The sequence below is a fragment of the Arthrobacter mobilis genome (assembly GCF_012395835.1).
GTDB lineage: Bacteria > Actinomycetota > Actinomycetes > Actinomycetales > Micrococcaceae > Crystallibacter > Crystallibacter mobilis.
On sequence record NZ_JAAZSQ010000003.1, the window covers coordinates 1,396 to 113,312 of the forward strand.

Annotated in this window: 108 protein-coding genes and 1 tRNA gene; 65 read left to right on the forward strand and 44 right to left on the reverse strand. The window is 68.9% G+C overall.

The genetic code is table 11. The annotated features are described in order from the left end of the window. Positions 1 to 416: 416 nt before the first annotated feature. Positions 417 to 1,364 carry a heme o synthase gene (locus HGG74_RS04780; RefSeq protein WP_246262655.1) on the forward strand — a complete coding sequence of 316 codons (948 nt, stop codon included), beginning with the start codon at positions 417 to 419 and terminating at the stop codon, positions 1,362 to 1,364. 345 nt (positions 1,365 to 1,709) lie between these two features. Here HGG74_RS04780 and HGG74_RS04785 read toward each other — a convergent pair whose 3' ends face one another. The 3 genes from HGG74_RS04785 to HGG74_RS04795 are packed head-to-tail and all read right to left on the reverse strand — an operon-like array spanning position 1,710 to position 4,368. Further along, complete coding sequence (locus HGG74_RS04785; protein ID WP_168485219.1) at positions 1,710 to 2,672, reverse strand: COX15/CtaA family protein; 963 nt, start codon at positions 2,670 to 2,672, stop codon at positions 1,710 to 1,712. Between the two features lie 5 nt (positions 2,673 to 2,677). After that, on the reverse strand, positions 2,678 to 3,421 hold the full coding sequence (locus HGG74_RS04790; protein WP_168485220.1) for an ABC transporter permease: 744 nt from the start codon (positions 3,419 to 3,421) through the stop codon (positions 2,678 to 2,680). Then, entirely contained in the window at positions 3,418 to 4,368 is a 951-nt protein-coding gene (locus tag HGG74_RS04795) for an ABC transporter ATP-binding protein (RefSeq protein WP_168485221.1), read from the reverse strand. The genes HGG74_RS04790 and HGG74_RS04795 overlap by 4 nt, the downstream gene beginning before the upstream one ends. A gap of 121 nt (positions 4,369 to 4,489) precedes the next feature. Between HGG74_RS04795 and HGG74_RS04800 the strand changes: the two genes are divergently transcribed. The 7 genes from HGG74_RS04800 (at position 4,490) to HGG74_RS04830 (ending at position 10,450) form a co-directional block, all read left to right on the forward strand. After that, positions 4,490 to 5,353 carry a helix-turn-helix transcriptional regulator gene (locus HGG74_RS04800; RefSeq protein WP_376766119.1) on the forward strand — a complete coding sequence of 288 codons (864 nt, stop codon included), beginning with the start codon at positions 4,490 to 4,492 and terminating at the stop codon, positions 5,351 to 5,353. Next, a complete protein-coding gene (sufB, locus tag HGG74_RS04805; RefSeq protein ID WP_246262656.1) occupies positions 5,350 to 6,834 on the forward strand; it encodes a Fe-S cluster assembly protein SufB in 1,485 nt (494 codons plus the stop codon). Before HGG74_RS04800 ends, sufB begins: the two co-directional genes overlap by 4 nt. Next, the gene (gene sufD, locus HGG74_RS04810; RefSeq protein WP_168485223.1) at positions 6,834 to 8,108 is read left to right on the forward strand and encodes a Fe-S cluster assembly protein SufD; all 1,275 of its coding nucleotides are present in this window, start codon (positions 6,834 to 6,836) and stop codon (positions 8,106 to 8,108) included. Before sufB ends, sufD begins: the two co-directional genes overlap by 1 nt. Beyond that, positions 8,108 to 8,467 (forward strand): non-heme iron oxygenase ferredoxin subunit, encoded by a 360-nt coding sequence (locus HGG74_RS04815; RefSeq protein ID WP_168485224.1) that lies wholly within the window; start codon positions 8,108 to 8,110, stop codon positions 8,465 to 8,467. Before sufD ends, HGG74_RS04815 begins: the two co-directional genes overlap by 1 nt. Before the next feature lie 56 nt (positions 8,468 to 8,523). Continuing rightward, positions 8,524 to 9,300 carry a Fe-S cluster assembly ATPase SufC gene (sufC, locus tag HGG74_RS04820; RefSeq protein WP_168485225.1) on the forward strand — a complete coding sequence of 259 codons (777 nt, stop codon included), beginning with the start codon at positions 8,524 to 8,526 and terminating at the stop codon, positions 9,298 to 9,300. 2 nt (positions 9,301 to 9,302) lie between these two features. Continuing rightward, entirely contained in the window at positions 9,303 to 9,632 is a 330-nt protein-coding gene (locus HGG74_RS04825) for a metal-sulfur cluster assembly factor (RefSeq protein ID WP_168485226.1), read from the forward strand. Positions 9,633 to 9,721: 89 nt separating this feature from the next. Next, positions 9,722 to 10,450, forward strand: coding sequence for a Pr6Pr family membrane protein (locus HGG74_RS04830; protein ID WP_168485227.1), 729 nt, complete (start codon positions 9,722 to 9,724; stop codon positions 10,448 to 10,450). Here HGG74_RS04830 and ypfJ read toward each other — a convergent pair. Next, positions 10,447 to 11,349, reverse strand: coding sequence for a KPN_02809 family neutral zinc metallopeptidase (ypfJ, locus tag HGG74_RS04835; protein WP_168485228.1), 903 nt, complete (start codon positions 11,347 to 11,349; stop codon positions 10,447 to 10,449). The genes HGG74_RS04830 and ypfJ overlap by 4 nt on opposite strands. Positions 11,350 to 11,541: 192 nt before the next feature. Between ypfJ and HGG74_RS04840 the strand changes: the two genes are divergently transcribed. Continuing rightward, positions 11,542 to 12,990 (forward strand): class I adenylate-forming enzyme family protein, encoded by a 1,449-nt coding sequence (locus HGG74_RS04840; protein ID WP_168485229.1) that lies wholly within the window; start codon positions 11,542 to 11,544, stop codon positions 12,988 to 12,990. Then, complete coding sequence (locus tag HGG74_RS04845) at positions 12,971 to 14,155, forward strand: thiolase family protein (RefSeq protein ID WP_168485230.1); 1,185 nt, start codon at positions 12,971 to 12,973, stop codon at positions 14,153 to 14,155. The genes HGG74_RS04840 and HGG74_RS04845 overlap by 20 nt, the downstream gene beginning before the upstream one ends. On the opposite strand, the gene HGG74_RS04850 is transcribed toward HGG74_RS04845, so the two are convergent. Genes HGG74_RS04850 through HGG74_RS04860 form a run of 3 tightly spaced genes read right to left on the reverse strand, consistent with a single transcriptional unit; the run spans position 14,152 to position 16,237 of the window. Next, positions 14,152 to 14,799: an energy-coupling factor transporter transmembrane component T family protein gene (locus HGG74_RS04850; protein WP_168485231.1), complete on the reverse strand. Its 648-nt coding sequence runs from the start codon at positions 14,797 to 14,799 to the stop codon at positions 14,152 to 14,154. The two genes, HGG74_RS04845 and HGG74_RS04850, sit on opposite strands and share 4 nt — an antisense overlap. Beyond that, complete coding sequence (locus HGG74_RS04855; protein WP_376766120.1) at positions 14,796 to 15,608, reverse strand: energy-coupling factor ABC transporter ATP-binding protein; 813 nt, start codon at positions 15,606 to 15,608, stop codon at positions 14,796 to 14,798. Before HGG74_RS04855 ends, HGG74_RS04850 begins: the two co-directional genes overlap by 4 nt. Continuing rightward, positions 15,605 to 16,237, reverse strand: coding sequence for a biotin transporter BioY (locus HGG74_RS04860; protein WP_168485232.1), 633 nt, complete (start codon positions 16,235 to 16,237; stop codon positions 15,605 to 15,607). Before HGG74_RS04860 ends, HGG74_RS04855 begins: the two co-directional genes overlap by 4 nt. A gap of 130 nt (positions 16,238 to 16,367) precedes the next feature. Between HGG74_RS04860 and HGG74_RS04865 the strand changes: the two genes are divergently transcribed. Further along, positions 16,368 to 17,966, forward strand: a complete 1,599-nt coding sequence (locus HGG74_RS04865) for an ABC-F family ATP-binding cassette domain-containing protein (RefSeq protein ID WP_168485233.1) — start codon at positions 16,368 to 16,370, stop codon at positions 17,964 to 17,966. 126 nt (positions 17,967 to 18,092) lie between these two features. On the opposite strand, the gene HGG74_RS04870 is transcribed toward HGG74_RS04865, so the two are convergent. Both HGG74_RS04870 and HGG74_RS04875 read right to left on the reverse strand, forming a co-directional pair. Further along, complete coding sequence (locus tag HGG74_RS04870; RefSeq protein WP_168485234.1) at positions 18,093 to 19,418, reverse strand: aspartate aminotransferase family protein; 1,326 nt, start codon at positions 19,416 to 19,418, stop codon at positions 18,093 to 18,095. Between the two features lie 62 nt (positions 19,419 to 19,480). After that, entirely contained in the window at positions 19,481 to 20,092 is a 612-nt protein-coding gene (locus HGG74_RS04875) for a TetR/AcrR family transcriptional regulator (RefSeq protein WP_246262657.1), read from the reverse strand. 155 nt (positions 20,093 to 20,247) lie between these two features. Between HGG74_RS04875 and HGG74_RS04880 the strand changes: the two genes are divergently transcribed. Continuing rightward, a complete protein-coding gene (locus HGG74_RS04880; RefSeq protein ID WP_168485236.1) occupies positions 20,248 to 21,267 on the forward strand; it encodes a phosphotransferase enzyme family protein in 1,020 nt (339 codons plus the stop codon). Positions 21,268 to 21,326: 59 nt separating this feature from the next. Continuing rightward, positions 21,327 to 23,045, forward strand: a complete 1,719-nt coding sequence (locus HGG74_RS04885) for an amidohydrolase (protein WP_168485237.1) — start codon at positions 21,327 to 21,329, stop codon at positions 23,043 to 23,045. A 68-nt stretch (positions 23,046 to 23,113) separates the two neighbouring features. Here the strand turns inward: HGG74_RS04885 and HGG74_RS04890 are convergent, their stop codons facing one another. The 3 genes from HGG74_RS04890 to HGG74_RS04900 are packed head-to-tail and all read right to left on the reverse strand — an operon-like array spanning position 23,114 to position 24,667. Next, positions 23,114 to 23,971 (reverse strand): SURF1 family cytochrome oxidase biogenesis protein, encoded by an 858-nt coding sequence (locus tag HGG74_RS04890; protein ID WP_168485238.1) that lies wholly within the window; start codon positions 23,969 to 23,971, stop codon positions 23,114 to 23,116. Position 23,972: 1 nt separating this feature from the next. After that, on the reverse strand, positions 23,973 to 24,242 hold the full coding sequence (locus tag HGG74_RS04895) for a hypothetical protein (protein WP_168485239.1): 270 nt from the start codon (positions 24,240 to 24,242) through the stop codon (positions 23,973 to 23,975). Then, the gene (locus tag HGG74_RS04900) at positions 24,239 to 24,667 is read right to left on the reverse strand and encodes a DUF3099 domain-containing protein (protein ID WP_168485240.1); all 429 of its coding nucleotides are present in this window, start codon (positions 24,665 to 24,667) and stop codon (positions 24,239 to 24,241) included. Before HGG74_RS04900 ends, HGG74_RS04895 begins: the two co-directional genes overlap by 4 nt. 113 nt (positions 24,668 to 24,780) lie before the next feature. Between HGG74_RS04900 and HGG74_RS04905 the strand changes: the two genes are divergently transcribed. Together HGG74_RS04905 and HGG74_RS04910 are read left to right on the forward strand one after the other, a co-directional pair. Next, positions 24,781 to 25,500, forward strand: a complete 720-nt coding sequence (locus HGG74_RS04905) for a beta-ketoacyl-ACP reductase (protein ID WP_168485241.1) — start codon at positions 24,781 to 24,783, stop codon at positions 25,498 to 25,500. 196 nt (positions 25,501 to 25,696) lie between these two features. Then, positions 25,697 to 26,452: an SDR family oxidoreductase gene (locus HGG74_RS04910; protein WP_168485242.1), complete on the forward strand. Its 756-nt coding sequence runs from the start codon at positions 25,697 to 25,699 to the stop codon at positions 26,450 to 26,452. A gap of 150 nt (positions 26,453 to 26,602) precedes the next feature. Here the strand turns inward: HGG74_RS04910 and serB are convergent, their stop codons facing one another. Beyond that, complete coding sequence (gene serB, locus HGG74_RS04915; RefSeq protein WP_168485243.1) at positions 26,603 to 27,505, reverse strand: phosphoserine phosphatase SerB; 903 nt, start codon at positions 27,503 to 27,505, stop codon at positions 26,603 to 26,605. A 103-nt stretch (positions 27,506 to 27,608) separates the two neighbouring features. Between serB and HGG74_RS04920 the strand changes: the two genes are divergently transcribed. From HGG74_RS04920 to HGG74_RS04945, 6 genes are all read left to right on the forward strand, one after another. Beyond that, positions 27,609 to 28,397 (forward strand): ABC transporter ATP-binding protein, encoded by a 789-nt coding sequence (locus HGG74_RS04920; protein ID WP_168485244.1) that lies wholly within the window; start codon positions 27,609 to 27,611, stop codon positions 28,395 to 28,397. A gap of 13 nt (positions 28,398 to 28,410) precedes the next feature. Beyond that, positions 28,411 to 29,199: a sulfite exporter TauE/SafE family protein gene (locus HGG74_RS04925; protein ID WP_168485245.1), complete on the forward strand. Its 789-nt coding sequence runs from the start codon at positions 28,411 to 28,413 to the stop codon at positions 29,197 to 29,199. Beyond that, the gene (locus HGG74_RS04930) at positions 29,196 to 30,002 is read left to right on the forward strand and encodes a TrmH family RNA methyltransferase (protein ID WP_168485246.1); all 807 of its coding nucleotides are present in this window, start codon (positions 29,196 to 29,198) and stop codon (positions 30,000 to 30,002) included. The genes HGG74_RS04925 and HGG74_RS04930 overlap by 4 nt, the downstream gene beginning before the upstream one ends. 154 nt (positions 30,003 to 30,156) lie before the next feature. Further along, the gene (locus HGG74_RS04935) at positions 30,157 to 30,411 is read left to right on the forward strand and encodes a type B 50S ribosomal protein L31 (protein WP_168485247.1); all 255 of its coding nucleotides are present in this window, start codon (positions 30,157 to 30,159) and stop codon (positions 30,409 to 30,411) included. Between the two features lie 371 nt (positions 30,412 to 30,782). Then, positions 30,783 to 31,844, forward strand: coding sequence for a lipoate-protein ligase LplAB (gene lplAB / locus HGG74_RS04940; RefSeq protein ID WP_168485248.1), 1,062 nt, complete (start codon positions 30,783 to 30,785; stop codon positions 31,842 to 31,844). 90 nt (positions 31,845 to 31,934) lie between these two features. Then, entirely contained in the window at positions 31,935 to 32,630 is a 696-nt protein-coding gene (locus HGG74_RS04945; protein ID WP_205761403.1) for a neutral zinc metallopeptidase, read from the forward strand. 18 nt (positions 32,631 to 32,648) lie between these two features. Here HGG74_RS04945 and pepN read toward each other — a convergent pair whose 3' ends face one another. Then, entirely contained in the window at positions 32,649 to 35,252 is a 2,604-nt protein-coding gene (gene pepN / locus HGG74_RS04950; RefSeq protein WP_168485249.1) for an aminopeptidase N, read from the reverse strand. A gap of 43 nt (positions 35,253 to 35,295) precedes the next feature. Continuing rightward, entirely contained in the window at positions 35,296 to 36,330 is a 1,035-nt protein-coding gene (locus HGG74_RS04955; protein WP_246262672.1) for a YeiH family protein, read from the reverse strand. 101 nt (positions 36,331 to 36,431) lie between these two features. Between HGG74_RS04955 and HGG74_RS04960 the strand changes: the two genes are divergently transcribed. From HGG74_RS04960 to HGG74_RS04970, 3 genes are read left to right on the forward strand one after another with little or no spacing between them, the layout of a single operon-like run. Next, entirely contained in the window at positions 36,432 to 37,991 is a 1,560-nt protein-coding gene (locus tag HGG74_RS04960) for a circularly permuted type 2 ATP-grasp protein (RefSeq protein ID WP_168485250.1), read from the forward strand. A gap of 37 nt (positions 37,992 to 38,028) precedes the next feature. Beyond that, positions 38,029 to 38,955: an alpha-E domain-containing protein gene (locus HGG74_RS04965; RefSeq protein WP_168485251.1), complete on the forward strand. Its 927-nt coding sequence runs from the start codon at positions 38,029 to 38,031 to the stop codon at positions 38,953 to 38,955. Further along, positions 38,952 to 39,803, forward strand: a complete 852-nt coding sequence (locus HGG74_RS04970; RefSeq protein WP_168485252.1) for a transglutaminase family protein — start codon at positions 38,952 to 38,954, stop codon at positions 39,801 to 39,803. Before HGG74_RS04965 ends, HGG74_RS04970 begins: the two co-directional genes overlap by 4 nt. Positions 39,804 to 39,828: 25 nt before the next feature. Here the strand turns inward: HGG74_RS04970 and HGG74_RS04975 are convergent, their stop codons facing one another. Both HGG74_RS04975 and glgC read right to left on the reverse strand, forming a co-directional pair. Next, on the reverse strand, positions 39,829 to 41,289 hold the full coding sequence (locus HGG74_RS04975; protein ID WP_168485253.1) for an SDR family oxidoreductase: 1,461 nt from the start codon (positions 41,287 to 41,289) through the stop codon (positions 39,829 to 39,831). Between the two features lie 97 nt (positions 41,290 to 41,386). Further along, on the reverse strand, positions 41,387 to 42,649 hold the full coding sequence (glgC, locus tag HGG74_RS04980; RefSeq protein ID WP_168485424.1) for a glucose-1-phosphate adenylyltransferase: 1,263 nt from the start codon (positions 42,647 to 42,649) through the stop codon (positions 41,387 to 41,389). A 103-nt stretch (positions 42,650 to 42,752) separates the two neighbouring features. Between glgC and glgA the strand changes: the two genes are divergently transcribed. Together glgA and HGG74_RS04990 are read left to right on the forward strand one after the other, a co-directional pair. Continuing rightward, on the forward strand, positions 42,753 to 43,952 hold the full coding sequence (glgA, locus tag HGG74_RS04985) for a glycogen synthase (protein ID WP_168485254.1): 1,200 nt from the start codon (positions 42,753 to 42,755) through the stop codon (positions 43,950 to 43,952). 71 nt (positions 43,953 to 44,023) lie between these two features. After that, positions 44,024 to 44,479 (forward strand): SRPBCC family protein, encoded by a 456-nt coding sequence (locus tag HGG74_RS04990; RefSeq protein ID WP_168485255.1) that lies wholly within the window; start codon positions 44,024 to 44,026, stop codon positions 44,477 to 44,479. A gap of 12 nt (positions 44,480 to 44,491) precedes the next feature. Here the strand turns inward: HGG74_RS04990 and HGG74_RS04995 are convergent, their stop codons facing one another. From HGG74_RS04995 to HGG74_RS05010, 4 genes are all read right to left on the reverse strand, one after another. Next, positions 44,492 to 45,493: a zinc-dependent alcohol dehydrogenase family protein gene (locus HGG74_RS04995; RefSeq protein WP_168485256.1), complete on the reverse strand. Its 1,002-nt coding sequence runs from the start codon at positions 45,491 to 45,493 to the stop codon at positions 44,492 to 44,494. Between the two features lie 4 nt (positions 45,494 to 45,497). Further along, positions 45,498 to 45,911: an Hsp20/alpha crystallin family protein gene (locus tag HGG74_RS05000; RefSeq protein WP_168485257.1), complete on the reverse strand. Its 414-nt coding sequence runs from the start codon at positions 45,909 to 45,911 to the stop codon at positions 45,498 to 45,500. A gap of 157 nt (positions 45,912 to 46,068) precedes the next feature. Next, positions 46,069 to 48,153, reverse strand: a complete 2,085-nt coding sequence (locus tag HGG74_RS05005) for an acyl-CoA dehydrogenase family protein (protein WP_168485258.1) — start codon at positions 48,151 to 48,153, stop codon at positions 46,069 to 46,071. A gap of 74 nt (positions 48,154 to 48,227) precedes the next feature. Further along, positions 48,228 to 48,932 carry a TetR/AcrR family transcriptional regulator gene (locus HGG74_RS05010; RefSeq protein WP_312856746.1) on the reverse strand — a complete coding sequence of 235 codons (705 nt, stop codon included), beginning with the start codon at positions 48,930 to 48,932 and terminating at the stop codon, positions 48,228 to 48,230. Between the two features lie 79 nt (positions 48,933 to 49,011). On the opposite strand from HGG74_RS05010, the gene HGG74_RS05015 reads away from it, so the two are divergent. From HGG74_RS05015 to HGG74_RS05035, 5 genes are all read left to right on the forward strand, one after another. After that, a complete protein-coding gene (locus HGG74_RS05015) occupies positions 49,012 to 50,376 on the forward strand; it encodes an acetyl-CoA C-acetyltransferase (protein ID WP_168485260.1) in 1,365 nt (454 codons plus the stop codon). A gap of 3 nt (positions 50,377 to 50,379) precedes the next feature. Further along, complete coding sequence (locus HGG74_RS05020; RefSeq protein ID WP_168485261.1) at positions 50,380 to 51,744, forward strand: 3-oxoacyl-ACP reductase; 1,365 nt, start codon at positions 50,380 to 50,382, stop codon at positions 51,742 to 51,744. Beyond that, positions 51,741 to 52,667, forward strand: coding sequence for a MaoC family dehydratase (locus tag HGG74_RS05025; RefSeq protein ID WP_168485262.1), 927 nt, complete (start codon positions 51,741 to 51,743; stop codon positions 52,665 to 52,667). The genes HGG74_RS05020 and HGG74_RS05025 overlap by 4 nt, the downstream gene beginning before the upstream one ends. A 145-nt stretch (positions 52,668 to 52,812) precedes the next feature. Beyond that, complete coding sequence (locus HGG74_RS21135) at positions 52,813 to 53,142, forward strand: hypothetical protein (RefSeq protein ID WP_205761407.1); 330 nt, start codon at positions 52,813 to 52,815, stop codon at positions 53,140 to 53,142. A gap of 144 nt (positions 53,143 to 53,286) precedes the next feature. After that, the gene (locus HGG74_RS05035; protein ID WP_168485263.1) at positions 53,287 to 53,520 is read left to right on the forward strand and encodes a metallothionein; all 234 of its coding nucleotides are present in this window, start codon (positions 53,287 to 53,289) and stop codon (positions 53,518 to 53,520) included. Here HGG74_RS05035 and HGG74_RS05040 read toward each other — a convergent pair. Together HGG74_RS05040 and mshA are read right to left on the reverse strand one after the other, a co-directional pair. After that, entirely contained in the window at positions 53,517 to 54,638 is a 1,122-nt protein-coding gene (locus HGG74_RS05040) for an AI-2E family transporter (protein ID WP_168485425.1), read from the reverse strand. The two genes, HGG74_RS05035 and HGG74_RS05040, sit on opposite strands and share 4 nt — an antisense overlap. 224 nt (positions 54,639 to 54,862) lie before the next feature. Next, the gene (gene mshA / locus HGG74_RS05045; RefSeq protein WP_168485264.1) at positions 54,863 to 56,110 is read right to left on the reverse strand and encodes a D-inositol-3-phosphate glycosyltransferase; all 1,248 of its coding nucleotides are present in this window, start codon (positions 56,108 to 56,110) and stop codon (positions 54,863 to 54,865) included. Between the two features lie 134 nt (positions 56,111 to 56,244). Here mshA and HGG74_RS05050 point away from each other — a divergent pair, with 134 nt between their 5' ends. Both HGG74_RS05050 and HGG74_RS05055 read left to right on the forward strand, forming a co-directional pair. Further along, a complete protein-coding gene (locus tag HGG74_RS05050) occupies positions 56,245 to 56,544 on the forward strand; it encodes a hypothetical protein (protein WP_168485217.1) in 300 nt (99 codons plus the stop codon). After that, positions 56,541 to 58,223 carry a glycoside hydrolase family 13 protein gene (locus tag HGG74_RS05055; RefSeq protein ID WP_168485265.1) on the forward strand — a complete coding sequence of 561 codons (1,683 nt, stop codon included), beginning with the start codon at positions 56,541 to 56,543 and terminating at the stop codon, positions 58,221 to 58,223. Before HGG74_RS05050 ends, HGG74_RS05055 begins: the two co-directional genes overlap by 4 nt. A gap of 30 nt (positions 58,224 to 58,253) precedes the next feature. Here the strand turns inward: HGG74_RS05055 and HGG74_RS05060 are convergent, their stop codons facing one another. Genes HGG74_RS05060 through HGG74_RS05070 form a run of 3 tightly spaced genes read right to left on the reverse strand, consistent with a single transcriptional unit; the run spans position 58,254 to position 61,240 of the window. Beyond that, positions 58,254 to 59,378, reverse strand: coding sequence for an FAD-dependent oxidoreductase (locus tag HGG74_RS05060; RefSeq protein WP_168485426.1), 1,125 nt, complete (start codon positions 59,376 to 59,378; stop codon positions 58,254 to 58,256). Next, positions 59,371 to 60,102, reverse strand: a complete 732-nt coding sequence (locus tag HGG74_RS05065; protein WP_168485266.1) for a class I SAM-dependent methyltransferase — start codon at positions 60,100 to 60,102, stop codon at positions 59,371 to 59,373. The genes HGG74_RS05060 and HGG74_RS05065 overlap by 8 nt, the downstream gene beginning before the upstream one ends. A gap of 7 nt (positions 60,103 to 60,109) precedes the next feature. Continuing rightward, positions 60,110 to 61,240 carry a type III polyketide synthase gene (locus HGG74_RS05070; RefSeq protein WP_168485267.1) on the reverse strand — a complete coding sequence of 377 codons (1,131 nt, stop codon included), beginning with the start codon at positions 61,238 to 61,240 and terminating at the stop codon, positions 60,110 to 60,112. 45 nt (positions 61,241 to 61,285) lie between these two features. Here HGG74_RS05070 and HGG74_RS05075 point away from each other — a divergent pair, with 45 nt between their 5' ends. From HGG74_RS05075 to HGG74_RS05085, 3 genes are all read left to right on the forward strand, one after another. Continuing rightward, positions 61,286 to 61,831 (forward strand): hypothetical protein, encoded by a 546-nt coding sequence (locus HGG74_RS05075; RefSeq protein ID WP_312856747.1) that lies wholly within the window; start codon positions 61,286 to 61,288, stop codon positions 61,829 to 61,831. Positions 61,832 to 62,003: 172 nt separating this feature from the next. Beyond that, on the forward strand, positions 62,004 to 62,768 hold the full coding sequence (locus HGG74_RS22090; protein ID WP_168485268.1) for an SRPBCC family protein: 765 nt from the start codon (positions 62,004 to 62,006) through the stop codon (positions 62,766 to 62,768). A 71-nt stretch (positions 62,769 to 62,839) separates the two neighbouring features. Next, positions 62,840 to 63,253, forward strand: a complete 414-nt coding sequence (locus HGG74_RS05085; protein ID WP_168485269.1) for a CBS domain-containing protein — start codon at positions 62,840 to 62,842, stop codon at positions 63,251 to 63,253. Between the two features lie 126 nt (positions 63,254 to 63,379). Here HGG74_RS05085 and HGG74_RS05090 read toward each other — a convergent pair whose 3' ends face one another. The 4 genes from HGG74_RS05090 to HGG74_RS05105 all read right to left on the reverse strand — a co-directional run bounded on the left by HGG74_RS05090 (position 63,380) and on the right by HGG74_RS05105 (position 65,632). Further along, a complete protein-coding gene (locus HGG74_RS05090) occupies positions 63,380 to 63,607 on the reverse strand; it encodes a YegP family protein (RefSeq protein WP_168485270.1) in 228 nt (75 codons plus the stop codon). Between the two features lie 101 nt (positions 63,608 to 63,708). Further along, a complete protein-coding gene (locus HGG74_RS05095) occupies positions 63,709 to 64,629 on the reverse strand; it encodes an SDR family oxidoreductase (RefSeq protein ID WP_168485271.1) in 921 nt (306 codons plus the stop codon). Positions 64,630 to 64,671: 42 nt separating this feature from the next. Then, positions 64,672 to 64,986: a PRC-barrel domain-containing protein gene (locus HGG74_RS05100; protein ID WP_168485272.1), complete on the reverse strand. Its 315-nt coding sequence runs from the start codon at positions 64,984 to 64,986 to the stop codon at positions 64,672 to 64,674. 208 nt (positions 64,987 to 65,194) lie between these two features. Next, positions 65,195 to 65,632, reverse strand: a complete 438-nt coding sequence (locus HGG74_RS05105) for a hypothetical protein (RefSeq protein WP_168485273.1) — start codon at positions 65,630 to 65,632, stop codon at positions 65,195 to 65,197. A 403-nt stretch (positions 65,633 to 66,035) separates the two neighbouring features. On the opposite strand from HGG74_RS05105, the gene HGG74_RS05110 reads away from it, so the two are divergent. The 3 genes from HGG74_RS05110 (at position 66,036) to HGG74_RS05120 (ending at position 68,419) form a co-directional block, all read left to right on the forward strand. Continuing rightward, positions 66,036 to 66,311, forward strand: a complete 276-nt coding sequence (locus HGG74_RS05110; RefSeq protein WP_168485274.1) for a GlsB/YeaQ/YmgE family stress response membrane protein — start codon at positions 66,036 to 66,038, stop codon at positions 66,309 to 66,311. 307 nt (positions 66,312 to 66,618) lie between these two features. Beyond that, entirely contained in the window at positions 66,619 to 66,882 is a 264-nt protein-coding gene (locus HGG74_RS05115) for a hypothetical protein (protein WP_205761408.1), read from the forward strand. 358 nt (positions 66,883 to 67,240) lie between these two features. Next, positions 67,241 to 68,419 (forward strand): heparan-alpha-glucosaminide N-acetyltransferase domain-containing protein, encoded by a 1,179-nt coding sequence (locus HGG74_RS05120; RefSeq protein WP_168485276.1) that lies wholly within the window; start codon positions 67,241 to 67,243, stop codon positions 68,417 to 68,419. A gap of 11 nt (positions 68,420 to 68,430) precedes the next feature. Here HGG74_RS05120 and HGG74_RS05125 read toward each other — a convergent pair whose 3' ends face one another. The 5 genes from HGG74_RS05125 to HGG74_RS05145 form a co-directional block, all read right to left on the reverse strand. Next, complete coding sequence (locus HGG74_RS05125; RefSeq protein WP_168485277.1) at positions 68,431 to 69,054, reverse strand: DUF305 domain-containing protein; 624 nt, start codon at positions 69,052 to 69,054, stop codon at positions 68,431 to 68,433. A gap of 120 nt (positions 69,055 to 69,174) precedes the next feature. After that, positions 69,175 to 71,349 carry a copper-translocating P-type ATPase gene (locus HGG74_RS05130; RefSeq protein ID WP_168485278.1) on the reverse strand — a complete coding sequence of 725 codons (2,175 nt, stop codon included), beginning with the start codon at positions 71,347 to 71,349 and terminating at the stop codon, positions 69,175 to 69,177. Between the two features lie 827 nt (positions 71,350 to 72,176). Next, a complete protein-coding gene (locus HGG74_RS05135; RefSeq protein WP_168485279.1) occupies positions 72,177 to 72,665 on the reverse strand; it encodes an OsmC family protein in 489 nt (162 codons plus the stop codon). 142 nt (positions 72,666 to 72,807) lie between these two features. Then, positions 72,808 to 72,957, reverse strand: a complete 150-nt coding sequence (locus HGG74_RS05140) for a hypothetical protein (RefSeq protein WP_168485280.1) — start codon at positions 72,955 to 72,957, stop codon at positions 72,808 to 72,810. A gap of 583 nt (positions 72,958 to 73,540) precedes the next feature. Beyond that, positions 73,541 to 73,624, reverse strand: a tRNA-Leu gene (locus tag HGG74_RS05145). Between the two features lie 198 nt (positions 73,625 to 73,822). Between HGG74_RS05145 and HGG74_RS05150 the strand changes: the two genes are divergently transcribed. Both HGG74_RS05150 and HGG74_RS05155 read left to right on the forward strand, forming a co-directional pair. After that, entirely contained in the window at positions 73,823 to 75,127 is a 1,305-nt protein-coding gene (locus HGG74_RS05150) for a M20/M25/M40 family metallo-hydrolase (protein WP_168485281.1), read from the forward strand. Positions 75,128 to 75,279: 152 nt separating this feature from the next. Continuing rightward, a complete protein-coding gene (locus HGG74_RS05155; RefSeq protein ID WP_168485282.1) occupies positions 75,280 to 76,434 on the forward strand; it encodes an acyl-CoA dehydrogenase family protein in 1,155 nt (384 codons plus the stop codon). A 22-nt stretch (positions 76,435 to 76,456) separates the two neighbouring features. On the opposite strand, the gene HGG74_RS05160 is transcribed toward HGG74_RS05155, so the two are convergent. Beyond that, positions 76,457 to 76,690: a DUF5703 family protein gene (locus tag HGG74_RS05160; protein ID WP_168485283.1), complete on the reverse strand. Its 234-nt coding sequence runs from the start codon at positions 76,688 to 76,690 to the stop codon at positions 76,457 to 76,459. A gap of 52 nt (positions 76,691 to 76,742) precedes the next feature. Here HGG74_RS05160 and HGG74_RS05165 point away from each other — a divergent pair, with 52 nt between their 5' ends. Then, positions 76,743 to 77,033 carry a hypothetical protein gene (locus HGG74_RS05165; protein ID WP_168485284.1) on the forward strand — a complete coding sequence of 97 codons (291 nt, stop codon included), beginning with the start codon at positions 76,743 to 76,745 and terminating at the stop codon, positions 77,031 to 77,033. A gap of 15 nt (positions 77,034 to 77,048) precedes the next feature. On the opposite strand, the gene HGG74_RS05170 is transcribed toward HGG74_RS05165, so the two are convergent. After that, a complete protein-coding gene (locus tag HGG74_RS05170) occupies positions 77,049 to 77,987 on the reverse strand; it encodes an aldo/keto reductase (RefSeq protein WP_168485285.1) in 939 nt (312 codons plus the stop codon). Positions 77,988 to 78,122: 135 nt separating this feature from the next. Here HGG74_RS05170 and HGG74_RS05175 point away from each other — a divergent pair, with 135 nt between their 5' ends. Both HGG74_RS05175 and mshC read left to right on the forward strand, forming a co-directional pair. After that, on the forward strand, positions 78,123 to 78,947 hold the full coding sequence (locus tag HGG74_RS05175) for an undecaprenyl-diphosphate phosphatase (protein ID WP_168485286.1): 825 nt from the start codon (positions 78,123 to 78,125) through the stop codon (positions 78,945 to 78,947). Positions 78,948 to 79,033: 86 nt separating this feature from the next. Further along, positions 79,034 to 80,299: a cysteine--1-D-myo-inosityl 2-amino-2-deoxy-alpha-D-glucopyranoside ligase gene (gene mshC / locus HGG74_RS05180; RefSeq protein WP_168485287.1), complete on the forward strand. Its 1,266-nt coding sequence runs from the start codon at positions 79,034 to 79,036 to the stop codon at positions 80,297 to 80,299. Between the two features lie 118 nt (positions 80,300 to 80,417). On the opposite strand, the gene HGG74_RS05185 is transcribed toward mshC, so the two are convergent. Then, on the reverse strand, positions 80,418 to 81,302 hold the full coding sequence (locus tag HGG74_RS05185) for a PAC2 family protein (RefSeq protein ID WP_168485428.1): 885 nt from the start codon (positions 81,300 to 81,302) through the stop codon (positions 80,418 to 80,420). Between the two features lie 124 nt (positions 81,303 to 81,426). Between HGG74_RS05185 and HGG74_RS05190 the strand changes: the two genes are divergently transcribed. From HGG74_RS05190 to HGG74_RS05280, 19 genes are all read left to right on the forward strand, one after another. Next, a complete protein-coding gene (locus tag HGG74_RS05190) occupies positions 81,427 to 82,170 on the forward strand; it encodes an HAD family hydrolase (protein ID WP_168485288.1) in 744 nt (247 codons plus the stop codon). Further along, on the forward strand, positions 82,167 to 83,348 hold the full coding sequence (locus HGG74_RS05195; protein WP_246262659.1) for a site-2 protease family protein: 1,182 nt from the start codon (positions 82,167 to 82,169) through the stop codon (positions 83,346 to 83,348). Before HGG74_RS05190 ends, HGG74_RS05195 begins: the two co-directional genes overlap by 4 nt. A 117-nt stretch (positions 83,349 to 83,465) precedes the next feature. Then, positions 83,466 to 84,512 carry a tRNA (adenine-N1)-methyltransferase gene (locus HGG74_RS05200; protein ID WP_168485289.1) on the forward strand — a complete coding sequence of 349 codons (1,047 nt, stop codon included), beginning with the start codon at positions 83,466 to 83,468 and terminating at the stop codon, positions 84,510 to 84,512. Positions 84,513 to 84,743: 231 nt separating this feature from the next. Continuing rightward, the gene (gene arc, locus HGG74_RS05205) at positions 84,744 to 86,495 is read left to right on the forward strand and encodes a proteasome ATPase (protein WP_168485290.1); all 1,752 of its coding nucleotides are present in this window, start codon (positions 84,744 to 84,746) and stop codon (positions 86,493 to 86,495) included. 14 nt (positions 86,496 to 86,509) lie between these two features. Beyond that, a complete protein-coding gene (dop, locus tag HGG74_RS05210; RefSeq protein ID WP_168485291.1) occupies positions 86,510 to 88,114 on the forward strand; it encodes a depupylase/deamidase Dop in 1,605 nt (534 codons plus the stop codon). Between the two features lie 90 nt (positions 88,115 to 88,204). Next, positions 88,205 to 88,408 carry a ubiquitin-like protein Pup gene (locus tag HGG74_RS05215; protein ID WP_168485292.1) on the forward strand — a complete coding sequence of 68 codons (204 nt, stop codon included), beginning with the start codon at positions 88,205 to 88,207 and terminating at the stop codon, positions 88,406 to 88,408. A 3-nt stretch (positions 88,409 to 88,411) separates the two neighbouring features. Continuing rightward, the gene (gene prcB / locus HGG74_RS05220) at positions 88,412 to 89,275 is read left to right on the forward strand and encodes a proteasome subunit beta (RefSeq protein ID WP_168485293.1); all 864 of its coding nucleotides are present in this window, start codon (positions 88,412 to 88,414) and stop codon (positions 89,273 to 89,275) included. Positions 89,276 to 89,277: 2 nt separating this feature from the next. Next, positions 89,278 to 90,009: a proteasome subunit alpha gene (gene prcA / locus HGG74_RS05225; protein WP_168485294.1), complete on the forward strand. Its 732-nt coding sequence runs from the start codon at positions 89,278 to 89,280 to the stop codon at positions 90,007 to 90,009. Between the two features lie 4 nt (positions 90,010 to 90,013). After that, positions 90,014 to 91,375 carry a Pup--protein ligase gene (pafA, locus tag HGG74_RS05230; protein WP_168485295.1) on the forward strand — a complete coding sequence of 454 codons (1,362 nt, stop codon included), beginning with the start codon at positions 90,014 to 90,016 and terminating at the stop codon, positions 91,373 to 91,375. 122 nt (positions 91,376 to 91,497) lie between these two features. Next, positions 91,498 to 92,415 (forward strand): FKBP-type peptidyl-prolyl cis-trans isomerase, encoded by a 918-nt coding sequence (locus tag HGG74_RS05235; protein WP_168485296.1) that lies wholly within the window; start codon positions 91,498 to 91,500, stop codon positions 92,413 to 92,415. Between the two features lie 46 nt (positions 92,416 to 92,461). Further along, positions 92,462 to 92,857 carry an FKBP-type peptidyl-prolyl cis-trans isomerase gene (locus HGG74_RS05240; protein WP_168485297.1) on the forward strand — a complete coding sequence of 132 codons (396 nt, stop codon included), beginning with the start codon at positions 92,462 to 92,464 and terminating at the stop codon, positions 92,855 to 92,857. Positions 92,858 to 92,980: 123 nt separating this feature from the next. Then, complete coding sequence (locus tag HGG74_RS05245; RefSeq protein ID WP_168485298.1) at positions 92,981 to 94,984, forward strand: helix-turn-helix transcriptional regulator; 2,004 nt, start codon at positions 92,981 to 92,983, stop codon at positions 94,982 to 94,984. A 9-nt stretch (positions 94,985 to 94,993) separates the two neighbouring features. Next, positions 94,994 to 95,332, forward strand: a complete 339-nt coding sequence (locus tag HGG74_RS05250; protein WP_168485299.1) for a hypothetical protein — start codon at positions 94,994 to 94,996, stop codon at positions 95,330 to 95,332. Positions 95,333 to 95,361: 29 nt separating this feature from the next. Further along, positions 95,362 to 95,637: a Sec-independent protein translocase subunit TatA gene (tatA, locus tag HGG74_RS05255; protein ID WP_168485300.1), complete on the forward strand. Its 276-nt coding sequence runs from the start codon at positions 95,362 to 95,364 to the stop codon at positions 95,635 to 95,637. Positions 95,638 to 95,643: 6 nt separating this feature from the next. Further along, positions 95,644 to 96,474, forward strand: coding sequence for a twin-arginine translocase subunit TatC (gene tatC / locus HGG74_RS05260; RefSeq protein ID WP_246262660.1), 831 nt, complete (start codon positions 95,644 to 95,646; stop codon positions 96,472 to 96,474). A 179-nt stretch (positions 96,475 to 96,653) separates the two neighbouring features. Next, entirely contained in the window at positions 96,654 to 98,948 is a 2,295-nt protein-coding gene (gene katG / locus HGG74_RS05265) for a catalase/peroxidase HPI (protein ID WP_168485301.1), read from the forward strand. Between the two features lie 239 nt (positions 98,949 to 99,187). Next, positions 99,188 to 102,019, forward strand: a complete 2,832-nt coding sequence (locus HGG74_RS05270) for a DEAD/DEAH box helicase (protein ID WP_168485302.1) — start codon at positions 99,188 to 99,190, stop codon at positions 102,017 to 102,019. A gap of 78 nt (positions 102,020 to 102,097) precedes the next feature. Then, positions 102,098 to 103,756: an amidohydrolase gene (locus HGG74_RS05275; protein WP_168485303.1), complete on the forward strand. Its 1,659-nt coding sequence runs from the start codon at positions 102,098 to 102,100 to the stop codon at positions 103,754 to 103,756. Positions 103,757 to 104,159: 403 nt separating this feature from the next. Then, the gene (locus HGG74_RS05280; protein WP_168485304.1) at positions 104,160 to 104,894 is read left to right on the forward strand and encodes a polyprenol monophosphomannose synthase; all 735 of its coding nucleotides are present in this window, start codon (positions 104,160 to 104,162) and stop codon (positions 104,892 to 104,894) included. 104 nt (positions 104,895 to 104,998) lie between these two features. Here the strand turns inward: HGG74_RS05280 and HGG74_RS05285 are convergent, their stop codons facing one another. From HGG74_RS05285 to HGG74_RS05305, 5 genes are all read right to left on the reverse strand, one after another. Next, a complete protein-coding gene (locus HGG74_RS05285; RefSeq protein WP_168485305.1) occupies positions 104,999 to 105,346 on the reverse strand; it encodes an RNA polymerase-binding protein RbpA in 348 nt (115 codons plus the stop codon). 178 nt (positions 105,347 to 105,524) lie between these two features. Next, a complete protein-coding gene (locus HGG74_RS05290) occupies positions 105,525 to 106,472 on the reverse strand; it encodes an SPFH domain-containing protein (protein WP_168485306.1) in 948 nt (315 codons plus the stop codon). Then, positions 106,469 to 106,951, reverse strand: coding sequence for an NfeD family protein (locus HGG74_RS05295; protein WP_168485307.1), 483 nt, complete (start codon positions 106,949 to 106,951; stop codon positions 106,469 to 106,471). Before HGG74_RS05295 ends, HGG74_RS05290 begins: the two co-directional genes overlap by 4 nt. Before the next feature lie 120 nt (positions 106,952 to 107,071). Continuing rightward, positions 107,072 to 107,947: a methyltransferase domain-containing protein gene (locus HGG74_RS05300; protein ID WP_312856748.1), complete on the reverse strand. Its 876-nt coding sequence runs from the start codon at positions 107,945 to 107,947 to the stop codon at positions 107,072 to 107,074. A 71-nt stretch (positions 107,948 to 108,018) separates the two neighbouring features. Then, positions 108,019 to 108,651, reverse strand: a complete 633-nt coding sequence (locus tag HGG74_RS05305) for a peptide deformylase (RefSeq protein ID WP_168485308.1) — start codon at positions 108,649 to 108,651, stop codon at positions 108,019 to 108,021. Between the two features lie 72 nt (positions 108,652 to 108,723). Here HGG74_RS05305 and HGG74_RS05310 point away from each other — a divergent pair, with 72 nt between their 5' ends. Continuing rightward, entirely contained in the window at positions 108,724 to 108,957 is a 234-nt protein-coding gene (locus HGG74_RS05310; protein WP_168485309.1) for a hypothetical protein, read from the forward strand. Here HGG74_RS05310 and HGG74_RS05315 read toward each other — a convergent pair. Beyond that, positions 108,951 to 109,922, reverse strand: a complete 972-nt coding sequence (locus HGG74_RS05315; protein WP_168485310.1) for a hypothetical protein — start codon at positions 109,920 to 109,922, stop codon at positions 108,951 to 108,953. The genes HGG74_RS05310 and HGG74_RS05315 overlap by 7 nt on opposite strands. Before the next feature lie 394 nt (positions 109,923 to 110,316). Here HGG74_RS05315 and HGG74_RS05320 point away from each other — a divergent pair, with 394 nt between their 5' ends. Further along, positions 110,317 to 111,867, forward strand: coding sequence for a hypothetical protein (locus HGG74_RS05320; protein WP_168485311.1), 1,551 nt, complete (start codon positions 110,317 to 110,319; stop codon positions 111,865 to 111,867). Positions 111,868 to 111,917 lie beyond the last annotated feature (50 nt).

The window sequence follows — 111,917 nt, forward strand, 5'->3', positions numbered from 1 at the left end:
CGCTTTTTCCTCTTGTGGCACTTTCCAAGGCCCCTCTCTGATCGTTCGGCCGGCAGGACTACAGTGGGTCCGGGGCAGCGCCCGGGCGGCTGCGGCGGAACCCGGGGCGGTGCACAAGCCCGCCCGCGTGCTGCACGGCCGTGTCCGTATGCGCGGCGCTCAAGACCACCATAGCGCCTAGGGCCGCCTCTGAGACTGAACCGGGGCCGAACGCGGGCTGTATTACCTCGCTCTGTGTCCCGCGGCATCGCCCGGTCTCCTGCCCGGGCGATGGCATCCGGATGCCCCGCAGCCTTCCGGAAGGGATTTCTACAGCCCATAGAGCGGTATGATGGTGGTGCGCCATGCCCTTCCCAGGCTGCGCCGCCAGACAGCTGGTCAAGTACTCGTCACCCGCAGAACTGAGTGGTATTCCTTTGAACATCCAGAGCGCCCCGGCACCATTGGCCGAAGCCCCGGCTAGTCCCGGTTTCACCCGCAAGTTCAAGGCCTACGTGGCGCTCACCAAACCGCGGGTCATCGAACTGCTGCTGGTGACCACGCTGCCCACCATGATCTTCGCCCAGCGGGGCTTCCCGGATTTGGGCCTCATACTGGCCACCATGATCGGTGGCGCCTTGGCCGCCGGCTCCGCCGGGGCATTCAACTGCTATATCGACCGGGACATGGACCGGCTGATGCAGCGGACGGAGAACCGGCCGCTGGTCACAGGCGAAGTCAGCCCCCGCGAGGCGCTGGTCTTCGCCTCGTTGCTCGGCGCCCTGTCGATTGCCATTCTCTGGTTCGGGGCCAACCCGCTGGCCGGCTGGCTGGGCATCGGCGCCATCTTCTTCTACGTGGTCATCTACACGCTGATCCTCAAGCGCCGCACCGCCCAGAACATCATCTGGGGCGGGGCCGCCGGCTGCTTCCCCGTGCTGATCGCCTGGGCGGCGGTAACGAACAAGGTCGAGTGGCCCGCCTTCATCCTGTTCATGGTGATCTTCCTCTGGACCCCGCCGCATTACTGGCCGCTGTCGATGAAGTACAGCGACGACTACAACGCCGCGCAGGTGCCGATGCTCGGCGCCATCGCCGGGGCACGGCTGGTCTCGACCCAGGTGGTGCTGTACGGCTGGGCCACCGTTGTGTGTTCGCTGCTGCTGGTCCCGGTGGCCGGCGCCGGTTGGGTCTACACGGTGGCCGCGGCGCTCAGCGGCGGCTGGTTCCTGTACGAGTCCCACCTGCTGTACAACCGCGCGAAGGCCGGCGAGGTCTCGAACAAGGTGGCCATGCGGGTCTTCCACGGCTCGATCAGCTACCTGACCGTGCTCTTCCTGGCCCTCGCCTTCGATCCGTTCATCGGCGGCCCGGTGTTTGCCTAGCTGTCGCTTGGCCTGGAGGCAGTGTCTCCGGCAGGTATCGGTTGTTTGGCCGGCCCGGTCCCCGGGCCGGAGCGGCCCTGGCTTCGGCGACGAAGACCAGGGCCGCTCCCGTTAAAGAAGAGGGAAAGCGCGAAGAGTGCAGACCGCGCCCGGAACCGCGGGATTCCGGCCGGGTCGGAGCCAGAGACAGTTGCACAAAGGATGCCTTGGAGGCTTGCTTCGCCGGCCGCGGGCAGGCCGGCAGCGCCTGAGCACCGTGCCGCAGCCCATGCTGGAAGCCTGCAGGTCCGCGCAGCCTCGCCGCCCCGTGCTCCCGGCTTGTCCTGGGAGGTTTCGGGGCGCCGGCTACCGGCGCTCTGCAGCCAGCGGCCGGCGGGTGGTGCCGACGTAGACGGCGTGGGTGGCTGCCGCTGCCAGCAGCGAGGCGCCGAGCATGTGCAGGCCCACCAGCACGATGGGCAGGCCGGTGAAGTGCTGGAGGTAGCCGATGGCACCCTGCACGGCGACGGCCGCGGCGAAGAGCAGCGTGGGGCGGCGCAGTGGGGCCAGCTCCCGGGTCCGCAAAACCATCACCAGCAGCACGACCGCGCAGGCCACCAGCAGGTAGACAGGTGCAGCATGCGCGCGGGTGGCCAGGTCAGGATCAAGGCCGTTGCGCGGGGCGTTCAGGTCGCCGGCGTGCGGGCCGGAGCCGGTGACGATCACGCCCAGGACAATGGCGACGGCGGTCAGCACGCCGCCGGCCCAGAGCAGCTGGCGCACCGCAGGCGTGCCGCGGGCGGGCACCAGGGTCGCCGCCGCGCGATTGTCCAGCCAGGCCCGGTGGACCAGGACGGTGGCCGCGGCGATCATCGTCATGGACACGATGAAGTGGCAGCCGACGACCCACGGGTTGAGGTGGGTCCAGACGGTGATGCCGCCGATCACGGCCTGGGCGGGGATGCCCAGCAGCAGGGCCAGGGACAGCGAAAACAGGTCGCGGCGGGTGCGGCGCATGTTCCACACCGAGACCAGCATGGCAACCGCAATGACGCCGAGCACGAAGGTCAGCATCCGGTTGCCGAATTCGATGGCGCCGTGGATGCCCATCTCCTGCGTGGCCACCAGGGATTCCTCTGTGCACTTGGGCCAGGTCGGGCAGCCCAAACCTGAGGCGGTCAGCCGCACGGCGCCGCCGGTGACCACGATGAGGATTTCGGAAACCAGCGAGGCCACGGCCAGGGCCCGGACTGCCACGGTGGGTTCGGCTGGGAGCCGGCCGGCCTTCCCGGCGGGTCCGCCCAGCCGGGCGGCGGAGGTTGCAGGCATGGTGTTCAGCTCCATTTGAACCAGCGGATGGCGGCGAGGCTGGCCAGTACTGTCCAGGCCAGCAGGATGACGGATGCGAGGACATTGAACTGCGCCTCGATGAGGGCACTGCGCAGGGCGTCGCCGAGCGCGGTCGAGGGCAGCAGATGGGCGACCGGCTCGTACACATCCGGCCAGCTGGCCACCGGGAAGAGGATGCCGCCGGCGGCGGCCAGCAGCACCCAGAGCAGGTTGGTGATGGCCAGGGTGGCCTCGGGCCGGACCGTGCCGGCGATCAGCAGTCCCAGCGAAGTGAAGGCCGCAGCGCCGAGCACGAGCTGGACCAGCGCCGCCAGCAGGCCGCCGGCAGCCGGTTGCCAGCCCAGCAGCAGGGCGGCGCCGCCGACGACGGCGACCTGGATGGTCATCACGGACAGTACCGCGATGATCTTGCCCAGGATGAGCCCGCTCTGGCCGAGCGGAGTGGTGGACAAAAAGCGCAGCACGCCGTAGCGCCGGTCGAAGCCGGTGGCGATGCCTTGGCCGGTGAGGGCCGTGGAGACCGTGCACAGGGCCAGGACGCCGGGGGCGGCCAGGTCGATGCGGCTGGCGGTAAAGGTATCCAGCAGGGGGGTGACCACCAGGCCGACGAGCGCCATCAGCGGAAGGATGATGGCGATCAGCAACTGCTCGCCATTGCGCAGCATGGCCAGCGTCTCGTAGCGGCCCTGCAGCAGGACGCGGCGGGCCAGCGGGGCCGGTGCGCTCATCGAAGTTCCTTTCCGGAGATGTCCAGGAAGACATCCTCCAGCGACCGCGGGGCCATGTGGATCGCGGACGGCATGACAGAATGTGCCGCCCAGGCCGCCGCCAGCGCCTGTAGGTGGGCCGGGGTCAAGGGGCCGGCCAGGCTGTAGCGGCCGGGAACGGTTTCGGTGACCTCCAGGCCGGCCACGGTCCCGAAAGGTACACCGGGGCGGGCCTCGAAGGTCAGCAGCCGGTCCGTGCCGGTGCCCGGGCCGGTGGCGGCGGTCAGTTCGGGGACGGTGCCGTGCAGGACGGTCCGGCCGGCGTCGATGATGAAGACGTAATCGGCCAGCCGTTGCGCGTCGTCCATCAGGTGCGTGGTGAGGATGATGCCCAGGCCCTCACTGCGCAGTTCCTGGATCAGTTCGAAAACCACCGAGCGGGACTGCGGATCCAGGCCTGCGCTCGGCTCGTCCAGGAAGAGCACTTCGGGGTTGCCCACCAGGGCCGCGGCCAGGGCGACGCGCTGCTTCTGCCCGCCGGAGAGCCTGCGGATGGGAGTATTGGCGAACGCATTGATGCCCAGCCGTGCCACCAGCTCGTCCACATTGCGCGGCTGCGCGTACATGCCGGCCACATGCCGCAGCAGCGGCACCGGGCGGACGGCCTGGGGCAGTCCGCCTTCCTGGAGCATGACGCCGACGCGGCTGCGCAGGCCGGCTCCGGCCTGGTGCGGATCCTGGCCCAGCAGGCGCACGGTGCCGCCGTTGGGCTTGAGCAGCCCCTGGGCACAGGCCAAGGTGGTGGTCTTGCCCGCCCCGTTCGGTCCGAGCAGGGCGGTGACTTCGCCGGGGTGGGCGCGCAGATGGACGCCGTCAAGCACCCGGACCATCTTGTTGTCCAGGGCCTCCACCGGGCCCAGGTCTTTCACAAGTCCCCGGATGTCGAGGCAGGGTTCCGATGTAGGCACCGGACCATTCTACGCCAATCCGTTCTACGCCCCGTAGAACCGTCCCGCGCGCGGGGCCAGGCTAAGGACTGCCTTACTGGAGGGCAGGAACAGAATAAGTCATGATTGTGTTGTGTATTCCGTGACTGATCCTGTGCCCCTGCGCGCCTCGACGAGCGCCCGCAGGGATGAGCGTCATCAGCCGGGAACGGAATCCGTGCCCGGGCCGAGGCCCGAGGCAGGGTCCGACCCCAAATCGGACTCCGACGAGCGGACCAGGGACCGCGTGCTCAGCGCCGTGCTGGAACGCGGCCCGGTGAGCGCGGCCGAGCTGGGCGAACAGCTGGGTTTCACGCCCGCGGCGGTGCGCCGGCATCTGGATGCGCTCTCGCGCAAGGGCCTGATCGAGGTCAAGCTGGTATCGAACTCCGCGGGCGGAGCCGGTCGTCCTGCCCGCAAGTATGTGCTCAGCCGGCAGGGCCAGTCGAAGCTGGGCGACGACTACCTGGATATCGCCCGCACCGCACTGGGAGCGCTGGCCCAGGCTGCCGGCAACGACGCCGTCACCGAATTTGCCCGCACCCGGTACCGTGAGATGGAGGAGCGGTACCGTCCCGTCGTCGAAGCCGCGGGGCCGGACATCCAGGCGCGGGCCGAGGCCCTGGCCCGGCTCCTCGCCCAGGACGGCTTCGTCGGGTCCACCCGGCTTGTCGGCGCGGGCGCGAAAGGCAAGGCCAGGACGGTAATGCTGAGCATGCAGCTGTGCCAGGGGCACTGCCCGGTGCAGCAGCTGGCAGCGGATTTCCCCGTCTTCTGCGAGAGCGAAACCGAAGTTTTTGCCCGGCTCCTGGGAGTGGACGTGCGCCGGCTATCCACCCTGGCGAGCGGCGGGCATGTGTGTACGACCCACATCCCCGTGGGCCGAACAAGGTCTGCGGCTCAGTCCGATGAGCCGGCGACAGGCACCCGAAGAGTATCCATCAAGCTGCAAGAGAGGCCGTCATGACGGACCAAGTGGATCACAGCATCCAGGACGCAGTCGGTACGACCGACGTTCCGGACACCACCATTTCCGAAATTCTGGAGAAGAACCCCGAACTGCACGGCATCGGGAATTATGAATACGGCTGGGCGGACAAGAACGACGCAGGCGCGAACGCACGCCGCGGCCTGGACGAGGACGTCGTCCGCGACATTTCGGCGAAGAAGAACGAGCCCGAGTGGATGCTCGACATGCGCCTGAAGGGCCTGAAGTACTTCGACCGGAAGCCGATGCCCACCTGGGGCGCCGACCTGTCGGGCATCGACTTCGACAACATCAAGTACTTTGTCCGCTCCACGGAGAAGCAGGCCGGCAGCTGGGAGGAACTCCCGGAGGACATCCGCAACACCTACGAGAAGCTGGGCATCCCGGAGGCCGAACGCAACCGGCTGGTCGCCGGCGTCGCCGCCCAGTACGAGTCCGAGGTGGTTTACCACCAGATCCGCGAAGACCTGGAGGCCCAGGGCGTCATCTTCCTGGACACCGACACCGGCCTGCGCGAGCACCCGGAGATCTTCCAGGAATACTTCGGTTCGGTCATCCCGGTGGGCGACAACAAGTTCGCCTCGCTGAACACCGCCGTCTGGTCCGGCGGCTCCTTCGTCTACGTGCCGCCGGGCGTGCACGTGGAGATCCCGCTGCAGGCCTACTTCCGGATCAACACCGAGAACATGGGCCAGTTCGAGCGCACTCTGATCATTGCCGACGAGGGCTCCTACGTCCACTACATCGAAGGCTGCACCGCGCCGATCTACACCTCGGACTCGCTGCACTCGGCCGTCGTCGAAATTATCGTCAAGAAGAACGCCCGGGTGCGCTACACGACCATCCAGAACTGGTCGAACAACGTCTACAACCTGGTCACCAAGCGCGCCATCGCCCACGAGGGCGCCACCATGGAGTGGATCGACGGCAACATCGGGTCCAAGGTGACCATGAAGTACCCGGCGGTCTACCTGGTGGGCGAGCACGCCAAGGGCGAGACCCTCTCCATTGCCTTCGCCGGCGAGGGCCAGCACCAGGACACCGGCTCGAAGATGGTCCACATCGCGCCGAACACCAAGAGCTCGATCATCTCCAAGTCGGTGGCCCGCGGCGGCGGCCGCGCCGCCTACCGCGGCCTGGTCCAGGTCCGCGAGGGCGCCGAGCACTCGGCCAACACTGTGCGCTGCGACGCGCTGCTGGTGGACACCATTTCCCGCTCGGACACCTACCCCTATGTGGACATCCGCGAGGACGACGTGACCATGGGTCACGAAGCCACCGTCTCCCGCGTCAGCGAGGAGCAGTTGTTCTACCTGATGTCCCGCGGCCTGCCCGAGGACGAGGCCATGGCCATGATCGTGCGCGGCTTCATCGAGCCGATCGCCCGCGAGCTGCCGATGGAATACGCCCTCGAGCTGAACCGCCTGATTGAACTGCAGATGGAAGGATCCGTAGGTTAATGACTGAAATGACTGAGAAGGCACGCATCGGTGCCCCGTCAGCCGCGCCCGTAATCGACGGATTCACCGAAGAAGGCGAAAACCTTTCCCCGCTGAACGCCGGGCCGGTCAAGGCCCACAGCCATGGCGGCGGCGTGGGCGTGCCGGACAGTTCCCGCGCCGGCCGGCTGACCTCGTACAAGCTGGCCGACTTCGCCCCGCTGACCGGGCGCGAGGAGGACTGGCGCTTCACCCCGCTGAAGCGGCTGCGCGGCCTGCACACCGACGCACTGACCGGTGCCGCTCCCAAGATTGCCGTCAGCGGCCCGAACGGGTCCGAGGCCCCGGCCGGCATCACCGTGGAGACGGTCGGCCGCGACGATGCCAGGATCGGCACTGCCGGCATTCCGGAGGACCGGGTGGCAGCTGCCGCCTGGGAGGCCTTCGCCGAGGCCACCGTGATCACTATTCCTGCGGAACTGCAGGCCGAAACCGGCGTCATCGTCTCCGTGAACGGCCACAGCAAGGATCCGGCGGCCCAGCACATCGTGATCGTCGCGGAGAAGTTCTCCAAGGCCGTCGTCGTGCTGGACCACAAGGGTTCGGCGACGCTGTCGCAGAACGTGGAGGTGGACGTCCGGGACGGCGCGGATCTGACCGTGGTGTCCGTTCAGGAATGGGACGACGACGCCGTCCACGCCTCGGCCCAAGCAGCCAGGATCGGCCGCGACGCGAAGTTCAAGCACGTTGCCGTCAACCTGGGCGGCGACCTGGTCCGGGTCACGCCGGCGTCGAAGTTCACCCAGCCCGGCGGCGAGGTGGAAATGTACGGACTGTACTTCGCCGACGCCGGCCAGCACCTGGAGCAGCGGCTGTTCGTGGACCACGCGGTGCCCAACTGCAAGTCCCGGGTGCTCTACAAGGGTGCACTGCAGGGCAAGGGTGCCCACACCGTCTGGGTGGGCGACGTGCTGATCCGCAAGGAGGCCGAGGGCACCGACACCTACGAGGTCAACCGCAACCTGGTGCTGACCGACGGCGCCCGCGCGGACTCGGTGCCGAACCTGGAGATCGAGACCGGCCTGATCGAAGGTGCTGGCCATGCCAGCGCCACCGGCCGGTTCGACGACGAGCAGCTGTTCTACCTGATGGCCCGTGGCATCCCCGAGGATGACGCCCGGCGCCTGGTGGTCCGCGGCTTCCTGTTCGAGATCATCCAGCAGATCAAGGTGCCCGCTCTCGAGGAACGGCTCGCTGCCGCCGTCGAGCGCGAATTGGCGGCAGGCAACATCTGATGTCCGGCATCCCGCAGGGCAGGCTGGTGTGCGCAGCCGCGGACGTGAAGGTCAAGCAGGCGCTGCGCGTGCTGATTGACGGCTACCCGGTGGCCGTCGTGCGCGATTCCGACGGCGAACTGCACGCGCTCGGCGATACCTGCTCGCACGAGGACTACTCCCTCTCCGAGGGCGATGTCGAGGACTGCACGATCGAGTGCTGGGGGCACGGCTCCCAGTTCGATCTGCTCAGCGGCGAGCCGCTGAGCCTGCCGGCCTTCGACCCGGTCCCGGTCTTCGCCCTGGCCGTCCATGACGGGAATGTCTACGTGGACATCGCCACGGTGCTCAACGGGGCTCCTGCGCCCGGCACGAACTAAGCACTTCACCAACTTCAAGGCGCGCACCCCGGTGCGCAAAGGAGAAAGCAGACAGTATGTCGACCCTGGAAATCAAGGACCTGCACGTCAGCATCGAGACGGAGCAGGGCACCAAGCAGATCCTCAAGGGCGTGTCCCTGACCATCCAGACCGGCGAAATCCACGCCATCATGGGGCCGAACGGTTCGGGCAAGTCCACCCTGGCCGCCACCATCGCCGGCCACCCCCGGTACACCGTGGACTCCGGCTCCATCACGCTGGACGGCGAGGACGTCCTGGAGATGAGCGTGGACGAGCGCGCCCGGGCCGGCCTCTTCCTGGCCATGCAGTACCCGGTGGAGGTCCCCGGGGTGACCATGACCAACTTCCTGCGCACCGCCAAGACGGCGCTGGATGGCGAGGCCCCCAGCCTGCGCACGTGGACCAAGGAAGTCAAGGAAGCCATGGCGCACCTGCGCATCGACGCGGACTTCGCCCAGCGCAACGTGAACGAGGGCTTCTCCGGCGGCGAGAAGAAGCGCGTGGAGATCCTGCAGCTGGAGCTGTTCAAGCCCAAGTTCGCGATCATGGACGAGACCGACTCCGGCCTGGACGTCGACGCGCTCAAGGTGGTGTCCGAGGGCCACAACCGCGAGTTCGCCCGCGGCGCCATGGGCACCCTGCTGATCACCCACTACACCCGTATCCTGCGCTACATCAAGCCGGACTTCGTGCACGTGTTCGTGGACGGCAAGATCGCCGAGGAGGGCGGCCCCGAGCTGGCCGACCGGCTGGAAGAAGAAGGTTATGACCGCTTCCTGGCCGCTGCGGCGACCGGCACTGTAAAGGCATAGCCATGACCGAGGCAAACATCTCACGCACCTCGCTGGAGGACGTCGAGGAAGCCCTCAAGGATGTCATCGACCCGGAACTGGGCGTCAACGTGGTGGACCTCGGCCTGCTCTACGGGCTGAAGTACGCCGACGACGGCGCGCTGCTGATCGACATGACGCTGACCACCGCCGCCTGCCCGCTCACCGACGTGATCGAGGAGCAGACCGCCAAGGCGCTGGAGGGCGTGGTGGACGAGTGGCGCCTGAACTGGGTGTGGATGCCGCCGTGGGGGCCGGAGAAGATCACCGACGACGGCCGCGACCAGATGCGGGCTCTGGGGTTCAACATCTGACGTCACCTGACGGCGAAAGGCCGGCTGCCTCCTTCGGCAGCCGGCCTTTCGCATGGGAGCCGGCGGCACACGGGGCTAGGATCGTCTGTATGAGCGAACTACCGGTTCAGGCCTCCAGCGCGCGTCCGGCTGCAGGACGCTACAACGAGGTCTTTGTCGCGCAACTGTTCCATGGGGTGACGGCACTGGCTGCGGTGCTCGGGCTGGTGCTGCAGATCATGGCCATGCTGGAGTCGCCGGCCTACGGCGGCAATCCCGCCCACGCCTGGTGGAACCTGACCAGCTACTTCAGCGTACAGGCCGGGGTGCTGGTCTTCATCATCTCGCTGACCCTCTTCATGGAGTCTGCCAAGGCCGGAGGGACCGCGTGGCGCGCCGTGCGCGTCATGACCCTGGTGTCCGCTGCCCTGGTGCTCCTGCTGCAGTTCACCCCGTACCGGGGCCTGGCCGAATTCACCGGGCTGAACGCTTCCAGCGTCTGGGGCGACCGGATGCTGCACTACGTGGCGCCCATCCTGGTGGTGGCCTGCTGGCTGATCTTCGGCCCGCGGCCCCGGATCGCGGCCCGCACGGTGCTTTGGAGCCTGGTCTTTCCTGTCTTCTGGCTGCTCTGGACCCTCATCCGCGGCGCGGCGACGGGCTGGTACCCCTATGCCCCCGTGGACGCCGGCACGGCCGGCACGGTGCCGGTGCTGGCTGCCGGCGTCTTCCTTCTGCTCGGCTGGCTGGGCACCGCGTTCCTGTACCTGCTCCTGGACCGGCGGATGGGACGCGAGCCGGACGGCTTCCTGCCTGGCTTCGGCTCCCGGGCCCGCTAGGGGTTGTCCAGGTCCCGGGCATTGAACGTGTCGCACTGGGCAGGGTCCCCGGTGTTGTAGCCGTGGACGAACCACGCCTGACGCTGTTCGCTGCTGCCGTGGGTGAAGGTGTGCGGGTTGACGTAGCCCCTGCTGGCCTGCTGGATCCGGTCATCGCCCACCGCCGCGGCGGCCGACAGTGCCACCTGCAGGTCCCGCTCGGTGAAGGGCTTCATAAAGGGCTCGCCGGTGGCCGGGTCCACCTGTTCGGTGGCGTTGGCGGCCCAGACGCCTGCATAGCAGTCCGCCTGGAGTTCCACCCGGACCGCACCGGAGGCTGCGCCCTGCGGATCCTGCTGCGAGTACTCAAGGGCGCCGGTCAGGTTCTGGATGTGGTGGCCGAACTCGTGGGCCACCACATATTCCTCCGCCAGTGGGCCTTCGGCGGCACCCAGCTGGCCGGTGAGCTGGTCGAAGAAGCCGGTGTCGAAGTAGGCCGTCCGGTCCACCGGGCAGTAGAACGGCCCCACGGCGCTGGAGGCCTGGCCGCAGCCGGTGCTGACCCCGCCCTCGAACAGCACCGTCCTGGGCAGCGGATACTGCATGTTGTACTTGGGCAGTTCGGCGGCCCAAAAACGGTTGAGGCTGTTCACCGTGGCGACAATGCGGCAGTCGCGCCGTTCATTGGCGTCCGCGCCGGTCCGGCATTCCTCGGTGATGCTGCCGGCGCCGCCGGCCTGCTGCTGGGTTGACTGCTCGGTTCCCAGACCGAGGCCCTGCAGCAGCTGCGGGGGAATGCCGAGCAGGCTGGCGATGAGCAGGACCAGGCTGCCGCCGCCCACGGCGATCTTCGTGCCCATCCCGCCCCGCAGATCGGACACCTGCGAGGTGTCCAGCCCGGACCCTTCGTTGAAGCTCATGGTGCCAGAATAGCCCTCCGGGCCGGCCACGCTACCGTGCGGGCGCTCCGGCGTCCCGACCGGCACGGGGCTTTGGGCAGTACCGGGACCGGTGCCACCGCCGCCGAACGTAGAATGGACACCGGTCCGGTGTGTCCGCGCCGGCCCCGGTACGGACGATCCCGGTCCGGAGAATGTCGGAGGAAGCCGCAGATGCCCTTTGTGGACCGGATGGTGGACTGGGCCGCCCGTGACCCGGATCGTGACGCCGTCGTCATCGACGGGCAGCGGCTCAGCTATGCCGAACTCTGCCGGCGGGCGGCACGGCTGCCTCTGCCGGAGCCGGCCGGTGGACCGCGGCAGCTGGTCGCGCTGGACCTGGGCAGCACCATCGACTTCGTCGTGGCGTTCACCGCCGTCGTGGGCCGCGGTCTGGTTGCCGCCGTGCTGGATCCTGCCTGGCCGCCGGCAGTGCGCTCGGCCGCACTGGAGCAACTGCGGCCCGGCACCGTGATCACGACTGCCGGGCCGGCCGGAGCGGAAATGACTCCCGGCACGCCGGCAGCGCTGGCCGACGGCGACCCCGGGCGGGAGTTCTACTGCGGATTCACCTCCGGCACGACCAGGACACCCAAAGCCTTTGTGCGGACGGTGGGCTCCTGGCAGCGATCGCTGGAACGCAGCACCGCCTGGTTCGGGACGGCAGCGGGGGACCGTGTGCTGGTTCCCGGCCCGCTCTCCGCCAGCCTGAGCCTGTACGCGCTGGCCGAATGCCTTTATGCAGGGGCCACGTTCCACGGCCAGACAACGCCGGATACCGCCGCGGCCCTTGACCTGCTGTCCGGCGAGGCACTGACCCAGCTGGTTGCCGTGCCGAGCCAGCTGCGCATGCTGGGGCGCCGGGCCAGGTCCCCCTGGCGGTCCCTGCGGAGCATTGTTTCCGGCGGGGCGAAGCTGGGCGGGGAGGAAGCGGCGGCCTTGCGGCGGCTGGCCCCGCGCGCGGCGGTGCACGAGTACTACGGGGCCTCCGAACTCGGGTTCGTGGCGGCCAGGCTTGCCGGCCCCGGGGCCGGACCGCATTTGGTGGGCCGGCCGTTCCCCGGTGTCGAGCTGCGGATCGGCCCTCCGGACGACGGCGCTGCCGCCCCGGGCGCCGAACCCGGGACCGGCGATCCCGGGCCGGGCACCATCTGGGTGCGCAGCGACATGGTCTGCCTGGGTTACCTTGCCGGGGACGACGGACTGTCCTTCCGGCGGCAGGGGCAGTGGGCCACGGTAGGGGACTACGGCTGGCTGGACGCCTCCGGGCAGCTGCACGTGGCCGGGCGGTCTGCGGACATGATCGTCACCGGCGGCTTCAATGTCTATCCGCATGAAGTCGAGGAAGTGCTGCGTTCGGCTGGCTGCGACGCCGTTGTCGTCGGCCTGCCGGACGGGCTGCGGGGCCGGTGCGTGGCGGCAGTGATCCGCAGCGACGGGCCGCCGGCGTTCACGGCCGGAACGCTGCGCCGGCTCTGCGGCGCCGGGCTGGCCCCGTTCAAGGTGCCGCGGCGCTTCTACTGGGTCCGGGAGTGGGCTCGGGGTCCGGGCGGCAAGACGTCGCGGCCGGCCCTGGTCCGCGCGATCGAGGCAGGGGATGCCGATGTCCACGTTCTTGGCTAGCCCGGATCCGCACCGGGACCCGGTGATCGTGCTGGGCCGGCGCAGCGCCTTCGGCCGGCTGAACGGCATGTGGCGGGGCACGGCCGCGGCGGGGCTGCTCGCTCCGGTGCTCTCCGCGGTGGTGCGGGACGCCGGGCTGCCGGCGGGGCAGATCGACGACGTCGTGATCGGCAATGCCGTGGGTGGCGGCGGCAACCTCGCGCGGCTGGCGCTGCTGGAGGCAGGCCTGCCGGACTCGGTGCCGGGGGTGACCGTCGACCGGCAGTGCGGTTCCGGACTTGATGCCATCGTGCTGGCCTGCCGGCTGGTGGCTTCGGGCGCGGGGCAGCTGTACCTGGCTGGCGGGGTCGAAAGCTGCAGCACCGCGCCGCTGCGCGCCCACCGCCTGAGTTCGGCACCCGGTGCCCCGGACTTCTACGCCAGGTCACGGTTCTCGCCGGAGGCCATCGGGGATCCGGACATGGGGGTGGCGGCCGAAGCCGTGGCAGCACGGTGGGACGTCAGCCGGGCTGACCAGGACACGTTCGCCCTGGCCAGCCACCGGCGGGCCGCGGCGGCCGCCGCGGCGGGAGTGTTCGCGGAGGAGATTGTTCCCGCCGCCGGTATTGCCGGCAGCGCCGCGGACGAGGGCCCGCGCGGGAACCTCGGGCCGGAGCTGCTGCGCAGGTTTCCGGCGGCCTTCGTGCCGTCGGGGACGGTGACTGCCGGCAATTCCTGCGCGGATGCGGACGGAGCGGCGGTGGTGCTGGTGGCCAGCCGGGCCGCCGCCGCACGGCTCGGCTTCGGCGCCGGCCTGGGCTTCCTGGCCGCCGGCACCGCCGGGACGGATCCGAATTTTCCCGGTATCGGAGGCGGGCGTGCGGGGGCCCGGCTGCTGGCCGGGCACGGACTCCGCGGGGCCGATCTGGACCGGGTGGAATTCAACGAAGCCTTCGCCGCCCAGGCCCTTGCCTCGCTGCGGATGCTTGGTGTCGATCCGGAGCGGGCCAACCTCCAGGGCGGGGCGCTGGCGTTCGGGCATCCGTACGGAGCTTCCGGGGCTTTCCTGGTGCTGCGCCTGCTTCAGCAGTGCCGCGGCCGGGACGGCGGCATCTCGCTGGCGGCGGCCAGCATCGCCGGCGGGATGGGGACCGCGGCGCTGTTCGGCTGGACGGACTGCGCCTAGCCCTTCTCCGCCTGCTGGCCGCCGTCGTCCTTGTCGCCCAGCCCGCGGGCGGCCAGCGCATCGCCGGTCTGCCGCGCATAGGCCACCGTGCCAATCAGCGCCGGCATGACCAGGGCGCGCGGATTCCGCTCCAGGCCCCGGGCCTTGGCCGCTTCCCGGACGTCGGCAAACGAGCCGACCAGGAACGGAATGCTGCGCAGCATCAGTCCGATGGCCAGGGCAAAGCGCTCCGGATCGGCGCCAAAGCGCTGCAGCGGCCGGACGGCGGCCACCAGCGCGTCCAGCAGGCATTGCACCGGTGTGGTGGCCAGCAGGATATTGGCCGCGTAGACGCAGGCCAGCAGCCCGGCGAGGATCTGCCAGGCGGATCCGGGGCCGTGCTGCCACCAATGGTAGGCGGCCAGGACCAGCAGGAACAGCCACATTGGCTTCAGCGGGGAGAGCAGTCGCCGCCAGCCCGCGCCCGCAGCGAAGTGCAGGATCAACACCGCCAGCAGCAGCAGCGTGCGCGGCAGCATGCCCTGGACGGCCAGGGATACCGTGCCCAGGCCCAGCAGCAGGGGCAGCTTGGTCCGCAGGGGCATGCGGTGCAGCGGGGAGGATCCCGGGCGGTAGCTGCCCACCAGATGCGCGTGGCCCCTCACGGCACGCCGTTCCCGGAGGGTGAACGGTGCCCCGGGCCCTGCTGCAGGGTCCGCGGCCAGGCTGCGTCATCGGCACACAGCCGGCGGTAGAAGGAGACTGCCCCGGCCGCGTCGCCGTCGAAGACGGCCTGCCCGCCGTGGATGACCAGGGCCCGGTCGAACCCGGCAGCAAAGTCCAGGTCGTGGGTGGCCATGATCAGCTGCTGGTCCAGGGTCTCGAAGACCCGGTGCAGCAGCTTCGTGTTGCGCAGGTCCAGCAGGGTGGAGGGCTCGTCCAGGACCAGGACGGCGGGGTTGACGGCCAGGACGGTGGCCAGCGCGGCCAGTTGGCGTTCCCCGCCCGAAAGTTCGTAGATGCTGTTGTCCGCCAGATGCGCCAGGCCATAGGCGGCCAGGATCTGCTCCGCCGCCCGGCGCCGGTCGGCGCCGCGGCGGTGGATCCGGCGCAGCGAGAGCTCGAGGTCTTCCCGCGGGGTCGGCATGACCAGCTGCGAGAGCGGATCCGTGAAGACGAACCCGACCTGCCGCCTCACCCGGCCGCCGTCCACCGAAGGGTCCAGGCCGTTGACCCGGACCTGACCGGCACTCGGCCGGACCAGACCGTTGACCAGGCGCAGCAAGGTGGATTTTCCGGAACCGTTGCCGCCGATCACGGCCACGCGCCGTTCGGTCAGCTCGACACTGATGCCCCGCAGAATGGCCCGTGTCCCTGCCGGCGCACCGCTGTCCCGCCCCGGGGCAGCGTCGGCGGCCGGCACGCTGACGCTGACATTGCTGAAGCTGACCCGGCCGGCCGCAGAGGAGCTCACCGGACGCGGCGCACCAGCACATCCGGGAAGGCCCGGTGGATGCTGGCCGCCACCAGCACCGCCAGCAGGTTCTTCAGGATGTCGCCGGGGATGAACGGCAGGTCGGCGGCCAGCGCCGCCGGAAGCGCCAGCTGGCCGTTGACCATCATGCCGCAGATGCCCAGGGCATGGGTGGTGAGCAGGCCGGCGAACGTCGCGGCGAAGAGCCAGAGTCCGCGGTGCCTCAGGCCCCGGCGCAGGATCAGGTGCGCCAGGAACCCGATGACGGCGGCCGCCAGCGGGAAGGACAGGATGTAGCCGGCCGAGCCGCCGGCCAGCACGCCCAGGCCGCCGCGGAAGGCGCTGAAGATCGGCAGTCCCGCCAGTCCGACCAGAACGTAGAGGCCGACGGCGGCGCCGGCACGGCGCGCTCCGAGCACGAGTCCGGTCAGCGTGACCACGGTGGTCTGGATGGTGACCGGCACGCCCAGGATGTTGCCCGCGGGGATTGGCGGGACCACGGCCGAAGCGGCCATCAGGGCGGCGAAGACGGCGACCAGGGAGAGGTCGCGGCTGGTCCAGCCGGCACGCGGGCGGCGGGGGGCGGGCTGTACAGCCGGCGCAGAAACAGATTTCTCGGGCGAATCCATGCTACCGAGGATAGTGGCGACAGGCAGCCGAGAGCGCATCGCCGTCGTGCTCCGGTAATATAGAGAGGCTGCGCTTAACTGCAGCCTTCCACTGAATCCCCGCATCTGCCCTGTGAAAGGCGCCCCTTAAGTGATTTCCGTAGCTGACCTTGAACTGCGCGCCGGCGCACGGCTGCTCATGGAAGCGGTGAACTTCCGTGTGGACAAGGGGGACAAAATCGGGCTGGTGGGCCGCAACGGTGCCGGCAAGACCACGCTGACCAAGGTCTTGGCCGGCGACGCACTGCCCGCGGCGGGAGAGGTGCTCCGCAGCGGCCGGATCGGCTACCTGCCGCAGGACCCGCGCACCCCCGACATGGACCAGCTGGCCCGGGACCGGATCCTCTCGGCCCGCGGTCTCGACGTCGTCGCCGGCAAGCTGCGCAAGGCGCAGCTCGAGATGGCCAGCGACGATCCGGAGGTCCACGCCAAGGCGATGCGCCGCTACGACCGGCTGGAGGCCGAGTTCCTCGCCGGCGGCGGTTATGCCGCAGAGGCGGAAGCCGCTGCCATTTCCTCCAACCTGGCCCTGCCCGACCGGATCCTGAACCAGCCGCTGAAGACCCTCTCCGGCGGCCAGCGCCGGCGTGTGGAACTGGCCCGCATCCTGTACTCCGGCGCGGACACGATGCTGCTGGACGAGCCCACCAACCACCTGGACGCGGACTCGATCAGCTGGCTGCGGGACTTCCTGCAGAACCACAGCGGCGGACTGATCGTGATTAGCCACGACACCGGCCTGCTGGAAGCCACGGTCAACAAGGTCTTCCATCTGGATGCCAACCGCGCGGTGGTGGATATCTACAACATGAACTGGAAGCGTTACCTGCTCCAGCGCGAGACGGACGAGCGCGCCCGCCGGCGCGAGCGGGCCAACGCGGAAAAGAAGGCCCAGGTACTGCTGGACCAGGCGAACAAGATGCGTGCCAAGGCCACCAAGGCCGTGGCCGCGCAGAACATGGCCAAGCGTGCCGAGCGCCTGCTCAGCGGACTGGAGTCGGTGCGGGCGCAGGACAAGGTGGCCGCGCTGCGCTTCCCGGAACCGGCCCCGTGCGGCAGGACCCCGATGACAGCCTCCGGACTGAGCAAGTCCTACGGGTCGCTGGAGATTTTCACGGACGTGGACCTGGCCATCGACAGGGGGTCGCGCGTGGTGGTCCTGGGGCTCAACGGCGCGGGCAAGACCACGCTGCTGCGGATGCTGGCCGGCGTGGACCAGCCGGACACCGGGGAAGTGGTGGCCGGCCACGGGCTGAAGGTCGGCTACTACGCCCAGGAGCACGAGACGCTGGACACCGGGCGCACGGTGCTGGAAAACATGCGCACCGCCGCCCCGGACCTGGCCGATACCGAGGTGCGCAACATCCTCGGGTCCTTCCTCTTCTCCGGCGACGACGTGGACAAGCCCGCCGGTGTGCTCTCCGGCGGGGAGAAGACCCGTCTGGCGCTGGCCACCATCGTCGCCTCCTCGGCCAATGTGCTGCTGCTGGACGAGCCGACGAACAACCTGGACCCGGCCAGCCGCGCCGAAATCCTGGGTGCGCTGAGCAAGTACAGCGGCGCGGTGGTGATGGTCAGCCACGATGAGGGCGCCGTGCAGGCGCTGAATCCGGAGCGGGTGGTGCTGCTGCCGGACGGCGTCGAGGACCTGTGGAACGAGGATTACCTGGACCTGGTCACCCTCGCCTGACCGTTAGCTTCTTCGCAGCCTCCTTCCCCCGCCCCCTCATCGACGTGGCACATCGCGCCCGTTGATCCTGACGGAACGGGCGTTATCCGGAGAGCCGATGGGGCGGGGGACGGGGCGCAGCGGGCCTTAGCGGCCCAAGCCGGACAGGGCCTGCTGGAGCTGCTCCAGCAGCAAGTCCGCGTGCTCCCGGGTGAACACCAGCGGCGGACGCATCTTCAGTACGTTGTCGTCGCGGCCGATTCGGCTGATCAGCACGCCTCGTTCGCGCATGTCCTCGATCAGGGTCTTGGTCAGCCCCGGTGCGGGCCGGCCGCTGCCGTCCGGCTCGACGATGTCGAGGCCGAAGAACAGCCCGCGGCCCCGGGCTGCGCCGACAAGGAAGCTGCCGGCGGCGATGGCGCGCAGGCGGCCCGCGATGTAGCCGCCGAGGCTCTGCGCCTGTGCCATCAGGTCCTCCTGCTCCATCACCTGCAGTACGGCCAGCCCGGCCGCGGAGGAGACCGGGCTGCCGGCGAAGGTATTGAAGTACATGTTGTGCCGGCCGAATTCGTCCAGCAGGTCAGCGGTCGTGACCACCCCGCCCACCGGATGCCCGTTACCCATGGGCTTGCCCAGGGTGACCAGGTCAGGGGACGTGCCGTACATCTGGTGGCCCCACATGCTGGTGCCGATCCGGCCGAAGCCGGACTGCACCTCGTCGGCGATGACCAGGCCCCCGGCGGCACGCACGCGTGCGGCGACGCCTTCGATGTAGCCGGCCGGCGGCTGCAGCAGTCCCTCGGTGGAGAACAGGGGGTCGTAGAGGAAGGCCGAGACGCCGTGGCCGGCTTCCTGCAGCGAGGCGATGGCGGCGTCGACTTCGGCCAGCGCCTGCTCCAGCAGGCGTCCTTCGGCCTCGGTGCCGGCCGTTCCAGTGGCGTCGGGAATGCGCAGGGGGCGCACGTGGGCGCCGAGGGGTTCGCGCACCGTCAGGCCGGTGGTCAGTTCGGCCAAGCTGGTGGTGTTGCCGTGGTAGCTGAAGTCGGAGACCAGGACGCCGGTGTGGCCGGTGTGCTGGCGGGCAATGCGCAGGGCCAGCTCGTTGGCTTCGGAACCGCTGTTGGTCAGGAACAGCCGCTGCAGGTCCCCGCCGAAGGTGGCCAGCAGCGCCTCGGCGTATTCGACCACCCTGCTGTTCAGGTACCGGGTGTGCAGGTTGATCGTGCGCAGCTGGGCGTTGATCGCATCGGCGACCACCGGGTTGGCGTGGCCGACGTGCGGGACGTTGTTGTAGCCGTCCAGGTAGGTCCTGCCCTGTGCGTCCGTCAGCCAGACGCCTGACCCGGAGACCAGCTCCAGCGGCTTTTCATAGAACAGCGGGGAGTGGCTGCCCAAGGTGGCAAAACGGCGCGCGAGCAGGTCCGGGCCGGCCTGCTCTCCGGCGGGAGCGGTGGTGGACGTTTCAGAGGTCATGGGTTTTCCTTCCGGTGGGTTGGACGGCGGGATTGGACAGGGGAAACGGGCGGGGCAGCCCTTCAGACGGCCGCGGAGGCGAGCAGCCCCTGTGCGATCAGCCTGATGGCGGCAATCTGCTCCTGCGCGCAGCCGGGCTCGGCCGCAACCCGGGCACCGGAGGCCCGGAAAGCTCCCGAGAAGGCGGTGGTCAAGGCCTCGACGGCGATGTCATCCCGCAGTTGCCCGGAAGCTTGGGCGGCTGCCAGGTCAAGCCGGATGAGTTCCTCGAAGGACCGGGAGGTGCCGCCCATGACCGAAGCGAGGACTGGTACCACGTCCGGCCCGGTCCGCCAATAGAAGCGGCCGGCCGCCGTGCCGGCAGATTCCACCACCGCACGGGCCAGGGCTGCGATCCTGCCGGGCAGGTCCGCCGCCTCCCCGCGCAGGGCTAGCCCTCTGACGTAGACCGCGTCCGCAATACGCAGGTATGCCTCCCGCACGATCTCTTCCCGGCCGCCCGGGAAGTGGGCGTACAGGGTGCCGCGGGCGAGGCCGGCGCGCTGGCTGAGTTCCTCGATGGTGGTGGCGCTGTACCCCTTTTCGCTCAAGGTTTCGGCCGCAGCATCGAGGATGTCCGTCCTGGTGCGCAGCCGGTTGCGTTCACGCAGCGGCAGCTGCTTGTCCTGGCTCATGGTGGCCGCCTTTCGTGGGATGTCTGTTCCAAGGGTCGCACATGCGGTCAAAAAACTGAACTGACAGTTCATTTGCCAAACTGCCCGTGCAGCCTTTAGCTTGGCTATGACACCGGTCACAGGCACTTCATGGCAGGAAGAAGAAAGACGCAGGCATGGACACAGAAGCAGCAATCCGGGCCGTTCGAGGCGCACTGAAGCTGTACGGCTTCGAGGAAACATCCGGAATCGACCTGGTCAAGTACCGGGAGAACTACGTTTTCCGGCTGACCAGGGCAACGGGGGACAGCTACGCCGTCCGGCTGCACCGGGCGGGCTACCGGACCGACGCCCAGATCAGGACCGAACTGGCCTACCTGCAGGCCCTGGGCGAGCAGGGGGTGAGCGTTCCGGAGATGGTGCCTACCCTGGACGGCAACCTGATGTGCCTTGTGCGCGCCGACGACGGCACCAACCTGCAACTGGACGTCCAGCGCTGGATCGACGCCGCGCACCCGCTGGGGGATGTGGCCGAGGCGCTAACAGGGGAGAGCGCCCTGGAACCGGAGACGTTCCGCCTGCTTGGAGCGCTCACCGCGGAACTGCACGACCGCACCTCGGCGATCGGCCGGCTGCCGGGCTTCGACAGGGGCGCTTGGGACGCGGGCGGCCTGGTGGGCGATGCCGCCTTGTGGGGCAATCCGCTCGCGGTGGAGGGGCTGGCTTCGGAGGACGCCGTCCTGCTGGAAACGGCGATGGCGCGGCTGAAGCGCGATCTCGAAGCGCTGGATGCCTCGGCTGACCGGTATGGCGTCATCCATGCGGACCTGACCCCGGAGAATGTCCTGGTCCAGGACGGGCGGATGATCGTGATCGACTTCGACGACTTCGGCGAAGGCTGGCACCTTTTCGACCTTGCGACCATCCTGTTCTTCTACCAGCCGCATCCGCGGTACGAAGCCTACCGCCAGGCACTGATCGACGGCTACGGCTCGGTGCGTGCGCTTCCCGAACGCTTCCTGGACCCCTGGGACGCGATGTTGCTCGCCCGCGGCCTGACCTACCTGGGCTGGGCCGGCGAGCGCAAGGGCGATGCGGAGGCCGCGTTCATTGCCGGGCAGGTTGTCCCGGTGGTGCTCGGACTTGCCGCGCAGTACACCTCCGCCGGGGCTTCCCGGGCCGGCACCGGGTCCTGACCCCCTTCCCGGCGCATTCACTACAGCACTTGATACAGCAACCAGCAGGAGGAGGAAGCGTGCCCGAACAGCCCGAAGCCGATCTGATCGTGACCGGCGGCAGGATCTACACCAGCGACCCCGCCAACGAGTGGGCCGAGGCACTGGCCGTGACCGGCGGAAAGATCGTGGCTGTCGGCACCGCCGGCGAAGTGCGCGCCCTGGCCGGCAGTGCGACGGAGATCCTGGACCTGGCCGGCGAACTCGTCCTGCCCGGTTTTAGCGACGGGCATTCGCACCTCGGCCTCGGCGGCGGACAGGCGGCCTGGGAGCTGCCGATCCTGCCGACGGATCCGAAGCAGGCCATATTCGACAAGGTCCGGGCCTGGGGCGACAAGCTGGGGCCCGGCGAGTGGATCATCGGCGGCATTGTCGGTGCCACGGTCATGGACGAGATCATGAACACCGAGGACCTGGCCGCGCTGGATGCGGCCAGCGGCGGCCGCCCGGTCCTGCTGCGCGACGATTCGATGCACAACCGCTGGGTCAATTCCCGTGCCCTCGAACTGATGCAGGTCGGGCCGGAGACCCCCGATCCCGAGGGCGGCACCTATGTGCGCGACGCCTCCGGAGCCCTCACCGGCGTCCTGCACGAACTCGCCTCGGCAGTAGCCGAGGCGGCAGCCGACGCCTCCGTCGCCGATCCGGATGCGCGCAACAAGGTCTCGCTCAGGACCGCGCTGCAGACGCTCAATTCCTTCGGCATCACCTCGGTTCAGGACGCCGCGACGATGGAGTACGCGTGGAAGGCCCTCGGCTCGCTGGAGGCCGAGGGCGAAGTCACCATGTGGGTGGTCGGTTCGATGCCCGCCCGCAACTTCATCGAGGCCGGCACGGTGGGTGAGGAACTGTTCGGGATCGCCGCCGGATACCGCAGCGCCCACGTGCGCCCGGATTTCGTCAAGTTCGTCCTCGACGGCATCCCGATGACCCGCACCTCGGCCATGCTCCGCCCCTATATCTGCCATGACCACCGGCACGAAGACCCTGACTTCACCGGCACGCCGCTGTGGACGCAGGAGGACCTGGTTGAGGCACTTGAGCTGTGCTACGAACGCGGCTTGAACGGCAAGCTGCATACCACCGGCGATGCGGCGGTCCGGCTGGTGCTCGACGCCGTCGAGATTGTGCGCCGGAAGCGCGGCTTCGGCCCGATCTTCCAGATCGCCCACGTGGAGTTCATCGATCCGGCCGACATTCCCCGCTTCGCCGAGCTGCAAGTGGTCCCGGATGCCTCCCCGTACATCTGGTATCCCTCGGTCATCCAGGACAGCATAGCCAAGCAGATTCCGGACGAGACGATCCGGAGCAGCTGGCCCACCAAGGATCTGGTGGGCAGCGGCGCCCTGCTGGCCGCCGGTTCGGACTGGCCCTGCGCGCTGCCGTCGCCGGATCCCTGGACCGGGCTGGAGACACTGGTGACCCGCCGCAACCCGGATCCCGCCGTCGAAGGCGCCTTGAACGAAGCCCAGCGGCTGACCGTGGCCGAGGCCATCGCCGCTTTCACCCGCAACCCGGCCGCCGCCATGGGCCTGGGCGAGGTCACGGGCATGCTGCGCACGGGCCTTTCGGCAGATTTCATCGTGGTCGACCGCAACCTGTTCGAGATCGATCCGTCCGAGATCCACAACACCAAGGTCAGGCAGACCTGGTTCGAAGGCCGGAAGGTCTACGAACTTCCCGCGGCGGGACCGGAATCCGCGGAACCGGCGGCAGGACAGCCGCTCGGCGCCCGCTGATCCAGTACGGGAAACCCGTGGGGCGGCCAGTCGGTGCCGGCCGCCCCCGCGCCTTGGTCAGCGGTCCGTCAGAAGCCCTGCGCGTCCAGCAGCGCGTCCTCTTCCTCTTCGGACGTCGGCCGCTTGCCCGCGCGCCTGGGCTTGGCAGGCCGCGGGGCCGGGTTGGCCTGGTGGAAACCGTCGTCCTCGTCGTCGTCCCGGACCGCGCCGAGCGCGTGCTGGCGGGCGGCGTAGCCGTAGCCGACGAAGAGCAGGAGGCCGAACGCGAACCACTGCATGGCATAGGACAGGTGCGGGCCCTCATCCACGGCCGGCTTGGGCAGCGCCACCGGGGCAGTGGCCGGGGCCGGGGCCTCGGCAGCCATCAGGCCATAACTGCCGGTCAGCAGCGGATAGTCCAGCTCGGCCGCGTAGTCCTCCAGCTGGATCGAAGCCAGCTGGCCTTCCGGAGCGCTGCGGTCGACGGACTCCTCGCCGCCCTTGATCCGGGCAATGACCGCGACCTCGCCCTCGGGCAGGGGAGGGATCTCGTCCGGATGCCCGGTTTCCCGGTTGCCGATCGGCAACCAGCCGCGGTCGATGATCACTGCCTCGCCGCTGTCCAGGCGGAGCGGGACCAGCACCTCGTAGCCGGGCCGGCCGTTCAGCGGGCGGTTGCGCACGATGCGCTGCCCGGCTTCGTCGTAGGTGCCGCGCAGCACCACCGGTGTCCATTCGGTGGATGGATCGTGGCTGGCAAAGGCGCCGCGCATGGTCTCGAACGGTACCGGGTCGCGGTCGTAATTGGTTGCGACGGCGGAGACCACATCCCGTGCCTGGTCCCGGCGGTCCAGCTGCCAGTTAGCCAGGAAGACGCAGACCGCGGCGCCGAGGACGGCCAGCAGGAACCAGCCGGTCCACTTGCTGGTCAGAAGGAACCTGTACATGCTAATCGCCCCCTTCCCCGCCCGCCGCTCCCGGCAGGGGCAGAGTCTGGCGCCAGAGGCCGCGCAGTGTCAGGTATTCTTCCAGCCACTCGCGATGGGCGGTGCAGGCCAGCCAGATCTTCCGCCGCTCAGGGGTGTGGATCCGCGGGTTGTTCCAGAGCAGCTGCCAGGCGGCGCCGTCGCGGCAGCCTTTGCGGGAGCAGATCTTTCCGCCAGAGTGCTGTTCCTCCGCACGGGAAGGCCCGCCGGAGAGTTGGTCAAAAATACTCATGCGGCGTCCCGGCCGTCCGCCTCGCTGCGGTCCGGCGGGCCGCCGGGCGGCCCGGCCTCCGGGGAGTCCTGGTCCTCGACCACTTCGCCGCGAAGGATGTCCACGTGGTCGCGGCCGGCCAGGGATTCGCCGGAGGGCAGCTCCGGCAGCGGTGCCTGGTCCAGCAGGGCGTCGCTGGGCTTGATCCGGCTCTGGTCGGCGCCGCCGTTGGCAATGATCACGGCGATCCAGGGCAGGAACACCGCGCCGGCCACAAACAGCCAGCGCTGCCAGCCGGGGATGAAGAAGAACAGCAGCAGGCACGCCAAGCGGATCGACATGGCCACCGTGTACTTGACCATGCGGCGGTGCATTTCATCCGTATGGCTTTCCTGGGCGTCCGTAATGTTCAGGACTTCCCCGTTGTTATCCGACCGTGCGTTCATCACTCTCCATAGGCCCTCTTCAATTCTCCCACGCGCCGGAACAGGTGCCAAAGCCGGCGGGAGGGCCCGGCTAGGATTCTTAGGGAGCACCGACAGGAACCACGGAGGTATGAGTGCAGAACGAACAGCAGGGACGCAGTGTCCTGGTCACCGGCGGCAACCGGGGGATCGGCCTGGCCATTGCCCGGGCCTTCCAGGCCAATGGCGACAAGGTGGCCATCACCTACCGCAGCGGCGAGGTGCCCGAGGGCTTCCTCGGGGTCAAGGCGGACGTGACGGATGCCGCGTCCGTGGATGCCGCCTTCAGCGAGGCCGAGGCGGCGCACGGCCCGGTGGAAGTGGTGGTCGCCAATGCCGGCATCACCCGGGACACCCTGCTGCTGCGCATGAGCGAGGAAGACTTCACGGAGGTCATCGACACCAACCTCACCGGCGCTTTCCGCGTGATCAAGCGCGCCTCCAAGGGCATGATCCGGCTGAAGCGGGGGCGGGTTGTCCTGATTTCCTCGGTGGTGGGCCTGTACGGCTCGCCGGGACAGATCAACTACGCCGCCTCCAAGGCGGGCCTGGTGGGCATTGCCCGTTCGCTCACCCGCGAACTGGGTTCGCGCGGCATTACCGCCAACGTGGTGGCCCCGGGATTCATCAACACCGACATGACAGCCGCGCTGCCGGAGGAGACCCAGAAGAACTACCTGGGCAGCATCCCGGCCGGCCGCTTCGCCGAGCCGGAGGAGGTGGCCAATGTGGTGCGCTGGGTGGCCAGTGACGAGGCAGCCTACATCTCCGGCGCGGTGATCCCGGTAGACGGCGGGCTCGGCATGGGCCACTAGGATTGGGGCGCCCCGGAGTGTCGGCTTCGCCGCCACTCCGGGCCCCTCGCGCCCCACTCCGTTCAGCAGCTGCCCTTTGTGGGCAGCCTACAAACGAAACTGCTCCGGGGACTGGCAAGATGGTTCCCGGAGCCGTTTTCGTTAAGCATTCCCTACAAGGGGGTGCCTTCACCTTTTCCAACTCGAAGGAGCAGCCATGGGCGCATTGGAAGGCAAGACAGCAATTGTCACGGGATCATCCCGCGGGATCGGGGCCGAGGTAGCCAAACTGCTGGCCGCCGACGGCGCCGCCGTCGTCGTCAACTACCGCCAGAAGGCCCCCCGGGCCAACAAGGTGGTGGCCGGGATCGAGGAGGCCGGTGGCCGGGCAGTCGCCGTGGGTGCCGACCTGACGTCGCCGGAAGGGGCGAAGGCACTGGTCGATGCGGCCCGGGAGAACTTCGGCGGACTGGACATCCTGGTGCTCAACGCCTCCGGCGGAATGGAAACCGGGCTGGGCGAGGACTACGCCATGCGCCTGAACCGGGACGCGCAGCTGAACATGCTCGAGGCCGCAGTGGAGGCCATGCCGGCAGGTTCGCGGGTGGTGTTCGTCACCAGCCACCAGGCGCACTTCATCCATTCCGTGCCCACCATGCCCGAATACGAGCCGGTGGCGCTGAGCAAGCGTGCCGGCGAGGACGCCCTGCGCGCGAAGCTGCCGCAGCTGGAGGCCAAGGGCATTTCCCTGGTGGTGGTCTCCGGGGACATGATCGAGGGCACCGTGACGGCCACGCTGCTGGACCGCGCCCGTCCCGGCGCCATCGAGGCGCGCCGGGCAGAGGCGGGCAAGCTGTACTCAGTGGAGGAATTCGCGGCCGAGGTGGCCCGGATGGTGACCGCCGACGTGCCCTCCGGCCACACCGAGTACGCCGGCGGTGCGGAGAGCTTCCTGAAGCAGTCCCGGCCGTAAGGGCCCGCGGGCCCCGCCCCCTTCGCTCGGGCGGGGCCCGCGGCAAGAGAGCCGCCCGGGGTCCCCGTGCGCGGAGCGCGGGGCAGGCGGTGAACTCAGCGTCTGCCGGCCTCCCGTCCCTCGCTTCGCTCCGGACGGGGCCCGTGGCCGTCAGACTCCTGCGAAGTAGCGGGCGACGTCCAGGTACGGGATGGTGATGGCGGCATCGGCTGCCATCCGGACGGCCGGCTTGGCATTGAAGGCGACGCCGAGGCCCGCCGCCGCGAGTATGTCCAGGTCGTTCGCCCCGTCGCCGATCGCGATGGTCTGGGCCAGGTCGATGCCTTCGGCCGCCGCCCATTCGCGCAGCGAGGCCTCCTTGACGGCGCGGTCCACCACGGTCCCGACCACCTTGCCGGTAAGCCTACCGTCCTCGACGCCGAGCAGGTTCGCGCGCCAGTAGCTCAGCTTCAGCCCTTGGGCCAGCGGATCCAGGACCTGGCTGAAGCCGCCGGAGACCACCGCCACTGCATGTCCCCTGTCCAGGAATGCCTCCACCAGTTCGGCCGCTCCGTCGCTCAGCTCCACGTCGCCGCGGACCTTCTCGATCACCTCCGAGGGCAGCTGGGCCAGTGTGGCTACGCGCGCATGCAGACTCTGGGCAAAGTCCAGCTCGCCACGCATCGCCGCCTCGGTGACGGCCGCCACCTCCTCGCGATTGCCGGCATGTTCGGCCAGCAGCTCGATGACTTCCTGCTTGATCAGCGTCGAGTCCACGTCCATGATCAGCAGCTTCCGTTGCGGGCCGGCCAGCGCCGCGGGGACGACGGCGGTGCCTACCTCATCGCCGTAGCCTGCTCCCGGCCCGGCCACCGCGGCCCGGAGGACTCCCAGCCCGTCGCCGGGGAGGCCGTCGTATGCCACCTGCAGGACCGCCACTTCGAACCGGTCGTTGGCCGAGCGTTCCCACGTCTCCGTCTTGCCGCCGGCGCCGGCAACGGCCTGCTGCACCTGGGCCAGATAGTCGTCGGGGAGGACATATCCATAGGACACGACGCGGAACTGGGAAAGCATGTATGGATCCTTTGCACAATGGGGGCGGGACTGCCGGTCAGTCATCCGGCATCCAGTTTAGCGTTTGGCGAACGCTACGCGTTTTAGCCTACTGTCTACTGATATGAGTGATGTTCTTGAATTTGCCGGGGTCAGCGTGGTCCGCGGGCGAAAAGTCCTGCTCGATGACGTGGACTGGCAGGTCAGGGACGGGGAGCGCTGGGTTGTCCTCGGCCCCAACGGTGCCGGCAAGACCACCTTGCTGCAGATTGCCGGCGCGCGGCTGCATCCCACCCGTGGGGTGGCCGGCATCCTCGACGAAGTCATGGGCCGGGTGGATGTCTTCGAACTGCGCCCGCGCATCGGGCTGGCCTCGGCCGCGCTGGCCAGCCAGATTCCCGAGCACGAGACGGTGCTCAACGTGGTGGTCACGGCCTCGTACGGGGTCACCGGCCGCTGGCGCGAGCAGTACGAGCGGATGGACGAGCGGCGGGCCTTCCGGCTGCTGGATGCCTGGGGCATGTCCACCTTCATGAACCGCACCTTCGCCTCGCTCAGCGAGGGGGAGCGCAAGCGCGTGCAGATCGCCCGGGCACTGATGTCCGATCCCGAACTGCTGCTGCTTGACGAGCCCGGTGCCGGACTGGACCTGGCCGGCCGGGAGGAACTGGTGCACAGCCTGAGCCAGCTGGCGGCGGACGAGGAAGCGCCGGCGCTGGTGCTGGTCACCCACCATCTGGAGGAAGTGCCCCCGGGGTTCACCCACGCCATGCTGCTGCGCGAGGGCGCCGTGGTGGCCCAGGGTCCGATTGCCGATGTGCTGACCGAGGAGCATCTGAGCGAAACCTTCGGCCTGCCGCTGGAAGTCAGGTCCGAGGGCGGCCGCTACACCGCCGTCGCCCGCCGCGCCTAGGCGCCCCGGCCGGATGGAGCCGCTCCATGCTGCCCTCATCGCGCTCGGCGGGCTCTGGGCCGGGACCATCAACAGCGTTGTCGGATCCGGCACGCTGGTCACCTTTCCCATCCTGGTGGCGCTGGGCTACCTGCCGGTGACGGCCACCATCTCCAACGCCATGGGCCTGATTGCGGGCGGGGCCGGCGGCGTCTACGGCTACCGCCGGGAGCTGGCGGGACTGCGGCGCACCCTGGCCACGCTGCTGCCGGCGTCCCTGCTGGGCGGCATCACCGGAGCCGCCCTGCTGCTGAACCTGCCGGACAGCGTCTTCGGCGTCGCTGCCCCGTTCCTGATTGTGGTGGCGCTGTGCTTTGTCATCTTCCAGCCGCGGCTGCAGGCCTGGGTGCGCGAACGCCAGGCAGCGCAGGCGCGGCGGAAGACCCGCCCCTGGCTGCTGCTGGTGCTGGTCTTTGCCGCCGGTGTCTATGGCGGCTACTTCGTGGCAGCCCAGGGGGTGCTGCTGCTGGGCATCCTTGGCGTCTTCCTGCACGGCAGCATGCAGCAGGCCAATGCCGTCAAGAACGTGCTGGTGCTGGGCGTGAACCTGATTGCCGCGGTGTCCTACATGCTGTTCGCCTTTGCCCGGATCGACTGGTGGGTGGTGCTGGCCATCGCCGTCAGCTCCCTGGCCGGGGCGCTGTTCGGTTCCGCCGTCGGGCGCCGGCTGAAACCGGTGGTGCTGCGCGGCATCATCGTCGCCCTGGGCCTGGTGGCGTTGTGGACGATGGTGGCCCAGCTGGTCCAGGCGGCCGGCCGGTGAACCTGCAGTACCTGACCGACCCGGCGGATCCGCGGGTGGCCGACTACACGCAGCTGACGGACACCGCGCTGCGCCGCCGGCGGGAGCCCGCCGAGGGCATGTACATTGCCGAAAGCTCCAAGGTGCTCCGGCGTGCCATCCGGGCAGGCCACCGGCCGCGTTCCTTTTTCCTGGCCGAGAAGTGGCTGCCGGACCTGGCCGACGTGCTCGAACAGTTCCCCGAGGTGCCGGTGTTCGTCGGCGCTCCGGAGGTGCTCGAAGCCGTCACCGGCTTCCACCTGCACCGGGGTGCGCTGGCCGCCATGCACCGGCCCGAACCGCTGTCCGTGGCCCAGGTGCTCGAGGGGGCACGGCGGGTGGCTGTCCTGGAGGACATCGTGGACCACACCAATGTGGGGGCCATATTCCGGTCCGCGGCGGCCATGGGCCTGGATGCGGTGCTCATCAGTCCGCGCTGCGCGGATCCGCTTTACCGGCGCAGCATCCGGGTGAGCATGGGCACGGTGTTCCAGATCCCGTGGGCACGGCTGGCCGACTGGCCGGGGGACCTGGCCGCCCTGCACGACGCCGGTTTTACGACGGCGGCGCTGGAGCTGACCGAGGATGCCATCGGCCTGGATGAGCTGGAACGGCGCAGCTTCGACCGGCTCGCCCTGGTGCTGGGCACCGAAGGCGCAGGCATGCTGCCGCAGACCCTGGCCCTTGTGGACCTGAAGGTGATGATCCCAATGCGGGAAGGCGTCGATTCGCTGAATGTGGCCGCCGCCAGCGCCGTGGCTTTCTGGGCCTGCCGGCGCTCCTGAGCGGGCCGTGCAGGGGCCCTGCCGAATTTCCTGGCGGACCCCGCGATGCGGTAAGGTGGAGTGCTGGCCGGCCGACGGCCGGAACTGCGTTAGTGCTGTTCAACATCCTGCATGCCGCTGGCAAAATCCAGGGGCGAGAACCAAAGGTGCAACTATGAAGTCTGACATCCACCCGGGATACAGCCCGGTTGTTTTCCGCGACCTGGCCTCCGGTGTTTCCTTCCTGACCCGGTCCACCGTTTCCTCCGACAAGACTGTCGAGTGGGAAGACGGCAACACCTACCCGCTGATCGAGGTCGAAATCTCCTCCGAGTCGCACCCGTTCTACACGGGCAAGCAGCGCATCATGGACAGCGCCGGCCGTGTGGAGCGCTTCAACGCCCGCTTCAAGAACTTCGGCAAGAAGTAACCAGGCGGCCCGGCCGCTTGGAAGGATGCCCGCACCGCCCGGTGCGGGCATCGGCATTTAACCCTTTGGCCGGTGTGCCGGCGTCCGGGCACAAGAAAAGGCCGGCAACTTCGGGATAAGTTGGGGGGAGTTCTCCCGAAGTTGCCGGCCATCGCCGGTAGCCAGCCGGCTGTTCTTCACTCGCACCTTTATGAGGTGTCTTAGACATTATCCATCGGTGCTGGGTGCAACCTCCGGGTAACCTGAGAAAATGCTGTGACTTGCGCACCGGGGCTTGGGCGGGCGCACCCGGCCGGCACGGCCGGCGCCGGGAGCAGGACCGGCCCGCCCGGCCTGCATCCGTCCTGCAGCCACGCCAGTAAGGAGCACGAATGTCCGCGCATCACCACGGTGAGTACAAGGTCCACGGCGGCAAGCTCGTGGTGGCGGACCTGGAAGTCGCCGGCGGACGGCTGGTGCAGGTGTCGATCAGCGGCGACTTCTTCCTCGAACCGGACGAGGCGCTGCAGCACATCAACGACGCCCTCGGAGGAATGCCGGCGGAGAGCAGCCACGCGGAGTTCTCCGCGGCGATCACGGCGGCGCTGCCGCCGGACGCGGTCCTCTTCGGCTTCTCCGCGGACGCCGTGGCCGTTGCGGTACGCCGGGCCCTGGCCAAGGCCTCCGGGTGGCTGGACCACAACTGGCAGATCATTCCGCCCACTCCGCTGCCCACGCACATGCACGTGGCCATGGACGAAGTCCTCGCGCATGAGGTCGGTGCCGGACGGCGAGCACCGACGCTGCGCTTCTGGGAGTGGGAGGCGCCGTCGGTGGTCATTGGCAGTTTCCAGTCGCTGAAGAACGAAGTGGATCCGGACGGGGTGCGCCGCCATGGAATCACCGTGGTGCGCCGGATCAGCGGCGGGGGAGCGATGTTCATGGAGCAGGGCAATGCCATCACCTACTCGCTGTACCTGCCGCAGACGCTCGTGGACGGACTGAGCTTCGAGGCCTCCTACCCCTTCCTGGACGCCTGGGTCATGGCTGCGCTGGACAAGCTGGGCATTCAGGCCTTCTACAAGCCGCTGAACGACATTGCCACCCCCGAGGGAAAGATCGGCGGCGCGGCGCAGAAGCGCCTGGCCAACGGTGGCATGCTCCACCATGTGACCATGTCCTACGACATCGACGCGGACAAGATGCTCGAAGTGCTGCGGATCGGCCGGGAAAAGATCTCCGACAAGGGCATCGCGAGCGCGAACAAGCGGGTGGATCCGCTGCGCCGGCAGACCGGGCGGAGCCGCGAGGAGATCATCGAGGTCATGATGCAGACCTTCATGGACCGCTATGCCGCCGTTGAGGCCGGCTTCAGCGAGGAGGAACTGGCCGCGGCCCGGGAGCTGGTGGCCACGAAGTTCGCCACCGGACAGTGGCAGCACCGGGTGCCCTGACTGCCTTCGCCGGCTGCTGTGACACAAATAACGGAACAGTAACGGAAGCCGTTATACTGGTGGACCTTAGCAACACCAGGGAGGTTGACCGTGTCCCCCAAGAATCCACTCGTGCCGTCCGCCGGACGCCCGCTGGCCTCGCTGGCGCTGGCGGCAACTTTCAGCCTTGCCGGCGCCGGCGGTGCCGCAGCCGTAACCGTTCCCGAGCCGGCCCCGGTCGAAAACCTGGAGCAGGACATCAAGACCGCCCAGACCGCCACCGATGCCTACTGGGCCACGCATTGGAACGAATTCTTCACCGGGACGTACACGTCTCCGACCGTCGTCGGACTCTATGACGGGACGAATCCGGCCACCGCCCCGGTCTGCGGCGGCCAGCCACTGGGTCCGGGCAATGCCTACTACTGCCCGGAAGGCGACTATGTTGCCTGGGACATCGGCCTGATGGAAACCGGCTACCTGAACGGGGACGCATGGCCGTACCTGGTGGTCGCACACGAGTGGGGGCACGCGGTGCAGTACCGGCTGGCCGAGGAACTGCGGTCGCAGGCAGCCGAACTCCAGGCCGACTGTTTTGCCGGCGCGTCGCTGTTCGGGGCGGCCGCCGACGGAACGCTGGTCTTCGAGGACGGCGACCAGCAGGAACTCGAGGCTGCGCTGACGGCGCTGGCCGACCAGACGCCATGGACCAAGGCCGGCGACCACGGCAATGCCGCCGAACGGGTGGAGGCCTTCAGCACCGGCCGCGAGGGCGGGCCCGCCGCCTGCCTGCCGGAGGCGCCGTAGTCACCGGCCGCCGCCCGCTCACCGGCGGGCGGCGGCCTGCGCGGTAAGCGCGCGGACCAGATGGTCCCGCTGCTCGATCACGATCCGGCGCAGGGCTGCCGGCGCCTGGGCGTGCGCCCGGAGCCATTCGTCGGTACGTACGACGACGGGGTGCCCGGCGGGATCCTGGCCGTCCGCCAGGTCCTGGGCCAGCGGGTAGAGTCCGCGGGCGATCCGGCCGGCCAATTCGATGCTCCGGCCGGCCCAGACCTGCTCCAGGCTGTCGAAGTAGGGTTCGGTCCAAGGGTCGAGCAGGTCGTGGCTGCCCTGGTTGAAGCCGTCGATGGTCGCATCGAGCAGCTCGTTGGACAGGGCCGTTCCTTCGACCGCATCCCGCCACGCCTGCGCCTTGACTCCCGGGTCCGGCCGCGCGGCCATGGCCGTCAGATGCCAGGCCCGTCCGGAGGCGGTCCGGTCCCTGGACAGCTCGGCATCCAGGGCTGCCTGGCCGGCGTGGCCGGTGGCGGCCAGCGCCTGCCAGCACCGCCAGCGCAGGTCCGGGTCCAGGGTCAGGCCCGGCACCGTCGCGGAGCCGTCCAGCAGCCCGGCGAGGAAGTCCGCGCAGCTGCCGGTGCGGCGGGCCAGGGCCGCGAGGGCCCGGGCCTGGAGCAGCTGGGCGTCGCTGCCGGGTGCTGCGCGTTCCAGCTCCCGGCGCGCCGAGGCCAGCAGCCGTTCGCGCAGCGCCGGCCGCGAGCCGGCGGGACAGTAATGTTCCACCGCGTACCGGGCGTTCTCCAGCAGCACCTGCAGCACGCCCGGATCCGACTCCGCGGATGCGAAGCGTTCCACCGCAGCCACATAGTCGGCGGGAGGCAGCGCAGCGTCCCGGGTCATGTCCCACAGCAGGTACCAGCACAGCGCACGGGCCAGCGGATCAGCGATCCGGTCCAGGGCGGAGAGCACGGTGTCCAGCGAACGCTCATCCAGGCGTACCTTGGCATAGCTGTGGTCCCCGTCGTTGGGCAGCAGCAGTGCCGGAACGTCCAGGCCGGCCACGTCGGGAACGCCGCTGTCCGCCCCGGTGACGTCCAGCTCGCGGACGGCGGTGCGGGCCAGGGTGCCGCCGTCGAAATCATAGAACCCCAGCTGCAGCCGGTGCGGCCGCAGCACACCGCCGGCAGGACCCGGGGAGTCCTGCCGGATGCGTACCCCGGCCAGCCGTCCGCCATCCTGAGCGGTTTCGGCGGTGAGCGTGGAGACGCCGGCCGTCTGCAGCCAGAGCCGGGCCCAATCCTGCATCTGGCGGCCCGAGGCGGCGCCGAGCACGGCCAGGAAGTCCGTGAGCGAGGCGGTGCCGTAGGCGTTGTCCCGGAAATAGCGCCGGACCGCGTCCCGGAACGCTTCGAAGCCCACATACGCGACCAGCTGCTTGAGCACCGCGGCGCCCTTGGCGTAGGTGATGCCGTCGAAGTTCTGCTTGGCCGCTTCCAGGTCCGGAATGTCCGCGACGACCGGGTGGGTGGTGGGCAGCTGGTCCTGCACGTACGCCCATGCCTTGCGGCGGTTGGCGAAAGCGACCCAGGCACCGGTGAACTCGGTGGCCTCGGCCGAGGCCAGCGCGCCCATGTAGTCGGCGAAGGATTCCTTGAGCCACAGATCGTCCCACCAGGCCATGGTCACCAGGTTGCCGAACCACATATGCGCCAGCTCGTGCAGGATCGTGTTGGCCCGGGCCTGGTACTGGGCCCGGGAGGCCCGGGACCGGAAGACATAGTCCTCGGTGAAGGTGACCAGCCCGGGGTTCTCCATCGCGCCGAGGTTGTATTCGGGAACGAAGGCCTGGTCGTACTTGCCGAACGGGTAGGGGTAGTCGAAGAGTTCGTGGAAGAAGTCCAGCCCCTGTTTGGTGATCTCGAAGATGCGGCCGGCGTCGAAGGCCTCCGCCAGCGAGGCTCGGCAGTAGGCCCCGAGCGGGACCTGCAGCACGGACCCGTCCGGCAGCCGGCGCTCCCACTGGTCCTCTTCGGCGTGGTAGGGACCGGCGAGCACCGCAGTGATGTACGTGGAAATCCGCTGGGTGGGTGCGAAGCGCCAGATCGAACAGTCCGGCGAGCTGGTCATCGGTTCCCGCACGGCTTCCGGCCCATTGGACAGGACGCGCCAGTGCGACGGCGCCGCAACGTTGAAGGTGAAGCTCGCCTTGAGGTCCGGCTGCTCGAAATTGGCAAAGACCCGGCGGGCGTCGGCCGGCTCGTACTGGGTGTAGAGATACGTTTCGCCGTCGGCCGGGTCCACGAAGCGGTGCAGGCCCTCGCCGCTGCGGCTGTACAGCGCGGTACCGATGATGGTGGCCTCGTTCTCCGCTTCCAGGCCCGGCAGGTGGATCCGGGCCCCGTCCACGACCGCTGCCGGATCCAGCCGGTTCCCGTTCAGCGTGACGGAGTGGATGCTCTCGTGGATGAAGTCCACGAACGTCGAGGACCCGGGCTCGCTGCAGGTGAAGGTGATGATGCTCCGGGACAGGAAGCTGCCGGCTTCGGGATCCCGGGCGTTGCGCAGGTCCAGGGCGACGTCGTACTGCTCCACCCGGATGCTGCGGGAGCGTTCGGCGGCCTCGGCCCGGCCGAGGTTTTCGTTCTTCACCCGGTCCATTTAACCACCGCCTCAGCGACGGCCCCAGCCCGGTTCAGACCCCTGCGAGCCCGGCGGCGGCCAGGCCCAGGGCAGCGACCAGCAACCAGGCCAGCAGCGCCGCGGCCAGCGCCGGCAGCGACGAATGCGCCAGCTCGCGCAGCCGCACGGAGGCGCCGAGCGCGAACAGCGCCGCGGCCAGCAGCAGGTCCTGCAGTATCCCGAGCACGAAGAGCACCGGCAGCGGCAGCCAGCCGGTACTGCGCAGCAGCACCATGGCCAGGAACCCGGCCAGGAACAGCGGCACTACGGGCGGCCTGGGCCCGGCGTGGCCGCCGGCGGCATTGCCGGCCGTGCAGCGGCGGGCCCGCCGGCCGTGCAGCGTCACCGCGGCCACCACCGGGGCCAGCATCGCCACGCGGACCAGCTTGACGACGACGGCGACGGCCAGCGCCGCCGGGCCGGCGGTCTGCGCCGCGGCGACCACCTGGCCAACGTCGTGCACGGACGCCCCGACCCAGAAGCCGAAGGTCTGCGCGGTCAGGCCGGCCGGCTGCATCAGCGCCGGCAGCACCGCGATGGCGAGCGTGCCGCACAGGGTCACCAGCGCCACCGGGGCGGCCGCATCGCGGTAGCGGCTGCCGCGGGCCGCCGCGACGGCGGCGACAGCCGAGGCGCCGCAGATGGCGAAGCCGGCGGCCAGCAGCAGCGGCTGTTCACCGGGCAGCCGGAACAGCCGGGCGAGCAGGTAGGTGCCGGCGAAGGCGGCCAGCACCAGCAGGACGGTCAGGACCAGGGCCTGCCAGCCGAGCCCGGCCAGTTCGCCCAGCGACAGCCGGGCCCCGAGCAGCACGATGCCGGCGCGCATCAGTGTCTTGGCGGAAAACCTCAACCCCGGGGCCAGGCCGCCGGTCACCGCCGCGGACAGACCCGGCAGGTTCGCGGCGAGGATGCCCAGGCCGACGGCGAAGCTCATCGCCGGCACCGCAGGCCACACGGCGTGCGCGCCGAAGGCCAGCAGCACCGCTGCCGCGGCGGCCGCCAGACCAGGCAGCAGGGCCGGCAGCAGCGACGGCCGCAGACCGGGCAGCAGGGTGCGGGCGGGGGGATTGGGCACCTGCCCATCCTAGGGGAACACGCCGTCGGCAGCGCCGCTATGACAAAGGAGTGAAGACGTGAAAACCTTTAGCCATGTCTGACCTTTTCCAGGACTATGCTGCTGCGGCCGGACGCAGCGCCGCCTACGACGAAATGTTCGGCCCCGGGCAGATCCCGCGGCCGGAGTATTCGCACGTGGCCGCGGCGCTGGGTGCCCAGACGCTCGCCGACGTCACCGCCCGCGCCGACTCGATGGCACGCACCTTCCTGGACCGCGGGGTCACCTTCGACTTTGCCGGGGAGGAGCGTCCGTTCCCGCTCGACATCGTCCCGCGGGTGATTTCCGCCGCGGACTGGACCGTCCTGGAGCACGGGGTGGCCCAGCGGGTGCACGCGCTGGAAGCATTCCTGCAGGATGTCTACGGGAAGATGCAGGTGGTTTCCGACGGGGTGATTCCGCGGCGGCTGGTGACCTCGAGCGCGCATTTCCACCGCGAGGTCTCCGGCTTCGATCCGGCCGGCGGGGTGCGGGTGCTGATTTCCGGCATCGACCTGGTGCGCGACGATGCCGGCACCTTCCGGGTGCTCGAGGACAATGTGCGCGTGCCCAGCGGCGTGAGCTACGTGCTGGAGAACCGGCGGGCCATGGCCAAGGGGCTGCCCGAGGCCTTCGCCCAGCTGAGCGTGCGGCCGGTGGAGGAGTATCCGCGCCGGCTGCTCTCGGCGCTGCGCAAGACGGCGCCGCCGAGCGTCGAGGACCCGACCGTCGTCGTTCTCACCCCGGGGGTGTTCAACAGCGCCTATTTCGAGCACACCCTGCTGGCGGGGCTGATGGGCGTGGAGCTGGTGGAGGGGCGGGACCTGATCTGCCGCGGCAACCGCGTCTACATGCGCACCACCGCCGGCGAGCAGCGGGTGGATGTGATCTACAAGCGGATCGACGACGATTTCCTGGATCCGCTCCAGTTCCGCTCGGACTCCGTGCTGGGCTGCCCCGGCATCGTCAACGCCGCCCGGGCCGGCAACGTGACCATCGCCAACGCGGTAGGCAATGGCGTGGCGGACGACAAACTGGTGTATACGTATGTGCCGGACCTGATCCGCTACTACCTGGGCGAGGAGCCGGTCATTCCGAACGTGGACACCTTCAGGCTGGAGGAACCGGCGGCACGCGAGGAGGTCATGGACCGGCTGGACGAGCTCGTGGTCAAGCCCGTGGACGGCTCCGGCGGCAAGGGGCTGGTGATCGGCCCGAGCGCCTCCAAGGAGGAACTCGAGGGGCTGCGGGCCAAGGTGCTGGCCGATCCGCGCGGCTGGATCGCCCAGCCGGTGCTGCAGCTGTCCACCGTCCCGACCATGGCCGGCGGGCGGTTCGGCCCGCGGCATGTGGACCTGCGTCCGTTCGCCATCAACGACGGCGACGACATCTGGGTGCTGCCGGGCGGGCTGACCCGGGTGGCGCTGAAGGAAGGGTCACTGATCGTCAACTCAAGCCAGGGCGGCGGCTCCAAGGACACCTGGGTGCTGGCCGGCAGCGATGTCACGGCAGCCCCGGACGCTCCCGCTGCGCCGGCAGCAGTGCCTGCGGTGCACGAGCGCACGAGCGTCTGGCCGGTCGAGTCCGGCTGGCAGGAAGGGGCGCAGGAGCAATGAGCGGACCCGTGGAACCAAGCGAAGGAGCTGTACCCGGATGCTGAGCCGGATTGCCGAATCCCTGTTCTGGATCGGCCGCTATGTCGAGCGCGCGGACGGCACGGCCAGGATTTTGGACGTCAACCTGGAACGGCTGAACCAGCTGCCGGCCTCCGAGCAGCACCAGGTGGCCGGCCAACTGCTGGGCATCATGGGCTCCCGCCCGGAGACGGCCGACTTCGGGCTAAGCGAGCTGCTGAACAGGCTGGCCTACGACCGGACCAGCCCGTCGTCGATAGCCGGCGCGCTGGGCGCCGCCCGCGAAAACGCACGGCGTGCCCGGGAAACCGTCTCCTCGGCACTGTGGGAATGCCTGAACACCACCTGGTACGGCCTGAGCCAGCACCGCAAGGACGTGGTGGGCACCTACCGGTTCTGCCACTGGGTGCTGGAACGCACGGCGATGGTCAACGGCCTGGCCGACACCACGATGAGCCACGACGAGGGCTGGCAGTTCATGATCCTGGGCCGCAGCCTGGAACGGGCGGACATGACCGCGCGCATGCTGCAGGCCCCGGACCTGCTCTCCTCCGGCCTGTCCTGGGTGAACATGCTGCGCTGCGCCGGCGCGTACGAGTCCTTCCTGCGCACCCGGCGCGCCGCCTCCGGCGAGGAACACGCCGCCGAGTTCCTGCTGCTGGACCGGCTCTTCCCGCGCTCGGTCGTGTACGCGCTCGGCGATGCCGAACGGGCGCTGGAACAGCTGGACCCGTCCTACCAGCGCGTCGGCTTCATCGACGACGCCCGCCGGATCGTCGGCCAGGCCAGGACGTTCCTGGAGTTCCACCAGACCGCCAACCTGATGGCGGAACTGCCCGAACACATGGACCGGGTGCAGAAGGCCTGTGCCCAGGCTTCCGATGCCATTACCCGCAAATACTTTGCCCAGACGGTGGATCTGGCCTGGGTTGGAGAGGTTTCATGACGCGCCTGCGGATCGAGCACCGTACCTGCTATACCTACGACCGCCCGGTCTCGGTGTCCTACAACGAGGCGCGGATGACGCCGGTGACCGATGCCCAGCAGGTGGTGCTGGAATCGAGCGTGAAGGTCAGTCCCGCCGGCGCGGTGCTGAGCAGCTACCGGGATTACTGGGGCACCCGGGTGACGGCGTTCGACCTGCAGATCCCGCATGATTTCCTTGAGGTCGCGGCGGTGAGCACCGTCGAGGTGCACCGCAGCGGGCGCGTGCTGCCCGAGGAGGAAAACGTCGGCTGGGACGGACTCGGTACGGATGCCGTGCTGGACGAATTCTCCGACTGGTTGCCGCAGACGCCGCTGAGCGAGCCGGGCGCCGAGGTGCGCAAGCTGGTGGCCGGCCTGGTGGACGGGCGCGGCCCGCATGCGGCGGCGCACACGGTGATGGACTGGATGAAGGGCGAAATGCAGTACGTCAAGGGCGTCACCGGGGTGCAGTCGAACGCCGAGGAGGTCTGGAACCACCGCCAGGGTGTCTGCCAGGACCTGGCCCATCTCGGGATCGGCGCGCTGCGCAGCCTGGGCATTCCGGCCCGCTATGTTTCCGGCTACCTGCATCCCCGCCCCGAGGCGTCGGTGGGTGAGACCGTGGCCGGGCAGTCGCACGCCTGGCTGGAGTGGTGGGACGGGCAGTGGCAGGGCTGGGACCCGACGAATGCCGGACCGGTCGGCGACTTCCACGTCTCCGTGGCGCGCGGGCGCGACTACCGGGACGTACCGCCGCTGAAGGGCATCCTTTCCGGCGGCGGCGGCTCGCAGCTGCAGGTGTCGGTGGAAGTGACCCGCATCGCCTGACAAGCTCAACAGGTTGTGCGGCCCACTACCAGGCTGAGGGCTTGTAGTCCTTCAGGAAGCAGCCGTACAGATCCACCCCGGCTTCGCCCTGCACGATCGGGTCGTAGACGCGCGCGGCACCATCGACAAGGTCCAGCGGCGCCCGGAAACCCTCCTCGGCCAGCCGGACCTTGGTGTGGTGCGGACGTTCGTCGGTGATCCAGCCGGTGTCCACGGCAGTCATGAGGATCCTGTCCTTCGTGAACATCTCCCCGGCGCTGGTCCGGGTGAGCATGTTGAGCGCGGCCTTGGCCATGTTGGTGTGTGCATGGCCGGGCCCCTTGTAGCGGCGGCCGAACTGGCCCTCCATGGCCGAGACGTTGACCACGTACTTGCGCCGGGCTGTCGAGGACGCCAGTGCCGCGCGCAGCCGGCTAACCAGCAGGAACGGTGCGGTGACATTGCACAGCTGGACCTCGAGCATCTCGACCGGGTCCACCTGCTCGACCGTCCGGGTCCAGCTGTTGAGGTCGGTGATGTCCGGCACCAGCCCGCCGGCGTCCACCGCGGTGCCGGCGGCGATCCGCTCCGGGGCGGCGGATCCGGCAGCCAGTGCCAGGGCGGTCAGTTCCTCCGCGGCCAGTCCCCGCCCCGCGGCCGCAGCAGCCAGGGCCGGCGGGTGGGGGTGGTGGGCAGGGCCGAAACCGACCAGCTCCGGGGCCGTCCGGCCGCCGGGCAGCGCTGCCTGCTCGGCCTGCACCAGCGGGCGGTAGGCGTCCGCGGAGCGGCGGACTGTCTGGGCGGCGTTGTTGACCAGGATGTCCAGCGGCCCGGCGGCTGCGACCGAATCCGCCAAGGCCAGGACCTGGGCAGGATCACGCAGGTCGATGCCGGCAATCGTGAGCCGGTGGATCCAGTCCGCACTGTCGGGGACGGCCATGAAGCGCCGGGCTGCGTCCTTCGGAAAGCGCGTGGTGATGGTGGTGTGCGCGCCGTCGCGCAGCAGCCGCAGCGCAATGTACATGCCGATCTTGGCCCGGCCGCCGGTCAGCAGGGCTCGCCGGCCCGACAGGTCCGCAGAGGCGTTCCGCTTGCCGTGGCTGAAGGCCGCACAGCCGGGGCAGAGCTGATGGTAGAAAGCGTCCACCTGGGTATAGGGCTGCTTGCAGATGTAGCAGTTGCGCGGGCGGACCAAATGGCCGGCCACGGCGCCCGGGGCCGGGGAAACCAGCTCGATGCCCGCGGTCTCGTCGTCGATCCGGTCGTTGGCCGCCGTGGCGGTGCGGGCCATGACCGCGCGGTCCGCGGCGGCAATGGCGTCCCGCTTCTCGCGGCGACGGTGCCGCCGGGCCTCCTTGAACATCTTGCCGGTGGCTTGGCGGACAGCCACGAAATCGGGGTGGCTGTCCGCCAGCGTATGGATCCGTCCGAGCACCTTCAGGCAGATGGAGATCTCCTCCGGCGTCAGTTCTGCGGTTCCGGCAGGGCTGGTGTCGACAGCGGTCATGGGATGGTTCAAACTCCGGAGGGCAGGGGTGCGGGAACCTGGTTCCCGCCGGGCAGGTGCCCTCCGAGTCTACCGGGGCCGGCCGGGCCGCCGGCTCCTAGGCGCCGGCGACGGTGTCCGCGGCCAGCACCTCCTGGCCCTTGGTCAGCACGGTCAGGCCGGAGTCGGTCACGGTAAAGCCCCGGGCGCGGTCCTGCTCCGGGTCCACCCCGATGGTCGCCCCCGCCGGCACGTGGACGTTCTTGTCCAGGATGGCCCGGCGGAGCACGGCCCCCTCGCCGACGCGCACGTTGTCCATCAGCACGCAGCCGTCCACGTGCGCCCCCTCGGACACGTACACATTGTTCGCCAGCACCGAGTAGCGCACGTCGCCGCCCGAGACCACCGTGCCGGAGGCCAGGATCGAGTCGTGCGCCGCCCCGTCCCGGCCGCCGGCGCCGCGGACCAGCTTGACCGGCGCGAAAACGTTGTGCCGGGTGTAGATGGGCCACTCCTGGTTGTACAGGTTGAAGGCCGGCAGCGGGCGGATCAGGTCCATGTGCGCGTCATAGTAGGAATCCAGCGTGCCGACGTCGCGCCAGTACTGCCGGTCCGCCTCATTGGCCCCGGGCATGTCGTTGGTGGTGAAGTCGTAGACGGCCGCCTCACCGCGCCCGACGAAGTAGGGGATGATGTCCCCGCCCATGTCGTGGTTGGTATCCAGCCGCTCGGCGTCCGCCTCCAGCGCCTCGAGCAGGGCGTCCCGGCTGAACACGTAGTTGCCCATGGACGCCAGGAAGCTCTGCGGATCATCGGGAAGTCCGGGCGTGCTGGCCGGCTTTTCCACGAAGGCCGAGATCTTCCGGGGATCCGCCGGGTCGGTTTCGATGACACCGAACTGGTTGGCCAGGTACAGCGGCTGGCGTACCGCGGCCACGCTGGCCGCGGCACCGCTTTGCACGTGGGCGTCCACCATCTGCTGGAAGTCCATGCGGTAGACATGGTCCGCACCGATGACGACGACGATGTCCGGTTTTTCGTCGTGGATCAGGTTCTGCGACTGGTAGATGGCGTTCGCGCTGCCCAGGAACCAGCTCTTGCCGCGGCGCTGCTGCGCCGGTACCGTGGCCACGTAATTGCCCAGCTGGGAGGACAGCCGCCAGGTTTCGGAAATGTGCCGGTCCAGGCTGTGCGATTTGTACTGCGTCAGCACCACGATCTTCAGGTAGTGCGAGTTGACCAGGTTCGACAGTGCGAAATCGATCAGCCGGTAGCTGCCGGCGAAAGGCACCGCGGGCTTGGCCCTGTCCGCGGTCAGGGGCATCAGGCGTTTGCCTTCACCACCGGCCAGAACTACTGCCAGAACCTTCTTGTGCGGCATGAACGCGTCCCCATTTCTGTTCCCCATAGCCACTGTGGCCAACTGTGAAGCAATGCTTTTTTCAGACTAGGTGAGAAGTGCGGGCTGCACTACGTTAGATTTCGTGCGGATCGATATTGTGACAAAGGAATTCCCTCCGGAAATCTACGGGGGCGCCGGCGTCCACGTGGCCGAACTCAGCCGGGTGCTGGCGGACAAGGTGGACCTGAACATCCATGCCTTCGGCGGGCCCCGCCCCGAAGACTTCCACGGCGCCCGGGTACGCAGCTATGCCGTGCCGGAAGAACTCAAGGACGCCAATGCCGCGGTGCAGACCCTCGGCGTCGACCTGGCCATGCTCACGGCCATGCAGGGTGCCGACCTGGTGCATTCGCACACCTGGTACGCGAACATGGCCGGCCACCTCGGCTCGCTGCTGCACGGGATTCCGCATGTGCTCAGCGCACACTCCCTGGAACCGCTGCGCCCGTGGAAGGCAGAGCAGCTCGGCGGCGGCTACCGGCTGTCCTCCTGGGCGGAGAAGACCGCCTACGAGGCGGCCGCGGCGATCATCGCCGTCTCCGCCGGCATGCGGGCCGACATCCTGCGCAGCTACCCGGAGGTGGACCCCGCCAAGGTGAAGGTGGTCCACAACGGGATCGACGTGGAGCTGTGGCAGCGCGACGAAAACGACGACGCCGTGCGCGCCCTGGGGATCGATCCCGGGCGGCCCTCGGTGGTCTTCGTCGGCCGCAACACCCGGCAGAAGGGCGTGCCGTACCTGCTGCGGGCGGCGGACCAGCTGCCGCCGGAGGTCCAGCTGGTGCTCTGCCTGGGCGCGGCCGATACCCCTGAGCTGGCCGCCGAGACGACCGGCCTGATCGACGGGCTGAAGTCCCGGCGCGACGGCGTGGTGCTGATCGAGCGCATGCTGCCGCGCCACGAGCTGATCCAGGTGCTCAGCCACGCCACGGCGTTCGCCTGCCCGTCCATCTACGAGCCGCTGGGCATCGTCAACCTGGAAGCAATGGCCTGCGGGGCCGCCGTCGTTGCCAGCGCCACCGGCGGGATTCCCGAGGTCGTCCAGGACGGCGTCACCGGGACCTTGGTGCCGCTGGAGCAGGTCACGGACGGGACCGGCACGCCGCTGGATCCGGAGCAGTTCGTCCGGGACTTCGCGGCGGCGCTGACCGCCACGGTGGGCGATCCGGAACGGGCCCGCCGGCAGGGCGAGGCCGGCCGGAAGCGGGCGGAGGAGCACTTCTCCTGGCACTCGATCGCCGACAGCACCCTCGAGGTCTACCGCAGCGTGCTCGGAAGCTAGTCGTCCGCACAAGCTCCGGCGGTGGCCCGCCGGAGCTTGTGCGGCTTCCGCAGCGGGTTTTACCATCGGGCATGGAGAAGCTGCGGTACACGGTCCGGGTCAATGCCCCCGCGCATACCGTCTGGACCACCATGCTGGACCCGTCATCCTACCGGGAATGGACCAGGGCGTTCCTGGACGGTTCCTACTACGAGGGAAGCTGGGAACAGGGAAGCGAAATCCGGTTCCTCGGACCCAACGAAGACGGCTCCGAGGACGGGATGATCGCCACGGTGGTCGAGAACCGGCCGGACGAGTTCGTCTGCGTCGAGTACCGCGGGCAGATCGAAGGCGGTCTCGAGGATACCTCCAGCGAAGCGGCGCGGAAGCTCGCCGGGGCGCGGGAGGCCTATACGTTCCGCGAGTCCGGCGGGGTCACGACTGTCGAGGTGGAACTCGACAGCCAGGACGAGTACGCCGCCATGCTGGACGAGGCCTGGCCGAAGGCCCTCGCCAGGCTGAAGGAACTGGCCGAGGCCGCGGCGTAGCCGGGACTGCCCTCAGGAAACGTGCAGGACGGCTGCCCCGGTGATCCGGTCCGCAGCCAGATCGATCAGCGCCTGGTCGGCGGCGTCGAGCCGGTAGCTGACGGTGGCCGGACGCAGCGGTATGTCCGCGGCCAGCGCAAGGAACTCTTCGCCGTCGCGCCGGGTATTGGCGGTCACGCTGCGCAGCTGCCGCTCCTGGAACAGGTCCGTCGCATAGTGCAGCGGCGGGATGTCGCTCAGGTGGATGCCGGCGATGGCCAGGGTGCCGCCGCGGTCCAGGGCCCGCAGGGCGGGCGGGACCAGCCGGCCGGCGGGCGCGAACAGGATGGCCGCGTCCAGCGGCTTCGGCGGGGCCGCCTCGGCGTCTCCGGCGTACACCGCGCCCAGGTCCAGGGCGAGCCGGCGGGCGGATTCCGAGCGTGTCATGACGTAGACCTCGGCCGACCGGTACAGGGCCACCTGGGCGGCCAGGTGGGCCGAAGCGCCGAAGCCGTAGATGCCCAGCCGCCCGCCCGGGGGCAGTTCGGCGCGTTCGAGGGCGCGGTACCCGATGATCCCGGCGCACAGCAGCGGTGCCGCCTCCTCGTCGTCGAACACCTCCGGCACAAAGTAGGCGTAGCCTTCGGGAACGGTCAGCAGCTCGGCGTAGCCGCCGTCGTGGTGCCAGCCGGTGAATTCCGGCGCCAGGCAGAGATTCTCGCTGCCGCGCAGGCAGAACCGGCAGCGGCCGCAGGTCGACCGCAGCCAGGCAACGCCCGCCCGGTCCCCCAGGCGGAAGCGGCGGCAGCCGGGTCCCAGCCCGACCACCTCGCCGACCGCCTCGTGTCCGGGAACTACGCCGGGCCGCTTCGGCGGCAGGTCGCCCTCGGCCAGGTGAAGGTCGGTGCGGCAGACCCCGCAGACCCGTACGGCGACCAGCAGCTCGCCCGGCCCGGGCTCCGGATCGGGCCGCTGCTCCCAGCGCAGCGGCCGGCCTGCGGCCGGCCCGGGCGCCGCCACGGCCCACGCGTGCATGCGCTCAGCCCCGGTTGATCCGTACCTTGCCGGCGCCCGGCGGCGGTTCCTGCGGCACCGGGATGCGCACTTCCAGCACACCGTCCCGGTAGCTGGCGGTCACGTCTTCCTGCCGGCAACCGGGCGGAAGGCTGATGTCGCGGGAGAAGGAACCGTACTTGAACTCGGACCGGTAGCCGTCCCTGGTCTTTTCTTCGGAGTCTTCCCGGCGCTCGGCCTTCAGCTGCAGCATGCCTTCCCGGACGCTGAGTTCAATATCGTTGTCCGGATCGACCCCGGGCAGCTCGGCCCTGACCACCATGGTGGAACCGTCCCGGAACTCCTCGATCCGTGGCCAGGGGGTTTCCCATTCACCCTCGATGAACCGACGGAACGGCTCCGGCAGGTCGAACCGGTCCCTGCGTATCATGCCGCCCATGATTTACGTCTCCTCGGTCTTCCCTTTGCAGGGGTGTTCCCCGTCGCCAGGTGCTCCCTTTGCAGCGGTTCCCTTGGTGCCGTCCCGGGACGCAACACCACCAGAATAGCGCGCCCCGGGAGGACGGGTAGGTGCTCCGGGACCCGGCCGGCGGGGTTCAGCCTTCGGGCTGCAGGTATTTTTCCGGGACCGGGAAATCGCCGCTGGCCCGGCGGGCGCGGGCCCAGGCCAGGGCCTCCTGCTGCCGCGCGGCCTCGGCGCCGGTGGCGATGGCGGCGCGCAGCTGCTCCGGGCCGTAGCCGAAGGCGTCCACGAGATCCTGGGCGTGCGGGCGCAGGCGGTGCAGCAGCCGGTTCAGGTAGGGTCCCAAGGTCCGGGCACGCTGCGCCGAGAGCCGGCCGTTCAGCAGGTACCAGCCCAGGTGCTGCTCGATCAGACCCAGTCCGAACAGGTCCCTTAGCCAGGTCAGCACTTCGAGCGTTCCGGGATCCCGGATGCCTTCCAGCGCCCGGGTGAAGGCCTCCCACTGCAGCAGGTCGCCGTGCGCACGGGCGGCCTCGATCAGCCCGTGCTGGTGCCGGTTGAAGATTTTCGCGGATTCGGTCGGGGGCAGTTTGCCCGCACCACGCAGGGCACCGGCGAGTTCGGCCACCATGGCGCCGACCCGCCCGGTGAGCAGTTCGCGCTGGGTGCCGGGGTCCTTGAGGTAGTTGGCGGCCCTGCGGTCCGAGCCGGTGTCGGCGACGGTCTGGACCACCCGGCGCAGCCCGGTCCGGTGCAGCGTCACATCGGCGGCCTGCGCGGCGACCCAGCGGGCCAGGACACCGAAGTCCGCGTTGCGGAACTCCTTGGCGTAGTCGGCCAGCAGCCGCTTGGCCACCAGCTGGAGCAGGACGTTGTTGTCCCCTTCGAAGGTCGCGTAGATGTCCAGGTCGGCGCGCAGCAGGCTCAGCCGGTTTTCGGCCAGGAACCCCGCGCCGCCGCAGGCCTCGCGGCATTCCTGCAGCGTATCCAGGGCATGCCAGGTGCTCAGCGGCTTGAGCACGGCGGCCAGGGTTTCCAGGTCCTCGCGGTCCGCGTCGGTATCCCGGACGCCGGAGAACACGTCGTGGAACCGCTCCAGCAACTCCTCGTGCGCGAACGCGGCGGCATAGGTGCGGGCCAGCCGGGTCAGCAGCCGCCGCTGGTGCAGCTGGTAATCCAGCAGCCTCTGTTCTTCGGCGTTCGGACTGGCGGTGAACTGCCGGCGTTCGTTGGCGTAACGGACGGCGATGGCCAGCGCGGCCTTGCTCGCCGCGACGGCGGCGCCGTCGAGTGAGACCCGGCCCTGGACCAGCGTGCCGAGCATGGTGAAGAAGCGGCGGCCGGGGCTGGCAATGGGGGAGGAGTAGGTACCGTCCGGGGCGACGTCCCCGTAGCGGTTGAGCAGGTTGGCTCGGGGGATGCGCACATTGTCGAAGTGCAGGCGGCCGTTGTCGATGCCGTTGAGCCCGCCCTTGAGCCCGTCGTCCTCCCCGCCCACGCCCGGCAGGAACGCGCCGCCGTCGTCCCGGATGGGCACCATGAAGGCATGCACGCCGTGGTCCACCGGATGGTCCCGGCCGGGCGTGATGAGCTTGGCGAAGACGACGGCGGCCTTCCCGTCCCGGGCCGCATTGCCGAGGTAGTCCTTCCAGGCTGCCCTGAAGGGGGTATTGACCACGAATTCGCCGGAAGCCAGGTCGTACGTGGCGGTAGTGGCAATGGCGGAAACATCCGAACCGTGGCCCGTTTCGGTCATGGCGAAGGCCCCGGGCAGCCGCAGGCTCAGAATGTCCGGCAGCCACTTCTCATGGTGTCCAGTGGTGCCCAGATGCAGGATCGCCGCCCCGAACAGGCCCCACTGCACGCCGGCCTTGATCTGCAGTGACGGATCCGCCAGGACCAGCTCCTCGTAGCCGGCGATATTGCCGCCGGGATCGTCGGCACCGCCGAAGCGGGCAGGAAAGGCCCGGTGCACGCCGCCGTGGTCCACCAGGTACTGCAGCTGGTCCCGGACACGCCGGCGGTGCTCGGCCATGGACTGGCCGTCCAGGCGGTGCAGTTCCGGGTCGCCGGCCAGCCGGCGGGCTGCGCGGCGGATGTCCGGCCAGCGGCCCAGCAGGTAACCGCCCAGCAGCCCGACGTCGACTGCGTGGCCGGCATCGTCTGCGGCGGCAGGGCCGGGGGCCAGAGTGCGGGTCAGGGAAGCGGGCTGGGTCATCGTGGCTCCTTCGACGGCCGGCTGTCGGTCAGCCGGGAAGCTGGCAGGTTCGGTGTTCGCGCAGTGCGGCGGCGCTAGGAGAGCATCCGGACGCCGGGGAACTGTTCGGCAATGCCGCTGAACAGCCAGCCGGTGAGCTGCTCGGTCATTTCCTCCCGGCTGGGCTTGTCCGGCCCGTCAGGGCTGGCCAGCCACAGCTCGCCGGCGGCCCGTACCATGCCAATCGCCGCCGGCGGCCAGTAGTGCAGGGCGCGCAGCCGGGGACCGCCGCCGGCGGCCTGCAGCTGGGCATGGATGGCGTTCTCCATCATCCGGGTGATGGCGGAGACGAAATGGCTCAAGGCTTCCGGTTCCGTGCCGCCGGCGGTGACAGCAGAACCGGCCGGGGCCTCGGCGGGGGCGGCCCGGGTCACGAAGGCATAGACGTTGGGCGAGGTTTCGGCCATCTGCAGGTACGCCGACACCATGGCGCGCAGTCCCTCGTGCGGGCTGCGCGCCATGGCGGCGGCTTCCTGCAGGCGGGCCTGCATCTTGCCGATCACGACTTCGCCGACGGCCCGCTGCAGGCCGGCCTTGTCGCCGAAATACCTGTAGAAGACGGGTTTGGAAGTCCCTGCGGCCGCAGCAATCTCTTCCATGGAAGCGCCGGGGCCAAGGGCATGGACGGCCTGCCGGGCGGCCCGGATCAGTTCGCGGCGCCGGTCGGCCCGGTGCCGGTCCCAGCGGGCCGACCGGCCATCGCCCGCCGCAGGCGCAGCAGATGCCGAAGCGTTATTCACGTTACCGAGCGTATCAGTTACGCTTGGTAACGGTAACCACCCGTGCCGGTCCGCCGGAGCAGATGCAGGAGCGAACCTGATGACCGCAACACCCGAATCCCCGACCCCGAAGTCAGCACCGCAGCCGGCGCCGGCGGCGGAAACCCGGCCGGTACGCAGCGCCGTCGTCATCGGCGGAAACCGCATCCCGTTCGCGCGCGCCCATGGTGCCTACGCGGGAGCGAGCAACCAGGATATGCTCACCGCCGCCCTGGACGGGCTGGTGGCCCGCTTCGGACTGCAGGACGAACGCATCGGCGAGGTGGCCGCCGGCGCCGTGCTCAAGCACTCCCGGGACTTCAACCTCACCCGGGAAGCGGTGCTGGGCTCGGCCCTGTCGCCCGAAACGCCCGTCTACGACCTGCAGCAGGCCTGCGCCACCGGCCTGGAAACCGTCATCGGGCTGGCGAACAAGATCAAACTGGGGCAGATCGACTCCGCCATTGCCGGCGGCGTCGACTCGACCTCGGACGCGCCGATCGCGGTCAGCGAGGGGCTGCGTTCGGTGCTGCTGGAACTGGGCCGGGCCAGGAGCCCGAAGCAGAAGCTGGCGGCACTGGCCCGGCTGCGGCCCAAGGACCTGGCCCCGGAGGCCCCGAGCACCGCGGAGCCGCGCACCGGGCTGTCCATGGGCGAGCACCAGGCGCTGACCACCGCGGCCTGGAAGATCACCCGCGAGGCCCAGGACGAACTGGCACTGGCCAGCCACGCGAACCTGGCTGCCGCCTACGGGCGCGGCTTCTTCGATGACCTGATCACCCCCTACCGCGGCCTGGTCAAGGACGGCAACCTGCGCCCGGACACCTCGCTGGAGAAGCTGGCCAAACTGCAGCCGGTCTTCGGCAAGACCCTCGGGGAGGAAGCCACGATGACCGCCGGCAACTCCACCCCGCTCACGGATGGTGCCTCGGCGGTGCTGCTGGGCTCGGAAGACTTCGCCCGGCGCAACGACCTGCCGATGCTGGCGCGGGTGGTGGATGCCGAGGCGGCCGCCGTGGATTTCGTCCATGGCAAGGAAGGCCTGCTGATGGCTCCGGCGTACGCGGTGCCGCGCCTGCTGGAGCGCAACGGCCTGCGCCTGTCCGACTTCGACTTCGTGGAGATCCACGAGGCATTCGCCGGCACCGTGCTGTGCCACCTGGCCGCCTGGGAAAGCGAGGAATTCTGCCGCAACAAGCTCGGCCTGGACAGCCCGCTGGGCAGCGTGGACCGGGCCCGGCTCAACGTCACCGGGTCCTCGCTGGCCGCCGGCCATCCGTTCGCCGCCACCGGCGGACGGATCGTGGCCACGGTGGCCAAGCTGCTGCATGAGCAGGCTGCCGCCGAGGGACGCCGCGGCCGGGGCCTGGTCTCCGTCTGCGCCGCCGGCGGGCAGGGTGTGGCCGCCATCCTGGAGGCCTGCTGACCCATGGCCGCCGCACAGGACAGTTACCTGAAGCTGCTCTCGAATCCGCTGGCACGGGAGTTGGCCGGCCGGCTGAAGCTGCCGCGGCCGGCGGTCCTGCGGCGCTACCGTCCGGGGGATCCGCTGCTGCCCGGCCCGGTACTGGTGCTCGGCGCCGGGGACAGCGCCGGCACGCTGGCGTCGGCGCTGCTGGACTGGGGCCTGGATGTCCGGCGGCACGCCACGCCGGGGGAGCGGATCGGGGGGATCGTCGCCGTGCTCGACGACGTGGCCGAGCCCGGTGACCTGGCCGCCCCGGCGCTGGCCCTCGGAGCCTGCCTGCGCCAGCTCGCCCCGGGCGGGCGGATCGTCACGGTCTCCCGGCCCGCGGCCGCGTCCGCCGGGGCGGCCGCGGCACCCGCTGCCGCCGCGGCCAGGCAGGGGGTGGACGGCCTGCTGCGCTCGGTGGCGCGGGAACTGCGCGCCGGCGCCACCGGCAACGGGATCCTGCTCGACGACGGCGTCGACGCGACGGCGCCGGGCGTGCTGGGCGCGCTGCGCTTCCTGCTTTCCGGCCGCAGCGCCTATGTGGACGGCCAGTTCCTGCTGGTGGGGCCGGGAACCGGTACGGTCCCGGCGGATCCGGACCGGCCGGTGGCGGGCAGGGCCGCAGTGGTAACCGGCGCTGCGCGCGGCATCGGCGCCGCCATCGCGGAGGTGCTGCGGCGCGACGGTGCCTTGGTCACCGTCGTCGACGTTCCCGCGGCCGGCGAGCAGCTGGCCGCCGTCGCCAACCGGATCGGGGCCACAGCGCTGCAGCTGGACATCACCCGCCCGGAGGCCGGCGCCAGGATCCTCGAGCACGCGGCCGGCCGGCACGGGCGCCTGGACATTGTGGTCCACAATGCCGGTATTACCCGGGACAAACTGCTGGCCAACATGGACGCCGACCGGTGGAACGCGGTGCTGGAAGTCAACCTTGCCGCCCAGCTGCGGATGAACGAGGCGTTCCTGGCATCGGACCTGCTCGGGCCCGCCCCGCGGATCGTCTGCCTGGCCTCCACCAGCGGCATCGCCGGCAACCGCGGCCAGACCAACTACGCCGCGTCCAAGGCGGGGGTGATCGGCATGGTGCGCGCCTCGGCGCCGGTGCTGGCCGGCCGCGGCGGGGCGATCAACGCCGTCGCCCCTGGATTCATCGAAACCGACATGACGGCCCGGATGCCCCCGGCCGCGCGCGAAGCAGCCCGCCGCCTGCTGCCCTCGCTGCAGCAGGGCGGATTGCCGGTGGATGTGGCCGAGGCGGTGGCCTTCCTCGCCAGCGACGCCGCCGACGGGATCAACGGACAGACGCTGCGGGTCTGCGGCCAGAGCCTGGTGGGCGCATGAACGCGCATCCGGAGGCCGGCCCGGCGAGCCGGCGGGAAGAGGTCAGGCTGCCGGAGCTGCCGTCCGTGTCCCGGCTGCTGGTCCACGCCGCCACGACGGCGGCCCGGGAACGGCTCTCCGGGACCAGCCGGCCGGCCGCGCTGCCGGCCGTGCGGCACACCGTGGACTCTGTCCGGGTGGAGCTGGAACGCCTCACCCGGTTCCAGCACCTGGTGGGCGGGACGGTGCGGGATTCCCTGCCGTCGGCGTTCCTGCACACCGTCACCTTCCCGGTGGCCATGAGCGTGCTGACCCGTGCGGATTTCCCGCTGCCGCTGCCGGGGCTGGTGCAGCTGGCCAACCACGTCCGCCAGTACCGTGCCGTGCATTTCGCCGAGCCGCTGACGCTGTCGGCCTGGGTGGAGAACCTGCGCGGACACTACGCCGGCACCCGGCTGGATGTTCGCACCGAGGTGCTCGCCGACGGGGAGGCCGTCTGGCAGGGAACGTCCGAATACCTGGCCAAGGGCGTGTTCCGGCCGGGGCTGGACACCGGGGCACGGCCGGCCCGGGAGGACTTTACCCCGCCGGCGCCCACTGCCCGGTGGCGGCTGGGGGTGGACGCCGGCCGCGAGTATGCGATGGTTTCCGGGGACTTCAACCCGATCCATCTGAGCACCGTCTCGGCCCGGCTGCTGGGCATGAAGCGTTCCATCGCCCACGGCATGTACCTGGCCTCCCGGGTGCTGGCCGGGATCGAAGCGGTGGCGGGGGATGAGCACGAATGGAACATCCGGTTCGCCGCGCCCGTGTACCTGCCGGCCGCCCTCGCCCTGCGGATCGAGGACGAGAGCCGGAACGAGCACTGGGTCGCCTCCAGCTTCACCGCCTGGGGCGAGCACAGCCGGCGCCTGCACTTCTCCGGCAGCGTCCGGACGCTCTGAGCTGCCCTGGCCCGGCACGGCGCGCGGCCCTGGGTGCGGCAGCAGGCCAATGCATCGTCGCCGATTCCACCACGGTCCTGGTCTGCAAGCTGGCACGCGCGGCCGTGGCCGCCCGGCCCGGCCGGTGCCGGCGCCGGCCGGGCCGGTGAACCGGGACAACTTTCCCACTGACCGCTATGTGCTCGAGGGCACCGCCGCCGAAGGCGGCCTGGAACTGGACTGGCTGGACGTGCCATGCGACGGCGGCGCCGGTTCAGGGCTGGACATGGTCGCGCTCATCGCCGAGGCCGGCATCGGCGCCAGCCGGGACAAACCCATGCCGCTGACAGATTATGCGCTTGATGCCGCCGACGGCCTGCTGGCCGGGGCCGGCGTCGTTGCCGCTTCCCCGCGCGAGGCCGCCAGATTCGAGGAGGTCTACCGCGGTGTTGCCGCCATTGCCGCCGAGGTGGACCGGGACGGCGGCAGGCCGTGACAGTGCGCGCGTGCGCTGCTACCTTGATGGGACGGCGGCACCCGCCGGAAGCAGCCGCTTCCGGTGCCTGCCGCCCAGGCACGACAGGACAACGAGGACGCCGGCATGCTCCCGGGTTGCCGGTGCTGATGCCAGGAGGAAACCATGGCCACCTGTGATATGTGCGGCAACGACTACGACAAGACCTTCACCGTCACCCGCAGCGGGGAAACCCGTACCTTCGACAGCTTTGAATGCGCCATCCACATGATGGCACCGGCCTGCTCGCACTGCGGCTGCAGAATCCTCGGACACGGGGTGGAAACCGAGGAAGGGCTCTACTGCTGCGCCAACTGCGCGCGCGAATCCGGCCAGCAGCAGGTGGTGGACCGGGCTTAGGTCGGCTCGGACCCGGCTGCCGGAAGGTCCGGGTTCAGGTCCTCGACCCGCGGATCCTCGGCAGTCCAGACCTGCAGCACCGCCCAGACGACGGCGGCCAGCGGCACCGAGAGCACGGCGCCGATGATGCCGGCGAGGATGGTGCCTGCGGTCAGCGCGAAGAGGATGACCAGGGCGTGCAGCTGCAGTGACTTGCCCATCACGATCGGCTGCAGCAGGTCCCCTTCGAGCTGGTTCACGGCGATCACGATGACAGCGACGATCAGGGCCACAACCGGGCCGTTGGCCACGAGCGCCACCAGCGCCGCCAGAACGCCGGCGACGGTGGCGCCCACCAGCGGAATGAAAGCGCCCAGGAAGACGATGATGGCCAGCGGGATAGCCAGCGGCACCTGCAGCACCAGCAGGGCGATGCCGATGGCCGCAGCGTCCACCAGGGCAATGATGGCCGTGCCGCGGATATAGCTGCCCAGCACCTCCAGGGTGCGCTGGCCCGCCCGGCGCAGCTTGGCTTCGCGCCGGCCGCGGAACGGGCGCAGCAGGAAGTTCCAGATCTTCGCCCCGTCCTTGAGGAAGAAGAACAGCACCACGACCATCAGCGTGGTGCCGGCAATGAACTCCGTGGCCACGGAGAGGCCGGCCAGGGCGCCGGAGCGCACCTGGGCACTGGTAGCGAAGTCGATCAGGGCCAGGCGCGCCTGCTCGAGCTGCTCCCTCTCGATCGGCAGCGGGCCGGTCAGCAGGAAGGATTCCAGCTCCTCCAGGCCGGACGCGGCGGCGGCAACCAGCTCGTCCCATTCGTTCCGCACCGCCATCACGATGATGGATGTGACGGCGGTGAGTACCACCAGCAGGCTCAGGAAGGCGACGGCCGTGGCGAGCGCGCCGGGAACGCCCTTGCGGCGGAGCAGGTTCACGAACGGTCCGATCGCGGCGGCCAGGATCAGCGCGATCAGGACCGGGATCACCAGCAGCCGGATCTGCAGCAGGCCGTAGACCGCCACAACGACCAGGGTGAGGATGAGCAGGATCTGGGCGCACCGGCTGCCCACCCGTCCCAGCCCGTCCTGCCATGCACTGTGCCGGCGTCCGGCCACGGGCAGCGGGGATGATGCCAGGTTTTGCTCCTGCGGCGGAAGGGGCAGCCGCGGCGGCTTGGGGGCGGCGGCGACGTCGCCGCTCCGGGCCTGCGGCCTCCGGGCCCCGGAATTATCTGCACTCACGACCTGCTCCTTTGGCGAAAATGGCAAGCACGCTGATTACTGTTCCGGAAAACCCCCGGGGGAACAACCCCTCGGTCCGCCCGCTGGCCGGGCCGCGCACCGCGGGCGGGGGCGGCGCCTCAGGCGATCTGCCGGCCGGGACGGAAATGGTCGACGGCGTGCTGGTAGCTGTGCGCCGTCAGGGCGGCGGTCTGCTCCCAGCCGAAGGTTGCGGCGTGGAGGGCGGCCGTGGCACCGAGCCGGCGGCGGTACTGCGGATACTCGTACAGCTCGCCGAGCGCCGCAGCCCAGTCGTCCGGCCCGTGGCCGTCCACCAGCAGTCCGGTGGTGCCGTGGCTGACCGCCGAGGGCAGTCCGCCCACATTGGTGGCCACCACCGGCGTGCCGCAGGCCTGTGCCTCCAGCGCCACCAGGCCGAAGGATTCGCTGTAGGACGGCACGGCCACCACATCTGCGCTGCGGAACCAGGACGCGAGCTGGACCGCGGGTACCGGCGGGGAGAGCCGGACGGTGCCGGTGAGTCCGTGCTGGCGGATCAGCGGTGCCAGATCCAGGCGCGTGGCGCCGCTGGCGTCACCGACAACGGTGATCCGCAGCTTCATCCGGGGGTGTGCCTGACGCAGCAGCGCGGCCGCGGCCAGCAGGACCTGCGGACCCTTGAGGATCTGGATCCGGCCGGCAAAGAGGATGTGGAACTCGTCTGCGGCAATCCCGGCCGTCTGCCGGGCGCTGCTGCGTCCGCCCGGATGGAAGGTCTTCAGGTCCACGCCGGGCGGGACGACGTCGATATTGCCGGCCGCAGCCCCGTAGAGCCCGGTGAGCTCGGCAGCCTCGGTGGGCGTGTTGGCAATCAGCCGGGCGGCCCGGGCGGTCAGCTGCTGTTCGCCCTGGATCCTGATCCGCGGTTCGGCCGCTTCACCCGGCAGCAGGTGCAGGTTCTTGACCTTGGCCATGGTGTGCATCGAATGGACCAGCGGAATGCCCCAGTCCTGCTGCAGGGCCAGGCCCACCGTGCCCGAGAGCCAGTAGTGCGAGTGCAGCACATCGTAGCGGCCGCCCTCGGCCGACACGAAGCGGCGCAGCTCGCGGTCCAGCTCGGGCAGCCGGGCGGGCAGCTCCTCCTTGGGAACCTCGTCCGCCGGCGCGCCGGGCAGATGGATCAGGCGGGCGCCCGGCCGGGGGTATTCGACCTGGTCCTGGTCCCGGCTGGTCATCCGGGTGAACACGTCCACCTCGGCGCCCATCGCTACCAGCTCCCGGCACAGCGAGCGCACGTAGACATTCATGCCGCCGGCGTCCCCGCCGCCTGGAACAGCCAGCGGGGAGGTATGGAGCGACAGGACCGCGATGCGGCGCAATCGGCGCATGAACTCGTCCCTCCGGCTGCCTCGTGGCACAACTTTGCAGCAACCACTCTAGCCCCTGGAGAACTCCGCCGTGCCCTGATGGCAACCGGGTCCTGCCCTCGACACTGCCGGGAGCCGGTGCTAGACAGGAACGGATGGCGCTCATCGGGTTCCAGGCACCGCACGAACAGGCCGGTCCGGACACACTGAAGGAGCAGAAGGTGCGCATAGCCGACACATCGGACCAGTGGTGGAAGAACGCGGTGATCTACTGCGTGGATGTGGAGACCTACCTGGATTCGGACCACGACGGCATCGGCGACATTGCCGGCAGACTCAAGCTGGCCGGCTACGGCTACCGTTGGCTGCGGGTGCATCCGGCCCGGCCCCGGGACGGCATCCTGCCGAAGCTGTCCACCAGTGTTGCCGGTGCGGGAGGGAGCGGACGCGCATGAACGCCGGATTCGAGGGGCAGCCCTTCCGGAGCGATCCGGACTGGTGGCGCCAGGCGGTGGTGTACCAGATCTATCCGCGCAGCTTTGCCGACGGCAACGGGGACGGGCTGGGCGACATCCCGGGGATCAGATCCCGGGTCACCTACCTGGCCTCGCTGGGGATCGACGCCGTCTGGCTTAGTCCCTTCTATCCTTCGGCGCTGGCCGACGGCGGGTACGACGTCGACGATTATCGCGACGTCGACCCGCGGCTGGGCAGCCTGGACGACATGGACAATCTGATCCGGGCCCTGCATGCGGCCGGTATCAAGGTCATTGTGGATATCGTGCCCAACCACTCCTCGAACCGCCACCGCTGGTTCCAGGAGGCCCTGGCCGCCGGCCCGGGCAGCCCGGCGCGGGACCGGTACATTTTCCGTGATGGACTGGGCCCGGATGGCGGCAGGCCGCCGTCGGACTGGGTGTCGCATTTCGGCGGCAGCGCCTGGACCCGTGTGACCGAAGCCTCCGGGGAACCGGGCCAGTGGTACCTGCACCTCTTTGCCCGCGAGCAGCCGGACTGGAACTGGGAGAACCGCCAGGTGCGCCAGGACTTCCTGGCCACGCTGCGGTTCTGGGCGGACCGGGGCGTCGACGGCTTCCGGGTGGACGTGGCGCACGGCTTGGCCAAGGACATGTCCGAGCCGCTGCGCAGCAGGCCGACCGTGGCCGATGAACTGACCCCGCTGGATGGCAAGGATCCACTGTACGACCGGGATGAAGTCCACGAAATCTACGCTGAGTGGCGCAAGGTCTTCAACGAGTACGATCCGCCGCGCACGGCCGTGGCCGAGGCCTGGGTGCCGGCCGCCCGGCGGCAGGCCTACGCCAGCCCGGAAGGACTGGGGCAGGCGTTCAACTTCGACCTGCTGCGGGCGGAGTGGGATCCGGACCAGTTCCGTACCATCATCACGGCCAACCTGGCGCAGGCCGCGGCCTCGGGGACGTCGTCGACCTGGGTGTTCTCCAACCACGATGTTGTGCGGCATGCGAGCCGCTACGGGCTGCCGCCCGGCACGGATTATGCCCGCTGGCTGCTCGCCGACGGGCGGGAACCGGAAGAGGACCGGGCGCTGGGCCTGCGCCGGGCGTGCGCGGTGACCCTGCTCATGCTGGCCCTGCCCGGCTCGGCCTACCTGTACCAGGGCGAGGAGCTGGGACTGTTCGAGGTCGCGGACCTGCCGGCGGACGTGCTGCAGGACCCGATCTGGGAACGCACCGGGCGCCGGCGCAAGGGCCGCGACGGCTGCCGGGTCCCGCTGCCGTGGACAACGAGCGGCCCCTCCTTCGGGTTCGGGACGGACGGGGCGCACCTGCCGCAGCCGGAATGGTTCGGAGCCTGCAGTGTGCAGGCCCAGGACGGGGTCGAGGGCTCGACCCTGCAGTTCTACCGGCACGCCCTGGCACTGCGCCGGGAACTGCAGACCTACGAGGAGCTTTACTGGTGCGACGCCGGATCCGGCTCCGTGCTGCACTTCGCCCGCCCCGGCGGCTGGCATACGGTGTCCAATTTCGGCACCCGTCCGGCAGCGCTCCCGGACGGCGACGTCCTGATCAGCAGTACCCCGCTGCTCCGCGGCATGTTGCCCCCGGATGCGACGGCGTGGCTGCGGGCAGCCGATGTCCGCGGGGCACAGTAGGGCGCGGACGAAGCAGCGCGGCAGCCGTCGCTAGTTCATCGTGAAGCGCCGCGCCACCGCCTCGCCGGCGCCGGGCAGGCCCATGACGGCACGGATCAGGGCGGTGCGGACAGCGAGCACCCGCACCGGCAGCGGCCGGCCCAGGGCCATGTTCAGGTGCGCCTGGGCCGAGGCAACGACGGCGGCCCGGCGGCGGGACCGCTCGAAGTCCCGCAGCCGGGACGCCACCGGTTCCCCACGCAACCCGGCGGCGATGACCGGGGCGAGGGCGGCGGCGTCCAGCCAGCCCAGGTTCATGCCCTGGCCGCCGATCGGGCTTACCTCGTGGGCGGCGTCGCCGGCCAGCACGACACGGCCGCAGACCAGGCGCCGGGCCAAGGTGGAGCGGACGGTGAAAGCGCTGAGCATGGAGTTGTTGGCGGCGTCGACCGCGACACCGGTGCGCTGCCGGATAATGCCGGCCAGCTGCCCGGCGGTAGGCGCTTCAGGGAGCGCGGGCATGCGGGCGACCCAGCGCCGCAGCCGGGCCGGCAGCGGAAAGGATTCGACGATGCCGTCCGGTTCCAGGTAGAGCACGCCCAGGCTGCCGTCGGCGGTGTCGTCCGGGAAATCTCCCATCAGGTAGCTGTCCGGGTAGCGGCGCGAAACCGCCCGGATGCCCAAGGCAGCGCGGACCGGCGAGCGCGCGCCGTCGGCGGCCACGGCCAGCCGGCCGCGGTAGAGCGTGCCGTCCTCGGCCCGCAGCGCCACGCCGGCGCCGTCATCGTGCACGCCCAGCACCCGCACGCCGGTGCGCAGCGCGTCCGGGGCCAGAGCGTGCAGCTGGTCGGTGAGGATGCGTTCGGTGACCGCCTGGGGAACGGTGAGCACGAAGGGGAAGCGTTCCGAGACCCCGGTGAAGGACAGCGCCGCAACCGTGGCGCCGAGGCTGCGGGCGACACCGCGGCGGATCTGCAGCCCCGCTGCCACCAGCGGGGCCGCGGCACCGGCATCGTCGAGGACTTCCAGGGCCGGCGGGTGGATGCCGATGGCGCGCGAGTGCGTGCTGCGCACCTGCCGCCGTTCCAGGACGGCAACATCCAGCCCCGCGCGGGAGAGCAGGAGAGCCAGGAACATGCCGACCGGGCCGCCGCCGACGATCACCACATCATGCACCGACGGCACCCCGGCCGGGCTCGAAGACCAGGTGGAGGCGGAAGACCGAGTCCTGCCGCACCACCCAGTCCGGCGGGACGGCGCGGCGCAGTTCGGGCACGGTGTAGCTGCGCCGGATGGAGGTCAGTCCGTCCCGGCGGATGTAGGAGCGGTGGAAGAAGGGCAGCGTGCCCGCGGCGAAGAGCACATAGGCCAAGGCGCTGCGGGCGATGTCGCTGTGCAGGGCCAGGCTGCGGCAGAGGAGCTTCGAATCGGCCAACAGCCCGTCAAGCTCGGCCGGGGACAGATGGTGCAGGATGTGGTTGGAGACCACGATGTCGAAGCGTGCGCCTTCGGCGGCCAGGTCCGCGCTGTAGGCCCGGCGGACGCTCAGGCCGGGGACCGCGGGCCGGGAGGCGGCATAGGCGTAGGCACGCTCGTCCGGGTCGATGGCGGTAATATCCACCGGCAGTCCGTCGGCAGCTGCCCAGCGGGCCAGGCTGCGGGCCACGTCCCCGGCGCCGCAGCCGATATCCAGCAGCGTGGCCCGGCGCATTGCCGGACCGGAGCGGGCCGCGGCGGCCAGCCGGGGCCTGAGCTGGTGCAGGTAGGCGCGGCGCCAGCCGGAGACCGCACGGTTGACCAGGGCGAACTGGGCGTAGGTGCGCCGGAGCCTGGCCGGATCGCAGTCCGGTTTGTCCATTTCCTCCACGGCATCGGCGGCCCGGCCGGACAGGAAGGCCATGGCCGGTTCAGGCCGGAGTGCCGGTCTTGGTCAGCAGGCCGGTTTCCACCGTCAGCCCGGGACCGAAGGCCATGGCGCAGACCCGTTCCCGGCCGCCGGCGAACGGCTGGTCCAGGATGTGCTTGAGCACGAACATGACGGTGGCACTGCTCATGTTGCCGTAGTCGCGCAGCGTGCCGCGGGCCGGCAGCAGCTGCTTGTCGGTGAGCTGGAGTTTGGCCTCCACCTTGTCCAGGATGCTGCGCCCGCCCGGGTGGATGGCCCAGTGCTCGATCTCCCGGTACGGCCGGTCCCATCCCGCCTGCGCCAGCAGGGGCTCCAGGGCGCCGGTGATGTGCTCGTCGATGATGTGCGGCACGTAGGTACCCAGGACCATTTCGAAGCCCTCGTCGCCAATGTTCCAGGCCATGGAGTCCTCGCCGACGGGCGTCAGCACCGTCTCGAAATGGTCCAGCTCCAGGTACGGCCCCTGCCCGGGCAGGTCGCGGGCGGTGACCACCGCCGCGGCGGCTCCGTCGGCGAACAGGGAGGCACCCATGATCGTGTCCGGATCGTTGGAGGAACGCACATGCAGCGTGCATAACTCGGCAGCGACCACCAGCACCACCGCGTCCGGCTCGGCCTCGCAGAAGGACTTGGCCGCCCGCAGCGCGGGGAAGGCCGCGTAGCAGCCCATGAACCCCAGATGGTAGCGCTTCACCGCCGGGTCCAGCCCCAGGGCGCGGACAATCTTGTAGTCCGGTCCGGGATTGAAGAACCCGGTGCAGGAGACGGTGACCAGATGGGTGATGTCCGGGGCCGCAACGCCTTCGGCAGCGCCGAGGGCGTTGCGCGCGGCGTCGACGAACAGCACGGTGCCCTCCCGGGCGAAGATGTCGTTGCGCACCTTGGTGCTGGGGGAGAGGAGCTCCCGGGTACCGGCGTCGAAAAACACCGGGTTCTCGCTGCGCCGCTCCAAGGTCAGCTCCTCCACCACGGTGTACCGGCGCTCGATGCCCGAATAGTCGAAGGACGTGTTCACCAGCCGGCGGCCCAACCTGGTCAGTCCGGGCTGCCCCGCAAACACGTCGCGGACCTGGCTTTGCACCAGGACAGTGGCGGGAACTGCGGTTTCAAGGGACCTCACGGTGACCGTCATGGTCCATTCTTAGGTGCTCGCCTGCCGGAAGACAATGCCCGCCCGGTGAACCTTCCGCCCGCCGAACACGTCTTCAGGGGTGTGGACTATCAATTCAACGGGCTGCCGCTGCATGTGCTGCTCGTGCACGCGGTCGTGGTGATCGTCCCGCTGGCCGCGTTGTGCACGGTCCTCAGCGTGCTCTGGCCGGCAGCGCGCAGGCGCCTGGGGTTTGTGACACCGCTGCTGGCCCTGGTGGCCCTGGCCCTGGTCCCGCCAACCCAGGCGGCCGGGATCTGGTTGATGGCCCGTGTGGATACCACGCCGGCGGTTCAGACCCATGTTGGGCTGGGCCTGAACCTGCTGCCGTGGGTGGCGGCGCTGTTCGCCGCCGCACTGGCCCAGTGGCTGTGGTTCCGCTGGGGGACGGCGGCGGCGGACAGGCTGCGTGCTGCCCTGGGAACGGCCGGCACCAGGATCCTGGCCGCCGTCGCCGCAGTGTTGGTGGTTGCCCTCGCCGCCGGTACGACGGCGGCGGTGGTCCAGGTCGGCGAATCCGGCACCCGCGCGGTCTGGGAAGGCCGCTTCAGCCAGGAGCCCCCGCTGCCGTGAGCGGGGCGGATACCTGACCGGCTATTCACCTCCAGTATTTCCCCCGGGGTGTCCTAAGTACCCTTAGTATCGCCTTGTCGCGCGCATGCCTCTTGTGTAGCGTGAGAGCAAGTGGCCACTCCTACCCTGCGACGGCGGGTGCAGTTCTTCGATAACTGGAGGAGTACAAACGATGGCAACCGTGGAAGAATCCATCGACGTCGCGGTGCCGGTCAGCACCGCCTACAACCAGTGGACCCAGTTCGAGTCCTTTCCTGAATTCATGGGCGGCGTCGAGTCCGTCACGCAGCTGACCGACACGACCAACCGGTGGAAGGCCAAGGTCGCAGGCGTGGAGCGGGACTTCGAGACGGAAATCGTCGAACAGCAGCCGGACCGGAAGGTGGCCTGGCGCAGCGTGGACGGCACCACCCACGCAGGCGAGGTCACGTTCGAGCCGCTCGGGGACCAGGCCAGCCGGGTGCATGTCCGGCTGCAGTGGGACACCGAATCGCTGACCGAAAAGGTTGGTGCCGCCCTCGGGTTCGACAGCCGCCAGGTGAAGGCCGACCTGCGCCGGTTCAAGGAATTCATCGAAGCGCGCGGCGCCGAGACCGGCGCCTGGCGGGGCACCGTGGAGGACCGCCCGGCCGGCGACTCCTTCGAGGGAGCCGAGGCTGCGGCCCGGGCAGGAGCCGGCGGCGGCCGTGCCGCCGGTGACGAGGAGCTTGCCCGGACAGCAGAGGCGGCCGCGCTCGGGCCGGAACTGCCGGCAGCGTACGAGCGCTTCCTGGCCGGGCTGACACCCGAGGAAGCAAGCACCGTGCGGCCGGTGATGAAGCAGTCCGCGTCCGAGGGGCTGCAGGGAATCCATATCCGCGTCATGCCCAGCGAAATACAGGCCATGGTGTCCAATGAGGTTCCCTACGGCGAGGTCCGGATCGAAGACAACACGTAACTCCGCCCCTGGAGACACCGCCCCTGGAGCACTTTGGCAGTGGAAGTGAAAGTACAAGGAGAGGAACCGAGATGACAACGGCACGGGAAATCATGACCGGCGGAGCAGAGTGTGTCGGCGAGAATGAAACCCTGGCGACCGCAGCCAAGAAGATGCAGGAACTCGACGTCGGCTCGCTGCCCATCTGCGGGGAGGACCAGCGACTCAAGGGGATGCTGACGGACCGGGACATCGTGATCAAATGCATCGCTTCCGGCGGGGACCCGCGGACAGTCAAGGCGGGCGAACTGGCCCAGGGCAAGCCGGTGACCATCGGGGCCGATGACAGCATCGAGGAAGCCATCGAGACGATGAAGAGCCATAAGGTGCGCCGCCTGCCGGTCATCGACGGGCACAACCTTATCGGCATCATCAGCCAGGGGGACATTGCCCGCAACTACCCGGAGGACCGGGTCGGCGAGCTGGTGGAATTCATCTCCTCCTAGCGGGCGGCAGGACCGCAGCAGGCAGCAGGGTGCGGGTCCGCGGCCAACCGCCGGCCCGCACCCCCTGTGATGCCGGGGCGTGCCGGCCGGGCCGGAAGAGAAGGCCAGGCCGGCACGGATTCAACTTCAACCGAGGAAGTGCCCGCCGTCCTTGACGGGCAGGTCGTCGAACTGCAGGCTGCACAGGTCCATGATGCGCGAGGTCGCGGCGCATTCGCGTGCCGCCTCAATGGCTGCCAGCGCCGAGGCCTTGTCTTCATGCGGTTCGGAGACGGCGAGGATCGCGCCGACATCGTCGAGCATCCGGAACCTGAATTTCGCGTCTGAATCCCGGTACAGTTCAAACACGCCCATTGCCCGGTCCTTCTTTCGGCTACCCCCTGTTGGTTGTGTGCGAGTGAATTGGCGGTGTCGCCCGCTGCCCGGCCGGCGGCTTCGGCCGGGCAGGTCCCCGGTCAGGGGCTGGGCATGCCTCCGTTGACGTTCAGTGTCTCGCCGATCACGTAGCTGGATTCCGGCGAGGCCAGGAAAACGTACGCCGGGGCGAGTTCCGTGGGCTGGCCGGCCCTGCCGATGGGCGTATTCTTGCCGAATTCGGGCAGCTTGTCCTTGGGCTGTCCGTCGGAAACCTGCAGCGGCGTCCAGAACGGGCCCGGTGCCACGGCATTCACCCGGATCCCCTTGGGCGCCAGCTGCACCGCCATGCCCTTGGTGAAGTTGTTGATCGCCGCCTTGGTGGAGGCGTAGTCGATCAGGGTCGGGGACGGACTGTAGGCCTGGATGGAAGTGGTGTTGATGATGGCCGATCCCGGCGGAAGATGTTCCAGCGCAGCCTTGGTGATCAAGAAGATGGCCCGGATGTTCGTCTCATAGGTGCGCGTCCATTGTTCCTCGGTCAGGTCCTGCAGCGACTCGACAGCAATCTGGCGGCCGGCATTGTTGACCAGGATATCCAGGCCTCCCAGGCCCTCGGCAGCTGCGCCGACCAACTCCGAGCAGAAGCCGACGTCGGTCAGGTCGCCGGGAATCGGAACCGCCTTGCGTCCACACTCCTCGATGATCCGGCAGATCTCCTCGGCATCGGCCTGTTCGTCCGGCAGGTAGTTCAGGGCCACATCCGCACCTTCGCGGGCAAAGCCGATGGCCACCGCGGCACCGATGCCGGAGTCTGCACCGGTGATCAGTGCCTTTCGGCCCTCCAGACGCCCCGTACCGCGGTAGGAGTACTGACCTCGGTCCGTTGCGGGCTCAAGCTCCCGGTCCAGGCCTGGTTCGGGCTGGTCCTGTTTTGGCGGGCTGATCGAGGGGTACCGGGTCACCGGATTCTGGAACGTGAGCTGGTCCGTCCGGGTGTTGTCCGAGTCCTGATTGCTCATAGGGTCCTCTCCTTGTCCACTCCCGGCGATCTGCCGGCCGGCCTACAGGCCGTAGTAACGGTGCAGCTTCGCTTCATCCTCGGGCGACAATCCGGCTTCGGGGGCATTGTCGATATCCGGCGAGCCCTTGATGGTGTCATGGTCATAGGCCACGTAGACGTCCGTGCCTTCGATCCGTGCTCCGGTCAGCGGCACGAAACGTTCGCGCGTATCCGCCGGGCCTAGTGCCACGGTCAGCCATGCAAGCCGGCCGGTGTCCTTGTCCCGATGGACTTCGCCCACCAGTCCGAGGCGGTGCCCGGTACTGTCCCAGAGGGTGGCTTCCTGGAGTTCGTGCGCACTTTCATCCTGGATCATTGGTGCCTCCTGGGCTGACGGCCGGTCCGCAATGGCAAGCATGCTTAGTTTTGAACGTATCAGGCCCGGGGCTGTTGTCAAGAAGTCACAGGGGAGTGGCGGGCAGCCCCGGTCGCCGGACCGGCAGCAGGCTGCCGCCTAAGGCCTCTCGGCGCTGGCGCGTCGCACCTTCCCACCACTCGCTTCGCTCGCGGCGGGGCCCTCGGTGCTAGCTGGCTTCCTGTTCGGTGTCCGTGCCGATGGCCGGGCGGGCCATGTTCCGGACCTTGAGCCTGCCACCCTTCATGCCGCGCGGCGACGGAACGGCAACGAACAGGACCTGGTGGATCCCCTCCGAATCCTCGCACTTGATGGTCAGGGTGCGGATTCCTTCCGGCACCGACGGCTCGAAGTACTGCAGGTGCCGGGCCCCCAGGCTCACCGAACCCTTGCGCGTATAGACGGTACCGAGGTGGTCTTCCACCACGATGCCGGGACGTCGGAATTGCGGTCCGGCGGCTGAGCGGACCTGCATGTTGACGACCAGTCCGGTGGTCCAGATCTCCACGGAAAGGATGATGAACTCCGCGGTGCCGGTGTTGTGCCGGCCGAAAGTGCGCGGCACCAGGACGTGCTGCAGGGTTCCTGCCAGTGTTGGGTCGTCCATAACTCTTCCCCATGTGTAACGGCGATGGATTTTTCATTGTAATAAGGGGTCTTATGAAAAGCGCCGGAAGTGGTGGCAGATATTCCCGCATTTTCCGCCAGCTTGCCGCCAGGGGCGTTGGGACGGGGCCGGAGGTCTTGCGCAGCCGGTACGCGTGTGGCACAACTAATAAGGGAAGCATGCTTAGGAATTGGACCGGCAGCCCGGTGCAACCGTGACGACGGCAAGTGCCGGCCGGGTTTACGTGCTGGCCTGAGGCGCCGGAATGCCGTCCCGAAAGGAGTCGAGTGACACTCAAGCAGGTTCCATAGCCGCAGGCCGGCATCGGGAGTATGCGGGTCCGGCCGCGTGAAACCATTCAGCAGGCTTTCGCCTGATCTGTGTTGCCTTGAAAGGAGCAGTCATGGGAATCATCGCTTGGATTATTCTTGGCCTGATTGTTGGCGCGATCGTGAAGGCGATCATGCCGGGCCGCGTGGGAGGCGGCTGGGTTACCAGCCTGGTCCTCGGCGTCGTCGGAGCCATTGTCGGCGGATGGATCGGTAGCGCGCTGTTCGGCACCGGCGTCGAAGGGTTCTTCGACCTTGGCACCTGGATCCTCGCCATCATCGGCGGCCTGATCGTCGCAGGCATCTACGGCATGGTGACAGGCCGGTCCCACGGCCACACCCATGCCTGACTAGTCCTCCCGCCCGGCCGCCGGGCGGAAGGCAGGCCAGCAAGCGGTCCCGGCAGGTATTGCCGGGGCCGCTTTTCGTCCGCTGGCCCCCGGCGCCCACGGCCGGCGCGCGGCCCGCCAGCCGGCACCGGGGGCGGAATATGTCGCAACATGCCGCAGGCAGCGAAAAAATGTTGCCTACGTCACATAAGCGCAATTAGCATGGGTCGGGATAAGCAGCGGAACTCATGAAAGAAGTGCCATGGTCCAAAAGCTTCGTGTAGTTGTCCGTTTCGACCTGGGTTGCGAAACGGCCAGAATCAAGGTCTTGGGGAAAGTGGACCTGCACACGCTCACCGCTCTGTATTCGCTTATTCGACGCACGAACTCGATCCGTCCCAACTTGCGGCTGGAAGTGGACCTGAGCAAGGCCTCCGCCGAAGCGGAAGCCCTGGCGGACCTGCATCAGAGCTGCGATTCGGGCCGCCTGCCCGAGCAGGTCGACCCTGCCCGGGGCAAGTGCCACCTGCGGGTAGTGGACCCGGTACCGCAGTTGCCGACGGTCCGCGGCCTTGCCCGGCTGTCGGCGTAGCGGCATCCCGGGCACGACGACGGAGGCTGCCCGGGCTGCGCAACGGCGCGCAGCCGCACCCAAGGAGGACAAGGCGGCGTTGACTGTTTCCGGGCCGCAGGCCTGGCCGGCTCCTGCCGCACCGCCGGTGCGGCAGGACAAGCCGTGCTGCGCGGACTGCGGCAGCGGGGACTATTTGACCTTCGGGGAGTATGTGCCGGCACGGCTGACGCAAAACTGCCAGTGGAGTGCTGCCAGCGCCAGCTATACCTGCAGCCAATGCGGCGGAAACGGTGACCGCGAAGTGTCGTCGTCCTGGGCTCCACCGGGCTGGTTCTGGTACCAGTAGGGGGCTTCCGGTGCGTGGAAGAACAGCAGTGTGACGGAGCCTGCGGGGGCTGCAGACCGGACTATTGCCGCCGGAACCGGCCCGCCCGCAAGGAAACCGCGCATCCTGGCGGTCGATGCCGCACGGTGCCTGGCACTGATCGGCATGATGGGCGTGCATGTGCTGCCGGAAGTCAATTTCAAGGACGAGCCGACGCTGACCTGGATGCTGTTCGCCGGACGGGCCTCGGCGCTGTTCGCCCTGCTGGCCGGTGTGTCGCTGGCCTTCAGCTCCGGCGGCACGAGGCGCCTGACGGGGCGCCCCCTGGCTGCGGCCAGGACAGGGGTGGCTGTCCGCGCCGTCGTCATCATGGCCATCGGCCTGCTCCTGGGCTACGCGGACCCGGGGGTCGACATTATCCTGGCCTTCTACGGGGCCATGTTCCTGCTGGCAGTGCCGCTTTTGGGCCTGCGCCCACGGACGCTGGCGATACTGGCGGCGGTTTTTGCGCTGGCAGGTCCGGTTCTGCTGCTGGCCCTGCGCCCGCTGCTGCCGGTGCCGGATAACGACAATCCCACTTTCAGCACCTTGGCCGAAGATCCCTTCCTGTCCCTCGGCCAGCTGCTGTTCACCGGCGGCTATCCCGCCGTGCCCTGGATGGCATATATGTGCGCCGGGCTGGCCAGCGGCCGGATGGACCTGAGGTCCCGGCGGACGACGGTGCTGCTGCTGGGTTTCGGGTTCGTGCTCGCTGCGGGATGCTGGCTCGTCTCCGGCCTGTTGCTGTCAGTTGTCGAGGACCTCTCCGCTGGGGAGATCGTCCGGCTGCTGGTGGATGGCTACGACCCGGATATTTCCGAGGATTCATGGTGGTGGCTGATAGCCGCCAGCCCTTATTCCTCGATGCCGCTGGAACTGCTGCATACGATTGGCACGGCCATGATCGCACTGGGAACCCTGCTTGCCGCCGGCAGGCACCTTCACCAGGTCCTGGCCGTCCTGGCGCCCGCCGGCAGTATGACGCTGACCCTCTATTCTGCGCACCTGCTGTTCCTGGCCACCGGGATGCTCGGGGCCCGGCCGTTCGAGTCCTTCGGCCTGCAGGTCGGGGCCGCCTTGGTAGCGGGGGTATTGTGGCGGAACCTGGCCGGCGCCGGACCGCTGGAACGGCTGGTCTCGGCAGCTTCCAACCAAGCCCGGAACCGGGTGGCCGGCGGGGACAGTCCCTAGGCTCACGGCCGTCAGAGGGCGGCCAGCAGGTCCTCCATTTCCCGGATCTCCGCCTTTTGGTCTTCGACGATGGCCTTGGCCAGGGCGACCGCCTCAGGATTGGAGCCGTTCCGTGCCTGCTGCCCGGCCATCTGCACCGCGCCTTCGTGGTGGGCGATCATTTGGGTGAGGAACAGTTCCGCGGCGTCGGATCCCTCGGCGCCTTCGAGACGGTTAAGCTCGTCCTGGTTCAGCATGCCGGACATTCCGCCGCCCATGTCCTCTCCATGCGCGCCGCCCATGTCGTGGCCGCCCGGATCGGGTGCGGGACTGTCCCATGCCGCCAGCCAGCCCTGCATCGTCTTAATCTCGGGGGCCTGGGCCGCCTTGATCCGCTCGGCCAGTTCGGTGACCCGGGGGTCGATCCCTTCCTTGGCCAACATGATGTCGCTCATCTGGATGGCCTGCTGGTGGTGCGGAATCATCATCTGCGCGAACATGACGTCCGCGCTGTTGTGTCCGGCCGCTGCGGAGGAAGGCGTGGCGGCCGGGGATGCTGCCGGGGCGGTGGCAGCTGAATCGGTATCCGTTGCGCCGCAGCCGGACAGGGCGGCGGCGGCGACGGTTACGGCGGACAGCCAAAGGTAGCGCTTCATGACCGGTGTGTCCTTTAGAGGGTGTTCTGCTCTACGGAGGGATGGGAACCTCACCTTCCCTGCCATTATCTCCACCGTCTTCGGCCGGACCCAGACCAGCGTGGCCGCCCCATCCGCCGGCTACCGGATCCGTGCGGGGTCCAGATCGATCCGGCGCAGCAACTGGGCGTTCAGCGCCACCACGATGGTGGATACGGACATCAGCACGGCGGCCGCTGCCGGGGAGATGGCGACGCCGGCGAAGGCCAGCACACCGGCGGCCAGAGGCACAGCCACGACGTTGTACCCGGTGGCCCAGAGCAGGTTCTGGACCATCTTGCGGTAGCTGGCCCGCGACAATTCGACCATGGCCAGCACCGAGCGCGGGTCATTGCCGGCCAGCACGACGCCGGCCGATTCCACCGCAACATCCGTACCGGCGCCGATCGCGATTCCGACGTCGGCACGGGCCAGGGCAGGGGAGTCGTTCACTCCGTCGCCGACCATCGCCACCTTCAGGCCGCGCTGCTGCAGTTCGGAAACCTTCTTGTCCTTGTCCTGCGGCAGGACTTCGGCAAAGACCTCGTCGATGCCCAGGTCCCGGCCCACGGCGGCGGCCACCTGGTGTGCGTCTCCGGTGACCATGGCGACCCTCAGGCCCCGTGCCTGCAAGGCCTTCACTGCGGCACGTGATTCGTCGCGGACCTTGTCCTCGAGCGCGAGCGCGCCGACTATCCGTCCGTCGCGCACTACGTGCAGGACGCCCGCGCCGCGGTCCAGCCATGCCTGGACGTCCGGCGCAATGTCCGGCGGTGTTGCGAGACCGAACTCGCGGAGCATGTTCGGCCCGCCCACCGCAACGTCCGAGCCGGCGACCGTGGCACGCACGCCCCGTCCGGTCATGGACGAGAAACCGGAGCCGGCGAGCCCGAGCCGGAGCGCATCCTGGTTCTGCCCGGCGGCCTGTACGATGGCACGGGCCACCGGGTGCTCGCTGTCGGATTCGACGGCGGCGGCCAGTGCCAGCAGTTCCGCGTCCGTGACCGGTGCGACGGCGGCGGTCCCGGTGACCACGTGTGTGCCTTCGGTCAGGGTGCCGGTCTTGTCGAACAGGACCACATCGACGGTGCGCATCCGTTCCAGCGCCATGCGGTTCTTGATCAGCACGCCGGATCGGGCTGCACGCTCGGTAGAGATGGCGATCACCAGCGGGATGGCCAGCCCCAGGGCATGCGGGCAGGCAATGACCAGCACCGTCACGGTCCTCACCACCGCATCGCCGAGGACGCCCAGCAGCGTCCAAGTGGTGAACGTGACGATGCCGGCGGCCACAGCGAAGTAGAACAGCAAGGCCGCGGCGCGGTCCGCCAGGGCTTGGGCCCGGGAGGAGGATGCCTGGGCTTCGGCGACCAGACGCTGGATCCCGGCCAGTGCCGTGTCCCCGCCGACTGCGGTGACTTTGACCCGCACCGCGTTGTCCGTGGCCACCGTGCCGGCGACCACCGGATCCCCCGGGCCCCGGCCGACCGTCCTGGATTCACCGGTAATCATTGATTCGTCGAATCCGGCCTCGCCCGCGATGATTTCGCCGTCGGCAGGTACCCGGGCACCGGAGCGCACCAGCACAACGTCGCCGGCCGCCAAGGCGCTGGTCGGTACCGCGGTGACGGCGCCGTCGTCGTCCACCTTCTCCGCCTCGTCCGGCAGCAGGGCCGCCAGAGCGTCCAGCGCCCCTTGGGCGGAGCCGAGGGCGCGCATCTCCATCCAGTGGCCCAGCAGCATGATGACGATCAGCAGCGCCAGTTCCCACCAGAAGTCCAGGTTGAACCCGCCAATGCCCAGCGTCGTGGCCCAGGAAGCAACGAAGGCCACCGTGATGGCCATGCTGATGAGCAGCATCATGCCCGGCTGGCGCGACTTCAGTTCCTTCCAGCCGCCCTTGAGGAAGGGTGTGCCGCCGTAGCAGAAAATCACGGTCCCCAGCACGGGAGGTATCCAGGCAGAGCCGGGGAACCGGGGCAGCTGATAGCCGAGCAAGTGGGCGAACATCGGGCTGAAGAGCACGACCGGGACGGACAGGACCAGGCTCAGCCAGAATTTGCTCCTGAACATGGCCGTGCTGTGCCCGGCATGCTGGCCGTGCCTGTGGACGGCGTGGTCCTCGTCCACGGCGCCGGCGGCGGAGCGCCCATGGCCGTCTGGCATCGCCTGCCCGTGCATGCTGTGGTCCATGGTGCCGTGTCCTGAATGTACGCGGCCCTGTTCGCTGCCGGTTACCGGAGGATGGTCATGTCCGCTGTCGCGGGGGCTGTTCATGGTGTTCCTTTGTTTGTTCCCGGCAATGCGGAATGGCCGGGACCGGGTCAGGATCCGTCGAGGGGGTAATCGGCAGCCCCGACGGCGGTGCACATGGACGAGGACGGCAAGGGCCGGCTGCTCATGGCAACCTGCTCGGCACAGGTACTGAGTCCGCGGCGTTTGGAAGCGCCAGGTGCCTTGAGATGGCACTTCGCCTGGCCGCACAGCGGGGACCTTCACTGCGTTTGCCCGGTCCGGTTCGGTTGGGCCGGGCTGTGACGTGGTGTTCCGGTAGCTTCGAGACTATACCCCTATGGGGTATATGTCAACGGAGTCATGACAGGTCCTCGGGTCCAAGCCGATAGGTAGCGTCGGGACCGTTAAGCACTCTGCGGGCTTCGAACAGACGGGCCTGGTTGAGTGAGGAGCCCGGAACGGGGCGGCTGCGTGGTGGTGCTGGAAGGGGCCGGGGAGGACGATCCGGGCGCGCTCGCGGTCCTGCTGCGGTGCCGGCGGTCATTCGTGCGCAGGGGAATCCAACCACGAAGCCTGACATCCTCGAGGACCCGGAAATACGGCCCATGGACGAACTCTGACCAGCGGTGCTTCCTCATCCAAGGCCGGCACGTACTCGGAAAACCCGATGCCGCGCCCACCAGCATTTCGTCCCGGAGGAAAACGTGAGGATGCTTTACTAGTCCGGCCCCAACCAAGTCAGTTTGCAGCCGGACATCCGGTCGCAGGCACCCCGAATCTTGGTGCGCCGATCCGCTCGCCCCTGCCGCTGCAGCACGCCTGCCTGTCACCAGCTGCCCACCGCATGATGAAGCGAGTTCTGTCCGGGGCTACGCCGATGTGAAGTTGACCTCGACGTCGTTGGGGTTGCGCAAGGCGAGGTAGACAGGGCAGCGCTGCAGCCAGGCCTGCTGCATCGCCTCCACGCGGTCCGCCGGGCTTGTCGACGACACCTTGATCTCAATGCGCAGCTGCTGCAGGTCGGGTCCGGCACCCTCGACGCCCAGAAGGCCCGCGAGGCTTGTGTTGCAGCTTGCCGTGGCACTCAGCTCGGTGATGTCCACATCAAACTGGGGAGCGAGGGTGTCGCTGATGAAGACCACGGCGCATCCGGCCAGGGCACCGAGCAGATATGCCGTGGGGCTGGGTGACTCATTGCGTCCGCCGACCGGCTGCGGCAGGTCGGTCTCCCAGCTGAACGGGCCGGCGGCCAGCCGGGTGCGGCCCTCGGCCAGCGTCGCAGTCACCTTGGGTGAAATCTGCCCGGCTGCGGGGTCGGCGGTAAACCGCTCGATGGACTCACTGAGGGCGGTGTTCATGTCTCCTCCTGATGGTCAGGCCTCGGCGCCTGGATACCCCGGACAACGCCAGTGTGCAGCCGGGCGTACGGACACCGGTACCCCCAATCTAGGTGAGCGATCCGTGCCGCCCGCATACATAGGGGTCAGCGGGCAACCGGCTTCAGGGGGAGAAGTGCCGCGGCGCGTAGCCCGACCGCACACGGAGGTGAAGGCGTTCCTGTTTCCGCCTGCGCTTGGCCAGGAGGTGGAGAGCGACGGGCATGACGGCCGCCGCGATGACGATGATGATTGCTGCAATGTCCAGGGACATCGGCTGCTCCTTGCATCGGGTGTTGGTAGGGTACGCGCGGCGAGGCCGGTCCTGCTGGTCGACACGCGGTGTGGACCCAGGTCCGCAGCACCCGCGGTCAAAGTTTTCTTCCGGTGGCGGTGCTCCTTGACGGTGATGGCGCGCAACGATCGCGGCGCAGCGGATTCAGCGAGGGGCACAGACTTTCGGCCGGTCCCTGGCAGGGGGCGGACGGTCCGGCCTCTGTCTGCGGGCGGAAATGGAAAAAAGGCCGGTCATGGGACCGACCTTCGAGGGCTGTTGGTCGAAGCCTCCGCCGCCGCCGGAGCTGCCTTCGCAGCTTCCGCCATCGGAGGCTGCGAAGATGCCCGAAGCCGGGAAATCCGGTGATAAGTCCGACGAGCTGCCGGGGTTGCGCAGACGGTGAGGCGTTGCCCTTCCTGGACGACCCCGTCCGGACTCGTGCGTCGAGGGATGGTGCATCTGTGAGGCCATCGGAAGACTATGCACCCGGAGTCCGCGACGGCGGTTCATTTTGGGCCTCGCGTGGGCGGCAGGCAAAAGAAAACCCCGGAAATCCTTGGATTTCCGGGGTTTTTCCCTGTGCGCGGAGGGGGACTTGAACCCCCACCCTCAATAAGAGGACTAGCACCTCAAGCTAGCGCGTCTGCCATTCCGCCACCCGCGCAGGTGTCGATTCCGATGGGACCGGCTGGGCCTTTTCCCTCGAAAGCAGCGAGAAAAACTCTAACACGTTTTTGGGAAAGTGCTTAATCGGGCAGGTGTGTGGCCGGTCACGGTCCCGGCCGGTTCCCGCCCCTCACAGGTTCAGGGCGGGGCCCTCGGCGGCTAGGCTGGGGTCCTGACCCAACGCCGAGGAGAAGCCATGACTGTACCGTCCCCCGCGGAGGAAGTTGTCCGCATCTGCCAGGACCTGATCCGGTTCGATACCTCCAATTTCGGGGACAACGAGGGCCCGGGGGAGCGGGCGGCGGCCGAATACACTGCAGGGCTGCTGGCGGAGGTTGGTCTGGCCGCAGAGGTATTCGAGTCCAGCCCCGGCCGGGCCTCGGTGGTAGCCCGGATGGAGGGACAGGATCCATCCGCGGGGGCCCTGGTGGTGCACGGCCATCTGGATGTTGTGCCCGCGCAGCGGCAGGACTGGTCGGTGGACCCGTTCGCCGCCGAGGAGAAGGACGGGCTGATCTGGGGCCGGGGGGCGGTGGACATGAAGGACATGGACGCGATGATCCTCTCCGTGGTCCGCCATCTGGCCCGCACCGGGGCGAAGCCGAAGCGCGACCTCGTCATCGCATTCTTCGCCGACGAAGAGGCCGGCGGCACCTACGGAGCGCGGTGGGCGGTGGAGAACCGGCCGGAACTTTTCGACGGCGCGACGGAGGCCATCTCGGAAGTGGGAGGCTTTTCCTCCACCCTCGGCGGCCGCCGGGCATACTTCCTGCAGACGGCGGAAAAGGGCCTGGCCTGGCTGCGCCTGGTGGCCCAGGGCCGGGCCGGCCACGGTTCCCAGCTGAGCGAGGACAATGCCGTCACCAACCTGGCACGCGCCGTCGCCCGGATCGGCGACTACCGGTGGCCGATCGAGCTAACCGACACCACGCGCAGGTTCCTCGACGGCGTCACCGAACTCACCGGCGTCGTTTTTGATCCGGATGATCCGGACGTCCTGCTCAAGGAACTCGGCTCGGTGGCCCGCTTTGTCGGTGCCACGCTGCAGAATACTTCCAACCCGACGGTGCTTCGTGCCGGGTACAAGGACAATGTGATCCCGGGGCTGGCCGAAGCGCGCATCGATGCCCGGCCCTTGCCGGGCCAGGACGAACTGGTGCTGTCCCGGATCAAGGAACTGGCGGGTGAAGGCATCGAGGTCAGCTACGTCCACAACGACATTGCGCTGGAGGCGCCGTTCTCCGGGAACCTGGTGGACGCAATGGTGGATTCGCTGCGCGCGGAGGACCCGGACGCCGTCGTCCTGCCCTACACCCTCTCCGGAGGAACGGACAACAAGGCACTGCACCGGCTGGGAATCACCGGCTACGGCTTCGCACCGCTGCAGCTGCCCGAGGACCTGGACTTTACCGGAATGTTCCACGGGGTGGATGAGCGCGTGCCGGTCGAGTCGCTCAAGTTCGGCACCCGGGTGCTGCACCGACTGCTGACTACCTACTAGAGGAGTGGCCTACTAGAGGAGTGGCGCGCTCCCGCAGTGCCGGCCTCGCCGCCCGTTCGCGGCCTGCCCCGCACGCTCCGCGCGCGGGGACCCCGGGCCGCTCTCTGGCGGGACCCTCGCACTGACCACTCTACGACCGGGAAGGGAGGCCGATGGCCAGGGTGGAGGAACTGCTCGGCGACGAACTGCTGGAGGCGATCCGGGGCCGGGCCGCCGGCTACGACGAGGCGAACAGCTTCTGCCACGAGGACCTGGCCGAACTGCAGGCTGCCGGCTACCTGAAGATGTTCGTGCCCGCGGAGTGGGGCGGGTCCGGCTACCGGCTGCAGGACGCTTCGCGCGCCCAGCTGCGGCTGGCCACGGCGGCCCCGGCCACCGCGCTGGCGGTGAACATGCACCTGGTCTGGACCGGGGTGGCCCGGGTGCTGCAGGCCCGCGGGGACCAGTCCCTCGAATTCGTGCTCCGCGAGGCCGGGCAGGGGGAGATTTTCGGCTTCGGGGTCTCCGAGGCGGGCAATGACCAGATGCTCCTCGACTCGCGGACCGTCGCCGCACCCCAGGAGGGCGGCGGCTACAGCTTCACCGGCACCAAGGTGTTCACCAGCCTGTCTCCGGCCTGGACGCGGCTGGGGGTGTTCGGCCGGGACGACACCGGGGCCGGCCCGCAGCTGGTCTGGGCGTTCATCAACCGGCAGGCGCCGGGCTACACCATCAAGGATGACTGGGACACCTTGGGCATGCGGGCCAGCCAGTCCTGCACCACGGTGCTGGAGGGCGTGGCGGCCGACCCGGACCGGGTGTTCCGCAAGCTGCCGGTCGGCCCGAACCCCGACGCCTTGATCTTCGGGATCTTCGCCACCTTCGAGGTCCTGCTGGCCTCCGTGTACGCCGGAATCGGGCAGCGGGCGGTGGAACTGGCCGTGGACGCGGCGCAGCGGCGGATGTCCCTGAAGACCGGCAGGAGCTACGCCCAGGACCCGGACATCCGCCGGCATGTGGCCGGGGCGGCCCTGGCCATGGACGGGCTGTACCCGCAGCTGGAATCCATCGCCCGGGACGTGGACGACCTGGCGGACCACGGCAGTTTCTGGTTCGCGAAGCTCGCCGGGGTCAAGATCCGCGCGACGGAGACCGCCAGGCAGGTCGTGGAGCTGGCCCTGCGGACCGCCGGCGGGTCCGCCTACTTCCGCGGCAGCGAGCTGGAGCGGCTGTACCGGGACGTGCTGGCCGGTCTCTACCATCCCTCGGATGACGAGTCGGCACACGCTACCATTGCCACCGCCTGGCTGGGTCCGCCCGAGGACTGACGGCCGGGAGGCCGGCAGAGCCTCAGACGGTTGCTTCCACGCGCAGGATCCGGCGCCGCAGCCAGTACTTGCGGCTGCCGCCCATATACAGCTGCGTGCGCACCAGATCCCACTTCCCGTATTCCGCATGCTCGGTCAGGGCGCGCCGGGCTTCCTTGATGGATTCGCCCTTGTTGACCGTAAGAATCAGGTACTCGTACTGGCGGGCATAGTCGCGCTCGCGTGCCGGTTCATTGGCCGGAAATTGTTCCCTCATTGCCCTCCCATTCTCTTCACTTATTCTTCCCGATGCGGCTAACGTCTACTACATGAGTATTGATCCGCGTGTTGCCCTCCAGTCGCTTACAACCGCCCTCGAGGAGCATTTGGCTGCTGCTGCCAGCCGGCGCGGTGACGACGATCCTAACGTCGAAGCGGCCTTCTCGGCCATTATGGAAGCCTTCGAAGCCTACGAAGACGCGCTCTACGACACCTATGGCGAAGTGACGCCGCTGGTGATCTACGACGAGTCCGCCGAGGAGGAAGAGGAAGAGGAATTCGACGACGCGGACGAGGTCGAGGACCCGTTCGACGACGATCTGGAGATCGAGGAGAAGTAGCCCGGGCAGGGCCGGTCAGGCAGGCGGCGCGGAGATATCGTTGAGCGCGGAGACGATTTCTGCCGGCATACGCCGCGGCACCGATTTCAGGATCTGCTCCAGCTGTGCCGGCGTGCGCGGACCAATGACGGCGGTGTCGATCCCGGGCTGCTGCAGCGCCCAGCTCAACGCCAGGTCCAGCGGTTGGGCGTCGAGGCCGCGGGCGGCAGTGGCCAGGGCGTCCACGATCCTGGACGGCCGCGGTTCCAGGTAGGGGGCGACATAGCCTGAGCGTGTCTCCGAGGCGCCGCGGGAGTCGGCCGGAACCCCGCCGCGGTACTTGCCGGTGAGCACGCCCCGGCCGAGCGGTGCCCAGGCCATCACCCCGGTGCCGAGCGCCGCGGCGGCCGGGATCAGCTCGCGTTCGGCGCTGCGGCGGACCAGCGAGTACTCGGCTTGGACGGCCACCAGCGGCACCCGGCTGAGGCAGGCCGCCCGGGCCAGCTGCCAGCCGGCGTAATTGGAGACGCCCACGTACCGGGCGCGGCCGGAGGTTACGGCGTACTCCAGGGCCGAGAGGGTTTCCTCCAGCGGCACCTCCGCGTCCCAGGTATGTGCCAGCCACAGGTCCAGGTAGTCAGTTCCCAGCCGGGCCAGGCTGGCATCCAACGAACGGAGCATGGCGCCGCGGGACGCGTCGATCTCGCGTTCACCCTTGCACAGGCCGACGCCGGCCTTGGACACCAGCGTGACTTCCTGACGGGGGACCATCTCGCCCAGGAACGAGCCGACGATCGCCTCGCTGTTGCCGTCCGCGTACAGCGCAGCGGTGTCGATCAGCGTGCCGCCGGCATCGAGATACTTGCGCAGCATCAGTCCGGCGCTTTCCTCGTTGGTCTCTTCCCCCCAGGCCATTGTGCCCAGGGACAGGCACGGGACCTTCAGACCGCTGTTGCCCAAACGCGTGTGCTTCATAGCCCACAAGCCTAAAGCAGGCCGGCGTGAAGGTCGTAAACCGGCGGCTGTGCGGTCCTGTGTAGGCTGCCGGTGCTGTGTCCGGTGCCGTGTCCGGTGCAGGACGGCACCGGCAGGTGCCCTATTGTCGAAGGTGTGAATTGGCTAGAAGCGGTGATCCTGGGCCTGGTCCAAGGCCTGACAGAATTCCTTCCGATCTCTTCCAGCGCGCACCTGCGGGTCGTCGGTGAGTTCCTGCCCGGCGCGGCCGACCCTGGAGCGGCCTTCACCGCCATCACCCAGCTGGGCACGGAGACTGCCGTCGTCGTCTTTTTCTGGCGGGACATCGTCCGGATTGTCAAAGCCTGGTTCGGTTCGCTGACCGGGAAATTGCCGCGCGAAGATCCTGACGCGCGGATGGGCTGGCTGGTGATCCTCGGCTCGCTGCCCATCGGGATCCTGGGCCTGCTCTTCCAGGACCAGATCGAGGGCACCTTCCGCAGCCTGTGGCTGGTGGCAACGATGCTGATCGTCTTCGGCCTCTTCCTGGCCATCGCCGACACCATCGGCCGGCAGAAGCGCAGGCTGGAGAACCTGACCTACAAGCACGGCATTCTGTTCGGCTTCGCGCAGGCGCTGGCACTGATCCCGGGGGTTTCCCGCTCCGGCGGCACGATTACCGCCGGGCTGCTGATGGGCTACACCCGCGAGGCCGCCGCACGTTATTCGTTCCTGCTGGCCATCCCGGCGGTGTTCGCCAGCGGCCTGTTCCAGCTGGCCAAGAGCTTCGGCGAGCCCGGCCCGTACGGGCTGGGAGAGACCGCGCTGGCCACGCTCGTGGCCTTCGGCGTCGGGTTCGTGATCATCGGCTGGTTCCTGCGCTACGTATCCACACGCAGCTACCGGCTCTTCGTCTGGTACCGGATCGGCCTGGGAGCGCTGTTGTATATACTTCTGGGCTTGGGCCTGATCAACGCCTGAGCTGGGAATTTATCTGGCTCCGCAGCGCTTATTCATCACGGCCCCTCAGATTTCACGCGGGCAGGTCTACCGGAAGGAACGGAATTTTGCTTGGTTGGAACGCCCCGGTTGTGCCCGAAGTACCCGGGGGATCGGACGACCTGTCCCTGTACGACACGGCGGCCGGCGCCTTGGCGCGGATCGAGCCGTCCCGCACCGGCTCGCTCTATGTCTGTGGCATCACGCCCTACGATGCCACCCATATGGGCCACGCGGCCACCTACGTCAGCTTCGACCTGCTCAACCGGTACTGGCGCGATGCGGGCCGGACCGTCCAGTACGTGCAGAATGTGACGGATATCGATGACCCGCTGCTGGAGCGGGCCAACGCCACCGGCGTGGACTGGGAGCAGCTGGCCAAGGACCAGACTGAGCTGTTCCGCGCCGACATGGAAGCGCTGAACGTGCTGCCGCCGGACGAATATGTCGGCGCGGTGGAGTCCATTGCCTGGATCATCCCCGCCGTGGAGCAGTTGATCGCCGAGGGCCTGGCCTACCGGGTGCCGGGTACCGGCGGCGAGCCCGACGGCGATGTCTACTTCGACACGGCAGCCGCTGCCGGCAGCGGCTGGGAGGTGGGCAGGACCTGCCGGCTGACAGAGGCGCAGATGCTGCCGCTGTTCGCCGAGCGCGGGGGCGACCCGGACCGGCCGGGCAAGCGGCACCGGCTGGATCCGCTGCTGTGGCGGGTGGCCCGCGACGGCGAGCCCAACTGGCCCGGCGGTAGCCTCGGTGACGGCCGCCCGGGCTGGCACATCGAGTGTTCGGTGATCGCCCGGAAGTTCCTCCCGGAGACCTTCGATGTGCAGGGCGGCGGCTCGGACCTGAGTTTCCCGCACCATGAAATGAGCGCCGGCCACGCGTACGCGCTGACCAAGACCCCGCTGGCCCGGCACTTCGTGCATGCCGGGATGGTGGGCCTGGACGGCGAAAAGATGAGCAAGTCCAAGGGCAACCTGGTGCTGGTCTCCCGGCTGCGCGAATCAGGCGTGGAGCCGGCAGCCATCCGGACTGTGCTGCTGGGACAGCACTACCGCTCGGACTGGTTCTGGACCGATGGACTGCTCGAGGATGGCCAGGCGCGCCTGGCCGCGTGGCGCCGGGCAGCTCCGCTGGCGGCCGCCGCGGACGTGCCGGCCCTGGCCGAGGCGATCCGGCGGGCCCTGTCCGACAATCTGAATGCCCCGGCGGCGCTGGCGGCAGTGGATGCGTTCACGGCCGCACAGCAGGCAGCCGGAGGCGGACCCGGGCAGGGCACCGGAACCCAGGCCTTCGCCGACGTCCTCGACGCCCTGCTGGGCATCCGGCTGTAGCCAGGCGTTTCAGGCCGGGCCCCGGTGCGGGCCCGGCCTTGTTGTCTTTGGGCTGGTGTTGTCTCCGCTGCAGCCAGCCAGTTGATTGGGGCGGCGGGTTCCTGGCGGAGGGGAGGGGCTATTCCTTGCGGCGCTTCTTGAGGTAGCGCTCGAATTCCCGGGCGATGGATTCACCGGTGGCTTCGGGCAGTTCGGCAGTGTCCTTGGCCTCTTCCAGCTGCCGCACGTAGGCCGCCACCTCGGGATCCTCCGTGGCCAGCTCGTCCACGCCGCGCTCCCACGCTTCGGCCTCCTCGGACAGGACGGAGGTCTCCAGCGGAACCTGCAGGATGTCCTCGATCCGGTGCAGCAGGGCCAGTTCCGCCTTGGGTGAAGGTGCCTGGCCCACGTAATGCGGTACCGCCGCCCACAGCGAGACGGTGGGGATGCCGGCCATCGAGGCTACCTCGGCCAGGACCCCGATAATGCCGGTGGGGCCTTCGTACTGGCTCACCTCGGTGTTCAGCGCCTGCCGGACCGCGTCGTCGTCGCTGGTCGCGGTCACCGGGATCGGCCGGCTGTGCGGCACGTCGGCCAGCAGGGCGCCGACCAGCAGGATGCAGTTGACGTTCAGTTCCGTCGCGTGGGCCAGCAGCTCGGCGGTGTAGGCGCGCCAGCGGTACGAGGGTTCGACACCGTGGACGAAGATGACATCGATGTCCGAGCGCGGGATGCTGCAGCGGGTCAGCTTCGTGGTCGGCCACTTAATATGGCGCTGGCCGGAAGCGGTGCGGCGGATGATGGGCCGGGTGAACTGGAAGTCGTAGTAGAGATCCGGGTCGATGGTGGCCACCTTGGTCCCGTCCCAGAGGCGGTTGAGGTACTTGACCGCATCCGTCGCGGCCTCCCCGGCGTCATTCCAGCCCTCGAAGGCCGCGATCATGACCGTGAGCCGCTGCTGCCCGGCCCCCGGTCCCGCCTTGGGGAACAGTCGCCGCAGGCCTTGCGTCTGGTTGTTTTCCATCTCGCTCACCTTTTCACCCTAGTCCTCCGGTGGTGAGTTGTCAGTGAGCCGGGTACCGGTTCGCGCTCAGCATAGCCGTCCGGAGCCGGCGGGGCGGCCCCTGCGGAAACCGTAGACTTGAGGCATGCCTTCTGACGCCGCACCCGGTCCTGCCGGGTACCAGTCCCGTGTCCAAGCAGTGTTCTGGGACATGGATGGAACCCTGGTGGACACCGAGCCCTACTGGATCGCCGCCGAACTGGACCTCGTAGAGCGTTTCGGTGGATTCTGGTCCGAAGAGCTGGGCCGCGGACTCGTGGGCAACGCGCTGCCGGCATCCGCCGCCGTGCTGCAGCAGGCCGGTGTCCGGCTTCCGATCCGGGAGATCATCGACGAGCTCATCGGCTCGGTCATTGACCAGGTGCGTACCAGCATTCCGTGGCGGCCCGGGGCCCGGGAACTGCTGGCTGAACTGGCCGGCGCCGGTATCCCCACCGCGCTGGTCACCATGTCCGAGCAGCTGCTGGCCCGGGAAATCGTGGCCCAGCTGCCGAAGGGAAGCTTCGGCCACGTGGTCACCGGGGACATGGTCGCAAACGGCAAGCCGCACCCGGAACCCTACCTGCGCGCCGTCGAGCACCTTGCTGGCAGCCGTGCGCAGGTGGACAAGTCCCGCATTATCGCCCTGGAGGATTCCCTGCCGGGCGCCACGTCCGCACAGGCAGCAGGCCTGGTGACAGTGGCCATTCCGCATGTGGTGGACGTTCCCCAGGACCCGGGCCGGCACCACTGGGAAACCCTGGACGGGCGGAACCTGGCGGACCTGGAGGCACTGCTCGCCGGTGACTTCGCGCCGCTGCCGCAGGCCGACCTGCGGGGATCCGCATGAGCCAGCCGCAGCCGGATACCGGTATGCCCGACGGCGGGCCGGGCCGGGAAAACCCGCGCAGCGAGGGCATCCCGCTGGGACGGATCGGCGGAGTTCCCGTTATCCTCGCCTGGTCCTGGTTTGCCATTGCGGCCTTCATCGTGCTGGTGTTCGCGCCGCAGGTCCAGTCGAGGATCCCGGCACTGGGCGGTGCGGCCTACCTGGTGGCCTTCAGCTATGCGGTCCTCCTGCTGCTGTCCGTGCTGGTCCACGAACTGGCGCACGCCTTCAGCGCCCGCGCGTTTGGCTGGCCCACCGCGCGGATTGTGCTTAATCTGTGGGGCGGGCATACCCAGTTCGAGAATTTCCAGGCCTCGGCCGGCCGGTCCCTGGTGGTGGCGCTGGCCGGGCCGGCCGCCAATTTCCTGCTGGCCGGGGTGGGCTGGGCCATCCGGCCGCTGTTCGCCGGCAATCCCGTCGGCTGGCTGCTCACGGACAGCTTCGTGGTGGTGAACCTGGCAGTAGCCATTTTCAACGTGCTCCCCGGCCTGCCGCTCGACGGCGGTCGGCTGGTGGAATCGGCCGTCTGGAAGGCCACCGGCAGCCAGGACAAGGGCACCGTGGCTGCCGGCTGGGCCGGGCGGATCATTGTGATCCTGCTGGTGCTGGGGTTCGTCGTGCTGCCCGCGCTGCTGGGACGCCGCCCGGATCTGACCTTCGTGCTGATGATTGTGCTGGTGGGCGGCTTCCTTTGGGCCGGCGCCGGCGCGTCCATCACCCATGCCAAAATGCGCCTGCGCCTGCCGGAGGTCACCGCCGGCAGGCTCCAGGTGAGTGCCATCGCGCTTCCGGCCACCGCGACAGTGGCCCAAGTGGCCGCCGCGCAGCAGGACAGCCCCGGCACGGAGGTGATCCTCACGGCTGCCACCGGCCAACCGGAGGCGGTGGTGGACCTGCAGGCGCTGCAGAGCGTGCCTGCCGCCGTGGCGGCAACGACGCCGGCGGCCGCGGTCGCCCGGGCGCTGGCCCCCGGCGCCTACGTGCCCGAATGGGCCGGCGGACAGGAGCTGGTGCAGTACCTTGCCCGGGTGTCCGGCACTGAGTACGCCGTGATCGACCGGCAGAGCCGGGTGACCGGGCTGCTGCTGCAGGATACGGTGGTGCGCGCCGTGACCGGCAAGACCTCCCGGCGCGGCTGAGGCCTGCCGCAGCATCATAGAATCAATGGGCCGGGCTGAACCGGCCGCGGCCGTGACCACCGGCCGGCTCCATCGCCGGGCCCTGTGCCCGCCCCTTCGACCGGAAGTAGTACCAGCATGAGCGCATCCACCATTCCGCACGGAGCCGACCAGCGCCGGGGCCCGCTGCGTCCTGGCGAGCGGGTGCAGTTGACCGACGAGAAGGGCCGGATGAATACCATCACCCTTACTCCCGGCGGGGCGTTCCACACCCACCGCGGCTACCTGCCGCACGATGAGCTGATCGGCGCCTCCGAAGGCTGCGTCGTCACCAACACTGCCGGCCACAAGTACCAGGCGCTGCGCCCGCTGCTGTCCGACTTCGTGCTCTCCATGCCCCGCGGCGCGGCCGTGGTGTACCCGAAGGACGCCGGGCAGATTGTCACCATGGCCGACATCTTCCCCGGGGCCCGGGTGGTCGAAGCCGGCGTCGGTTCGGGCGCCCTGAGCATTTCGCTGCTGCGGGCCGTGGGCGACGGCGGTTACCTGCACTCGTACGAGCGGCGGGAGGAATTCGCCGACATCGCCCGCGGCAATGTCGAAACGTTCTTCGGCGGAGCCCATCCGGCCTGGTCCATTTCCCTCGGCGATTTCCAGGATGAGGTGGTGAAGAAGGAAGAGCCGGGCAGCGTGGACCGGGTGGTGCTGGACATGCTCGCACCGTGGGAGTGCCTGGACGCTGTGGCCACCGTGCTGGCCCCGGGCGGAGTGTGGATCAACTATGTGGCCACCGTGACCCAGCTTTCGCGCACCGCCGAGGCTATCCGGGCCGACGGCCGCTTCACTGAGCCGGAATCCTGGGAGTCCATGGTGCGCGGCTGGCACGTGGAGGGACTGGCCGTCCGTCCTGACCACCGGATGGTCGCCCACACCGGATTCCTGCTGACCGCCCGCCGCCTGGCCGAAGGCGTCGAAGGTCTGACCCCGAAGCGCCGGCCGTCCAAGACCGGATTCGCTGCCGAGGACGTCCAGGCCTGGACAGGCGATGCCGAGGACTGGAACGCCGAGGGCCTGGGGGAGCGGCAGGTTTCGGACAAAAAGCTGCGGCGTGCGGCCAAGGACGCCGCCTCGACCGTGCAGCGCGGCGCCTTCAAGGACGCCCCGGAGGCCGGCGGACCGGAGTAGCCCGCGGCGCAGGGCCGCCGCGGCGATGCCGTACCGTTGCCTTTTCTTTACCCGATTGTTGTGCTGCGCCGGCAGCAGCCGCGCGCCTTGTCCCGGCTGCTCCGGGACCCGCCGGGCGGCCCGGAATTATGGCCGCGTCCCGGACGTTTTCCTTGTCAAGCGGGTGGGACTCCGTAAGGTAGACGGATAGGGTCATTGGAAGGCACCCGTTTCAAGAGAGCAGGTACGGTGATGAGTGAAAACCAGAACCCGATGCATGAACCGGCGCCCGGTGGGGGGCTATCCGACGAACTGACCGTGGCCCAGCGCCAGCTCAATGTCCTGCGGGACAAGATCCGGAACCTGGACAAGCAGCTGGCCTCCGCAACCGTCAACAACAGCCGCCTTGTCGCCATGCTTGAAGCTGCCAAGAGCGAGATAGTCCGGCTTAAGGAGGCCCTTGAGCGGGACGGCGAAACTCCGTTCAGCTTCGCCACCATCGCCCAGGTCAATCCTGCCCAGCACCCCCGCCCGGGGGTGAGCACGGCTGCCACCGTGCAGGACAGCGTGGACATCATCCAGTCTGGCCGCAAGCTGCGCGTGGCGGTCAGCCCGCTGATCAACCTCAGCCAGCTCAGCCCGGGCCAGGAGGTCCTGCTCAACGAATCCCTGACGGTTGTGGCCGCGCTCAGCTTCGAACGCGCCGGCGAACTGGTGACCATCAAGGAACTGCTCGATGCCGACCGTGTGCTGGTGATCGGCCGCGCGGACGAAGAGCGGGTGGTCAAGCTCTCCGGCTCGCTGCAGCACGAACGGCTGCGGGTCGGGGACGCCATATCGATCGACGCCCGGAGCGGCTATGCCCTGGAGAAGATTCCGCGCAGCGAGGTGGAGAACCTCATCCTCGAAGAGGTGCCGGACATCTCCTACCAGGACATCGGCGGCCTGGGCCCGCAGATCGACGAGATCCGCGACGCCGTCGAACTGCCGTTCCTGCACCCTGACCTGTACCGCGAGCACGGACTGAAGGCCCCCAAGGGCATCCTGCTCTACGGCCCTCCCGGCTGCGGCAAGACCCTGATCGCCAAGGCCGTCGCCAACTCGCTGGCCGCCCGCGCCGTCGAACGCAGCGGCACCAAGGAAGCGCGCAGCTACTTCCTGAACATCAAGGGTCCGGAGCTGCTGGACAAGTACGTGGGCGAAACCGAGCGGCACATCCGCCTGATTTTCGCCCGGGCCCGGGAGAAGGCCTCGGACGGCAGCCCGGTGGTGGTCTTCTTCGACGAGATGGATTCGCTGTTCCGCACCCGCGGCACGGGCGTCTCCTCCGACGTCGAAACCACCATCGTGCCGCAGCTGCTCAGCGAGATCGACGGCGTGGAGAAGCTGGAGAACGTCATTGTCATCGGCGCCTCGAACCGCGAGGACATGATCGATCCGGCCATCCTGCGTCCGGGCCGGCTGGACGTGAAGATCAAGATCCAGCGCCCCGATGCCGAGGCGGCCGCGGACATCTTCGCCAAGTACATCACCACCGAGCTGCCCATCCATCCGGACGACCTGGCCGAGCACGGCAACGACCGGAAGGCGACGGTGGAGGCGCTGATCCAGCGGACGGTGGAGGCCATGTACGCCACCGACAAGTCCAACGAGTACCTCGAGGTCACCTACGCCAGCGGCGATACCGAAATGTTGTACTTCAAGGACTTCAACTCCGGTGCCGTGATCCAGAACGTGGTGGACCGGGCCAAGAAGAACGCCATCAAGGACCTGCTGACCAGCGGGCAGAAGGGCCTGCGGATAGAACACCTGCTCCGCGGGGTGGTGGACGAGTTCCGCGAGCACGAGGACATGCCCAACACCACGAACCCGGACGACTGGGCACGGATCTCGGGCAAGAAGGGCGAACGGATCACCTACATCCGCACGATCATCCAGGGCAAGGCGGGCCAGGAGGCCGGGAAGTCGATCGAGACCATGCCGAACACGGGGCAGTACCTGTGAGCGTACACCGGGTTATGGGGACGGAGACGGAGTATGGCATCCATGCTCCGGGCGATCCCCTGGCCAATTCCACGGTGCTCTCCTCCCAGATCATCAACGCCTATGCCGCGACGGTGCGCAGCGGGCTCGGCAACCTTGCCGGGACCCGCTGGGACTACACCGACGAGGAGCCGCTGCACGATGCGCGCGGCTGGGAGGTCTCCCGGGCGGATGCGGATCCGTCCCAGCTGACCGACATGCCGCCGGTGCTGGATGCCGAGCAGATCGCCCTCGCGAACGGCCGCCGCGGATCCGGCAGCGACTTCTATGCCGAGGAGTCCGCCGGCGGGGTGCTGATGAACATGGTGCTCAGCAACGGCGCCCGGCTGTACGTGGACCACGCCCACCCCGAGTACTCCAGTCCCGAGGTGACCAATCCGCTGGACGCCGTGCGCTGGGACAAGGCCGGGGACGTCGTGGTGCTCACCGCGCTGCGCCGGATTGCTCAGACCCCGGGATTCGCCCCGGTGAACTTGTACAAGAACAACACGGACAACAAGTCCGTCTCCTATGGTGCGCACGAGAACTACCTGATGCCGCGCAGCGTGCCGTTCGGGCATATTGTCACCGGGCTGATCCCGTTCTTCGTCTCCCGCCAGATCATCTGCGGGGCCGGGCGGGTGGGCCGGGGGATGACCGGGCGGCTCAGCGGCTACCAGATCAGCCAGCGTGCGGACTTCTTCGAGGCGGAGGTGGGGCTGGAGACCACCATCCGGCGCCCGATCATCAATACCCGGGACGAACCGCACGCCGTGGCGGAGAAGTACCGGCGGCTGCACGTGATCATTGGGGATGCCAACCTCAGCCAGGTCTCGATCTACCTGCGCCTGGGCACCACCGCGCTGGTGCTGTCCATGATCGAGCACGGCGACGTGCCGCAGATCCAGCTGCACGAGCCGGTGCAGGCCCTGCAGGCGATCAGCCACGACCCGACCCTGCAGCAGAAGGTGGCGCTCAAGGACGGGAGCATGGTCACCGGGCTGGACCTGCAGGAGATGTACCTGGAAGCCGCGGCGGCGCACTGCCGGCGGCTGGGCACGGACGAGGGCATGACCGCCGACGTGCTCACCCGCTGGGGGAACCTGCTGGCGGTGCTGCGCCGGGACCCCATGCAGGCCGCCGCCCAGCTGGACTGGGTGGCCAAGCTCAAGCTGCTGGAGGCCTACCGGGAGCGTGACGGGCTGGACTGGTCCGATGCGCGCCTGGGGCTGATCGACCTGCAGTATGCGGACCTGCGGCCGGAAAAGGGACTCTACTACCGGCTGGCCGCGCGGGGCCAGATGGAGCGGCTGGTCCCGGATGCGGAGATCCTGGACGCCGTACGCCAGCCGCCGGAGGACACCCGGGCCTTCTTCCGCGGCAAATGCATCGAGCATTTCCCCGAGCAGGTGGTCGGGGCCAGCTGGGACTCGGTCATTTTCGACCTGCCCAACAACCGCCGGCTGCAGCGGATCCCCACCCGGGAGCCGCTGCGCGGCACACGCGAACTGACCGGCAGGCTGTTCGAGGAGGCAGCCTCGGCCGAAGAATTCATTGCGGCGTTGCTGGGCCCCGGTCCTGCCGGCGGCGTGGCAACATAAGCACTAGTCCAAGCGTTATTAATAGTGCCGGCAGCACCGGTGCAGCGCAGCCACCAGACAGGTGGCCGTACAACCGTCAAGGAGGCAGTGATGGCAACCCAGGACCGCAAGAATGTGGAAGGCCGCAGCGTCGAGGAAGACTACGACGAAGCGCCCGCTCCGGAGCCGGCACCTGCCGCCGCCGGGTCGGCCGACACCCAGGCCACCGACGATCTGCTGGACGAGATTGACGGTGTGCTGGAACAGAACGCCGAGGAGTTTGTGCGCGGGTTCGTGCAGAAGGGCGGTCAGTAGCCCATGGGCATGCCGGCAGGGGGTCCGGGGTCAGTATTTTCGCAGATAGCCCATTCGGCGACCGCCTCGTTCTCGGAGTACCTGGCGCGCACCGCCCCGGAGCTGCTGCCCGGTGCCCGCAGCGCGGCGCTGGGCGGGCTGCAGGCCCCGGCGGCGGGCGGGCCGGGCAGCGCCGTGCCGCAGGTGCCGCACGCCACCACGATCGTGGCGATGGCCTTTGCCGGCGGTGTGCTGATGGCCGGGGACCGGCGGGCGACCATGGGCAATGTGATTGCCAGCCGGCACATCGAGAAGGTGTTCCCTGCCGACCAGTATTCGGTCCTGGGCATCGCGGGTACCGCCGGCCTGGCCCTGGACGTCACCCGGCTGTTCCAGGTCGAGCTTGAGCACTACGAGAAGATCGAGGGCACGCTGCTGAGCCTGGAGGGCAAGGCCAACCGGCTCGGGGCCATGATCCAGGGCAACCTGGCGCTGGCACTGCAGGGCCTGGCGGTGGTGCCGCTGTTCGCCGGCTATGACACCGACCGGCGGGCAGGCAGGCTTTTCTCCTACGACGTCACCGGCGGCCGCTACGAGGAACTGGAGCACCACTCGGTGGGCTCCGGCGCGTTCTTCGCCCGCGGGGCGCTGAAGAAGCTGTGGAAGCCGAACCTGGACGAGGACGCCGCGGTGCGGGTCGCCGTCGAGGCGCTCTACGACGCCGCCGACGACGACTCCGCCACCGGCGGCCCGGACGTGGTCCGGCAGCTGTGGCCGGTGGTCTACACGGTCAATGCCGCCGGCGTCCGGCGAATCCCCGACCGCGAGCTGGCCGCCGCCGCCGAGACAGTCATTGCCTCCCGGACCGTCGCCGGACGGGAGGCCTGAGCATGACGCAGCAGTTCTACGTCTCGCCCGAGCAGCTGATGAAGGACCGGGCCGATTTCGCCCGGAAAGGCATCGCGCGCGGCCGCTCGGTCATCGTGCTCAGCTGCCGCGAGGGGATCGCGCTGGTGGCCGAGAACCCCTCGGTGTCGCTGCACAAGGTAGGGGAGATCTACGACCGGATCGCCTTCGCCGCCGTCGGCAAGTACAACGAGTTCGAAAGCCTGCGCCAGGCCGGCGTCCGCTACGCGGACGTGCGTGGTTATTCGTACAACCGCGGGGACGTCACCGCGCGCGGGCTGGCCAGCGTGTACGCGCAGAGCCTGGGGGCGGTGTTCACCGCCGATACCAAGCCGTTCGAAGTCGAACTCGCCGTCGTCGAGGTGGGCGGCACGCCGGCCGAGGACCATTTGTACCGGCTGACGTTCGACGGTTCGATCGCCGACGAAAAGGGCTTCGTGGTGATGGGCGGGCAGACCGAGTCCCTCAACGAGGCCCTGCGGCGCAGCTGGCAGGACGGGATGGACTTCCCGGAGGTCATCCGGGCCGCCGTCGGGGCGCTCTCCGGCGACGGCGCGGGCGAAGCCGGGGAATCCGGGGCCCGGAAGCTGGGGCCGGAGCTGCTGGAAATCGCGGTGCTGGACAGGGACCCGCTGTCCAGCCGGGGCAGCCGCCGGGCATTCCGCCGGCTGTCAGCTGCCGAAGTCGCCGCGGTACTGGGTACACAGGAGGAGTAAGAGCATGGACCGGCGCATTTTTGGTGTGGAGACCGAGTTCGGCATTTCCTACTCGGCTCCGGAATCCCGTCCGCTCTCGCCCGAAGAGGTAGCCCGCTACCTCTTCCGCAAAGTGGTGACCTGGGGCCGGTCCTCGAACGTGTTCCTGACCAACGGCTCCCGGCTGTACCTGGACGTGGGCTCGCATCCGGAGTATGCCACCGCCGAGTGCGACGACGTGGCCCAGCTGATCGCCCAGGACCGCGCCGGCGAGCTGATCCTGGAAGACCTCATGAACGAGGCGCAGGACCGGCTGCACAAGGAAGGCTTCGACGGCAACGTCTACCTGTTCAAGAACAACACCGACTCCGCCGGAAACTCCTACGGCAGCCACGAAAACTACCTGATTCCGCGGAAGCTGGAATTCTCCCGGCTGGCGGACATCCTCATCCCGTTCCTGGTCACCCGCCAGCTGCTGGTCGGGGCCGGCAAGGTGCTCAAGACGCAGAACGGCTCCATCTATGCGTTCTCCCAGCGGGCGGACCACATCTGGGAGGGTGTCTCGTCGGCCACCACCCGGTCCCGGCCGATCATCAATACCCGCGACGAGCCGCATGCCGATGCCGAATACTACCGCCGGCTGCATGTGATCAACGGCGACTCGAACATGTCCGAGACCACGACGATGCTGAAGATCGGCACCGTGGACCTGCTGCTGCGGATGATCGAGGCCGGGACCATCATGCGCGACATGCGGCTGGAAAACCCCATCCGCAGCATCCGCGACATCTCCCACGACCTGACCGGCTCCCGGCCGCTGAAGCTGGCCAACGGACGGGAGATGTCGGCGGTGCAGATGCAGGCGGAGTACCTGGCCAAGGCCAAGGACTTCGTTGAGCAGCACGGGGCGCACAACCCGCACGTGCCGCGGATCCTGGACTTGTGGGAGCGGACCTTGGTGGCCATTGCCGGCGGCAACCACGATGCCATCTCCCGGGAAATCGACTGGGCAATCAAGAAGAAGCTGATCGAACGCGTCCAGGCCCGGCACGGTCTTTCGCTCGAATCCGCGCGGCTGGCCCAGCTGGATCTGACCTACCACGACATCTCGCGTACCCGCGGCCTGTTCTACCTGCTGCAGAACCGGGGCGAGGTGGACCGGGTGGTCGACGATGCGGATATCAAGTCCGCCGTCGACACCCCGCCGCAGACCACCCGGGCCAAGCTCCGCGGGGACTTTGTGCGCGCCGCCCGCGAACACGGCAGGGACTTCACGGTGGACTGGGTGCACCTGAAGCTCAATGACCGGTCCCAGCAGACCATCCTGTGCAAGGACCCGTTCCGCAGCACCGACGAAAGGGTCGCTGCCCTGCTGGCTTCGCTCTGACCGGAACGGTCCGGTGCTGTGCGCGGCGGCTGCCTGCCGTCTGCGTCTTCCAGGGTGTTCCGGGTTGGACCGGTTTCTCTGAGACAATGGGCACGGCAATGATCTCCACCGAAAGTTGAACCGTGCGCAAACTATTAGCGATATTGCTGCCTTGTGCCCTGCTGCTGACCGCCTGCGGGGGTTCCGATGGCGGTTCCTCCTCCGGTGCCACCTCGCTGGACGACGTGAAGGTCACCCAGGCCGGCGAAGGCAAGGCTCCCGAGGTGGAGTTCGCCACCCCGCTGGACCTGCCCGAGACCACCGCAAAGGTGATCAAGGAGGGCGAGGGAGAAGGCGCCAAGGACGGACAGTGGATCAGGTACCGGATGGCAGGCTACGATGCCACCACGGGCACGCGCGGCGTGGAAACCTACACCGCCGCCGGGGCGCAGACCATTCCGCTGGATGAATCGCTCAAGGCCGGCGATCCGGGCCTGTACAGCGCACTCAACGGCGTCAAGACCGGCTCGGACGTGGCGTACTACTACAAGCCCGAGGCCGCCGGCAATGCCTCGGCGCCGGCCCAGAACCCGCAGCTGGTGATCCTGACCGTCGAAGGCATCAAGGACAAGGCGGTCAAGGCCGATGCCGCCGAGGTCGCCGCCCTGGACAAGGCCGGCAAGCTGCCGGACATCTCTTTCGATTCCAAGGGCGTTCCGTCCGTGAAGATTCCCGAGGGGAACCAGGCCCCGGGCAACCTGGTGGTCAAGGTGATCGAGGAAGGCAGCGGCAAGGCCGCCACGGCCGAGAGCACGGTCAAGGCCCGGTACACCGGCTGGAACTGGGGCAAGGGCGCCGAGTTCGATTCCAGCTTCGCACGCGGCGAGGCGGCCGAATTTCCGCTGAGCGGTGTCATCGAGGGCTGGACCAAGGGCCTGACCGGGCTCAAGAAGGGGAGCAAGGTCATGCTCTCCATCCCCGCCGAGATGGCCTACGCCAGCGGCCAGGGCGAGGCCGTCGGCGACCTGATTTTCTACGTCGAGCTCGTCGACGTTAAGTAACCCACTGAATACTGGAACCATGGTTCCGGTGCGGAAGGAAAGAACCATGTCATTTGGCCAGCGCGAATACGACCGCCAGAAGCCCGAGATCGATTTTCCCGGGACCGAAGCCCCGACCGAGCTGAAGATCGAGGACATCATCGTCGGCGACGGCCCGGAGGCCAAGCCGGGCGATACCGTCTCCACGCACTATGTGGGGGTCGCCTGGTCCACCGGTGAGGAATTCGACGCTTCCTGGAACCGCGGCGCCCCGCTGGACTTCCGGGTCGGCGTCGGCCAGGTCATCCAGGGCTGGGACCAGGGGCTGCTGGGCATGAAGGTCGGCGGCCGCCGCCGGCTGGAAATCCCTTCCGAGCTGGCCTATGGCAGCCGCGGTGCCGGCGCGGCGATCGGGCCGAACGAGGCCCTGATCTTCGTGGTGGACCTGCTCGCCGTCCGTTAAGCAGGCCCTTCGGGAATCCAGGCAGGAAACAGGGCGGGGCGGCGGTGAACGTTAGGTCATCGTTACCCCGCCCGTTCCGGTTAACTTCGCCGCCGGCACCGCCCAGACAGTAACGTTGAATCCATGTCCGTGTCCAAGACCGAGCGCCTGCTGAACCTGACCATCGCCCTGCTGGAGCGGCGGCGCGGCTACAGCAAGGAAGAGCTTCGTTCCCTCATCCCCTCCTACCAGGAGGCCCCGAGCGAGGAGGCGTTCAACCGCCTGTTCGAGCGCGACAAGGAGGCCCTGCGGGACATGGGGGTGCCCGTGGAAACCTTCTCCGAGGACACCTTCTTCGACCACGACCAAAGCGCGAGCCGGTACCGGATCGACCGCCGGGCCTATCGTCTGCCGGAACTGGCCTTCACCGCCGAGGAAACCGCCGTGCTCTCCCTGGCTTCCCGCCTGTGGCAGCAGGCCTCGCTCGGTTCCGCCGCGGCCCGGGCCGTGCGCCGGCTGGACGTGCGGGGTGCGCTGGCCGAGTCGGACACCTTGATCGGCGTCGAGCCGCGGCTGCGCACCGCCGAACCGGCCTTTGAGGACATGCTCGCGGCCGTCCTGGAGCGGTATCCGGTCTCCTTCGGGTACCGCTCCGGTTCGGCCCGGGAAACCTCGGTGCGCAGGGTCGAACCATGGGGCCTGGGCAACCGCTTCGGCAACTGGTACCTGGTGGGCCGGGACATGGACAAGGACAAAGAGCGCACCTTCCGGCTGTCCCGGGTGACAACCACGGTAAAGAAGCTGCCCGGCAGCTTCGAACGCCCTGAGGGGTTCACCATGCGCGCTGCCCTTGCGGCCCTGGACCCCCGCCGGCGGGAGCAGACGGCCGGTCTGCTGCTGCGGCCGGGCCGGGCGAACGTTTTCCGCACCGGCACGCCGGGGGAGCGGCCTGCCGAGTCCGGTTGGGACCGGGTCGAGTACCGCTTCAACGACGTCGAGGTGCTGGCGGAGGAGATCGCCGCCCATGGCGCGCAGGTGCGCGTGGTGTCCCCGCCGGAACTGGCCGAGGCAGTCCGGCGGCGGCTGGAAGGAGCCCTGGCGGCGGCCCAGGAACCGGCCCCCGCCTACCGGCTGCCCCCCGCGGCCGCGGGCAACGGTGCCGGCCGGGTGAAATCCTCGGCCCTGGACCGCCTGCCGCGGCTGCTGGATCTGGTCTCCTACGTGACCGCCAACCAGGGTGCCGACCTGGCCGAAACCGCCCGGCTGTTCCAGGTCTCCACCGCCCAGCTGGTCAAGGACCTGAACCTGCTCTTTGTCTGCGGCGCCCCGGGTTACGGCCCGGACCAGCTGATCGAGGCAGAGTGGGAGTCCGGCTGCATCTTCATCCGCAATGCCGAGGAGATCTCCCAGCCCGTGCGCCTGGGCCTGGACGAGGCGCTGTCCCTGGTGGTCGGGCTGCAGGCGCTGGAAACGGTGCCCGGCGTCGGCAGACACCAGGCGCTGGCGACCGCCCTGGGCAAACTGCTGGAGGCCACCGGCGGCGAGGACGGCTTCCGCGCGGTGGCAGCGGATTTCGACGACGCCGCTGCCGCACCGTACGTGCAGCAGCTCCAGGACGCCGTCCTGGCCCGGGAGACGCTGACAATGGAGTACCTGGTGGCCTCCCGGGACGAGATCACCGCACGGGAGGTCGACCCGCTGCAGGTCTTCGCCCAGGACGGCCACTGGTACCTGAGCGCCTGGTGCCACCGGCAGCAGGGCCGGCGGCAGTTCCGGGTGGACCGGATCCGTTCGCTGGCCGGCACGGGCAGGCACTTCGCCGAATGGGAAGGTGAAGACGCCGGCACGGCGCAGAGCCTGTTCACCCCGCAGGAGAGCGACGAGCACGTGGTGCTGCGCATCTCCGCACGGCTGGAGGCGCTGGCGGAGCAGTACAACGCGGTGCGCCGGACCACCCTTGAGGACGGCGGATGTGTTGCCGAGCTGCGGCTGGGCTCGACGGCGCTGGTGCCGGGCCTCGTGGCACGGCACGGCGGGGAGCTGGCCGTGCTGGCGCCGGCCGGGCTGGCCGCCGAGACCCTGGCCTGGCTGCGCGAGGCTGCCGAAGCGGCCGGTTCCCTGGCTGCGGCCTGCAGGAAAGGGGCCTAGAATCCAATGATGCCGTTCTGGTTCTGGATCCTTCTCTGGGTGGCGTTGTGCGCCCTCGCCCTGCTGTTCGTGCTCTTCCTCGGCTGGCGGATCTTCCGCGCCTTCATGGCCACGCTGGCCGAATTCGAACGGGCCGCCGCCCGGCTCTCGCCGCGTGCGCCGTCGCCGTCCGCGCGGGAGCCGGAGACGGGGAACTTCGTCCCGGCCGTCTTCCAGGACCCGGGCCAGGTGCGGGCGGATTATCTCGACGGCAAAGCCCGGCGGGACCAGGCCCGCCGGGCACGGCGGGTGGCGCGGCGGGCGGCCAGGGGCCAGCGCCAGTCTCTGCGGGACCTCGGACTGACGTAGGATTGACTTGATACGAAAGGAACCACGTTATGGGACGACTCTTCGATAGCCCCTGGCCGATCATCATCCTGATCATCGTTGCCCTCCTGCTGTTCGGTGCGCCGAAGCTGCCCGGTCTTGCCCGCAGCGTGGGCCAGTCCCTGCGGATCTTCAAGTCCGAGGTCAAGCAGATGAAGGACGAGGATGCCTCCCGGTCCGGGGAGGAGCCGGTCGAAGGCCGCGTGGTGAATCCTCCGCAGGGCGTCCGCAACCAGGAACAGGCGCGCAACGCCAACGGCGGGAACCAGCCGCCGGGCCAGCAGTAAAGGCCAATGGCTCGAAAAACCGGGCGCAAGGCCAATCCTGAAGGACGGATGCCGCTCAAGGAGCATATCCGGGAGCTGCGGAACCGGCTCGTTGTCAGCGGCATTGCGGTGCTCGCCGGCGCCGTCGGGGGATGGTTCCTCTATGACCCGGTCATGGCGGCCATCCAGCAGCCCATGTTCGAAATCTCCGCCGAGCAGGGCCGGCAGGCCGAGATCAACTTCGGCAGCGTGGGCTCGCCCTTCGACCTGAAGATCCAGGTGTCGATCTTCCTGGGCATCCTGGTCAGCTCGCCGGTCTGGATCTACCAGCTCTGGGCCTTCATCACGCCGGGCCTGAAGGCCAAGGAGCGGCGCTACACCCTCGGCTTCATGCTGTCGGCTGTGCCGCTGTTCCTGCTGGGCATTTACTTCGGGTGGCTGGTGCTGCCCGAAATCGTCAAGGTGCTGACCATGTTCACGCCCGAGGGCGGCTCCAACATCATCCTGGCCACCGACTACCTCACCTTCGTAATGCGCATGCTGCTGTCCCTGGGCGTGGCATTCCTGACGCCGGTGGTCCTGGTGGGGATCAACTTCGCCGGCCTGGTCAGCGGCCGCCAGGTCATCAAGAGCTGGCGTGTGATCGTGTTCCTGGTCTGCGTGGTGGCGGCCATGGCGGCGCCGGGTCCGGACGCAATGTCCATGTTCCTGCTGGCCGCGCCCCTGCTGTTCCTGTTCTTCGTGGCGGTAGGTGTCTGCCTGCTCAATGACAAGCGCCGCGAACGCCGCCGCGCGGCGCAGGAGGCAGAGATTGCCCGCAACGCGGGCAAGGCCACGCCGCTGGAAGAGCTCGGCTAGCAGTACTTGTTGAGGACGTGGAACCCGTCGCTGTGCCGTTGCCGATGATGCAGCCGCGGGAGAGTCTTGTCCAATTGCGCCGTGGGGGCTCTCCCCGCACCGTCCGCTCATGGTCAAATAGGAGGGTTAGACCGGCTGCCCGAGTCCGACCGCGGCCTCGGCCATAGGGAAGGAAGCGCATGACCGATCACCAGGACCACCCCCCGATCCCCACCCCGGGAAGCGCCCAGGGCCTGGACCGCAAGGTTGAGGGCGGGTGCCCGGTCGCCCATGACAGCGTGACCTCGCACGGCAGCGAGAGCGAGAACCCGGCGATCGACTCGCCGCAGCCCAAGGCGCACCGGCCGCGGACCGTCGCGGACTGGTGGCCGAACCAGCTCGACCTCTCCGTGCTCCACACCCGCCACCCGGCGGGCAACCCGCTCGGCCCCACGTTCAGCTACCGCGAGGAGTTCCAGACGCTCGACGTCGAGGCGCTCAAGCAGGACATCATCCAGGTCCTGACCACCTCCCAGGACTGGTGGCCCGCGGACTTCGGCCACTACGGCGGCCTGATGATCCGGATGAGCTGGCACGCTGCCGGCACCTACCGCGTCCACGACGGCCGCGGCGGTGCGGGGGACGGCAGCCAGCGGTTCGCGCCGCTCAACAGCTGGCCGGACAACGCCAACCTCGACAAAGCCCGGCGGCTGCTGTGGCCGGTGAAGCAGAAGTACGGCCAAAAGCTCTCCTGGGCCGACCTGCTCGTCCTCGCAGGCAACGTCGCCCTCGAGTCGATGGGCTTCAAGACCTTCGGCTTCGCCTTCGGCCGCGAGGACGTGTGGGAGCCCGAAGAGATCTTCTGGGGGCCCGAGGACACCTGGCTCGGTGACGAACGCTACATCGGCGAAGGCCGGATGGCGGAAGAGGTCGGCTCCACCGAGATGGGCCTGATCTACGTCAACCCCGAAGGGCCGATGGGCAATCCGGACCCCGTCGCGGCCGCAGCGTTCATCCGCGAGACCTTCAAGCGCATGGCGATGAACGACGAGGAGACCGTCGCGCTGATCGCCGGCGGCCACACCTTCGGCAAGGCCCACGGCGCCGGTGACGCAGACGCGCACGTCGGCCCCGAGCCGGAGGCCGCCAACCTCGAGGCGCAGGGCCTGGGCTGGCTCAGCACCTACGGGACCGGCAAGGGACCGGACACGATCACCTCCGGCCTCGAGGTCACCTGGACGGACAGGCCGACCGAGTGGAGCAACCGTTTCTTCGAGATCCTGTTCGAGCACGAGTGGGAGCTGGTCAAGAGCCCCGGCGGCGCCAACCAGTGGGTGGCCAAGGACGCCCCGAAGATCATCCCGGACGCCCACGACCCGGAGAAGAAGCACCGGCCGACGATGCTCACCACGGATCTCTCGCTGCGCTTCGATCCTATCTATGAGAAGATCTCGCGGCGCTTCCTGGAGAACCCGGACGAGTTCGCGCTGGCATTCGCCAAAGCGTGGTACAAGCTGCTGCACCGCGACATGGGCCCCGTTGGCCCCCACATGCTCGGACCGTGGGTCCCCGAGCCGCAGCTGTGGCAGGATCCCATCCCGGCAGTCGACCACGAGCTGATCGACGAGCAGGACATCGCCTCGCTCAAGTCCCAGCTCCTGGACTCAGGCCTGTCCGTCCCGCAGCTCGTCAGCACGGCATGGGCCGCGGCATCCACCTTCCGCAAGACCGACAGGCGCGGCGGCGCCAACGGGGCACGGATCCGGCTGGAGCCCCAGCGCGGGTGGGAGGTCAACGAGCCGGAGCAGCTGGCGGCTGCGCTGCAGGCGATCGAGTCGGTGCAGCAGCAGTTCAATTCCGCCCAGACCGGGGGCAAGAAGGTCTCACTGGCAGACCTGATCGTCCTCGGCGGCTGCGCGGCGGTGGAGAAGGCCGCCCGGGACGCAGGCTTCACCGTCACCGTGCCGTTCCGGCCCGGCCGCACCGACGCCTCCCAGGACCAGACCGACGTCGAGTCGTTCCAGTACCTGCAGCCGCGGGCGGACGGGTTCCGCAACTACGTGCGCCCCGGCGGGAAGCTTGAGCCGGAGACCCTCCTGCTCGACAAGGCGTTCCTGCTGGACCTCTCCGCGCCGGAGATGACAGCGCTCATCGGCGGCATGCGCGCCCTGGGTGCGAATGCCGGTGGTTCCGCCCACGGTGTCTTCACCGACAGGCCCCAGGTCCTGACGAACGACTTCTTCGTCAACCTGCTCTCCCCGGGCACCCGGTGGAAGGCATCGGAGGCGGAGGAGAACGTCTACGAGATCAGCGACGTCGCCACCGGCGAACTGAAGTGGACCGCCACGCCGGTGGACCTGGTCTTCGGCTCCAATTCCCAGCTCCGGGCGCTGGCCGAGGTCTACGCGAGCGACGACGGCAGGGAGAAGTTCGTCAACGACTTCGTGGCGGCCTGGGTGAAGGTCATGGAGCTCGACCGCTTCGACCTGCGCTGACCGAGGCCTCCGGGGCCGGCTGCAGAGGCGGCCGGCCCCGGAGCAGCCGGCCGCCTGCCGGCCCTTGCGCGGTGGCGGACGGCCTCCGGACTTCGAGGCGGAACCGATCCTCGCGGCCATCCTCCTGTGCCTGCGGTCATTCACGGGGCCCGCCCCAGGCTGGATTGGACCGGGAGTCCCGGAACCCTCCTGACAGTGCGCGCATCCTGCCGGCGGCAGGCAGCGCGTAGGCTTCTACTATGAGTTCTCCATCCGAGCGGTACCGTGCCGCAGCCGAGAGAGCGGCCTTCCGGAAAACCCGCCTGTACGAATTTACGCAGACCCTCGAATTCGAGCTGGATCCCTTCCAGCGCGAGGCCTGCGAATCGGTGGAGCGGGGCCGCGGCGTGCTGGTCGCCGCCCCCACAGGTGCAGGCAAGACCGTGGTCGGCGAATTCGCTGTCTACCTGGCCCTGCAGCGCGGCCTCAAGGCCTTCTACACCACGCCCATCAAGGCGCTGAGCAACCAGAAGTTCAACGAGCTGACGCACACTTACGGGGCCGAACGGGTGGGCCTGCTCACCGGGGACGTCTCGGTGAATCCGAATGCCGACGTGGTGATCATGACCACCGAGGTGCTGCGGAACATGCTCTACGCCAACTCCGACACGTTGGCGGACCTCGGCTATGTGGTCATGGACGAGGTGCACTACCTGGCGGACCGGTTCCGCGGGGCGGTCTGGGAGGAAGTGATCATCCACCTGCCCGCCGAGGTGCAGCTGGTCTCGCTCTCGGCCACCGTGTCCAATGCCGAGGAATTCGGCGCCTGGCTGGATACCGTGCGCGGGGACACCGACGTCGTCGTCTCCGAACACCGTCCGGTCCCGCTCTGGCAGCACGTGATGGTGGGAAAGGACATCGTCGACCTGTTTGCGTCGGAGGTCGCCTTCGACGAGGCAGCACCGGCCTCCGCGGAGGGGTCGGCGGGTGCCGACAGCAGGTACACGGTCAACCCGGAACTGCTGAAGCTGGCCAACTCCGAACACCGGCTCAACCGCAGTGCCGGCTGGGGCCGTCCCGGCAGCCGGCGCGGGCGCGGAGCCCCGGGGCGGCCGGTGCAGCCGGTGACCCGGGTGCCCAAGGCCAGCAGGCCGCAGATCATCGCCCGGCTGGACAAAGAGGGGTTGCTGCCGGCCATCACCTTCATTTTCTCCCGCAACGGCTGCGAGGCCGCTGTGCGCCAATGCCTGGAGTCCGGGCTGGTGCTGACCACCGAGCGGGAGCGGCACATCATTGCCGACCGGGTGGCGGAGGCCACCCGGGACGTGCCGGACGAGGACCGGGACGTACTCGGCTACTGGACCTGGCGGGAGGGCCTGGTCCGCGGGATCGCCGCCCACCACGCGGGCATGCTGCCGGCCTTCAAGGAGGTGGTGGAACAGCTGTTCGCGGACGGGCTGATCCGTGCGGTCTATGCCACCGAAACCCTGGCCTTGGGCATCAACATGCCCGCCCGCACCGTGGTACTGGAGAAGCTGGACAAGTTCAACGGCGAGGCGCACGTGAACATCACGGCCGGCGAATACACCCAGCTGACCGGCCGCGCCGGACGGCGCGGCATCGACGTCGAAGGCCACGGGGTGGTGCTCTGGCAGCCGGGTACGGATCCGGCCGCGGTGGCAGGCCTGGCTTCGCGCCGGACTTATCCGCTGAACTCCAGCTTCCGGCCGACCTACAACATGAGCATCAACCTGATCGCCCAGTTCGGCCGTCCCCGGGCCCGGGAGATCCTGGAAACCTCCTTCGCGCAATTCCAGGCGGACCGCTCGGTGGTGGGCCTGGCCAAGCAGGTGCGCAGCCGGGAGGAGGCCCTGGCCGGCTACACCACCGCGATGACGTGCCACCTGGGGGACTTCACCGAGTACGCCAGCCTGCGGCGGGCGCTGAAGGACGCCGAGCACGAGTCGGCGACCTCGCGGTCCCGGCACCGCCGGCACGCCGCGGCGGACTCACTGGAGCGGCTGCGGCGCGGGGACATAGTGGAGGTGCCCGGCGGACACAGCGAGGGCTACGCCGTCGTCCTTGAAACCGACTTTTCCGGGCACGAGCCGCGTCCCAGCGTGCTGACGCTGGACCGGCAGGTCCGGAAGTTGTCGGTCCGGGACTTCGACGGTCCGGTCGAAGTGGTCTCGAGCATCCGGGTGCCCAAGACCTTCAACGAGCGCAGCCCCAAGTCGCGGCGGGACCTGGCCTCGTCCATCCGCAATGCCCTGCACGAGCACCGGCCGCCCCGGCGCGGCGCCGAGTACCGCGACTTCGTCATCCCCGGATCCGAACGGCACGAGCGGCAGATCACCGAGCTGCGCCGCAAGCTCAAGGCCCACCCCTGCCATGGCTGCAGCGAACGCGAGGACCACGCCCGCTGGGCCGAACGCTGGTACAAGCTGCGCCGGGAGACGGACCAGCTGGTGTCCCAAATCCAGGGCCGCACCAACACCATCGCCAAAACCTTCGACCGGGTGTGTGAGGTACTGGCCGCCTACGGGTACCTGGCCGCCGAGCCGGACGGCAGCGTCGACATCAGCCCTGCCGGTACCAGGCTGCGGCGGATCTACGGGGACCGGGACCTGCTGGTGGCCCTGTGCCTGGAGCGCGGTGCCTTCGACGACCTCGACGCGGCCGAGGTGGCAGCGTTCGTCTCAGTGCTGGTGTACCAGTCCAAGCGGGAAGACACCGGGATCCGCCCCAGGATGCCCGGGATCGCGATGGAAACGGCGGTGGAAACCGCGGTGCGTGAATGGGCCGCGCTGACCGAACTGGAGGAGCAGCACCGCCTGCCGCTCAGCAGCGAACCGGAGTTCGGCCTGGTCTGGCCGATCTACAAGTGGGCCCGCGGGCGCGGTCTCCAGGCCGCACTGCAGGGCAGCGACCTGGCCGCCGGGGATTTCGTCCGCTGGGCCAAGCAGGTGATCGACCTGCTGGACCAATTGGCCAAGGTACCCGGCCTGGAGCCGCGGTTGGCCGGGCTCTGCCGTGATGCCATCCGGCTGGTGCGCCGCGGTGTCGTCGCCTACTCCGGAGTCTCGGACTGACTCCGCACAGCCTGACTCTGCACAACGCTGCCGGTTGCGCCCGGCAGCTTCCCCACGCCCTTGAATCAAAGGAGTTCCATGAGCGCCTCCGTGCCGCCGTCCGGTCCGGAACATCCCGGCCCCGTCCTGTACCGCAACGGTTCGGTCTACAGCCCCGCCGATCCGTACGCCACGGCCATGCTGGTCGACGGCGGCACCGTCGCCTGGATCGGGTCCGAGCACGCGGCAACCTCGATCGCTGACAGCAGCATGCGGATCGTGGACCTGGGCGGACGCCTGGTCACCCCCGGATTCGTCGATTCGCACGTGCATACCACCGAGGCCGGCCTTGCCCTCGAAACCCTGGACTTGTCCGCGGCGGGCTCCGTCCAGGAGGTGCTGGAGCTGGTGGCCGGGCAGGCGGCCCGCGAAGCCGGACCCGTCCTGGGCCACGGCTGGGACGAGACGCGCTGGCCGGAGAACCGGCCGCCGACCGCGGATGAACTGGACCGGGCCTCAGGCGGCCGCGAGGTCTACCTGAGCCGTGCGGACGTCCATTCCGCCGTCGTTTCCGGCACACTGGCCGCCCGCACCGGCCTGCAGGACGCCGACGGCTGGACCGCCACCGGGCAGGTGCGGACCGTGGCGCTTGAACGCGCCCGCGCCGCCGTCCGGAAGCTGGCGCCGGAACGGCGGCGGCAGGTGCAGGAGCGCGCGCTGCGGCATGCCGGCTCGCGCGGCTATGTCGCTGTGGCAGAAATGGGCGCACCGCATATCGGCCCGGCCGAGGACCTGCTGTCCCTGCTGGAGCTGGCCGGCTCCGGGCCCCGGCAACTGCCCAAGGTGCTGCCGTACTGGGGCCAGCTGGTCCGCACGCCCGAGGAGCGGGACCGGCTGGTGGAACTGTTCGGCGGCCGGCTGCGCGGGCTGGCCGGGGACCTGGGCATGGATGGCAGCATCGGCTCGCACACCGCCTGCGTGCATGGCGGCTATGCGGACGCTCCCGGAGAGTCCGGGGCGCTGTTCCTGGATACCGAGGAGGCTGCCCGGCACGTGGAGCTGTGTACCGAAGGCGGGATCCAGGCAGGCTTCCACGTCATCGGCGACGCCGGACTGGACCGGGTGCTGGAGGCCCTGGAGCTGGCGGCCGGGCGGGTGGGGCAGGCAGCGGTCCGGGCGGGCCGGCACCGGCTCGAACATGTGGAGATGCTCCCGCCCGGCGCCGTCGGGAAGCTGCTGGACTACGGGATCAGCGTCAGCATGCAGCCGCTGTTCGATGCGTACTGGGGCGGGGATTCCTCGCTGTACGCGGCGCGGCTCGGCACCGAACGCGCCCTGGCGATGAACGCCATCGGCACGCTGCAGACCTCCGGCGTCCCGGTCTGCCTGGGCTCGGATGCCCCCGTGACCGCCCAGGACCCTTGGGCCGCCGTCCGCGCCTGCCTGGAGCACCACAACCCGGCGGAGCGTGTTTCGGCCCGTGCGGCCTTCCTGGCCCATACCCGCGCCGGCTGGCGGGCCGCGGGGGAGCGGAACCCGCTGGAGGGGCAACTGGCCCCGGGCACCCCGGCAACCTTCGCCGTCTGGGACGTGGAGGAGCTGTCGGTGCAGACCCCCGACAACCGGGTGTCCGCCTGGAGCACCGATGCCAGGGCCGGCACGCCGCTACTGCCCTCGCTCGGCGCGGGACAGCTGCCGCGCTGTGAACGCACGGTGGTGGACGGCAGCGTGATTTTCGACGGCGGCGCGCTGGCTTGACCTGCAGTTATGGGCATAACTACAGGTCAGCGGACCATTGACACCGGCCGGAGAGCCCGTAAGCTATTGGACCAGCGGACCGTGCACTCTACGGAATTACGGTCCGCTCCGGCCCGGGGCAAGGCCCAGGGACGTGTCATCTGGCGCGGTCGGAAGCCGCCGCCACCGGACCGGGACCTCCAGCGGGTAGGTCTGTGTGTCCGCAGATAACGAGCCTTCGGTTTTCGGGGAAGCGGCGGCTCGGCCCCACGGTGCACAGACCTGCCCTTGGAGGGCCCGCTAGCCTGATGTCCTATAGTGGAATGTTGGCGCCCACGGAGCTTTACGCAGCCTGGCCTTTCGCGCCGGCCTGCGCGGCGCCTGCAAACCTGCGGCAGCAGAGAACCCTATGAAAGGCTAGTGAGTGCGGGTCGTCACCATCATTCCCACATACAACGAAATCCAGTCCCTCCCCTTGACGGTTTCCCGCCTGCGGAAGGCGGTACCGGGCTCGGATGTGCTGGTGGTGGACGACAATTCGCCGGACGGCACCGGGGAGCTGGCGGACCGGCTGGCCGCCGAGGACCCGGCGATCCATGTGCTCCACCGCCGGGGCAAGGAAGGCCTGGGCGCCGCCTACGTTGCCGGCTTCAAGTGGGGCCTGGAGAAGGGCTACGACGTACTGGTGGAGATGGATGCTGACGGCTCCCACCAGCCCGAAGAGCTGCCCCGCCTGCTGGGTGCGCTCGAGCAGGGCGCGGACATGGTCAAGGGCTCGCGCTGGGTCCCCGGCGGCAAAGTGGTCAACTGGCCGCTGCACCGCAAACTGCTCTCCCGGGGCGGGAGCCTGTACTCGCGGATCCTGCTGGGGGTGCGCATCCATGACATCACCGGCGGGTTCAACGCCTTCCGCGCCGACACGTTGCGCCGGATCGGGCTGGATTCGGTCGAGTCGGTCGGGTACTGCTTCCAGGTGGACCTGACGTGGAAGACGCTCAAGAACAAGCTCGGCGTGCGCGAAGTGCCGATCACTTTCGTCGAGCGCGAGTACGGGCAGTCCAAGATGCACGCAGGCATTGTCCTGGAGTCGATTCTGCTGGTCACTAAATGGGGCCTGGCCTCCCGCTGGCGCAGGCTGGCCGGCAGGACGGCCGGCTGACGATCCTTAGCGCTGCGGCGCAGGCAGACGAACAGGAGGGGTACCCTGGCGGGTACCCCTCCTGTTCGTCTTGCTGCCGGCCGTGTGCTGCCGTGCAGGTGCTGCTACGCGGAGCGGCGCTCTCCGCGCCGGGCACGCAGCTCATTCAGGCGGTCCTCGAGGATCTGCTCAAGCTCCTCGATGCTGCGGCGCTCCAGCAGCATGTCCCAGTGGGTACGCACCGGCTTGTCGTTGCTGTCCAAGGGCTTCTCGCCGTTGACCAGCACCGCTTCCTTGCCGGTCTTGGAAACCCAGGTCGGAGGGATCTCAGCCTCGGCGGCGAAGGTGACGAAGACCTGCTCGCCGTCTTCGCAACGGTACTCCACGCGCTGCCGCGGAGCCGGCTCCACACCGGATTCCGTCTCCATGCTCTGCGCTCCGAGGCGCATACCCCGCAGGCTACGATCGCTCATGATCTCTCCCTCTAGTCTCGGTAGGCCTGTGCCGCACGGCCCAAAACCCGCACTAGGTTCAACGACGGCACCGGAACAACTGTTCCCGGCCCGCCGCCTGGCCTCGTGCGCTTCAGCTTCTCAGGCAAACAACCAATTATAGTACCGAACGTGCCAGCGGGTAAAGGAGTGCCCCGGCTCAGAGCTCGGACTGTGTCCGGACGGCGGGAGCATCCCCTGCCGGGGGCGCCGCCTCGTGCGCACCGTCCGGGGTTCCGCCAAGCACGCTGCCGATGCCCTTGAGTGCCTCGCCCACTTCGCTGGGAATGATCCAGAGCTTGTTGGCAGAGCCGTCCGCCAGCTTGGGCAGGGTCTGCAGGTACTGGTAGGCCAGCAGCTTCTGGGTCGGGTTGCCCTTGTGGATGGCCTCGAAGACCTTTTGGATCGCCTGGGACTCACCGTCGGCGCGCAGGATCGCGGCCTGGGCATCGCCCTCGGCCTTGAGGATCGCCGACTGGCGCTGGCCCTCGGCGGTGAGGATCGCCGACTGCTTGGTGCCTTCGGCCGTCAGGATCGCGGCGCGGCGGTCGCGTTCGGCGCGCATCTGCTTCTCCATCGACTCCTGGATCGAGTGCGGCGGATCGATCGCCTTGAGCTCCACCCGGGAGACGCGGATACCCCAGCGCCCGGTGGCTTCATCCAGGACGCCGCGCAGCTGTCCGTTGATCTGGTCCCGGGAGGTGAGCGTCTGTTCCAGGTCCAACCCGCCCACCAGGTTGCGCAGGGTGGTGGTGGTCAGCTGTTCGACGGCCTGGATGTAGTTGGCGATCTCGTAGGTGGCCGCCCGCGGGTCCGTGACCTGGAAGTAGACCACCGTATCGATGGAGACCACCAGGTTGTCCGAGGTGATGACCGGCTGCGGCGGGAAGGAGACCACCTGTTCGCGCAGGTCCAGCAGCGGCAGGAGCCGGTCCACGAAGGGGATCAGGACGGTCAGGCCCGGATTCAGCGTGCGCTGGTATTTCCCCAGGCGTTCGACCACGCCGGCCCGCGCCTGCGGGATGATCCGGATGGACCGCACCAGCACGATCACCACGAATACGACCAGTACCAGTAGGACGATCCACAGGCCGGTATCGCCGTTCATGCTTCCCCCGCTTCATAGTTGTTCAGTGGCTTTCCGGAAGGGGAGACCACTGCCGTCGCTCCGTCGATCCGTGCCACTTCGACCCGCTGTCCGGCCGGAATCAGCGAACCGTCGCTGGAGCGCGCGGTCCAGGTGTCGCCGCCGATTCTGACCAGGCCGGAGTGGTCCGTGACCGCCTCCAGCGTCGTCGCCGTTTCGCCGATCAGCCGCTCCACATTGGTGCGCAGGTCCGCCGGGCCCCTGTTCAGGTGCCGCAGGGCCACGGGCCGGACAAACAGGACCATGAGCAGGGCAACGAGGCAGAAGACCACCACCTGGGCCCAGAACGGACTGCCGAACAGGCCGGCGGCGAGCGCGGCCAGCGATCCGCCGGAGAGCATGATGAAGAACAAGTCCAGCGTCATCATTTCGACGATAGCCAGCAGCAGGAACAACCCCAGCCAAAGTACCCAGCTGTTGGCCACGAGCCAGTCAAGCATGGTTTTCCCCTTCCACTGTTTCCATCATGCATTATCGGAGCGGCCGCCGCTGGGGAACTGCCGGGCGGAGGGGGGAAAACCGGCAACCGTGGCCAACTTGTAACGTCCGGGGGCTGGTTGTCAGCCTCTGCCTTCTTTTTTGCGGAACACACTGAGAGTGAACCGCGCCTCCACCGCCAGCGGCAGGCCGGTGCCGGCGAGCGCGGAGCGGATACCGGCGGCATCGACATGATGGGCGTTCGGTCCCATCATGACCAACTGCTCCACGGCCCCGGCATCCAGTTCCAGCCCGGCACTGACCGCGGCGGCGGAGACCTGCTCGAAGTGCCCGGAGAGCGAATCCGCCAGCCTGGCGGCCTTGTCCGTGTCGATACCGAGCAGCGGGAGGATGCTGCGCAGCTGTGCCAGGTGGCCAGGTGCCGGTGTGGCCACCAGCAGATGTCCGCCCGGGGCCAGCACCCGCGCAAACTCGGCGGCATTGCGGGGGGCAAAGACATTGAGCACCAGGTCCACGCAGCCGGCGGCCAGCGGCAGCGGACGCCAGATGTCCCAGACCAGGCAGAGGGCGGCGGGCACGGCATGGGCGGCACGCCGCAGCGCGAATTTGGAAATGTCCAAGGCCACTGCGGCAGCATCCGGACGCCGGTCCAGGACCTTGGCCAGGTAGTAGCCGGTGCCGGTTCCGGCGTCGAGCACTGCCGGGGCGGCGATGCCGGACAGCAGCCGGGCGGCCTCGGCGGCCAGGGCCTCGGCCAGCGGTTCATAGCCGCCGGCGGCCAGGAAGGTGTCGCGGGCCGCCACCATGGCTGCTGTATCAGGAACGAACGAGGTGCCGCGGCCGGTGAGCAGGTTCACGTAGCCCTGCCGGGCGCCGTCGTACCGGTGGCCCTCGGTGCAGCGTATGCCGTCCGCGGCCCGCTGCCCGTTGGCCACCATGTCGGCGGCACAGACGGGGCAGAGCAGGAAACGGACAGCGGAAAGCGGGTCGGAAGGCACGCCTTATCGTAGCGGCTTAAGAGAGCTGCCAGGGGTCCCCGCGCGCGAAGCGGGCGGGGAGGCTGCGAGCGCTAGAAACCCAGCCCGGCGCGGGCCCTGCCAATGCCCGGTTCGGACCAGCGTTGGGCGTATTCGTCGTCGCCGGCCAGGGAACGGGTCAGGACCTTGTCCACGTACAGGATGCCGTTGAGATGGTCCGTTTCGTGCTGGACAATCCTCGCCGGCCAGCCGGTGAATTCCTCCGTGGCGGCACTGCCGTCCGGGCGCCGGTAGTCCAGCCGCACCGTACGGTGGCGTTCGACCACGCCCTGGAATCCTGCGAAGGACAGGCAGCCTTCGTAGAACATTGCCGTCCGGGGACCCACCGGCGCATAGCCAGGATTGATCATGGCGAAGTAGGGCAGCGGTGCCCGTTCCCGGACTGCAGCCGTCTCCGTATCCGTTTCAAAGCTGTCCTCCAGCACGGCGATGCGCAGCGGAATGCCCAGCTGCGGCGCGGCCAGCCCGACGCCGGGCGCGGCGTGCATGGTGCGGCGCATCAGCTCCAGCAGCGCGGCCAGTTCGGCGTCGTCGAGCTGGCCGTCAAACGGCAGGGCCGGCCGGCGCAGGACCGGATGGCCGAGCTGGACGATCGGGACGGTGCCGCCGGCCTCCAGCAGCGGGAGCACCAGGTTCCGGAGGGCAGAGAGTTCGGAAGTGGCCACCCGGACAGTCTAAGGGCGCCAGTGTCCCGGGAATCCTTGTGCCACCGGTACGGCAGGCGTATAACCGGAGCTATGTTTGGTTTGCTGGATGTGATCGCGGCCCTGTCCTGGGGCGTGGCGCTGGTGTCCGCCATCGTTTTTCTGTTGGCCAGCGACTCCATCGCCTTCAGCCATCCGAAGGGGAACCGGGTGGTGGACGACAAGGAACGCTACCGGATTATGGTCATCAGCGGCTGGCTGGTCCCGGTCTCGGTCCTCATTGGCTACCTGCTGTCGGCGATGTCGGTGAATGCCAGGGGCTACTGACCGCCATCCTGCCGCGTGCGGCAGGCAGCGGTGATGAAGGAGTAGACCGCCCGGGCCAGTTCCGGCGGGGGCTCCAGCCGCAGCACGCCCCGGTAGCCGCCGGCGGTCAGGCGCAGCGGCAGTTTCGTGCCGAGCCTGTCTTCGGCGACGGCGTGCGCATCGCAGCGCGCCGGGACAATGTGCAGTTCAAGCGTGCGCGGGGCATCCCTGCCGGCCACCACGATACCGCGCGGCCACGGGTGGTCCGGGTCTTCCCCGAGCAAGGTGGTGGGGGCCGGGGACTCGATACTCAGGGTACCGGTGCCGCCGGCCGGGACAATCCGCACGCTGACGATGGCGGAACGCGCCGTGCGGGACCCGGCGCGCTTGAGCTGCGGGTCCAGGCTCAGCGAAGCGATCCGGCCAACGGCTTCGGCCAGGCAGTCCTGGTTGTGGCTGCGGGCCAGGACGCCGAACGGATCCGGAGCGGCCACCTGCAGCCGGGCCGGTCCTGATCCACCATCGACGGTGAGCACGGCGCCGGCCTCCGGGCCAGGTTCCGCGGCGTCGCTGCGGGGCGGTGCGGAACTGCTCTCCGGCGGCCGGCAGTGCGGCGCCGGCAGGTCCACCGCCAGGCTGACCGTCCGGCCCGGGCCGAGCCTGGTTCCGCCGGCCCGCACCGGAACCCAGGCGGCGTCGCCGTCGTACAAGACCGAGCGCACCGCCGCCGCCTCAATGACCAGGGGCCGGCCGGAGGTATTGGCCACCTGCAGGATGAACCTGCGTTTGGCCTCCTGGCCGCGGCGCTGGGAAATCTGTACGGCCACCGGGCCGGCGGCAGGGGAGTGCGATGAGGCGGCGGGGGCGGTGCCTGTGCGGTCCGGCGGCCCGGCCGGGGTGCAGGCGGCCGCGCAGGCAGCCAGCAGCAGGACCAGCGGCGCCGCCTGCCAGCTGCGCCGTGCCCGGGCCGGTGCACAGGACGGCATGGGGAAATCCTACGCCGGTCCCGCGGGTACAGAACCTGCCCGGAAGGCGCTCAATCGCTTCATCATCGTAGCCGTTATTCCGCGGCGCATCAGGCAGGATCCTGATGGACGGCCTCCCAAGGAGTTGACGGCCAAGGTCCGGCAAACGTCGTCAGCCGTTCCTCTCCGTGACGGCGTTCGGCCCGTCACCTTACCCGGCGGCGGTGGCTGCCGATATAGCCAGTAACCGACAGCACCCGTCGCGGGAGGTTCAGGTTACCCCGAAGCCTTTTGCGTTCGTGGAGGGCAGCGCCCGGTGCCAGACATAGGCATGGTCTCCGGCAGCAGTCCCGCCCGGGTACTCCATGCCCGGGCGCGCGGCGGCATCAGCATCACCACGAACGGATCCGGATACATGAAGACACCTCTCCGCACCCTCCTGGGCGCCATCATCAGCGCCGCCCTGCTCGCCTCACTCCTGGCTGCCGGTACCCCGGCTCAGGCGGCGGCGCCGCGCAGCGCGACCTACCAGACCTACACCGCCCCCAACGGCGCCAGCAGTAAATACCACGTCTACGCCGACGGCATCGACACTTCGAAGCCCGTCGGCGTCGTCTTTGTCTTCCATGGCGATTACAGCTACCCGTCCCAGTCCTACGTCCACCACCCCACCGGGCCAACCATGACGAAAATGGCCGCCGAAGCGGCCAAAAAGAACATGATCATGGTCCCGGTTATCACCCCGGACCAAAAGGGCGGGATCACCTGGTGGGAGGACAAGGACCGCAACGGTGACTACTTCCGCTCCCTCGCGGCGATGCTGATCAAGAGATACGGACTGGACGCCAGCCGCATCTGGTTCCACGGCTACTCCGGCGGGGCCGAGTTCATTACCTTCGAAGTGCTGGCCGACCGCCAGGGCTGGATCAAGGGCGGCGGGGCCACCATCGTCGGCGGCGGCGGGTACAGGGGGATGCAGACCACCCCGCCGGCAGCCGTGAAGAAGATGAGGCTGCACTGGATCAGCGGCAGCCTCGACGGGGCGGGCGGCACGACCCTGGCGGGATGGTCCGCCCTGGATACCGCCCGGCGCGCCCGGAAGATCTACCAGGGCCTCGGCTTTACCAGGACGCAGATGACCGTCCTGCCCGGAGTCACCCACTACGCCTACGACATGCCGGTCCTGCTGGCCAGTGACTTGAACTCCAGGCCGATCCCCATCGTCCTGCCCAAGGCCAGGGCAGGCGACATCGCCGCCGTGGCCCCCGACGGGATCCTTTACATCTACCCGTCCGCCAAGGGCGGGGACCTGTACGAGCGCACCTATGTTTCGGGCGGGTGGGGCAGTTCGCTCACCGTCGAGATCGCCGACTGGAACTCGGACGGCTACCAGGACCTTGTCGCCAACTGGACGGACGGCAGGCTCACTGTCGACTACGGCAGGAAGAACGGCGGCTTCAAGCGGACAACCCTGGGTACAAGCGGCTGGCAGAACAACGAGATCATCGTCACCCGCTGGAAGACGACCGACGAGCATCCGGGAATCGTCGCCAGGAACCGCAATGGCAGGCTGTACTACTACACCAACCCCGCCGGCGGCATGTACGAGCCCCGGAAACTGGCCAGCAGCACCAGCTGGAGGGGCAAGGAACTGATCGCCCTGGACTTTGACCAGGACAACAAGATGGACCTGATCGCCAAAACCCCCGAAGGCGACCTGAAGCTCTACCGATCCAACGGCAAGGGCAGGATCACCTCCGAGACCCGCCGCTTCGCCGACAAGGCAGGCTGGAACGTCATGGAGCACCTCTCCGCGATCGAAAGCCACGTCACGACGGGTCAGGCCGGCATCCTGGCCCGTGACCGGAAGGGCAACCTGTACTACTACCCGGTCTCCGGAAAGAAGCTCCAGAAGCGCCTCACCATCGGCGTCGGCGGGTGGGACATGATGAAGATCGGCTCCTAGGAGCCGCGGACCCCGGACGGCTGCGGGAGCAGCGGCCGTCCGGTCCCTTT

Bases quoted from the DNA above. Each gene is read 5' to 3' on its own strand.
- HGG74_RS04785 (WP_168485219.1), bottom strand. From the start codon at position 2,672: ATGCCTGCAACCTCCGCCGCCCGGCTGGGCGGACCCGCCGGGAAGGCC.
- HGG74_RS04790 (WP_168485220.1), bottom strand. From the start codon at position 3,421: ATGAGCGCACCGGCCCCGCTGGCCCGCCGCGTCCTGCTGCAGGGCCGC.
- sufB (WP_246262656.1), top strand. From the start codon at position 5,350: ATGACGGACCAAGTGGATCACAGCATCCAGGACGCAGTCGGTACGACC.
- sufD (WP_168485223.1), top strand. From the start codon at position 6,834: ATGACTGAAATGACTGAGAAGGCACGCATCGGTGCCCCGTCAGCCGCG.
- HGG74_RS04815 (WP_168485224.1), top strand. From the start codon at position 8,108: ATGTCCGGCATCCCGCAGGGCAGGCTGGTGTGCGCAGCCGCGGACGTG.
- sufC (WP_168485225.1), top strand. From the start codon at position 8,524: ATGTCGACCCTGGAAATCAAGGACCTGCACGTCAGCATCGAGACGGAG.
- HGG74_RS04825 (WP_168485226.1), top strand. From the start codon at position 9,303: ATGACCGAGGCAAACATCTCACGCACCTCGCTGGAGGACGTCGAGGAA.
- HGG74_RS04830 (WP_168485227.1), top strand. From the start codon at position 9,722: ATGAGCGAACTACCGGTTCAGGCCTCCAGCGCGCGTCCGGCTGCAGGA.
- ypfJ (WP_168485228.1), bottom strand. From the start codon at position 11,349: ATGAGCTTCAACGAAGGGTCCGGGCTGGACACCTCGCAGGTGTCCGAT.
- HGG74_RS04840 (WP_168485229.1), top strand. From the start codon at position 11,542: ATGCCCTTTGTGGACCGGATGGTGGACTGGGCCGCCCGTGACCCGGAT.
- HGG74_RS04845 (WP_168485230.1), top strand. From the start codon at position 12,971: ATGTCCACGTTCTTGGCTAGCCCGGATCCGCACCGGGACCCGGTGATC.
- HGG74_RS04860 (WP_168485232.1), bottom strand. From the start codon at position 16,237: ATGGATTCGCCCGAGAAATCTGTTTCTGCGCCGGCTGTACAGCCCGCC.
- HGG74_RS04870 (WP_168485234.1), bottom strand. From the start codon at position 19,418: ATGACCTCTGAAACGTCCACCACCGCTCCCGCCGGAGAGCAGGCCGGC.
- HGG74_RS04875 (WP_246262657.1), bottom strand. From the start codon at position 20,092: ATGAGCCAGGACAAGCAGCTGCCGCTGCGTGAACGCAACCGGCTGCGC.
- HGG74_RS04880 (WP_168485236.1), top strand. From the start codon at position 20,248: ATGGACACAGAAGCAGCAATCCGGGCCGTTCGAGGCGCACTGAAGCTG.
- HGG74_RS04890 (WP_168485238.1), bottom strand. From the start codon at position 23,971: ATGTACAGGTTCCTTCTGACCAGCAAGTGGACCGGCTGGTTCCTGCTG.
- HGG74_RS04895 (WP_168485239.1), bottom strand. From the start codon at position 24,242: ATGAGTATTTTTGACCAACTCTCCGGCGGGCCTTCCCGTGCGGAGGAA.
- HGG74_RS04900 (WP_168485240.1), bottom strand. From the start codon at position 24,667: ATGAACGCACGGTCGGATAACAACGGGGAAGTCCTGAACATTACGGAC.
- HGG74_RS04910 (WP_168485242.1), top strand. From the start codon at position 25,697: ATGGGCGCATTGGAAGGCAAGACAGCAATTGTCACGGGATCATCCCGC.
- serB (WP_168485243.1), bottom strand. From the start codon at position 27,505: ATGCTTTCCCAGTTCCGCGTCGTGTCCTATGGATATGTCCTCCCCGAC.
- HGG74_RS04920 (WP_168485244.1), top strand. From the start codon at position 27,609: ATGAGTGATGTTCTTGAATTTGCCGGGGTCAGCGTGGTCCGCGGGCGA.
- HGG74_RS04925 (WP_168485245.1), top strand. From the start codon at position 28,411: ATGGAGCCGCTCCATGCTGCCCTCATCGCGCTCGGCGGGCTCTGGGCC.
- HGG74_RS04935 (WP_168485247.1), top strand. From the start codon at position 30,157: ATGAAGTCTGACATCCACCCGGGATACAGCCCGGTTGTTTTCCGCGAC.
- lplAB (WP_168485248.1), top strand. From the start codon at position 30,783: ATGTCCGCGCATCACCACGGTGAGTACAAGGTCCACGGCGGCAAGCTC.
- HGG74_RS04960 (WP_168485250.1), top strand. From the start codon at position 36,432: ATGTCTGACCTTTTCCAGGACTATGCTGCTGCGGCCGGACGCAGCGCC.
- HGG74_RS04965 (WP_168485251.1), top strand. From the start codon at position 38,029: ATGCTGAGCCGGATTGCCGAATCCCTGTTCTGGATCGGCCGCTATGTC.
- HGG74_RS04970 (WP_168485252.1), top strand. From the start codon at position 38,952: ATGACGCGCCTGCGGATCGAGCACCGTACCTGCTATACCTACGACCGC.
- HGG74_RS04975 (WP_168485253.1), bottom strand. From the start codon at position 41,289: ATGACCGCTGTCGACACCAGCCCTGCCGGAACCGCAGAACTGACGCCG.
- glgC (WP_168485424.1), bottom strand. From the start codon at position 42,649: ATGCCGCACAAGAAGGTTCTGGCAGTAGTTCTGGCCGGTGGTGAAGGC.
- HGG74_RS04990 (WP_168485255.1), top strand. From the start codon at position 44,024: ATGGAGAAGCTGCGGTACACGGTCCGGGTCAATGCCCCCGCGCATACC.
- HGG74_RS04995 (WP_168485256.1), bottom strand. From the start codon at position 45,493: ATGCACGCGTGGGCCGTGGCGGCGCCCGGGCCGGCCGCAGGCCGGCCG.
- HGG74_RS05000 (WP_168485257.1), bottom strand. From the start codon at position 45,911: ATGGGCGGCATGATACGCAGGGACCGGTTCGACCTGCCGGAGCCGTTC.
- HGG74_RS05005 (WP_168485258.1), bottom strand. From the start codon at position 48,153: ATGACCCAGCCCGCTTCCCTGACCCGCACTCTGGCCCCCGGCCCTGCC.
- HGG74_RS05015 (WP_168485260.1), top strand. From the start codon at position 49,012: ATGACCGCAACACCCGAATCCCCGACCCCGAAGTCAGCACCGCAGCCG.
- HGG74_RS05020 (WP_168485261.1), top strand. From the start codon at position 50,380: ATGGCCGCCGCACAGGACAGTTACCTGAAGCTGCTCTCGAATCCGCTG.
- HGG74_RS05025 (WP_168485262.1), top strand. From the start codon at position 51,741: ATGAACGCGCATCCGGAGGCCGGCCCGGCGAGCCGGCGGGAAGAGGTC.
- HGG74_RS05035 (WP_168485263.1), top strand. From the start codon at position 53,287: ATGGCCACCTGTGATATGTGCGGCAACGACTACGACAAGACCTTCACC.
- mshA (WP_168485264.1), bottom strand. From the start codon at position 56,110: ATGCGCCGATTGCGCCGCATCGCGGTCCTGTCGCTCCATACCTCCCCG.
- HGG74_RS05050 (WP_168485217.1), top strand. From the start codon at position 56,245: ATGGCGCTCATCGGGTTCCAGGCACCGCACGAACAGGCCGGTCCGGAC.
- HGG74_RS05055 (WP_168485265.1), top strand. From the start codon at position 56,541: ATGAACGCCGGATTCGAGGGGCAGCCCTTCCGGAGCGATCCGGACTGG.
- HGG74_RS05065 (WP_168485266.1), bottom strand. From the start codon at position 60,102: ATGGCCTTCCTGTCCGGCCGGGCCGCCGATGCCGTGGAGGAAATGGAC.
- HGG74_RS05070 (WP_168485267.1), bottom strand. From the start codon at position 61,240: ATGACGGTCACCGTGAGGTCCCTTGAAACCGCAGTTCCCGCCACTGTC.
- HGG74_RS22090 (WP_168485268.1), top strand. From the start codon at position 62,004: ATGGCAACCGTGGAAGAATCCATCGACGTCGCGGTGCCGGTCAGCACC.
- HGG74_RS05085 (WP_168485269.1), top strand. From the start codon at position 62,840: ATGACAACGGCACGGGAAATCATGACCGGCGGAGCAGAGTGTGTCGGC.
- HGG74_RS05090 (WP_168485270.1), bottom strand. From the start codon at position 63,607: ATGGGCGTGTTTGAACTGTACCGGGATTCAGACGCGAAATTCAGGTTC.
- HGG74_RS05095 (WP_168485271.1), bottom strand. From the start codon at position 64,629: ATGAGCAATCAGGACTCGGACAACACCCGGACGGACCAGCTCACGTTC.
- HGG74_RS05100 (WP_168485272.1), bottom strand. From the start codon at position 64,986: ATGATCCAGGATGAAAGTGCGCACGAACTCCAGGAAGCCACCCTCTGG.
- HGG74_RS05105 (WP_168485273.1), bottom strand. From the start codon at position 65,632: ATGGACGACCCAACACTGGCAGGAACCCTGCAGCACGTCCTGGTGCCG.
- HGG74_RS05110 (WP_168485274.1), top strand. From the start codon at position 66,036: ATGGGAATCATCGCTTGGATTATTCTTGGCCTGATTGTTGGCGCGATC.
- HGG74_RS05125 (WP_168485277.1), bottom strand. From the start codon at position 69,054: ATGAAGCGCTACCTTTGGCTGTCCGCCGTAACCGTCGCCGCCGCCGCC.
- HGG74_RS05130 (WP_168485278.1), bottom strand. From the start codon at position 71,349: ATGAACAGCCCCCGCGACAGCGGACATGACCATCCTCCGGTAACCGGC.
- HGG74_RS05135 (WP_168485279.1), bottom strand. From the start codon at position 72,665: ATGAACACCGCCCTCAGTGAGTCCATCGAGCGGTTTACCGCCGACCCC.
- HGG74_RS05140 (WP_168485280.1), bottom strand. From the start codon at position 72,957: ATGTCCCTGGACATTGCAGCAATCATCATCGTCATCGCGGCGGCCGTC.
- HGG74_RS05150 (WP_168485281.1), top strand. From the start codon at position 73,823: ATGACTGTACCGTCCCCCGCGGAGGAAGTTGTCCGCATCTGCCAGGAC.
- HGG74_RS05155 (WP_168485282.1), top strand. From the start codon at position 75,280: ATGGCCAGGGTGGAGGAACTGCTCGGCGACGAACTGCTGGAGGCGATC.
- HGG74_RS05160 (WP_168485283.1), bottom strand. From the start codon at position 76,690: ATGAGGGAACAATTTCCGGCCAATGAACCGGCACGCGAGCGCGACTAT.
- HGG74_RS05165 (WP_168485284.1), top strand. From the start codon at position 76,743: ATGAGTATTGATCCGCGTGTTGCCCTCCAGTCGCTTACAACCGCCCTC.
- HGG74_RS05170 (WP_168485285.1), bottom strand. From the start codon at position 77,987: ATGAAGCACACGCGTTTGGGCAACAGCGGTCTGAAGGTCCCGTGCCTG.
- HGG74_RS05185 (WP_168485428.1), bottom strand. From the start codon at position 81,302: ATGGAAAACAACCAGACGCAAGGCCTGCGGCGACTGTTCCCCAAGGCG.
- HGG74_RS05190 (WP_168485288.1), top strand. From the start codon at position 81,427: ATGCCTTCTGACGCCGCACCCGGTCCTGCCGGGTACCAGTCCCGTGTC.
- HGG74_RS05195 (WP_246262659.1), top strand. From the start codon at position 82,167: ATGAGCCAGCCGCAGCCGGATACCGGTATGCCCGACGGCGGGCCGGGC.
- HGG74_RS05200 (WP_168485289.1), top strand. From the start codon at position 83,466: ATGAGCGCATCCACCATTCCGCACGGAGCCGACCAGCGCCGGGGCCCG.
- arc (WP_168485290.1), top strand. From the start codon at position 84,744: ATGAGTGAAAACCAGAACCCGATGCATGAACCGGCGCCCGGTGGGGGG.
- dop (WP_168485291.1), top strand. From the start codon at position 86,510: ATGGGGACGGAGACGGAGTATGGCATCCATGCTCCGGGCGATCCCCTG.
- HGG74_RS05215 (WP_168485292.1), top strand. From the start codon at position 88,205: ATGGCAACCCAGGACCGCAAGAATGTGGAAGGCCGCAGCGTCGAGGAA.
- prcB (WP_168485293.1), top strand. From the start codon at position 88,412: ATGGGCATGCCGGCAGGGGGTCCGGGGTCAGTATTTTCGCAGATAGCC.
- prcA (WP_168485294.1), top strand. From the start codon at position 89,278: ATGACGCAGCAGTTCTACGTCTCGCCCGAGCAGCTGATGAAGGACCGG.
- pafA (WP_168485295.1), top strand. From the start codon at position 90,014: ATGGACCGGCGCATTTTTGGTGTGGAGACCGAGTTCGGCATTTCCTAC.
- HGG74_RS05240 (WP_168485297.1), top strand. From the start codon at position 92,462: ATGTCATTTGGCCAGCGCGAATACGACCGCCAGAAGCCCGAGATCGAT.
- HGG74_RS05245 (WP_168485298.1), top strand. From the start codon at position 92,981: ATGTCCGTGTCCAAGACCGAGCGCCTGCTGAACCTGACCATCGCCCTG.
- HGG74_RS05250 (WP_168485299.1), top strand. From the start codon at position 94,994: ATGCCGTTCTGGTTCTGGATCCTTCTCTGGGTGGCGTTGTGCGCCCTC.
- tatA (WP_168485300.1), top strand. From the start codon at position 95,362: ATGGGACGACTCTTCGATAGCCCCTGGCCGATCATCATCCTGATCATC.
- tatC (WP_246262660.1), top strand. From the start codon at position 95,644: ATGGCTCGAAAAACCGGGCGCAAGGCCAATCCTGAAGGACGGATGCCG.
- katG (WP_168485301.1), top strand. From the start codon at position 96,654: ATGACCGATCACCAGGACCACCCCCCGATCCCCACCCCGGGAAGCGCC.
- HGG74_RS05270 (WP_168485302.1), top strand. From the start codon at position 99,188: ATGAGTTCTCCATCCGAGCGGTACCGTGCCGCAGCCGAGAGAGCGGCC.
- HGG74_RS05275 (WP_168485303.1), top strand. From the start codon at position 102,098: ATGAGCGCCTCCGTGCCGCCGTCCGGTCCGGAACATCCCGGCCCCGTC.
- HGG74_RS05285 (WP_168485305.1), bottom strand. From the start codon at position 105,346: ATGAGCGATCGTAGCCTGCGGGGTATGCGCCTCGGAGCGCAGAGCATG.
- HGG74_RS05290 (WP_168485306.1), bottom strand. From the start codon at position 106,472: ATGAACGGCGATACCGGCCTGTGGATCGTCCTACTGGTACTGGTCGTA.
- HGG74_RS05295 (WP_168485307.1), bottom strand. From the start codon at position 106,951: ATGCTTGACTGGCTCGTGGCCAACAGCTGGGTACTTTGGCTGGGGTTG.
- HGG74_RS05310 (WP_168485309.1), top strand. From the start codon at position 108,724: ATGTTTGGTTTGCTGGATGTGATCGCGGCCCTGTCCTGGGGCGTGGCG.
- HGG74_RS05315 (WP_168485310.1), bottom strand. From the start codon at position 109,922: ATGCCGTCCTGTGCACCGGCCCGGGCACGGCGCAGCTGGCAGGCGGCG.
- HGG74_RS05320 (WP_168485311.1), top strand. From the start codon at position 110,317: ATGAAGACACCTCTCCGCACCCTCCTGGGCGCCATCATCAGCGCCGCC.